Below are 115343 nucleotides of genomic sequence, written 5' to 3'. Positions count from 1 at the left end.
CGATACCCGCAGAATTAGCACTGGCAAGTAACACCCGTCGCGCACCGCTAGGGGTCTGATTGAGCTGCTGGATCAGCGCTTGTTTCGCTTGTTCAAAGCGCCCTTGCTCCTGCATCACGGCGGAGGCATCAAGGTAGAAAAGTTGGCTACGTTGGCTGTTGTTGCTTTCAACATGAGGCTCTGCCACCACTAACCACATCAGTGCCAGCAGTAAAAACACCAACAACCAAGCAAAGAAATGCCGAAATTTGGCAAATAGCTGTCTTGCCGGCGCTTTTTGTAACGCCATGGCCCAAAACTGGTTGGTCGCCAATAACACTGGGCGATAACGATGGCGCAGCAGTTGTGCAACCGTCACGATGACAGCCAGCGCGGCGATGCCGGAAAGGAAAAGCCAAAGTGGCATAGTTAACATCGACATACAAACGCTCCGGAACTGAAACAACACAGCACAACCGCCGCTAACTTCACTGAAGCGGCGGCTTGGTTCAACAAACCCTCAACAGGATTGACTTCGGCACTCACAGATTCACCCCTTGTGCAAACCAATCACTCAACTGCTCGACAATATCTGACTGGCAATCAAGCGGTATCAATCCCGCTTGCCGAGATTGAGCGTAGTGCGTCAGTTCATCATTAAATGCTTGATAAACTTCTTGATAGGCCTTCAGCACTTTAGGAGACAACACCACATCCGTCACCGAGAGGGTTTCACAATCTTGAAAGCGCACATCGGCGCCGCTGCTGTTGACCTGCGGGTGCAACTGCGGTTGTTGATCCCAAGGTTGGGTGAGCTGCACCAACAGCTTGGCATGCGGCAAGGTATCAAGCGCGTCGCTAATGGCTGGCAGCCCTTCTGGACTAAAAAAGTCAGACAGCACCACTACCAGTCCACGCCGCATTGGCATACCGGCGAATTGCTGCAGTGCCGAGGCTAAGTTGGCATCATCAATCGATTGCACTGCGCTCAGTTGTTGCGCCATGCGCGGCAAACTACCGCGACCGGTGAGACTTTTTTGGATCTGGGCCGCTTGTTTGCCAAGGGCAAACACCGAAACCGAATCATATTGCGCCAACACGATGGCAGCCAATGCCATCACACTGCGCAATGCGGCATGAATACGTGGCGACGGCGTTTCATTGAACATGCTGGCGGAGAGGTCCACCAGAAAATACACCGGCATCGCCTGTTGCTCTTCGAACAAGCGCACAAACACCTTGCCCAAGCGACGATAGCTATTCCAGTCGATGGCGCGTAAGTCATCCCCAGCAACGTAAGGTTTAAAGTCGGCAAACTCCATCCCTTGTCCACGAGCACGGGTGCGCTGTTCGGCCAAGCGGCCGCCCGACTGCACATTACTCACCATCAAGGCTAAATGCTCAATGCGACTCAGCAGCTCAGGGTCAAAAAGCAAATTCGGGTCCATAATCTGCTGCGAATTAGTTGCCATGCTGTTCTCTCTGCTTAGTGGTTGACGATGGCTGCTCTGGTACACGCTGGTAAAGCTGCTGTAATAGTTGCTGCTCTTGTGGTGTTAATACTGTGTCACCGGCCGCTTCATAGGGTTTCGCGGTCATCGGTGTTGCGCTGTTAACCGCTGACGTCGCCTCGGGCGTTTGGCCGTTATAGGATTGCTGAATCATCTTTTCTCGCCCAGCATTTGGCGTACCAATAAGTTGGTCCACCATCGGCACCGCCAGCAACAACTCAGCCACACCACGGGTTTTCTTCAACGCTTCATTGGCCCCATGGCTCTTATTACCACGTTGTCCTTTACCGCCGTTACCTTGCGATTGGCCTTGGTTGCCATTTTTATCGCCGTTTTTCGAATTATTACCCTGCTGGTTTTGCGAACCACCATTCTTTTCGCTGCCAGCGTTTTGCGCGCCTTTAGGCGTGTTGGCGTTTTTATTGCCTTGCGCTTCGCTACTGCCGGGCTGATTAGCATTGTTTTGTGGATCTGAAGCACTATCGCTATCATCGCTCGCCGAATTAGGTGTTTGCTCGGCAGCGGTCAGCGGTTCTGATGCTTTGGCTGCATCGGCGCCATTCTGTGCCTTGCTGGCAGCAGCCTTATTACCCATTGCTCCCGTTTGCGCGCTGTCACTGCTAGCGCTGCTAGCAGATGACTGAGCTGGTGCAGGGGTGGCAGCGGCTGATTGAGCAGATGCGGCACTGCTGTTGCCACTGCTGTCAGAAGCTTTACCCGCGGCGCTTGGGCTATTTTGCGCCGTGTCGCTGGCCGATGGCGTGGCATCCGCCGCTGATTCAGGTGGCTTCGGCGCAGGCGTTACTGTCTTGGTGGCATTTTTCTCTCGCGGCTGCGCCAGTGTTGGTGCTAGGTTCGCTGGCGCATTTACCGTTGATACTGGCAACGATGTTGTGTCAGCCACAGCCACCGGTGCCACCACGCTGTTATAGAGTGAAAACCAAGCCACCAGCACACTCAAGCTTACGGTCGCCAACAGAAACGGCCAACGACGCACCGGCGGCAGAGGTTGCTGTTGAGTCAGCGCCGCCTGCGGCAATGCCAATGCTTGTGCTACCGTGTTGCGGGCATCTTCAACGGCAAGTTGATTAAAGGGAGATGTGGCGTCATGAGCTAAAAACTCATCCGCACTGGTTAAGCGGTCTTTATCATGTAACACTCGGCCAAATTGCAATAAAGCTTGCTGGCGCGTAAAACGATTGTTACTTAACTTTACGCAATAGCCACAGAGCAGCAGCAAAATAGGGGCAAGTACTAATAAACTGATGGATACTGACCATGGCAACCACCAAGAAAAGCAAAAAATTAACACAGGCACAACAGGCAACCATGGAACCCAGCGCAGCCAAAGGTCGACAAGGGCATCCGCTTTAGCCGCCGCTTTAAGACTGGCATTTCCCCGCAGAACCAGCGTATCCAGCTGTTCTATCAGGTCCTTTTTTATATTGTCGCTCATGAATGCGGCTACCGTTGATGTATAAGTGATTCTCGAATGTTAACTATTTCACTACAGTAAACTTGCACCAACCTTGCAGTCATAAAAAGTTGTGCTGGAATGAGGTCAGGCTGGCGCAAGGTTAATATGACTAAATGTTACCGTTGTTATCGTTATTTATATTCTGTAAGGAGTTTTCTGGTGACATTTAGACTAAGACCCTTGTCGCTTATTATGCTAAGCGCTTCATTAATGGCCTGCTCTGCCACGCCAACTAACAAACAAACGCCAGCAACCGCGCTAGATGCTAATTACTCAAGCACCGTTCCTGCTATTAACATCGAGTACGAAAAATTTGTACTCCCTAACGGCCTAACAACAATTGTGCATACTGACCACAGTGTACCAAAAGTGTTTGTGGGCATTTGGTACAAAGTCGGTTCAAAAGATGAACCAGAAGGTAAAACCGGCTTTGCACACCTATTTGAACACCTGATGTTCCAAGGCACTGCAAACCGCAAGGGTGACTATTTCCTACCTTATAATAAAGTGGGCGCCACCGGGATTAACGGAACAACAGATCTAGACCGCACCAACTACTACGCCACTATTCCAAGCAATGCGATTGATACCGCACTGTGGATGGAATCTGATCGCATGGCATACCTTGCAGGCGCGATCACTCAAGACGCATTGAACGAACAACGTGACGTTGTTAAAAACGAAAAACGCCAAGGCCAACTGCGCCCAGGTAGTGAAACCAGCCGTCGTTACCAAACGGGCTTTTATCCAGTAGGTCATCCATACGCCCACTCAACCATCGGCTCAATGGAAGATCTGGATAACGCCTCTCTCGACGACGTTAAACAGTGGTTTAAGGATTATTACGGCGCCAGCAATGCCGTGTTAGTGCTGTCAGGTGATATCGATGTTGCTACCGCGAAAGAGAAAGTTAGCCACTACTTCTCTGATGCGCCAGCGGGTAAACCGAATAGCAAGATTGATCAATGGGTACCAACCTTCTCCGAAGTTAAACGCGACATTAACTACGACCAAGTTGCGACCGTAAACTTCTCTCGTACTTGGCCATTGCCTAACAGCGAAGCGCGCGACACCTCGTTGATGGAAGTGGTTGCCGCTACTTTGGCTGGCTCAAAAGACTCGCCATTGAACCGCGTGCTGATTGATGAATTGCAACTGGCATTGGGTGTTAGTGCTAACGTAACGTCTAACGAAGTGAGCAGCACATTCTCCATTAGCGCAGCACTTAAGCCTGGCGTAAGTGTTGAAGACGTTGATGCTCACATTCAAAAGATTCTGGCTGATTACTTCGATAAAGGCCCAGATCAAGAGCGCTTGGACGGCTTGCGTCTGAGTTTGGATATCAGCCTGATCCGCTCACTTGAAAGTGCTGAAGGCGTGGGTAACCGCCTCGCTGAAGGTGAAGTCTTCCACGACAATCCAGCATTTTTTGAAGTACAACGTGATTGGCTGAAAGAAACCAACGGCCAAGAGCTAAAAACAGTAGCGAAGAAATGGTTGAGCAAACCGTACTTTGAATCTCAAATTCGCCCAATGCCGCGCGTTCAAGATATGAACGGTAAAGTGGATCGCTCAGCTATCCCGCACCCAGGCAAATTTGACGGCAAAGTGGTATTCCCTGATATCCAACAGGCGACTTTGGCTAACGGTATGAAAGTGGTTGTTAGCCCACGTCCAAGCTTACCTGTGGTCGATATTAGTATGCAGTTCGCCACCGGTACCGCACTTAACAACAAGTACGGCACCAGCGTTGCGGAACTGGCCTTTGGCCTGATGTCGCAAGGTACAACCAACAAAGACGTCAACGCCATCGCAAAAACAATGGAAAAAACCGGTACCACCATCGCTGGTGCAGCAAGTGAACGTCAAAGTGGCGTGAACTGGGGCCCACTGACACAGTACCTCGACCCAACATTTGCTTTAGCCGCTGACCTGATCCGCAATCCAATCTACCCACAAGCCGAGATTGATAAGATTGTTGACCGTGTTGACATGGCGTACGACAACTATGAACGTAATCCAATGGGTTCAGGTGGTGTCGCATACAACCGTGCAATTTGGGGCGCAGATCACCGCTTTGGTCACGTGCCAACACGTGAAGAAGACAAAGCACTGAGCCGTGACGCTATCGTTAAGTTCCACGACAATGAGATTGTGCCAAACAACGCTACCTTGTACATGGTGGGTGATATCACCCTCGAACGAGGCGTAGAGTTGGCTAATCGCTACTTTGGCGATTGGAAAGCAGGTACACCAGCGCCACTGCCAGGTGTTGAAAAAGCGCATAGCATGACTGGTAAAGTTATCCTTGTTGATGCTCCAGGCATGGTACAAAGTAGCATCATGGTAGGACACGTTGTTACACCATATACCCCAGAAACAGCCGCGACATACTCGTTGATGAGTGACGCACTGGGTGGTGGTTTTAACAGCCGTTTGAACATGAACCTGCGTGAAGACAAAGGTTGGGCGTACGGCTTTGGTGCCGATATCTCTAGTGCTTCTATCGGCGAACGCGTATTCACTGCAAGCGGCACCGTGCAAGCGGATAAAACCGCAGAGAGCATGAAAGAAGTGGCTAAAGAGATCCGCGAATTTGTCACTACACGCCCAATTACCGCAGAAGAGTTAGAGCGCGATAAAGAATCAGCGATTCGTTCTATTCCATCACGTTTTACCTCTAACGGTTCATTCGTGAACTCAATGATTACTTCACAGCTGTACAACTTGCCATACAAGTATGCTGAAGGCGCCATGGAACGCATGAATGAAGTGACGTTGGAAGACGTGCGTAAACTGGCTAAAGCCACTTACCACCCAGATCAACTGACTTGGGTTGTGGTTGGCGATCTGAGCGTGATTGAAAAAGACATTCGCGCCCTGAAACTTGGCGAAGTGGAAGTGTGGGACGTATACGGTAACAAAGTACGCTAAGTTGCTACTGTCTATCTGAGTGAGTGTGCACCGCGCACTCACTGCCCGAATAAAAATCCGATAACCTCTGCGTTATCGGATTTTTTTATGCCCAAGCACCACATGAACGTCTCAGCTTACACTGCAGGACGTATGATATGGCTTACGCTCTCTCCCACAAATGGTGGCACCAAGAACCGTTCAAACGAATAGCGATACTGGGCCATCCCATCAGCAGCGCCGACCGCGTGCTTTAACCTAAGACAGCATATTGCCCAGCAACGCCTGCGCCTTGTGTTCAGCTAATCACAGTGAAATGCACCAGCGCCAAAAATGAGCCAACAAAAAAGCCACTTTGGGCAAAGTGGCTTAAAACAATAGCAGCAGACAGCTTAGGCGTTAGCGCCGCCATCCACCACAATCCCAGTACCGGTGATCTGTTGCGCCGCAGGGCTAGCTAAGAATGCTACCGCATTTGCCACATCCTCTGGCTTACCAAAACGCCCTAACGCGGTTAATGCGCGTTGCACATCCGCAAAGTCACCTGTGGCTGGATTAAGGTCAGTATCCGTTGAACCAGGATGCACCAGATTCACCGTAACCCCTTTTGGCCCCAGCTCTCGCGCTAAACCGCGCGTTAAGGCTAATAAAGCAGATTTAGTGGCAGCATATACCGACATACCTGGCACAGAAACTCGCTCAGCGGCGCTAGAACCGATAGAGATAATGCGGCCACCCTCGCCCAGATGTGGAATCGCCGCTTTTGAGGCCACAATAACGCCACGCACGTTCACATTCAGCAGCAGATCAATCTGCTCAAGGCTCATATGTTCCAGCAGCGCTGCCGGCCCTACCCCAGCGTTGTTAACCAGAATATCTAGCCCACCTAACAGGCGTGCGGCTTCATCAACAGATTGTTGTACCGCAGTTGCATCAGCGCTATCCGCTTTGATGGCAAATGCACGTCGTCCCAGTGCTTCAATATCACTTACCACTTTATTGGCCGCGGCTTCGGAGCTTTGATAGGTAATTACGACATCAGCACCTTGGCTTGCTAATGTCACCGCAATAGCGGCACCAATACCACGTGACGCGCCAGTGACTAAAGCGCGTTTTCCGGTAAGTTCATTCATATCTGTTCCTTAATGCTTTGATAGATAGTGAGTTACAGCATTCAACATTTAATTTATCTGCAATCGCAGTGGACTCTGATTACGCTGGATAAAACGTCGTTATCCGATAAATGACGAGGGATTCAATAACCGACCGTACCACGCAGCGCTGCCCGCGCCTCACATCATACGGGCAGCACTGCGGGCACTGATCGGCGCGCTAGCTCACAATTTTCATTGTCTGACTCGTCACAGAGCACCATTTTTGACATTAAAAATGAATGTGCCCGGCCACATTACTCGATCGCTCGCATGGGGCAAAACCACCCCAACGGATTGGTGATTGAATCTGCCCAAATAACGCTAGGAATGAAACGTTCTGTGTGACAATCACGATGCCATTTACTGAGGTTGTAACACCGCGGCGGTAGCGCTGGCGATAACATCCTTACGCCATTTCGCCACTTTATCTGGCTGAGTATAGTAAATAGTTAACACCAACGGCGCGCCATGCTCCGGCCAAATCACCGCAATATCATTGGTAGTGCCATAATCGCCGCCACCGGTTTTATCAGCTACGACCCAGTGCGGTGGCACGCCAGCGCGAATACTGGCATTGCCCGTGGTGTTACCTTTCATCCACTCCACCAGTTGAGCACGCTGCGGCTCGGCTAAAGCATCCCCCAACGTAAAACGATATAAACTGTGCGCCATAGCCTGCGGCGTGCTGGTATCACGTTCGTCGTCAGGGATGGCGCTATTCAGTTCAGGCTCGGTTCTATCTAAGCGAAAATCAGCGTCGCCATGTTCCCTTGCAAACGCCGTCACCGCCGCTGGCCCACCCAACTGCTGTAACAACAAATTCATGGCGGTATTGTCGCTGTACTGTAATGCTGCGGCACTGATTGCCGCAATGGTCATCGTACGGCCCACATGTTGCTCGGTGATTGGACTGTAGCTGACTATCTGCTTGGCATCGACGCTGATGGGCTTAGCTAACAGTGTTGGCTGCTGTGCGCTCAGTTGCAGGATATTGGCCGCGGCAATAACTTTGCTGGTGCTACACACCGGAAAACGCTCAGTGCCGCGATAGGACTGCATCATCCCCGTTGCGGTATTCAATAATGCCACGCCAAGACGGCCGTTAGATTGTTGTTCAATCGTGGTCAATTGTTGCTGGATGGCCGCAGGAAATGGCTGCGCCTCAGCCGCTACAGCACGACTAAACAGTACCAGCAGCACTGATAACACGAAAATTCGCTGATTCATGATGATTAACCTAAAACTATCCGCCACAAAGGCGGAACAAGACAAAAGCGCTCAGCCCTCATGGCGTGATCGCAGAAGAGGTGAAGATATTGGATTAACCTGCCTGAACTGGCAAGTGGAGCATGGCAAACTGGATAGTGAATAGCTCAGCAGTTGATCGTCAGCGTTTCATTTTATTCACAATGTATAAGATGCTGTCAGCACGCCTCGTCGATTAAGCGTGCTGACAACAAGTCAACTCAACTGGCTTGACCGAATTGCATGGTAAAACAAGCGCCGCCAGTCTCAGCATTATGTGCCGTAACCTCAGCGCCATGCAGTTGGCTAACCGCTTTGACGATAGCCAGCCCCAGCCCATGACCATTGCGATTGGGCGGAAACTTGGCAAAAGGTTCAAATAAACTCTCTAACAGCTGCGGATGAATCCCCGGCCCTTGGTCGGTAATGGTTAATGCACCGCTAGCTGATAGTGCCACTTGCACTTCCCCCTGCTTCGGTGTGAATGAGATAGCATTATCGATAAGGTTGGCTAACGCGACTTCCAGCAAGTCGGCATCGCCCTTAATCAGATACTTAGTCACCTCGGTATCAAAGCTTAAGCTACAGTCGAGGTCGATGGCGTATGGTGCTCGGTCAGCAATCACTTTTTTACAGCAGTCCACCACATCGATTTGCGCCACCAGCTCTTTCGGTCCACCGACGCGCATCAACTTAAGTAGCTGATTAACCAAGCTCACCAAACGGCGTACGTCATTAATCAACTTATCTTTAATCACGCCATCATCTAATGACTCCAACCGCGTGCGCAAAATCGTCAATGGTGTACGCATCTCATGGGCAGCAGTAGAAAGAAAGAAATTATGCTTCTTTTGGGTATCATCCACTTTGGCGATCATCTGATTCACCGCCCGCACCAAAGGTAACACCTCTTTACTTAACCCCGTTTCCGGCAACTGGCGTTCGAGATGTTTGGGGTCAAATGAATTTGCTAACTTCACCAAACGTCGAATGGCACGCATGTTCAACAACAAAATCAAAATCGCGATGACAAACACCCCACCGGCCGCATAAAGCGAGGTACGGCTGTTCGACCAAAACCAACGTTCATAATAATCGGTCAGGTCATACAACTTAGGCTGTACCGGTTTGGTGATCCCCGAAAACTCCATGTAATAGTTGGCATCGCCACAAAATGAGTAAATCACCGACACCTGCTTTTGTTCCTGCTCTAACGAGGACTCATAACTGGCATAGGTACACACATTCAAATTCTTCTGTTGCAACAGCATCTGATGCAGCTGTTCTAGCTGTAATTGGGTGCGGTAAAAACTGCTTTCAGTGTTGCTATAGACCTGATTATTCTGGCGCAGGTAGTAAGTGAAGTCAGGGTTATTGGCGAGCACTTCGGCAATGGCGGGATATTTGCTGATTTTCTCCGTACTGTTGGGATCATTTTTCATATCGTTCAAGTACTGGCGCATTTCGTTGGTGATCAAACCCACGGTGGTGGCAATCGGGTCATCGCTGCCATCGGGGACTTCCATCAATGGCACAATAGCCACGTAATATACGAAAGCGCCAAGAAATATCAGGGTTAAAATCACCATTTGCCCAAACATAGATTTGGGAAGATGGAACAACAATTGATGTAGTTTCATAATGCTTTGAGTAAGTATCCTACACCGCGAACGGTTTGAATGGAGACGCCAGCGTCAGCTTGCAGCAGTTTTTTTCTCAGGCGAGACATATGTGATTCGAGCGTATTGGAGGTAATGTCATCATCAAAGCTATATACCGCTTGCTCAATCGCTTCGCGCGCAATCACCCGGTTGGCCCGTTTCATCAATAACACTAAAATGGCCAGCTCACGGCGCGAAAGTAGAAATAACTCGTCGTCTAAAAAGATGTTATGCGAGCCGCTGTCGTAACGTAACCGCCCCACCTTAACGTTGTTATCCACCACTTTTAATGGATGACGCATCGCTACGCGAATACGCGCTAGCAGCTCCTGCGGCTCAAACGGTTTGGTGATATAGTCGTCGGCGCCAAGGCTAAGGCCCGCCAGTTTGTCGTTAAGCTGAGACATCGCCGATAACACCAGAAACCGATTGACCAAACCTTGCTGCTGACAAAAACGAATCAGTTCGACACCATCGCCATCTGGCAACATTCTATCTAAAATAACCACTTCATACTGGCAACTGCGTATAGCTTCTCGAGCAAAACGCAGCGAGTCAGCAACATCAACAATAAACCCTTGTTTTTTTAAGTATTCGCCAGTAGTTTCAGCAATGTCTGGTTCGTCTTCAACTAACAAAATACGCATAGGGTTTCTAGGGAATTAATCGCAATTTGGGATCGCAGAAAATAGCACCATTGCCCAACGACTACAACTTTTCAAATCGTAAGGTTGGTGCAAGCTAGCTAAGAGATACTGGTAAAAATGTTACAGGCATTCAGGTATAAAACACACATATGGACAACAATGAATTAGCAAACGCCAAACAACGCGCTGTTGAGTTTAAAGACACCTTTAATAAGATTAAAGCTGAAGTCAACAACATGATGGTTGGCCAACAAGATGTCGTAGAAGGCGTATTGATTGCGCTGATGGCAGGTGGTCACGTGTTACTTGAGGGGGTTCCTGGCCTTGGAAAAACCATGTTGGTCAGTTCCATCAGCCAAGCCGTTAATTTGCAGTTCTCACGTATCCAGTTTACGCCTGACTTGATGCCAGCCGATATTCAAGGTTCCACTGTATTAAGTGAAACCGCTAACGGTGGTCACGAATTGCGTTTCCAACCGGGTCCGATCATGGCTAACTTGGTGCTGGCGGACGAGATCAACCGTGCAACGCCAAAAACTCAGTCGGCACTGCTGGAAGTGATGCAGGAAAAACAAGTCACGGTTGGCCGCCAAACCATCAAGTTGGATGAGCCTTTCTGCGTTATGGCAACACAGAACCCGAGTGAGCAGGAAGGTACTTATCCGTTACCAGAAGCACAGTTAGACCGCTTTCTGTTTAAGCTGATCGTTGGTTACCCAACGGAGCAGGATTACCACACCATTATTGACCGCACCACCAGCGGCGAAAAGATTACCATTAATCCGGTAACTGAAGCCAAACAGCTGTGTGATCTGCGTGCAATTGTCCGCCAAGTACCAGTGCCTGAACTGGCTAAGAGCTATGCTATCCGTTTAGTCATGGCGACCCAGCCAGGCAGCGAATATGCCACCGAAGAAGTTAACAAGTACGTTAATCTAGGTGCATCGCCACGTGGTATTCAAGGCTTGATGTTAGCCGCTAAAGTGAAAGCCCTGCTCGATGATCGTTTCGCCGTAAGCTGTGACGACATTAAAGCTATCGCAACACCTGTGTTGCGTCACCGTATGGTGCTGAACTTCCACGCGCAAGCGAGCAAAGTTAGCAGCGATCAAGTGATTCAAACCATTCTGAAATCACTTAAGTTCAACTAAGCACTGCCCTGCTAGCAAAAAACCTCTGACAATGTCAGAGGTTTTTTTATTGCCGCATTCGGCTTAATCAGCGTGTTTAATCGCTTATTCAGCGCAGACATCGACGAGGCCGACATTGGCTGACACCGAATCACTCGGGTGTCTCGGCAATCCAGCGCAGCTGAGTTTGGCGGCTATTCTTGTTCCTGCTCGGGTTCTTGCTCTGGCCCTTGCGCTGCTCCTTGCGACACAGGTTTGACTAAACGCGCCAACTCCACGCGAGCATAGCGGTATTCAACAAAGTCATAAATATTGGTCGCTAACGCTAAACGCAAGTATTGCACGGCGTTGTCATTCAGTTGCTGATATTCAGCTACCTTCGCCATGTAAAAATAGGCTTCGCATAGGCGCTCCAGATACTCACGTGGGTGCTTCAACTCTTTTTTGGCTAATGCCAGCAACTCAGCATCGGTGTATTTGCCCGCCACATAATCAACAATGGCGGTTGACCACTCATCGTCACTCAGTTGTGCGCGGTTTAACAGCAATTGCGCCTTGGCTTGCTCAGCATTAACTTGATGTTGGGCGATATAAAGCCACAGAACGCGGTAACCATCTTGCTTATCTGCAAAATAGAAGGATTCAAGGTCTTTTACCGCTAACTGGTTAATGCCCGCATAGTATTGAGCAATACCGCGATTAAGGTAGGCATAATCGTAATCCGGCATCAGCTCCAACACCGAATCAAACGCTTCAAACGCCGCCTCATAATCGCCTTCTTGGGTGAGATAGATGCCCATGAAGTTATAAGCATCAGCCAGATTAGGCATGATTTTCAGCGCTTCGTGGAACTGGATACGCGCCATCAGACGTAGACCGAGACGGTCATAAATCACGCCACGCTCGTACAGGAAGCGCGCGCGTTGCTCGTTAGTGAGCTTGGCTGAGTCAATGATTTCGCTTAGTTTGGCTAAGGTGATTTCGAGCTTATAATCATTCGGAGCTGGCGCGACTAACAGTTCGCCTTGAACATTCTTCCCTGTTGTTGCGGCGCAACCTGCCAACATCAACCCTGAACCAGCGATCAGTGCCATCATGACGGCACGCACTTTCCCGCTCATTAACTCTTCCTTATTTGTTACGTTAAGGCAGCTATCTTATCAACTACCGCTTGCGCTAACTATAGCCCATCACCCTACGGGATAAACTTTATCTCGGCAATAAAAAAGGAGACCCGAAGATCTCCTTTTAATATCAGCTAAAACGCCACTTATTCAGCTTGTGCTGCTGCCGCTGGTTTTGCTTCTTTGATAGACAGACGTACGCGACCTTGACGGTCAACTTCCATCACCTTCACATCAACTTCTTGGTTCAGTTCTAGGTGATCAGATACGTTAGCTACACGCTCGTCAGAGATTTGCGAGATGTGTACCAGACCATCTTTACCAGGCAGGATGTTAACGAACGCACCGAAATCAACGATACGGATAACTTTACCTTTATAGATGCGGCCCACTTCAACTTCTGCGGTGATCTCTTCAATACGACGGATAGCTTCTTTAGTCGCTTCGCCATTGCTTGACGCAATCTTCACAGTACCGTCGTCTTCCAGCTCAATGGTGGTACCGGTTTCTTCAGTCAGTGCACGGATAGTTGCGCCGCCTTTACCGATAACATCACGGATTTTTTCTGGGTTGATCTTGATGGTAGTGATGCGTGGAGCATGTTCAGAGATGTCAGAACGCGCAGAGTTAATCGCTTGGTCCATCACATTCAGGATATGTACACGGGCACCGTAAGCTTGGCGCAGTGCAATTTCCATGATCTCTTTGGTGATACCTTCGATCTTGATGTCCATCTGCAGTGCAGTAACACCATCGCGAGTACCCGCTACTTTGAAGTCCATGTCACCCAGGTGGTCTTCATCACCCAGAATGTCAGACAGAACCACGAAGTCTTCGCCTTCTTTTACCAAGCCCATTGCGATACCCGCAACAGAAGTCTTGATAGGTACACCCGCATCCATCAGTGCCAGAGAAGTACCACATACAGAAGCCATAGAGCTTGAACCGTTAGATTCAGTGATTTCTGATACTACGCGTACTGAGTATGGGAACTCTTCAGCAGTTGGCATTACTGCATTAACGCCACGCCATGCCAGTTTGCCGTGACCAATTTCACGACGTTTTGGTGAACCAACCATGCCGGTTTCACCTACTGAATATGGAGGGAAGTTGTAGTGCAGCATAAAGCGGTTGGTGCGCTCGCCCATGATAGAGTCGATTTTTTGCGCATCACGCTCAGTACCCAGCGTACAAGTTACCAGTGCTTGAGTTTCACCACGGGTGAACAATGCACTACCGTGAGTACGTGGCAATACGCCAGCCATCACGTTCAATGCACGGATCATATCTGGTTCACGACCGTCGATACGTGGCATACCTTTGAGGATACGGCTACGAACAACGCGTTTTTCCAAGCTGCCCAGCAGGTTGTCAGCTTCTTGAGTATCCAGTTCTGGATCTTCACTCAGCAACTGCTCGATCGCTGCTTTTTTCACGTCAGCCACTTTGGCATAACGTTCTTGTTTCGCAGTGATTTGGTAAGCGTTGGTCAAACCTTCTTCAGCCAAAGTTTTTACTTTGTCTGCCAGAGTTTCGTTTTTAACAGGTGCAGTCCAATCCCATGCTGGCTTCGCTGCTTCAGCAGCAAATTCGTTGATGGCGTTGATAACCACTTGCTGTTGGTCATGACCATAAACTACTGCGCCCAGCATCACTTCTTCTGCCAGCACTTTAGCTTCTGATTCAACCATCAGCACAGCCGCTTTAGTACCAGCAACCACTAAGTCCAGTTGGCTGTTAACTAATGCTTCTGAACCTGGGTTCAGGATGTATTCGCCATTCACGTAACCTACACGGGCAGCGCCCAGAGGACCGTTAAATGGAATACCTGAAATTGCCAACGCAGCAGAGGTACCAATCATTGCAACAATGTCTGGCTCGATCTGTGGATCAACCGATACTACAGTCACGATAACCTGAACTTCGTTGGTGAAACCATCAGGGAAAAGTGGACGGATAGGACGGTCGATAAGGCGGGCGATCAAAGTTTCATCTTCTGATGGACGTCCTTCTCGCTTAAAGAAACCACCCGGAATCTTACCAGCTGCGTAAGTTTTTTCCTGATAATTCACTGTAAGAGGGAAGAAGTCACGGCCAGGATCTGCCTCTTTTTTACCGACAACAGTTACCAGAACTGTGGTGTCGCCCATGCTAGCCATAACGGCTGCATCAGCTTGACGTGCGATAACACCTGTTTCCAGGGTGACAGTATGCTGACCATACTCAAAACTCTTAACTATTGGATTCACGTGACCCATTCCTTAATTAATAACCTTAATTTTCGCGCGTAAGTATACAGCAATGCTTCCATACGAATAAAGCTCTTGGGCAACTTTGCAGCGACATAATTTTTTTACAAAAATGCCTATTGATTCACCACTATGTTAAGCACAATAGGCTAATCTTAACTGATGTAGCTGTATCCGAGTCGGCAGGATTTACGAATGACGAAAACGCGTTTTAAGTCTCTGACATTTAAACAAACAATCTTAGTAGTGTTCACAGCGCTCTTCTTCGCCATTGCCATTTTTATGTTAGAAGTGTTCATGGTGGTTAAAGCGGGTACCGCTGAACTCAAGCAAGATCAACAAGAACTATTGGACTCAGTAGAACAACCACTAGAGAACGCGCTATGGGGCATCAACGTTGAGTTGGGCACCCAAACACTTGAGGGCGTTCTAAAAGTCGACCACGTTGCCAGTGCTGAGGTACTGCAAGACGATAACGTATTGTTTGTTAAGGCGGGCGAAGCAAGAAGCAATAAAGGTGACTTTCTAGAGGTCATTGGTAACCAGCTGTTTGCTCCCTACGAGCAAGTCACGCGACCGTTGATGAGCCCCAGCGGTTTTGATAACCGCTCACCGGAGCTGATCGGCACCTTATATATTAATTACGATCCCCGAGAATTAGCCGAGAGCTTATTTGACCAACTCAAACTCAGTTTCTTCGCTACCTTAGCGCGCGCGCTGTTCATCACCTTAGTGTTGTCCTATATTTTTCACCGCTTTCTCACTCAGCCAATCGCCAAAATTGGCGAAGCGATTGACCAAATCGATCCCGAGCAGCCCGATAACGTATTACTGCCCACGTTTGCTAGCCATAACGACGACGAACTGGGGCTAGTCACCAGCAAACTCAATCAAATCTTGGTGCAGTTTAGCCAGACCCAAAACAAACTGCGGAAGATGGCGACCCGCGACAGCCTCACGGGATTGCCCAATCGCACCTTGCTGCTTGAAACCATCGCGCTGGCGATTCAACGCGCCAAGCATAATCAGCAGCAAATGGCGCTATTTTTTATCGACTTAGATCGCTTCAAAAATATCAACGACTCGCTCGGCCATGCATTGGGCGACCAATTTCTGATCAAAGTTGCCGGCCTATTGCGCCGTATTGTGGGTAATAAAGGTACGGTGGCGCGCTTGGGCGGCGATGAATTTGTGATTATGCAGGAACATATTCGCTCCGCTAATGAAGCGGCAGAATTTGTCGGCCAACTATTAAAACAACTACAGAGCCCAATTAAGTTAGAAGAACATGCCGTGCATCCGGCGGCATCGGTGGGGATATCGATTTTCCCTGATGACGGCTGTACCGCAGATGATCTGATCAGACATGCCGATATGGCGATGTATAGCGCCAAAGCTGCGGGTTCGAATCAATGGGCGTTCTTTAAACAGCAGATGACAGAGAAAGCGGCGGTAATGTTACGCACCGAAGCATCATTGCATGACGCCATTCTCAACAATGAGTTTTTACTGCACTTCCAACCTAAGCTCGATATCCGCACCGGCGAATTGCTAGGCTGCGAAGCGCTGATCCGTTGGCAACGCGATGGCCGATTGATTAGCCCAATGACCTTTATTCCCGTCGCGGAAGAAACTGGCATCATCATTCCGATAGGCCGCTGGGTGTTGGAGCAGAGTTGCAAGGTCCTAAATAGATGGCAAAAGCAATATCAAACGAGCACCATCATTGCCTGTAATGTGTCATCTAAGCAGTTCAACAGCGCCAGTTTAGTGCCAGACATTAAACGTTTAGCCATGCGCTACCAAATCGATCCCGGACTGCTAGAAATCGAGATCACAGAAACCTCGTTAATGAATGACATTGAGCCCGCCATAGATAAGTTACACCAACTAAAATCTGCCGGTTTTGGTATTGCGGTAGATGACTTCGGCACCGGCTATTCTTCGCTGTCTTATCTGCGGCACCTGCCAATTACCACGCTGAAAATTGACCGCGCGTTTATTTCAGATCTGCCAGAAGATAGCGCCATCGCTTCCACCATTTTGATGCTGGGACAACAGCTGGGGTTAAATATTGTCGCCGAAGGCATTGAGAACGAAGCGCAAGAAAGCTGGCTAAAAGCCCATGGTTGCATCATCGGCCAAGGCTTCTATTACAGTAAACCGCTGCCAGTGGAAGAGTTTGAACAACGTTATCTCGTCCCCGCCGCGCAGCGAGTATCGAGCGAATAACAGCAGAACACGTTGGCGATGTGTGGCGCTTAGTCGATTGAAATAATAGTAAACGCTAAGGCTGCTAATGCCATGTCCCCAACAGTAACAGGCGAACCGTTTGGTTCGCCTTTTGTTTACGGAACCATTGCCAACAAATACAGCTTAAGACGATGGTGCCTGCGCACGATGAGTCGCCTTAATACCGTACTATGTGTTGGTTAACAGTAATGAAACTAACGCCTTTATTACTGTTATCGCTGCACACAGCTTGCTTGAGTTGCTTTAATAACGCTGCGTTATTTCGACGGGAAATGCTGTTCGCCGATGTGAGCGTTAATCAACTGCAATGTTTGGCCGCCTTCCTGTTGCTGCACTGACACGCCAGAACCTTTAGCAACCCACTGATGGGCTTCGTTCTGCTGCACACGGCCATCAGCACTCGTAGTTTTAACATCCATTCTAAAGTGGCAGGTATCAAACTTACCTGCGGCCACGGTTATCGGTTCCATGCCGACAAAGGTGCGTTTAATCTCAATGGTCGAACCTTGAGCATCTGGGTTCGCTTCCGCCATTGTGATGGTTTGCTCAAAGCTCTGCCCTGGTTGTAGCTTAAAAGTTTGCACTTGTTCGGGCGTATTATGGATAACGGCTTTTCTTTCTGCCAGTTGCATCAATATGGCTGGTTGCTTAAACGCGTAGTTTTCTTTATCTACTGCATAGTAAAAAGTATGCTGCGGCAGATCGTCATCTATACTGGTGCCAGTGATTTTATGCTGTAACTGCAACAGTGTTTTGCCTTCAAAATCGGTGCTACCCGGCATGGTGTAGTTGATATTCATCTGCTGCGCATCCATCGACTGCATGGTAAAACTATTGCCGCCTTGGTAAAGCTCGGGGTTAAAGCAAACGGCCGCACTATTTTCGGGGATATCAGCGGTTGATTCGGCACCGCCACAGGCAGCTAATAACAATGAGAGACTGGATATTGCGATGTGACGAGGCTTCATGCCATCGATCCTGTGCTGTAGAAAAAACCGCAAACTAACATATGCCAACGGAACAACAGTTGAACCAAGCTCAGGCCTCTGGGCTGTTGAGCTTTGTTGATCGTTTTGCCACGCATAAGCGCAACAGGACCACAGTAACCAGCGTTTGGGCGCGGTTCAATGTGACAACATCAGCCTCAGACACGACGTACTAGACAAGTCGACCACCGAAAACCCACACATTAATCACCGACAAAATGTAACTAATTATGTCTGAGTCATTACAGAGTTTTTATCAAAAAAAAGCTCGCCCAAAAAAACTTGCGTAGAAAAACCAATGCAAATTAGCCGCGCGATCAACTCGCTTACATCCACAATGGATCGCCAGCCAGCCCCCATAAACCCAACAACTCCACACGTGACACAGCGCACACTTTTACCATTAATTTGCATCAGATCAACATAAGAAGCATCAACGCTGCTGGCCCATCGATTTTAGCATAAGCCATATATTTGTTTGATTTATGTTATTAAGTTTCATTTAAACAACACGTTATACGCATTTGTTCGTTTACTAAATAAGGCGTACGGTAAAAAAGTGAGAAAAAACAACGGATGTTTTTCGTTGTTTAGTGTCAATGCGGAGTGACTAACTTGAATAAAAAAACAGAGACTAAATCTGAGGCAGCATTAAATCGTCGGCACTTTCTAGCATCAAGCATGGTGCTGGCAGGTGCAGCCATTCTTAGCCCAGCTATCGCGTGGGCAGATGCAGCATCACTGACCAAAGAACAGCAGGCTTTCAGCCAACTGGCACACTTTATTACCGGCAAACCTCAGCTTGATGAAGTGATAATCCAACGGGCATTTGATTGCCTAACGGCAGGGAATAAAGCGTTTTTGCAACAAGCAGAAACGGCCTTTAACGCCATCAAACAAGCGGGCTTAAAAAGCGCCGATGATCTCAACGGCCACGCACTAATGGATAACGCAGAAATTGCCGCAACACTGAAGCAGATCAACTCAGCGTTTTACCTCGGTTATACCGGCACACCGATTTCAGCCCGCGCCAACGACAACACCCAGTTTGTGACCTACACCGATGCGTTGATGTACCCACCAACCGCCGATGCCACCGTTATCCCTAGCTATTCACGCGGCCACACTAACTACTGGGTTAACCCACCAGCCTCCCTCAAAAAATAACAACAACATCAAAAAGACTAGAGAGAAATTATGAGCAATGAATTTGATGCTGATGTCATCGTCATCGGCTCGGGTGCGTTAGGTAGCAACGCCGCCTACACCCTGGCTAAAAAAGGTAAATCGGTCATTATTTTGGAAGCTGGCGAGAAAATCCCGCGCTGGAAAATCGTCGAGAACTTCCGTAACTCGTCCAAAAAAGAAAACTACAACTCGCCGTACCCGAATGAGCCTTGGGCGCATCATTCGTACGACGAACAATATATTGAAAACACCGGCTCGTTTGAGTTGCGTCCTGGCATGCTGAAACTTGTGGGCGGTACCACTTGGCACTGGGCCGCGGCGGCATGGCGTTACATTCCGAACGATATGAAACTCAAAACCCTGTACGGCGTGGGTCGCGATTGGCCGATGGAGTACTCAGAACTGGAACCTTACTACCTAAAAGCAGAATTGGCCTTGGGCGTATGTGGTTCCGACACTGAAGACCAAAGCGGTCAAGGCGGCGAAGCATGGCCACCACGTTCAGGCAAATACCCAATGGAACCAGAAGGTGAAACCTACCTGTTCCAACGCCTGAAAGACCGTATTGGCTCTGCTGGTTTCAACTTTATCCATGAGCCAAACGCCCGCGCCACTCGCGCTTACGACACTCGTCCAGCTTGCTCTGGTAACAACAACTGCATGCCAGTATGCCCTATCGGCGCGATGTACAGCGGTAATGTGCACGCACAACATGCTGAAGATGAAGGCGCGAAGCTGATCACCGACGCCACCGCTTACAAGCTGGAAAAAGGCCCGAACGGTGACATCGTGGCGGTGCACTATCGCAGCTCAAAAGGCGATGATGTGCGCTTAACGGCTAAATACTTCATCGTGGCAGCGCACGGCCTTGAAACGCCAAAACTGCTGCTGATTTCTGATGTAGCTAACTCGTCTGATCAAGTCGGCCGTAACCTGATGGATCACACCGGCATGGGTTTGACCTTCCTCGCTGATGAAGAAGTTTGGATGGGCCGCGGCGCAGTACAACAAGGCGGTATCTTTAACCGTCGTGATGGTGAATTCCGCCGTGATTACGCCGCAGTAAAACACGCCGTTAGCAACGGTGTACCGAACATGAAAGTCGCCCGCCGCTTGATTGAGCAAGGCGTATTTGGCCAACAACTGGATGAGCGCCTGCGCGATGAAGCCTCACGTTGGGTAGAGATCTCCACCGTGTTTGAAATGCTGCCGCACCAAAGCAACCGTGTTGAAGCCAGCACCACCCGTAAAGATGCGCTCGGCATTCCGATGCTGAAAGTGCACTACGATGTGGATGATTACGTTAAAGCCGCTAAGCCATATGCCTCCGCAGACTTTGCCCGCTTTGTAGAACTGATGGGCGGCACCGTGATTGAAGATGATACTGGTTGGCAAAACCGTGACCACCTGATGGGCACCGTCATCATGGGTGATGATCCAACCGACTCAGTCGTAAACCACGAATGTCGTACGTGGGATCATAAGAACTTGTTCTTGGCGACCACTGGTGTGATCCCAGCCTCTGGCGTGATCAACCCAACCTTGACTGGCGTAGCGCTGAGCATCCGCGCCGCTGAAATCATCGACCGCGAAATCTAAGCAGGAGACTTTTATGAAATTTTCATCCACCCTGCTGTTCGCCGCAGGTCTGGTATCTGCCAGCGTGATGGCCGATGACGCCCATGATTTAATCAGCAAAGGCCAGTACCTTGCCACTGCCGCTGACTGCGCCGCTTGCCATAACGGCACCGACGAGCAACGTAGCGCCTTTGCAGGTGGTTACACCATCGACTCACCGATGGGCAAAATCATCGCTAGCAACATCACGCCATCAAAACAGTTTGGTATTGGTAACTACACCGAACAGCAATTTGCTGATGCGCTGCGCAAAGGCATTGCTGCCGATGGTAGCCACCTTTACCCAGCGATGCCGTACACCGCCTACCAAGGCTTGACCGATGCTGATGTTAAAGCGCTGTACGCTTACTTTATGCAAGGCGTAAGAGCCGTTGATAAGGCACCAACAGAGAAAACCGAACTGGCGTTCCCGTTTAGCGTGCGTCAGGCAATGTTTGGCTGGAACCTGCTGTACACCGATGCCAAGCCATTCGAAGCACCGCAAGGCATGGCGGCTAACGTTGCCCACGGCAAATATCTCAGCGATGTACTGGCGCATTGTGGCACTTGTCATACGCCACGTAACGCCATGATGGCCGAAGACAACAGCCAATACTTGGCGGGTGCAGCCTTGGGTGGTTGGTATGCACCGAACATCACTTCCGATAAAGAAAGTGGTATCGGCAACTGGAGCCAACAGCAGTTAGAGCAATACCTGAAAACCGGTAGCGTGCCGAATCTGAGTCAAGCGGGCGGCCCAATGGCTGAAGCCGTTGAACACAGTTTCCGCTTCCTCACTGATAGCGACATTCGCGACATTGCCGCGTATATCAAACAAGTGCCAGCGATCAGCACTGCCACCGCTAAGGTGCGCGCCAATGCGACACCTGCACTAACAAACATCAACGAGGTGATCACCGGCCAAGGCGAGCAAAAAACACTGGCTGACAGCAGCACCGTTGATGGCGCCAAACTGTACGACAACGCCTGTGCTAGCTGCCACGGCCGTAACGGCCAAGGCACTGCTGATCACTTCTACCCAAGTTTGACCAGCAACACCGCCGTAACGGCCGCGTTGCCAAACAACTTGGTAATGGCTATCAGCCACGGCTTGTCACGCAAAGGCAACGACGTTGATGTATTGATGCCAGCCTTTGGCCGCGATATGAGCGATGCGCAAATTGCTGCCGTGAGCAACTATGTACGGCTGCACTTTGGCAATATCGACGATGGCCTAACCGCCAAAGACGTAGCCAGCATCACCAGCGGTGGCCCAGCGCCATTCTTGGTGCGCTACATCAACCTGTTGATGGCGCTTGGCGCGATTATCGTGCTGGCAGTGCTGTTCGCACTCTTCCGCCGTAAGAAGCACTAAGCATTAGCTACGCTATAAACACAAAAGGCGAACCGTTTGGTTCGCCTTTTCATTTGGTGCCATTTGCTAGTAAACAGCTATCAATTCGATGCCGTCTCGGCGCGATTACTGGCGTAGATGAAGTACAACGCAATGGCTAAACAAACCACCGCCAACACCCGCGGCCACGAAAATGGCATCACGTTGTTGCCAAGCCAGCCGAAGTTATCAATCAGCATACTCATGGTCAGTTGCCCAAAAATCACCGCCACGGTGGCCACCGCCGTGCCAATACGTTGCACCGCAAAAATCATGATCAGAATATACGGCACCCCACAAAATGCGCCCAGCAAGCGCCACTTAGGCACCTCCATCAACGTCACGTCATGTGGCTGCTCAAAAAACAGGATCAGCAATACAGTGATCATCGCGCCGATAGAAAAGGTCAAAAAGGCAGTTTTCAACACGCCTACTTGGCTGCCTAAGCGACCATTAACTGTCGCCTGAATACTCAATAAACAGCCGCCGATAACCGCCAGCAATACCATTAATAAAATCATGCTTGGCCTCCCGCAATCAGCGCCAGTGCAATACAGATAAATACCAGCGCAATCATCCGTTGCTTGTTCACCGGACGACGTTCAACACCCAACCAACCAAAATGGTCAATCAGTAGACTCTTGCCGACTTGCCCCGCCAACACGCTGATCATCATCATCGCAATCCCAATTTTTGGCGCGGTAATGGTTAGAATCACCACATAGCCAACGCCCAAAATACCGCCGGTGAGTGTCCAACCGGGTTGCTGAAAAAATGAGGGCGTTTCGCGTGGGCTAAAAAACAGCATCAGTAGAAAAGTCAGTATGGCACCCACACCAAAAATACTCAGTGTGGCCCACAGATCACCGACGGCGACGCCGAGCGGCCCTAACAGGCCCGCCTCAACTGACAGCCCCATGCCGCCAGCAATCACCATTAAAATGAGTAGTAGCTTCATTAAGCGCTCCTTATTTTAGAGCGCGTAAGGTACGCCATGCTACACTTCGCAAAAACCACACAGATAGCTAAACACTTTTTCATGATACGCAAAGATAGCCAGCTACAAACCATCAATGCTCGTAACCTTGAACTGTTTGTCGCCGTATATGACAGCGGCAGCTTTTCAGTGGTGGCGCGGCAACTCAATAGCTCGCCATCCACCATCTCCCGCGCCATACAGCAGTTGGAAGATGCCTTGGGACAACAGCTGTTTTATCGTAATACTCGCGCATTGGTGCCGACAGAAGCGGGCCGCATGGTAATCAATTACGCCCGCAATACCGTGGAACAGTTGGATGAGTTGCATGCCCAGTTGCAAGCACAGCAACAGCAGTTAGCAGGCGTGATCCGCATTAATGCGCCGATAGTGTTCAGCCAGCGCCACATCGTGCCATGGTTAAAACCTTTAATGGCGCGTTATCCGCAGTTGAGTGTGGAGTTGCAACAAACCGATGATTTTATCGATCCACTGCAACACGGCACCGACCTCACCTTTCGCATTGGCCGCCTGAATGATTCGCGCCTGCAAGCCCGCATTTTTGGTTATCAGCATTATCACCTTGCCGCTAGCGCAGCCTACCTAGAACAGCATGGACAGCCCACATCGATAGACGCACTGCAACAGCACGATTGTTTGGTGTATCACGGCAGTTATGGCCTCGAAAAATGGTATTTTGCTAAACCACAGCAACCGTGGCAGACCTTCCCACAGCGGGTAAAGTTTAGCGCCAACAATGCCGAGAGCTTGTTGCAGGCGTGTTTGGATGGATTAGGGTTGGTGATGTTCCCCGATTGGCTGATTGGTGAATATCTGCAATCGGGGCAACTGCGCGCGGTAATGACAGATCATCAGTGGGGCATTTCGCTAGAACAACAAAGTATTGCCGCCATCTATCCCGCCGCGAAATGGCCGTCACAAAAGGTGCGGGCGGTGATCGACTTTTTCGCCGAGCAATATGGTGAACCGCCCTATTGGCAATATAAGTAGCGAGATTAGCGACTTACATGAAAGTTCATTGTGGAAAATGCTGCCCGGCAATCACCGCACTTTCTAGCTCAAAGGTATCTTTCTGCGTCACCATTTTCACCGGAACGCCCGACTGTGCCGCGAACCAATGCGACGCATGAAACGTTTGGCTTTCGCCGCTCGCATCGGTGACTTCAGTGATCTGCTCAAAATGGCACGTAGAAAACTCACCAGCGGCGACAGTGAGCGGCTCCATCCCCACAAATGTCCAAGTAAATTTCAGCTGATTACCGCCGCCGCTACCGTCAAATTTGGCGGCAACCGTCTGGCTAAACTGCTCTCCCACGCCCAAGTTAAACGGCATCACTTTGGCTGGCGTATGTTCAATATACTTGTCACGGCCATTTTCACGCCACACCACGGCTAACTCGCGCCGCTGCAATTGCTGCTTATCAAGCTGGTACTGGTAGGTGGATATCGACGGGTCGCTGTATTTGGTGGCGGCATAACTTTCCTGCTCGCGCACCACCGGCTGCCCGTTAAAATTATCTGGCGCTGGCATGTAATAACTCAACATGGCTGAGGTTTTAGGTGATACCAGCCGATATTGATTCCCCTCTTGATATAAATCTGCATTAAAGCAAGCTTCCGCCGTGGTTTTTGCCATGGATTGCATGGGTAACACTGCTGCCGCCAATAACCCGATTAACGGCAGCACACGGCTATGTTTGATGCGCATCTAATTGTCACTCCTTGTGATCATTGCACTATTTTGCTGGAAAATGTTGGTCGCCAATTTTGGCATCCACCAACTGCATGACTTGATCGCCACGCTGCTGTTTCACGATAACGCCCAAGCCTTTGGCAATCCACTGATGGCCGACATACTTATCGGTGCTGCCATCAGCTTCGGTGGTATCGACTTCAATTTTAAAGTGGCAGGAGTCAAACTTGCCAGCCGTTACCGATTGTTGCTCCATGCCCACAAAGGAACGCTTAAATTTAACCGTGGTCTCTTTAGCATCAGGGTTAGCTTCGCTCATCGTGAACGTTTGTTCATGGCTCTGCCCAGGTTGCAGATTAAACTGCTGCTCCTGCGCGGGCTTGCTATAAACCACACTTTCTTTTCCGCCTAATGCCATCAGCATCGCGGGTTGGCGAATCTGGTAGTTGGCACTATCGAACTGATAATAGAAAGTGTTGGCTGGCATATCATCATCCATCTCAGTGCCAGTGATGGTTTGGTGTAGCTGGGACACCGCCTTACCTTCAAAATCGGTACTACCCGGCATAGTGAAATTAAACGCTAATTTCTCATCAGTTACAGAGCGCAATGTATAACGATTGCCCGCCTGGTACAGGTCAGCGTTATAACACACAGCGGCACTGTTTTGCGGTATTTTCGCAGGTTGGTCGGCGCCGCCACAGGCAGCTAATAACAAAGAAAGGCTTGCTAGCGCGATATGTTTAGGCTTCATTCCATAAATCCCGTTCAGTTCAAAATTGCACGCTAACATACACAAACGGAATAGCACTTGAACCATGCGTGCCGTTTGCCATCATCGCAGCTATAGCCATTTGAATCTCAGCACCTTTGATAACATAATGCCCCGCGTTAAACATTAGCCGCCATATACTGTTATCAAAGGGACCCGATGAGAGATTTCGAAAAAGACATCAAACTCGCCATTGCAATCAATCAGCCAGAATCGATTCGCACAGCATTACAGCAATATCAACACCACCTGCGCGCTGGCACCGCCTTTGTTGGCCAATGGTTCGATATTGAATTTGTTGCCACCGAAGCAGACGGCAGCCAACGGCCGTTGCAATTTAGTGACATCACCGATGGCAACATGCAAAACATTGCCGAGCTAGCGCTTAGCAAAGGCAGTGACGATATTAGTTACCTCAAAGACAAGCTAATTAAGCCCGATGACGAAATCTACATTTCTGAGATCTTGTTCTTTGCCCTCGCGCTGCAATATCCGCAGCTCAAAGATGACATCGTCGCCACCGCCGAACTGATCGTAGCTTATGCCCGTTACTGCAATAATACCGATGTGATGTGGGTTGATAGTATGCGCCTGTTTGGCACCGAAGCACTGTTCATGCTCGCCTGTGTTGATGTGCAATATGTGACGTTACTCGCCAAGTTTTACATTCATTATTGGGACGAAGAGCATACCCATGGCTATGAGGAATTTCTCAGCTATTTTGTGCAGCAGCATGGCTGGAGCCGCCAACTAATTAATGCCTTTGTACACTGTGACAACAGCTACTACCGCATACACATGTTCGTCCATCCTTGGCAAAACGGCTGTCTTAACCAACCTATCGGTGAATATTTACGTGAACATCCAGCAGAGTATCGCTGGTTTAAACACGCACTGCGCCAACGTTTGTTGACCACGCCTGTGACCATTGCCGAAAACGTCGACCTTGAAACTGAAGTCAAAGTCGTTCGGGAAATATTTACCACCTTATTTAGTGCGCAAGAAGGGATTGATAGCGAACAAGCCTTTTGGCAACAACCCATGGTAGATGGCACCTTGGGCGATGAAGCTGACGCACTAGAAGCTGAGATATTAGCCCAAGCCCAGCGCCCAATTGCTTGGCATCACGCTGAAGCCCCTGCACAGCTGTAATCGAGATTTAACTTCTAGCCGCATTCGCAACGGCTTACAGGAATTGAGATTTACAATAACCGTTAACCGCTCTGGCTAGCGGTTATTGTTTACCGTCATGCAGCAGGTTAATACCGCACGCCTGCAACAGTTTTTCGATAACAGTCACCAATACGGCCAGCACCGCGATAAAACTGTATAAGCCTGCATTGCTTGCCGTCCACTGGCCGATAAATGACGTTGGCGCAACATAACGTGCCGCAGTTGCTGCGACACACAGCAGCACAAAAATCGTCACGACCACGCCAAAGCGTTTGTTAATAACGCCAGTCAAAAACGTATTTGATGAACACTTACTCAGTCGCCGCCCCAGCATCAACCCCGGCACCAATAACACCACTGCCAGCACCAAGATCGCCGCACCAACGGCAAAAAACGCTTGCCAATCCATGTGTACTTATCCTTGTTACTCAACCGCTTTAACGACACTTAGCAGCCAGCATCATCCCGTTAGCGCGCGTGAACAGCCAAAGAATGTAACCAATTGCTTAATCCGCCGCACGGTACGCTAGGCGCTCAAACGAAAACGCCGTTGTTGCAATCAGCAAACAACGGCGCACAAATACTTTCAAGAATACCGCCTATTGACGGCTAGACGGGCGATGTGATGCGGCGAAGCGATACTCTTTAACTAACCAACTGCTCAACCAAGATCCCGCCGACAACAATACCAACACCAGCAAAACTGACATCGCACCCACGGCTAAAAACGCTTCCCAATCCATGCATCAACCCCGTTTTTATCGCTCATGAACGAGCATTAAGTTTGCAGTAATTTTAAGCATTTCACGCACAAGTGCTGCCACCGCCGTCACAGAATATAAGTAAAAAATGAAACTTCCTCTGCTAAGGCTGGCTAAGCGAAAATGCTATTTGTTCGCATTCTCTTTTCCATAGTTCAACCAGCTCAAGTCGCTGCTCAATCGCAAATGCGCATGTTATCGAGACAACGCGCTCTTTTTCTAACTTGTTAGAAAATGTCTTGTGACAATGACTTAGTAAGTAAATCATGAACTTAAACTAGGACAGGCATGATTTTCTGAACCAACGAAGAAAACAAAAAACAAATACCAGCAGGATATGACTGATACATCGATTTACAGCCAGCAACTTAAATGAGGACAGGCATGATTTTCTTTACTAACGAAGAAAACAAAAAACAAGTACCAGCAGGATATGACCGATACATCGATTTACAGCCAGTGTTCTCCCTTGATGGCATCTACTGCACCACCTCCAATCAGGACAGGCACAACATACATTCGGAAAAACCTAACTTAGGACAGGCACTACTTTCTTATTGCCGACCGAGTCACACTTCCGTTACTCTGGACTTATCACATGGAGTGATCTGAGCTTATACAACAAGGAGTGTTGTTATGACCGTTGCCCGCCGACGTTTGATTGATGTTGAATCTACCCCTTACTACCACGTCATTAACCGTTGCGTCCGTCGCGCATTTTTGTGTGGTGAAGATGCTGTAACAGGCCGTAGTTATGAGCATCGACGCGAATGGATAGCCACTAAAATCCGTCAGCTTTCTGCCATCTTCTGTATCGATATTTGCGCCTATGCAGTGATGAGTAATCACTATCATCTCGTGTTAAAAATTGATGTTGCGAACCAACGAGCGCTGACCACAGCAGACGTAATCGAACGCTGGACGCAGTTATTTCACCCGCCGATGTTAGTTGCGCAATTCTTGAAAGGTGAAAAACTTGATAAAACGCTGCAATTACAGCTGGATGGTTTAGTTGAAGAATGGCGAAAACGCCTAGCTGATATTAGTTGGTTTATGCGCTGTCTCAATGAAGGGATAGCCCGCAAAGCCAATAAAGAGGACGAATGCACAGGTGTATTTTGGGAAGGTCGCTTTAAGTCTCAAGCGCTACTCGACGAACAAGCGCTACTAACCTGCATGATGTATGTGGATTTAAATCCAATTCGCGAAGGGATTGCCGACAGCATCGTGACCTCCGATTTCACCTCAATACAAGCGCGTTTGAAAGAGCAACAGCATCAAAAGCTAATAACAAATGCTGCGACAGCCACCGAACAGAAATACACACCTCAACGTAATACCAGCGTATCGTTAAAACCGCTATTACATTTTGATGGAGCAATGCAATCAGCCACCCAAACAGGTATTCCCTTCCACTTTGCTGATTACCTCGAACTGGTTGATTGGACTGGTCGTACTATTCGGCCAGATAAACACGGAGCTATCGCTGATGCCGTTCCCAGCCTCTTACTACAATTAGGGATCGCTAAGGATGCGTGGATGCATAGTGCCACCGAATTCCACAAACAATATGCCCATGCTTGTGGCAATTGGGCAGCAATGTGTGAATTCAAAGCCCGCCAAGGTGGCAGGTGGTGTAAAGGCAAACAATACAGCAAAGACCTATATCAGTAACACCGTTCTCACCTGTTCGTTCACTAATGATGAAGCTCTAGCGAACTTCATCGACCACGTATATTCAAAATCCGCCATCAGTTAGCTATCAGCCATTGCGATTCACAAAAAGAAGCCAAATCAGCTTCACTTTGCATCAAACGACAATAGCGCAGACCCCCGCAGAAGAAAAAAGCCACCAAGCAATGCTCAAGCAATACCGTGGATGTCCTGATTTTTCGTGCGTTCCTATGGGTTTTACCCATAGATCTCTTTTTTAAAGTTAATGCCTGTCCTCATTTTCTTTTAATTTTTTGCCAGTTGGTTACGTTTTAGAGTTTATGCCTGTCCACATTTTTTGTTGATTATTTTTTGTTGAATAACTGAGGGGGAATCAGTCAGATGTTCTAGTGCGAGATAACAACCGTAGCGGTGACATCGTTTGCTCAAACGAGTATGTTACTCAATTCCAACATAAATATATTTGCTTGTTATCTGCCTTATGCCCAACAAAACCTGCGCCCATAGCGCTTTAGCGTCTATCTTGCTGCTCATTGCTGGCTGTGCGTCAGCGCCGGATAGTGTGCCGTTATCAGATCAAGACTATTGCGCAGTGCCGCCAACAAGTACCACACAAACACTCTCTGAATTTACCGCGCCCTACGCCAATGAGATGCAGCACAAGACCGGTGTTTATGTATTAGAGCAAGGCACAGAGGCAATGATGTCGCGGGCTTGGCTAGCCGAGCGGGCGGAGAAAACCATCGACGTACAATACTTTATCTTTTCCATTGATAACGTAGGGTTGATTGCTACCGACTATTTAGTACGAGCGGCTGAGCGCGGCGTAAAAGTGCGGGTATTGGTGGACGATATCATGTTGGAAGCGCGCGGCGACGAGCTATTAATGTTAGACGCCCACAAAAATATCGAGATTAAAATCTACAACCCCAACGTGAACGTGGGTAAGAATATCGTGCAAAAGGTTACTGCGCTGCTGACCGATTTTCACGGCATCAACCAACGCATGCACAACAAGGTGTTCCTAGTTGATCAGCAAGTTGCCATTACCGGCGGCCGCAATATTGCCGATGAATATTTTGGGTTCGACCACGAATATAACTTTAGAGACCGCGACGTTTTTCTGGCCGGTAAAGCAGTTCAGTCAGTGGAGAACTCCTTTGAGCAGTATTGGCAAAGCAGCCTCAGCGTTTCCATTGCAACCCTGTTTGATAATCTGCCCTACCCGGTAAATCCTGAATTTTCGCGGCTACATTCCTACGCCTGCAACCCCGCCAATTTCAGCCCTGAGATTAGGGCAGAGATTGAAGACGTACCCGCCACCTTCCAGCAGCTTGCGGATGAAGGTAAGTTTTTATTTGTCGATAACGTGGAATACGTGGCTGACATACCGGGCAAAAATGACCGCAGCCATTTCCTCGGCGGCGGCAGCATCACCAACGATAAATTGGTCGCACTGGCTGAAAGCGCCAGCGACAGCATTGTGATTCAAACGCCCTATCTGATTACCACCAAAAGCGACCGAGCATTCCTGCGTAAATTGGTTGAGCAAGGTATCAGCATTAAAATTCTCACCAACAGCTTAGCCTCCAACGACAACCTAGAAGCGTTTAGCGGATATCAACGCAACCGAGCCGCATTATTAGCTACCGGCGTAGAAGTGTATGAATTCAAACCCGACGCCAAAATCAGGCAACGGGTGATGTCGGAGCACATGTACAAACGCTCACCCACCGTGCCGATTTTTGGCCTACATGCCAAAACCATGACCATTGATAACCACATCACCGTAATTGGCACCTACAACTTTGATCCCCGTAGCGCCAACCTGAATACTGAAAGTATCACAGTGATTGACTCACCCGAGATTACCCAAGAGGTAAAAGCCTCCATGCTAAAAGAGATGGAAGCCGACAACGCATGGCAGATCACCAAAGACTTTAACCCCGACAGCGAGGAGAGTTTATCCAAGCGCATCGGGGTGAAATTACGCAGAATTGTGCCGAAGAATATTTTGTAGTTGCGATTGGGCTGAGGTGAATAACAAGGGTAGACAAGACAAATCAACATCGGCTTTCAATGATTTGTACTAGCTCAATCTTCGCGAGGTAACGTGATAAAGCGACCTTGGCGAGCTCTAAACTCAATGGCCATGCCATTTTACCTAAGCTGAACGTACTTGGCCGTACTACTGCCTAACGGAAAGTAGAAAAACAAGACCTCCCCACTAATACACTTCATCATTTCACTAATAAAAATTATTTAGAAAGACCAAATAATTGTTTTTCATATAAACCAAAAGCGAACATTTTAGTTCGCCTTTCCTAAATAAAATATTTTCGAACTATTTAGTTTCAATGTACATAAGTGAAACTACTCAACAACCCAATTGAGATGATTTGTTCGAAAAACTTCTACGCCAGTACGTCGAATAGAGTCAATCCATAAACTAGCATCTTGATCACTAGCACCATAGCAGTGAATAGCACATTCTTTTATCACCCGATGTTCATTTTCAAGCGTTGTTGGCATTAAACCTGCATCATCGGTATTAATACATACCTTTACTGGGCCCCGACGAATTCCAAATCGATTTGCTCTTTCCCCGGGTTTAAGGTCATCACGTTTTGGCGGTGACCACCGAAAAATAGGGTGTTCTTGATAACTTTCTAGTCGACCAATATATACATTTGATGTTGGACAAGCCTCTAAAATCCACTGCGACTGACTGAATTGTTCCAACATCAAGTCTTGTATTCCGTGGATAAGTTCAAGTTCACCAGCTGATAGCGAATCTTCAAGTATTCCAGGTTGGAAGTGTATGGTATTTATTCCAAATTTTTTTGCGTAACTAATCGAAACAATTTGCTTATGGTCCTTATCATGACGTTTTCTACCTAAATATTTTAGCCAGAGATCATAAGCCGTAGTTCTAGACACAGGACAACTTTTTTCAGCATCTATAATTTGCATTAAATCAGGAACTAAAATTGGTAGCTCTGTGTCAAGAGCATCATTCTGTTTATCAATAGTTAATGGACAATTACGACGCAACTTCCATGCTTGGCGGAGTGTCTGAGGTGACAGTTCTTCACCATGTAACTCGCGACAAAAATGATATATTTTTTCCTTAATTACCATAACAGCTGGCTGAAACTGAGGATAAGTAGCGATCAATTCCATGCCTTTTTGATAACACCAAACGAGGTTATCGAGGTGCTCCTGTAACGGCAGATAAATATGTTGTTGTCTCTCTATCCATTTATCAACATTTACCCCTAAAGCTAAGCCATGGCCAATCCTATCTCCTGGCTTGTAATCACAAAATGTCACAGCTTCATCAATGGCCCTTAACCCACTCAATATATGCCCATAGTCTTCACCAGCATGTAAAGTTATAAATGGCTGCCGTAAGCGTTTCTCTCTAGGAAATTTATAGTGGTGACTGGAACTTCTCAGTAAACGTAATGCAGGCGAAAATACTTCTATTGGTAACTCGTTTTCGTTTCCTGCAACATCAAATCCACGCAACATTGCACGTAGATCAACTCGTTGCGACTTGGTAAAGTCTTCACTAACGATTGGATAGGCATCAAAAGTAACTGAGCTTAGGAGTTCCCTCAATTTTTTGAGTTGTTTTGATACTTTTTTGCGGGCAAAAGTATAGCGTCTGGACTCTTCTTTTTTATCAAATCCCCTCGTGAAGTGATAAACAAAATGAACCTGATGCTCCTTCTTTTGCTTAATAAAATCTCTGGCTGCACTCGAAAAAAAATGATAATTATTTTGAACTATTCTAAATTCACGTAAATGGTGGTCATAAAGATCATAAATTTGACTTTGCTTGCCGTAATCTATCCCTACAAGTGGCTTTCGATATTTAAACCCAAAATATTGGACAAAATCACCCAATCCAACACCAGATACAATCATATAGTTACGCAAAACCGATGCTGTTTGTATAAAGGCTTGAACTAAGCATTTGTGATGTTCAGAAGCATTTTGACGTATTAATAACAAAAAAGCAGTTGTGATTAATAACCAACTAGCTGGACCATTTTCATTGGTAGCAGCATGTAATAAACGTAAGAAATGGCTATTAGCTGGAAAATTAATTAACTTAGAGATATGAGGAGTAACGTTATGAGTCAATAATGATTGCCAATCAAATGCTGAGTCTGTTCTATTAGTATCTTTAGTTGATTCGTCATTGATAATTAAACCAAACAGGCGATGGAATAGAACAGGTAGCAAGGTAAGATCACATATTCCACTATTAAATAAGCTGTGCTCTTCACGGTAAGGCCATCTTTCACGAGTTATATCATTTGGCTTCTTATTTAAGTATAACGCAAAAGCCGCCATTGAAAGGCTATTATTTCCGTGCCCTCCAAGATGTACATGATTATCCGCAACAGGTTCGCCATCAAATCGTTTTGGCAGTGAATTGGGGCATTGCTCCCTTATCAAACTAATGACCTGTTCCACTGATAAAATACCATTATCAATTGCCTCAGAATATCCAGCACCGATTATCCAAGAAGGATCAATCTGACTTAATAAAGCAAGCCAAGATTCAAGCTGATGGTTTTCTACTTCAAAGCGGTCACCACACCAGCGTATAAATTGCTTCTGAAGTTTATCCAATACAGATAGCAAATCAAATGATTTCTCTATATCTATCCACTGACTTAGTGCTAAGTCGATGTCTTCCCGTCTTAATCTACCAGACAGATACCCTTGGTAGTCTCGCATAGCCAAACGATAAATTTGCTGTTTAGTTTCGTTATTAGTGACTGTCGGTGAAGTGGTTTCAATTGCATAATTTAACAACCTATCCGAACTCATTAATACTGAAGGAACTAACCATTGCAACTGAATATTAAGCATCGGTATGTACCTGCATAGACTCTAAAATTTTGTATACATTTACATGTTTACCTTTGTAGTCGTCTATTTTTGAGCCTTTTCTAGTCATTTCATCATTTAATTCAGTGAAAAGATTTTTTTGTTCTTCTTTTGCAAACGCTTCCGAGTTAATAGCTGCAATTAATTCATCAGGTGAGTCATATCTTTTGCCTTTCATCGCAATCTTATTTATCGCTGTAAAACTCTTACCCCGTACTTTTTTTTGTTTTGTTGTATTGCCTAGTTTTTGATTGCTATTGGATGAACTACGAGCTTTGGGTTTACTAAAAATAAAAGTAATTGGAGCGGATTCTACATCAACACAGTCATCTATATTTATGCCCAACCCGGTAAAAATAGGGTGATTCAAAATAGATTCTAAAAATTTAACACCTGACGTATTTTCTATTTTATCAACAGTTGTATCTTTCAAATCGTCCTTGCTACTCTCACTAAGCGCACCTTTCGTATCATTATTACTATGCTCACTCGCTGCAGAAGTATGAATCCACCCTACATTCCTCTTATAAGTGCTTGAGAAACTAGAAAAATAATTTATATCTCGAAGAGTGGTAGGTAAAGTATCAAGAGCTAAGTTAGCCTGAACTACACCATCTGACTTTATAAAAGATGCAAAAGCATTCACTAATATATATCGGTACCGAAGGATGGCATCAAGGAGCTGATCCTCTTTATTCTTATCATTATGATAGCGTTCTCTTAAAATATTAAGTTGACTAAACGCTTTATTAAACACTGCAGAAAGCAAAGCTATAAGGTGAGAGGTATCCGTTATATAATCTTGTAAAATACTTGCATATTTCTCTACCCAATTAATTAATTCATTAGAAAAATCAACAATAATTTTAATGTCTTCATTTGCATCATTACTTGCAGTAATATTCTTAGAGCCATTTTCTAAATCATCAGGCGAATTTTCGTTAACTGTTTTAGTCGGATTTAATGCATGTATTGAATAAAAAGGAACACTATTGAAAATATTTATAAATATGTCTTTCCAAGCTTCCTTATTTTCATTCTTTAAACTTGAAGCCATAAAAAGTGATGTAGCAAGTAATTCAAATGCCCGACTAAAAAATATTTTTCTCTGCTGATTACCTTGCGTGCTGTAATATGCCCAATTAGTGTAAACACCTAAAGCTAATTTGCTCTTATCTTCTTTTGCATTATCGTTAGTAATTGACATCCTATCTGTATGCATTTCTAACGGTGGCATACTACGTAAAATTTTATCTCTGATCGTATTAGAAAGTAAATTGTCATTGTCTGCAATCGCGTATACTTTTGCCACTCTCTTTTGTTCATCAATATAGTCGTATTTAGCCCATGGCAATCGTTGAGCAGCTTGCTCTTTAACATTAAAAGCCATTAACTGGGTTAACCTAAATGGCTGTTCTTTTTTATGCAGAAGTTGAATTGCCGAGCGTGCTAGAACATAACTAGCACCATGTTGTTTACCCTCTGCCCAGATACGCATACTTTCCCAGTCCTGTAATGACAATTGTTGGTTAAAATCTGTTTTACAAAGTATGGATGGCGGAAGTAATCTGACTAGTTGTCCAACTTCACGAGCTGAAGAGGGTAACGGATAATCAGCACTCTTTTCTTCACTATTAATTGAACCAAAGAAGTAGCGTTTTAAATTGTGTTGGTAGTCTTGATAGGACTGTTTGTGATTAGGTATTGTAAGTTCAGGATCCTTAATAATAAGACTTGAAACAAGGTCTTCTATCGGCTGCAAAGCAATACGATATTGATTAGGTAGTACTTTAGTTACATATGCCTCAGATAATTCTTTGCTTTTTTCATCACGAAATTGTGAGTCATTATCATTAAAAGGAGGCTCACTATTTAGATCATTTGCTAGTTTTAATTTAACTAAATGCTGATATAACTCCAGATCACCGCTCACTATTGGGATGATGTCGGGGCAAGACAGTCGTCGACGAATTTCCTCTAATACCGAATATGCCTTACCCAATGCCATATCTACATCATCGATTGGCAATACGATGGCATCACAATTAAGAATATTTTTTGCAGCCGCAACAAACTCATAAAATAATTTGTCTATTTTTATTCCAGAGCTGTACTGAATAATTTTATCTAAACCAGCATGTTCACTTATATCACCCGGTTGTTCTATAGCCTCTGCTAACTTGCGAAGAGAATCATAAAACTTTTTTTCATTAATTTCGTGTCTTGATGAACATCGCTGAGATGAGTTTAATTCACAAATAACTTGGTTATAGATATGAGCAATAAGAACATTCGTAAAACTATCGTGATCTTGTAACAAAGTAGGATCAATTATTGGTGTAAAGTGCAATGCAGGGACAAGACCATCATCCTTTTTCTTTTTTTTCCATATGGATTTCGCATTTTTTAAAAAAACCGATTTACCAGTTCCTCTTCCTCCACTAATTAATATCGCATCATGAATGCTGTTTAGATCAATGTGCAGACTATTTTTAACAGTCCTATCAGCAGCCTGTATACCGAACTTTTCGAGATGTTTAACTAAAATATCTGCTGCTTGCTGTTGCCATAATTCATCAGTAGAAAAATATTCATCATATTCAGGCTTTTCAAGGTTTAGTATTATAGATGACATAACATCGCTTCAATAATGCAGAAGAATAGTTTTAATAATATTGATTATTCAGCATATATTCTAGATTTTTTATCAAATTAGTAGTATTTATTCACAAAAAGCAAAGCTTACGTAGTTAACAGCCAAAAAAAAGCGAACCTTTCGGTTCGCCTTTCAGTATCTAATCTTCCACCCAGCTAAATGGCGTGACTGCCGATGCTAAGGCAAGGCAGCGGGGGATTTTCGCCGCGCAGTTTACTGTAGTAAATGAGCAGCGGAAATCTTTCGCTAACGTGGCTCTTTACATGAGCATGCAAGGCCAAGTAGCCATGAGCAGGCTACTTATAGTCTTCCATCGGCACACAGCTACAGAACAAATTGCGGTCGCCATAAACATCATCAATCCGGTTCACGGTCGGCCAAAACTTATTGGCACGTACCGCTGCGCTTGGGAACACAGCCAGTTCACGGCTGTATGGACGTTCGTCAAACGTTGGGTCCATGATATCAGCCATAGTGTGCGGTGCGTTGTGCAGCGGGTTGTTATCCGCTGGCCATTCACCGGCGGCCACTTTGGCGATTTCGCTACGGATTGACACCATGGCGTCGATGAAGCGATCCAGTTCCACTTTTGATTCAGATTCGGTTGGCTCAATCATCAGCGTACCCGCTACCGGGAAGCTCATGGTTGGCGCGTGGAAACCGTAGTCGTTCAAACGCTTAGCGATATCCATTTCGGTCACGCCTGACGCTTCTTTTAACGGGCGCAGGTCGATAATACATTCGTGCGCCACGCGGTCGTTACGGCCACGGTACAACACTGGATAGTGCTCAGACAGCTTTTTGGCTAAGTAGTTAGCGTTCAGCATGGCGTTTTGGGTCGACAAACGTAGGCCTTTAGCGCCCAGCAGCTTGATGTACATCCAGCTGATTGGCAGGATGCCCGCGCTACCGTATTGCGCCGCAGAAACTGCGCCGTTGTTGTCGCTTGCTTTGCCCAGTTTAACCACTGAGTGACCGGCGACGAACGGTGCCAAATGCGCTTTAACACCGATAGGACCCATACCTGGGCCACCACCGCCGTGCGGGATAGCAAAGGTTTTATGTAGGTTGAGGTGCGATACGTCGGCACCAATAAAGCCCGGTGCAGTAATGCCTACCTGCGCGTTCATGTTGGCGCCGTCCAAGTACACTTGGCCACCGTGTTGATGAATGATGTCGCAGATGTCGCGCACTGATTCTTCATACACACCGTGGGTAGATGGGTAAGTGATCATGATGCAAGCGAGGTTGTCGGCCACTTCCGCCGCGCGAGTGCGCAGGTCGTCTAAGTCAACGTTACCTTGTTTGTCACATTCAACCACCACTACTTTCATGCCCGCCAGCTGTGCTGATGCTGGGTTAGTCCCGTGGGCAGAGTGTGGGATTAAACACACGTCGCGGTGCGCTTGGCCGTTGGCTTCGTAGTATTTCTTAATCGCCAACAAGCCAGCGTATTCGCCTTGTGCGCCTGAGTTTGGCTGCATGCACACTGCATCGTAACCAGTGATTTCTACCAACCAAGCCGACAGTTCGTCCACCAATTGGGTGTAACCTTGGGCTTGTTCTTGTGGGCAGAATGGGTGCATGTTGGCAAATTCTGGCCAGCTCACTGGGTTCATTTCTACTGCGGCGTTGAGCTTCATGGTGCATGAGCCGAGTGAAATCATCGAGTGGTTCAGCGCCAAGTCTTTATCTTCTAAGCGCTTGATGTAACGCATCATCTCAGTTTCGCTGTGATACTGATTGAAGGTTGGGTGGCTCAGAATGGCATCGTCACGCAGCAAGTGTGGCGGAATAGACAAACTACCGTTAGCCACAATGTCGCTATCCAGTTGCGCTACATCCAAACCATGTCCAGCGCCAAGGATGATATCGAACAGTTCGGCGATATCAGCGCGGGTGGTAGTTTCGGCGAGGCTCACGCCTAAGCTGCCTTCGGCATCGATACGCAGGTTAACTTCAGCGGCTTGAGCACGGGCGATAACGGCGGCGCTGTCGGCAACGTTGAAGGTTAAGGTATCAAACCAGGTGTTGTTACTAACGCTGACGCCTTTGGCTGTCAAACCTGCCGCCAGAATATCGGTCAGGCGGTGGATGCGTTCAGCAATCGTTTTCAGGCCTTGTGGGCCGTGATATACGGCGTAGAACGAGGCCATGTTAGCCAGCAGGATCTGCGCAGTACAGATGTTAGAGTTGGCTTTTTCGCGGCGGATATGTTGCTCACGCGTTTGCATGGCCATACGCAGTGCGGTGTTGCCGCGAGTATCTTTTGATACGCCGATAATACGACCCGGCATTGAGCGTTTGTGTTCATCTTTAGTGACGAAGAACGCCGCGTGTGGACCACCAAAGCCCATTGGTACGCCAAAGCGTTGCGTAGAACCAAACACTACGTCAGCGCCGATAGCACCCGGTGCTTGCAGCACAACCAGCGACATGATGTCAGCCGCAACAGTCACAATCGCTTTCTGTGCTTGCAGCTTGGCAAACAGCTCAGCGTAATCACCAATGGCACCAAATTTGTTGGTGTATTGGAACAGTGCGCCAAACAGCTCGTAGTTGACGGCGGTTTCCGCTGGGCCAACTACCACTTCAAAACCGAAACATTCGGCGCGCGTTTTTACCACGTCGATGGTTTGTGGGAACACGTCGTCCGCCACAAAGAAGATGTTGGCTTTTTTGGCTTTAGACACGCGTTTTGCTAGTGCCATGGCTTCGGCGGCGGCAGTAGCTTCATCCAGCAACGAAGCGGAGGCCAAGTCCAGACCGGTCAAATCCATCGACATCTGTTGGTAGTTCAAAATCGCTTCTAAACGGCCTTGGGCAATCTCTGGCTGATATGGCGTGTAGGCCGTGTACCAACCGGGATTTTCCAGCACGTTACGCAGGATCACGTTGGGTACTTCAGTACCGTAGTAACCCATACCGATGTAGCTTTTGAATACCTGATTCTTAGCGGCAACATCGCGCAAATACGCCGTACCAGCGGCTTCGGTGCAGCTGTCATCCAATGCTAATTCACGGTTTAAGCGAATGGCACCCGGTACGATTTGGGCGGTGAGATCGTCTAAAGATTCTGCGCCAACATAGTTGAGCATCTGTTGCTGTTGTGCGGCATCAGAGCCAATATGGCGGCGGATAAAGAGATCGTGTTGCTCGAGCTGAGCGAGGGTTTGCTTGGTCATGTGACTATCGTTTCCACTTGTCGCCGATATACGCCTTGTAGGGGGAGGCTAACTATCGGTCGTTATGATGTTCAAACAAACGAAGCCCCTAAATGGGGCTTCGAACTCACCGACGATTATTCTTCGTCGATGACGGCCTGATAGGCATCAGCGTCCAGTAGGTTTTCCAAGTCGCCATCGTCAGAAGGCATAACGCGGAAGAACCAACCGTCGTTGTATGGATCGCTGTTAACCAGTTCTGGGCTATCTTCCAGCGCTTCGTTAACGGCAACTACTTCACCAGAGATAGGTGCGTAGATGTCAGAAGCGGCTTTTACTGATTCCGCTACGGCGCAATCGTCGCCAGCGCTCAGGGTATCGCCCACTTCTGGCAATTCTACGAATACCATGTCACCGAGCAGCTCTTGCGCGTGTTCAGTGATACCTACGGTGTAGCTACCGTCAGATTCTTTACGAACCCATTCATGTGAAGCGGTATAGAGTAGTTCGTTAGGAATGTTGCTCATTCTTGTCTTCCTTTGCCTTAATTCAGAATGCTTGTTTGCCGTTGCGCACAAAATTAGGTGCGATCACCTTTACAGCGACGCGCTTCTTGCGCATCTCCACTTCGGCAGTGCTCCCGATTGCGTTAGGAACACGTGCCATCGCAATAGAATAGCCTAATGTGGGTGAGAATGTACCGCTGGTAATAATGCCTTCGTGCTCAACACCGTTATCATCGGTGAAATACACAGGCATGCCGTGACGCAGTACACCTTTTTCTTCCATCACCAGCCCAACCAGTTTGTCGGTGCCAGCAGCTTTTAATTCAGTCAGCGCCGCGCGGCCAATAAAGTCGCGCTCGCTTGGTTCCCATGCAATGGTCCAGCCCATGTTAGCGGCTAATGGATTGATGGTTTCATCCATGTCTTGACCATAGAGGTTCATGCCTGCTTCAAGGCGCAGCGTGTCACGGGCGCCAAGGCCAGCGGGTTGCACGCCAGCGTCTAACAGCGCTTGCCACAGATCAGCGGCTTCGGCTTCTGGCACCATGATTTCATAGCCCGCTTCACCGGTATAACCGGTAGTGGCGATAAACAGTGAACCTGCTTGCACACCAAAGAACGGCTTCATCCCCTCTACTGCGGCGTTTTGCTCAGCAGTAAATACGGTGGCGGCTTTGGCTTTAGCGTTAGGGCCTTGCACGGCGATCATGGCAAGTTCTGGTAGCTCAGTGATGCTGACATCAAAGGCGGCGGCTTGCTTGTTGATCCATGCGAGGTCTTTTTCGCGTGTGGCGGAGTTAACTACCATGCGGTAATAGGTATCGGTGAGGTAGTAAGTGATCAGGTCATCAATCACACCGGCGTCTTCGTTAAGCATGCCGCTGTAGAGTGCTTTACCAGTCACTTTGAGTTTGGCCACATCATTGGCCAGCAGATAACGCAAAAACGCTTGGGCTTTTTCGCCTTTGATATCCACTACGGTCATGTGTGATACGTCAAACATACCGGCATCTTTACGCACTGCGTGATGCTCTTCAATTTGAGAGCCGTAGTTCAGCGGCATATCCCAGCCGTGGAAGTCGACAATCTTTGCATTAGCTTCTACATGCTTGGCGTAGAGAACAGTTTTATTAGCCATTGTTATCCCTTCTCTGTCGGGGCTTGCGATGTTCTTATCCTGCTGACACAGGGTCAAAATGCTTCCCGAGTATAAACTGCGGCCGAATTTGTTATACAGGTTAAATTTCTAATCCGAGGGTTTATGCATTAGTTTTACTTATGAATAGGCATTATTAAAACCTACTATTGAGGCTTAGACAGGCAAAATAAAAGCCCAAAATATCAATTTATTTTGGGCTTTTGTGTGGATATATGGCGTTAAACCAGATTTTCTAATTAGGGCGGCAAAGTGACGGTAACTTGAATTTATGTCCCATGGCCTGTTGCATGAACAGTGTTTTCATTCCTGAAACACTATTAACGAGGTTTAAGCCGATATCGCGGATCGCTTTCTTCACCGGATTGTTACCTAAGAACAGTCGATGGAAGCCTTCCATCGCGGCAATCATCTCCATCGCTTCTGCTTTACGCCAACGCTCTAAGGTGCGCAGGTTTTCATAAGCGCCGATATCTTTGTCTTCGCTGTGCAGTTTGCTCACCACTTCGACAATGGCGCCTGCATCTAAAAAGCCTAAGTTAACGCCCTGCCCGGCTAATGGATGAATGGTATGTGCCGCGTCGCCCGCCAACACTAACCGATGTTGGGCAAAGTGACGGGCAAAACGCATCCGCAGCGGGAACGATTGGCGTTCGCTTTGTAGCTGACATAAACCCAGCTTGCCATCAAAAGCGGCGGTGAGTGCTTTGTTGAATGACTCATCATCCAACGCCAGCAGTTGCTCGGCTTTTTCTGGCGGAACTGACCAAACAATGGAGCATAAATCCGCTTCAAACAGCGGCAAAAAGGCTAGCGGGCCATCGGCTGAAAATGCCTGACGGGCGCAGCCATTATGTGGTAGTTGGGTTTTGATGGTGGCGACAATTGCTTGATGGTCATAATCCCAAAACGTCAGTGGGATTTGGCATTGCTGACGTACCCAAGAGTTAGCGCCATCGGCGGCCACCACGAGCGCTGCACTTAAACTGTCACCGCGTTCAAGGGTGATCCACGCTTCGCGCTCGCCAAAGGCCAAGGTGCGTACGTGTTCGTTTTCCAGCAGGGTAAGATTGGTTTCGTCGTGGGCACTTTGCGCCAAGGCGTATTGAATCGCATCGTTTTCGATGATGGTGCCGAGGGAGTTTTCGCAGATGTTGGCGGCATCAAATTGAATCGCGCCCATGCCATCTTTTTCCCACACATCCATTTTGCTGTATGGCGCCAGACGTTCAGCAGGAATGTTGTGCCAAGCGCCTAAGTTTTCTAATAACGCTTGGCTGGCTTTGTTAATCGCGCTGACACGCAAGCGCGGTACGCCAGTTACTGGTGCGGCGGCGCGGCTATCAATCACCACCACTTGCAGGCCCGACTTAGCTAATCCACACGCTGTTGCTAAACCAACCATGCCACCGCCGATGACGGCCACATCATAACTTTGGGTTTTGAACATGCTTAGCTCCTTGTCCACGAAATGCTTTGCTGCCGCCCTTGCCAGCCCATCGCCCGTTGCGCTACCGGCGTTTTTAATGGCGGAAACCACGACAACATGCGCAAGCCAAGATTACGCCCCGCTACCAACGGCCAATGTTGGTTGGAAAATCCGCGCACTAACAGCTCAATGCTGGCGATAGTTTCGCGGCGATCGTCTGTGCGGCTTGCTAGATAATCATGGATCACTTTTGCGCTGCCGACATCCCCATTTTGCGTAAGTGCGTGGCTAACCACATCAATCAGTGCCATGACGTCACGTAACCCGAGGTTAAAACCTTGTCCAGCAATGGGATGCAAGGTCTGTGCGGCGTTGCCAATATACAGGGTGCGGTGATACGCCGGACGCGGCATTTGCGATAACGCCAGCGGGTAACTGTGGCGCTGGCCCACTTTGACAAACTCGCCCGCGCGGTTGCCAAATGCTTGCTGCAGCGCCTGTAAAAAGTCGGCGTCGGATAATTCGAGATGTTGCTGTAACAGTGGCGTTGCCATCGCCCACACTAACGACAAGCGCGGTTGGCCGTCACTGTCGGCCATGGGCAATAATGCCAGCGGGCCGTTTTCGGTGAAGCGCTCCCACGCCATGTGCTGATGCGGCTTGCTGCAAGTGACGTTGGCGATAATGGCGCTTTGACCAAACTCGTTCACTTCCAGCGGTTGCTGTTGCAGCTGCCGTACTTTGGAAGTTAGGCCATCGGCGGCCACCAGCAACTGGCAGTCGATTTGGCGGCCATCGTCGAGGGTTAAGCGGTGTTGTGCCGCAGTGCTGTCGATGCTGGCAAGCGTGGCTGGGCAAAAATAGTTGATATCGCTTTGTTGCAGTAAGGCTTCTAACTGCTGACCTGCGCGGGTGAGTTCGACCACTTGGCCTAAAGCATCCAGATGGAAGCGCTCAGCATTGATTTCGGTCATACCAAAATGGCCGCGATCAGACACATGAATATCGGTAATCGCGGTGCCAAGCTTAGCCAGATGTGGCCAAATACCTAACTGTTTTAGGGCGAAAATTGAGCCGTGTGCCACCGCGATGGCGCGGGCATCAAAACCGGAAGCTTGTTGACCTGATTGATGCGCCTCAATCACGGCGATACGCAGGGGTTTGCCTATACGTTTGGCTTGTTCGGCCAAGCCTAAGGCGGCGCTGGCGCCCACCATAGCTCCGCCGACAATGGCAATATCGACCTGCGTCAAATTGGCGTTAGAATCCATTGTTGTTATCAGGCCAGTGCGACTGACCTGTACTCCTTAATGCAAAATGCCCTTATCTTGCTCGGCGTTGGCGACCGCTTGGGCGTGCAGCACAAACTCTGTAAAGCATAAGATGGTTGACATGCGGACGAACTCTAACAGTTCTTCAAAGGCAGCTTCACTCTCTTCGTCATCGCTCACGTTCAAGTCGACTTGGGTGATTTCGGCCAGATCGCGGATCACGTCCCGCACATCGCTAGAAGATTGGTTCAGCTTAGGCTGCACCACGGCGATGCCGGTAAGGAAACTCTGAGTCCACAATGACAGCGCTTCCAGCCGGGTTGCCAGCGGTTCTTCTTCCTCTGGCAATAACAGAGTGAAGCCGAAATCAGGATCGGCCAAGCGCGCAGCCACATCTTGATGCATCTCTTGCAGCAATACGTTCAATGTGGCTGGCAGTGGTTGGCCGTCGTTCATCAGCTCACACATTGGCTGCTGCCAACGCTCTTCTGCCGCACCACCACAAATGATGCCCACCAGTGCGCCATGCACTTCTACCGGATGTTGACCGATTTCGGCACTGGCTAACTGTTCGCGTAGCTTATCGATCTGTAATGAAGGAGGGGTTGCCATATCCAACAATCTCATTGGGAAAAAATACTCGGCCAATGCTATCAGAGTTGCCCACACTCACCAAGGGAATGAGCGCACAACTGTTCGCTCCACGCCTGCGCTAAGTCAAAACTTCAGCGTATTGTGTGGTTTGCTAGGGGCTGTTTATCTTTAGTGTTTAATCTTTGTTCAAATTAAAAACGTTATGAACGAGGCTCGGTCTGCGACGCTTAGTCAACTAAGCAAGCTGGGGGCAACAAAGTTCAGGATGCATTTAAATGAACCCTTCGGGCAGCGACAGAGCGCAATTTATTCAGCGTTAGGTGCTGTTGGTGGAGAATAACTGCACTGCACATCACCTGCCTTGCCTAAATCACGCTCTGTCAGCTGCAAAAACAATCAGCAAAGATAAACAGCCCCTAGCTAACTGTTCAGTGAAACATCAAACAAACAATAATTAATTAACGGTTCAGCTTAGGTCACTTGCACTTTAAAACGATGGCCTTTATAGTCCGCCACAAGAGCAAGGCAAACGGAAGATTGTCAAAAATGAGTACCAATGCTGTTGATATCACCCTGATGGGCCGCAGCTACTCAATTGCTTGTCCCGCTGGGCAGGAGAAGGCTCTGAAACTGGTGGCGCACAATATTGAGCAGCAGTTAACGCAGCTTAAAAGCCGCACCAATAGTCTGAGTCGTGAAGATTTACTGGTCATGGCGGCGTTAAATATCGGTCATGAATTACTGACCGAAAAGATGAAAAATCAAGAATATATGGAACAGATGGATGATCGCATCCGTGTGTTACAGTCAACACTAGAACAGGCGCTGGTTGAGCGCAGTGTTAGTCGCGACTAAAATAGAGTTATGAGTGATTCACTCAACAAAATTTGCTCCCTGGTGTGTGCGATAGCTGGCAATGTCCCTGTGCCGATATCTATGACCAAAGGGTTATTGTTTTTACTGACATTGAGCATGCTCGGCTTGACCGAGAAGCCTTAGGAGGTAATCAGTGACCCGACCTTGAACTTCTGGTTCAAGGGCTTACGCCGGTAACGGCACACCGGGGAGCATCCCAATTCAATCGGCTTGGTGATTACACCGGCCGATTTTTCATTTCTAGACCGTTCATTTATGCTTAGCCTCATCCGCCGCCGTGGTGCTGCTAATTGAGAGTTTTTAACTGTGAGTGAACTGCCGTCTGCCCCGCTACATCATGACCAACGCTTGGATTACTGCAAACAGCTGCGGCAGCAGATCCGTCATGCGCGCCGTGCGTTAACGCCCGCACAGCAGCAAGCGGCCGCGCAAGCAGCATCACAGCGTTTACTAGCATTGATTGATTCCCTGCCCGCTATTCGCCACGTGGCGTTGTATTTTAGTTGTGATGGTGAACTCGACACCGCCCCGCTGTTTCCTGCGTTGTGGCAACGAGGCATCGCCACCTGTTTGCCGGTATTGCATCCATTTAGCCAAGGGCAACTGCTGTTTTTGCAGTACCACCGCGACAGCCATATGCAGCCCAATCGTTTTGGCATTGCCGAGCCAAAGTTGAACATCAACGCGCTGGTGTTGCCACACATGCTCGACCTGATTGTTGCGCCATTAGTGGCATTTGATGATGCTGGGAATCGGATGGGCATGGGCGGCGGCTTTTATGATCGCACTTTAGCTAATCCTGCGCTCAAAGCACTGGCAGTAGGCTATGCTCATGATTGCCAGTATCGGCCGCAGTTGCCGCTGGCGCCATGGGATATACCATTACCGGTGATTACCACGCCAACGCGGTTAATTGATAATCGCTAAAATAGCAACAATTTGATTTGCGTCACATATTTGTTGCGTGTAGGCTAAATTCATTGCCGTATGAGTCTGTTTGGTCATCAGTGACTGATGCCAAGTTACGGCCCATTCAACACCAATGGAGAGGTTGTTATGTTTAAACGTTCAATGCTCGCGCTGGGATGCTCAGCGTTACTGTTATCTTCAGCTGCAATGGCGAAGGACGCGCAAGTGAGCGTGTCACTTTTGACTGCTAGCGGTGAAACCCCTATCGGTACCGTCGAGTTAACTGACTCAGCTTATGGCTTAGTGCTGACCCCGCATTTGAAAGAGTTAACGCCCGGCGTGCATGGTTTTCACATTCACCAAAATGGTAGCTGCGGCCCATCTGAAAAAGATGGCAAAACCGTATTAGGCGGCGCGGCCGGTGGTCACTTTGATCCCGACAAAACCGGTAAACACGGCTATCCGTGGACCGACGACAACCACAAAGGTGATCTGCCAGCGTTGTTTGTCACCGATGATGGCATGGCACATACGCCAGTATTGGCGCCACGTTTGAAAGTGGCTGACGTGGTAGGCCATGCGTTGATGATCCACGCTGGCGGTGATAACCACTCAGACGATCCAAAACCACTGGGTGGCGGCGGTGCGCGTATGGCTTGCGGTGTGATTCAATAATTAGCATCCGCGCACGATAAAAAACGCTGCTCGATTGAGCAGCGTTTTTCTTTGCGCCAGTTACTGGCTTACCGCTTGCTTCAGTTTGCCAAACACGCTGATCAATCCCAGCACGATTGCTCCAGCAATAATCCCCAACACGGCGTTGAGCAATACTGGCAGCAACATGTGCAGCACACTGCCAACACCTTCAACAGCCGAAACCGCCACCGCTTGCTGTTCAATCCATTCGCCGATGGCGTGAATGCCGTGGGCAATAATGCCGCCACCGACCATAAACATCGCGGCAGTGCCAACCACAGTGAGCAACTTCATCAACTTAGGTGCGGCGCTAACCAGCATCAAGCCGACGCGGCGCACAATGTTCCACATACCGCCCTGCCCTTGGCGTTCGCTGAGGTATAAGCCAACATCGTCCAACTTTACAATGGCGGCCACTAAACCGTACACGCCAGCGGTCATCACCACGGCGATGATGGCTAAGGTGGACAGTTGAGTGACAAAATCACTCTCGGCGACGATACCGAGCGTCAGCACGATGATCTCTGCCGACAGCACAAAGTCCGTGCGAATGGCACCGGCAATCTTGCGCTGTTCCCACGCTTCCAGCCCACCGGCTTTATTTAAATTCTCGGCGGCATCGGCTTCGCTTTTATGCTCAGATTGATGCGTCAGCTTGTGCCACAGTTTTTCAAACCCTTCAAAGCACAGGTATAAGCCACCCAGCATCAGCAGCGGCATGATCAGCCACGGCACAAAGGCGCTAATCAGCAATGCCGCTGGCACCAAAATCGCTTTATTACGCAGCGACCCTTTGGCGACAGCCCACACTACCGGCAGTTCGCGCTCAGCCCTAAAGCCTGTCACTTGCTGAGCGTTGAGGGCCAAATCATCCCCCAATACGCTAGCCGTTTTTTTGGCAGCGACTTTACTCATCAACGCCACATCATCGAGAATGCTGGCGATATCATCTAGCAAGGTCAGCAGACTTGCTCCGGCCATCGGTCACTCCTTTTAGAATCGATTTAACTCGCTTACGTCAGATAGTAACCTAGGGGCTGTTTATCTTTGCTGATTTTTTTGCAGCTGACAGAGCGTGATTTAGGCAAGGCAGGTGATGTGCCGTGTAGTTATTCTCCACAAACAGCACCTAACGCTGAATAAATTGCGCTCTGTCGATGCCCGAAGGGTTCATTTAAACGCATCCTGAACTTTGTTGCACCCAGCTTGCTTAGTTGACTAAGCGTCGCAGGCTGCGCCTCATTCATAACGAGTTTAATTTGAACAAAAATTAAACACTAAAGATAAACAGCCCCTAGAACGGAACTCTGTAAAATTTCAGTTGTTTGTTAAGCAAGCGCTGCAGTAATGACAGGATGCGGCTATAATAGCGCCCGTTACTCTCCTCCCTTGTCAATCTGGAACCCATAATGACCCAAGATGAACTGAAAAAAGCCGTTGGCTGGGCTGCGCTAAAATACGTTGAAAAAGATAGTATCGTGGGCGTTGGTACTGGCTCTACTGTCAATCATTTCATTGATGCCCTTGGCACCATCAAAGCCGACATTGAAGGCGCGGTTGCCAGCTCAGAAGCTTCCGCTGAACGTCTCAAAGCCCATGGCATTCCTGTTTTCGATCTGAACACCGTTGACCAAATGGACATCTACGTTGATGGCGCCGATGAAATCAATCCGCACATGGAGATGATCAAAGGTGGTGGTGCGGCGCATACCCGCGAAAAAATTGTTGCGGCGGTGGCGAAGAAGTTTATCTGTATCGCTGATGCCAGCAAACAAGTGGATATTCTGGGTGAGTTTCCACTGCCAGTTGAAGTGATCCCGATGGCACGCTCTTATGTGGCGCGCGAGTTGGTCAAATTAGGTGGCGATCCAGTGTATCGTGAAGGCGTGATCACCGATAACGGCAATATCATTTTGGATGTATACAACTTCAAAATCGACAACCCAATCCGTATGGAAAATACCATCAACAACATTACTGGTGTGGTTGCTAACGGTATTTTTGCGCTGCGTCGGGCAGACATCGCCTTGATTGGTACCGATGAAGGCGTTAAGACTATCGAACTCTAAACCTCACGCCTGCTGATATCTCAAAAGCCGCATAACACGCGGCTTTTGTGTTTTTAGAACGGCGCCAACATTGTCGCCAAAGTTGACAGCAGTATCTGTGCACCCGCAACCGCGTTAAGACTCAAAGGGTGAATGCACGCGGCGGTTGTCAATCATGGTGATATAACCTTTAGACGGCGACAACAGCAGCTTGAGCGAGTAGCTAAATGAGCGATTGATGTCATCAGCAAAACTCACATCAAACGCATAACTGTAACCAGTACATTGTTGCTCAGCCAACCATTGCTGGAACTCAGCAAATTGTTGTTGTCCGGCGGCAGAAAGTTGGAACTCGTAGCGGTTACGCGACTGCGTCACAAAAATCCAGCTGCGCTCGGCTTGCATCATGTCGATGCCGACCAGCGATAACGGAAACTCTTTGCGCACTTTGCCCTCGGCAGACACAATCTCTGCGCCTAGGGTGATGGTTCTCAGTTTGACAAAATCATCCACCGTTAAACGGGCGCGGATGGAGCTTGGGCTAATTCCGACAAAATCCTGTTCGTCAAATGTCACTAGGTGACTGCTATCCTTATCAGACACTGATGCACATCCTGATACCAGCAATGTCAGCATCAACAACACGTATTTCATTACTTATCTCCTGTCTGATCGCCGTACAAGCCAGCTTTTCTTGCAGCCGTTAGCTGCCACTAAAAAATTAGTGTAATTATTTAAACATTTCTTTTACATTAAAGTTCCGCAAAAAGATAATTTTTTAAAAACAACGATTAAAAACATAGTCTATATCGCTTGATGTGGCGCGATTTTCTAGTGCTTTAGCTTTAAATTATGAAGGATGTAACAAAAGTTACATAAGTTCTGGGAAAAGATGGTTGCGGCATCACAAAGTGATCAAAAAGCCGCCATGATTGGCGGCTGAGGCAAGCAAAATTAACGCGTAACTTGGCGGGCTATTGCGCTTCGAGTTGATCGATCAATAACTGCAAGCTGATGTTGCCACGAAACTCATTGATATCTAACTTATAAACCGCGCGTACATGCTGCACACTGGCATCCGGCCATACGCTGAGATCGACGTTGAAGGCGATGCCATCGACCATCACACTACCGCACTCGCTTTCCAGCACCAGTTTAAGGTGTTTCTCGCCCACCAGCCGTTGCTGCAAAATGCGGAAATAACCGTCAAAGGTCGGTTCTGGAAACGCTTGGCCCCACGGACCACCATCGCGCAACAGTTGCGCGGTATCGAGGGTGAATAGCTCCAGCGGCAGTTCACCGTCGGTCAGCAGTTCTCCCGCCAGATCTTTCTCATTCAGTTGGCTACGCACCGCTGCATCATAAGCGGCAGCAAAGTCGCTAAAAGCGGCTTTTTCTAGCGTTAGCCCCGCGGCCATGGCGTGACCACCAAACTTTTTGATCATGCCCGGATGGCGTGAGTTGATCAGCTCTAACACATCGCGCATATGCAAACCGGGGATAGAACGAGCCGAACCTTTGATTTCAGTCTCAGACGCTTCTGCAAAGGCGATCACCGGCCGGTGGTAACGATCTTTAATACGCGACGCCAGAATACCGATCACCCCTTGGTGCCAATCGGCTTGATAGAGCGCGATGCCCCACGGCATGTCGTCTTTACTAAATTCGAGCGTGCGCAGCCGTTGCAATGCTTCTTGCTGCATGCCCGCTTCTAACTCGCGCCGCTCTTGGTTGAGACCATCGAGTTCACTGGCCATGCGCCGCGCCGACATCAAGTCATCACACAGTAAGGTTTCCACCCCCAGTGCCATATCGTCCAACCGTCCAGCCGCATTGAGGCGCGGACCGACAGCAAAGCCAAAGTCTGAGGCGACAATTTTCTGCGGCACACGTCGCGCCACTTCGAGCAAGGCGGTGATCCCTGGCCGACAAGCACCAGCCCGCACCCGTTTTAGCCCCACATCCACCAAAATACGGTTATTGCTATCCAGCGCCACCACATCCGCCACGGTGCCAAGCGCCACCAGATCGAGCAGATGCGCCAAGTTAGGTTGCTGCATTCCGCGGGCGGCAAAGTAATCGCGGCTTCGGAGTTCAGCGCGCAGCGCAGTCATTAAATAAAACGCCACGCCAACACCGGCAATCGACTTGGAGGCAAAACGGCAATCGGGCTGATTGGGGTTCACAATGGCATCGGCGTCTGGCAGTTGCGCGCCGGGCAGATGGTGATCCGTGACAACAACGGTCATGCCTGCCGCTTTCGCCGCCGCCACACCGTCAATCGAGGAGATGCCGTTATCGACGGTGATCAGCACTTCGGCGCCCTTCTCTTTGGCAACGGCGACGATTTCAGGGCTGAGGCCATAACCAAAGTCAAAACGGTTGGGGATCAAATAGTCACAGTGGTAATAACCAAACATCCGCAACGCTAATAAACATACCGAGGTAGAGGTCGCGCCGTCGGCATCAAAGTCACCAACAATCATTAAGCGTTTTTGCGCCGCAATGGCGTCGGCTAACAGTGACGCAGCTTCCAGCAGCCCTTTCATGGTGCTGGGGCTGAGCATCCGCTGCAACACCAGTTCACACTCGTCCGGCATCACGCCACGGCGCGCATAAAGCTGTTTAAGGAGGGGATGCAGTTGTGATGGCAGGTGGCTGTCATCAACTTGAGGGCGACGCACTATGTTATGGATCACGGAGCAATTCTTCTACAACGGATGAGCAGATAACAAAAAGGTGAGTGCAATACTCACCTTTTCAGCGCAGCAATGAGCTTAGTTGATACGGCTCAGCGCTTGATTAAGTTGTTCTGGCGGTAAATAACCTGGCAGCATGGTGCCATCTTCTAACACCAAGGATGGCGTACCGCTGATACCAAAGCTGACACCTAAACGGTATTGCGCGGCCACATCGGCATCACAAGTCGTCGAAGCAACTGACTTACCTGACTTGGCATCGTCCATCGCTTTCTGCGGATCTTTGGCACACCAGATTGATTCCATTTCATCGGCCACTTTAGATGGCACGCCTGAACGTGGGTACGCCAAGTAACGTACGGTAATGCCTAAATCGTTATAGTCTTTCATCTGGCTATGCAGTTTACGGCAGTAACCACAGGTGATGTCGGTAAATACGGTGACCACATGTTTTTCATTCTTGGCTTTGTATACCAGCATCTGGTCTTCAAACGGCTTGAGTTTTTCTAAGCGCGGTTTCGCCATGGCCGACTCGGTGAGGTTATTCATGCCATCGTTCAAGTCGTACATGGTGCCTTGCAGCAATTTGCCGCCATCAGGCGAAACGTAAAAAATGCCATGGCTGGTCACCGCTTGTAGCAAACCGGGCACCGGCGACTCAGTCAAACTGGTGATTTCAATACCTAAGGTCTTGGTTAGCTTTTGTTGCAACGCGGCATGGTCTTGCGCGGTCGCCGCAAACAACATAGGGGCAAATGCGAGGGATAAACACAGTGTAACTAGGGGGGGCAATTTCATTTTACGTCTCTCTTTAATACGCCAACCAGCAAACTGCTGACGTGCAGGGAATTGAGGCACACTACCGCTTATATCAGCGTAAATCAACTACGGCGCCGCAGTGCTTTGTGAGCGAATATATATGTTAGTTAGCCGCGCGGATGGTATTGATGATGCAGTTGCTGCAAGCGTGCCTGCGCCACATGGGTATAAATCTGCGTGGTCGATAACGAGCTGTGGCCGAGCAGCAACTGCACCACGCGCAAATCCGCGCCATGATTCAGCAAATGGGTGGCAAAGGCGTGCCGGAGCGTATGCGGTGACAACGACTTGGTGATCCCCGCCCGTAAGGCATACAGCTTGATACGATGCCAAAAGGTTTGCCGCGTCATCATGCGGCTACGCAGTGACGGAAACACCACATCGCTGGCAACATCGCCCAGCAGCAGCGGCCGCGTGTGTTGCAGGTAACGGCTGATTTCATCCAGCGCGACTTCTCCTAGTGGCACCAGCCGCTCTTTACCGCCCTTCCCTGTCACCCGCACCAAACCTTGGCGCAGGCCAAGTTGTTCCATGGTTAGCCCCACCAGTTCACTGACGCGCAGGCCAGTGGCATACAGCAGTTCTAACATGGCTTTATCGCGGGCTTCGACCGTGTCTTCTGCTTGCGGCTCGGCCAGCAGGGCATCGACATCGGCTTCGGTCAAGGTATCGGGCAGTTTGCGCGCGAGTTTGGGCGAGGCAATCAACGCCATCGGATCTTTGTCTATCTGTTTACCGACCAGCAAAAAACCGTAGAAACGGCGTAAACTGCTCAGCAAGCGCGCTTGCGAGCTGGCTTTAATGCCCTCATCAAAACGTTTGCCGAGATAGTCTTGGACGATGTCGCGGGCGGCATCGATAAGGCGCACGCCGCGCTGCTGCAGGAAAGCATCAAAGTGCTGAAGGTCGGTACGATAGGCTGACAGGGTGTTGTCACTTAACCCTTTTTCAGACCACAGATCATCGATAAAGGCTTCGATGATCGGGTCTGGTTGATACACATTGGCAGACAAAACTGCACTCCATTGGCGCTCAGCAATGGATTACTGAGCGTGAGTTGTGGCTGGGCGAGTATTGTGACCGATGATAATGCAAATCACCACACTCACTAAGGTAGGCACTAACCATGCCATGCCTTGATCGTACAGCGGGAATTTCGACATCACTGGCGCCACCCAAGCAGCAAAATCCACAATCGCTTGGCTCAACGCGCTAGTGTCGTTGACATCAAACGACTTCATGGTTTTGGCGGCCACTTTCAAACCGTCGAAAATACCAAAGAATAATGCCACTAACAGCGCCACCCGATGGGTCAACTTCGGCCGGCGGAAAAAGCGCTCAAGGAAGGTCACCAGCACTAAGGCAATCGCGACCGGATACACCATCATCAATACCGGAATGCTGATAGCAATTAACTGGCTTAAACCGACGTTAGCCACCACGCCGCACACCACGCTGAGCAACACCACTAACATGCGGTAAGACAGCCCCGGCAACAGTTCGCTAAAGAAATCGGAACACGAGGTGACCAAGCCCACGGCGGTGGTTAAACATGCCAAACCGACCACTAACGCCAATGCCAAATTGCCATAAACGCCAAAGTATTCGTTCACATAGTTAGTGAGGATCTGCCCGCCGGTTTTAGCGCCTTGCCCCAGTTCGCCCGCGGTAGCACCGAGATAGAACAATGAGATATACACAAATGCCAATCCGGCCGCCGCGATAAACGCCGCGCGGACTAAGTAGCGGGTTTGCAGTGCCACATCGTCGACACCTTTTTTGCGCAGCAGGTCGATAATCAACATGCCGAACATCAACGACGCCAAGGTATCCATGGTGCCGTAACCGTCAATAATCCCCTTAGACAGCGGATGCGTGGCATAGTCCTCAATAGGTTGTGGCATGGTGCCGCTAGCAAAAATGATCACCGAAATCGCCAACCCAATCAGCAAAGCAATCAGCAGCGGCGTTAACACTTTACCGACGCTATCCATCAGTTGGCCGGGAAACAGCGCCAATAACATCACCACGCCGAAGAACAGCATAGTGAATATCAATTGCGCTTGATTCAGCGCTAAGCTGCCGATGTGCACTATGTCCGTGGTGTTTTCGAGGAAAGGTTTAATGCCGATGTCATAAGCGACAAGCCCGGCACGCGGTGCGGCAAAGGCAGGGCCGATAATGATATAGATGGCCGAGGCGAGCAACATGGCTGCCACGGGCGGCAACATCCGCATCACTTTACCTTTCGCCTTGGCTACCGCAATCAAGCCTGCGAGTGGTAAGCCAACGGCAGTGATCAGAAATCCCACCATCGCATATGGCGTATTGTCGCCCGCTTGGAATCCCGCCATCGGCGGAAAAATCAGGTTACCCGCTCCTAAAAAGAAGGCGAAGGCCATAAATCCAAGGCCTATAATATCGCCCGCGGTTAATTGCTTATTTTGCACAGTTTGCCTCTGAAATTATTATTTTTTGAGCGTTGAGGATTCAGTTTCCTCAAGCATTATTTGGGTATTCATTCTGCTTAGCGCCAGCAACTTAAGTTGGCTGATGGTTGCGCCTTATCGATGTACTCCCGATATTACCGCCCCACTATTACCAAAGCCTTACCTGCCGAGCAATAGTGAAACACGTAAAACTATCGCTGATTCAAACAACAAAACGCAAAGAAATCGGCTGAATTGAGCCTGAAAATGCAGTTAAGCCCCTGCTATACGGCGATAAACTTGGTTACAATATCGCGCTATTTTTCTTGCGGGGATTATCGGTGCCGTTCACCTTTAAACAATTTCATATCGACGACACAGATTGCGGCATGCCTGTCAGTACCGATGGTGTACTGCTCGGCGCGTGGGCGCCGGTGACTACGGCGCAGCAGATCCTCGATATTGGTGCTGGCAGCGGTTTACTCAGTTTGATGGCGGCCCAGCGCAATCCAGACGCACAGATTGATGCCGTTGAGTTAGACGATGGCGCCGCCGCGGCTTGCCAACGCAATATTGCCGCCTCGCCTTGGTCGGCGCGTATTCGCTTGCATCATGCCAGCATCCAAGCATTTAGCGCGCACACCACCCAGCGCTATCAGTTGATTATGTGCAACCCGCCCTATTTTGCCAGTGGGCCGCAGGCAAGCAATCAAGCGCGGGCGCAAGCACGCCATACGCTAAGCTTAACCTTTGCCGAGTTAACCGCTTGCTGCCAACAGTTGCTCACTGCCGACGGCGTGGCCTGTTTTATTGTGCCCACCTCTGCGCTCAATGCGTTTCAAGCCGCAGCCACCGCGGCGGGGTTTCACTGGCAACACGCGGTAGCCGTCAGTAGCGTGGTTGATAAACTGGCGCAACGGCAGTTAGTGCTGCTCGCCAACCATCAGCCCACCGAGCCGTGGGGCAATGCGCCGTTCGCCATTTGCGATAAGCAGGGTGAATACACCGCTACCATGCGCCAACTGACCCAAGATTTTTATCTTAAACTTTAACGTCAATCCGTTTGCTTAAATGCTGTTACCGCAAGCGATGAACAGGTATACTGCCGCGCGATTCAATACGAGAGTATTTGCATGCAATTTGAAGAGTTCGATTTAGATCCAGCGCTGCTGGATGCCCTGAAGGCGATGAACCACGCCTCGCCAACCAGTATCCAGCAACAAGCGATTCCATTAGCGATGGAACAGCGCGATCTGCTGGCGCACGCGCCTACCGGCACCGGTAAAACGGCCAGCTTCTTGCTGCCTGCGTTACAGCACCTGATTGATTTTCCACGCCGTCGTGGTGGTCAAGCGCGCGTACTGATCTTAACCCCAACTCGTGAACTCGCGAGCCAAGTGCACCGTTACGCGTGTCACTTAGCCACCGATTTAGATCTCAACATCGCCATTATTACCGGTGGTGTGCCCTATGCGCCGCAGCAAGAGATCCTCGCGGGCAACGTCGATATTTTGGTAGCTACCCCAGGCCGCTTGCTGGAATACCTCGATAAAGGCAACTTCAAAGCCACTGACGTTGAGATCATGGTGATTGACGAAGCCGACCGCATGCTGGATATGGGTTTTGCCAAAGTGGTACAAACTCTGGCGATTGAAGCGCAGGAATGTAAGCAAAAGATGCTGTTTTCTGCCACGTTAGAAGGCACCGGCATTCAGATTTTTGCCAACAACCTGCTGAACAATCCAGTCACAGTTGCCACTGAACCACCACGCAGCGAAAAGAACAAAATCCACCAGTGGGTGCACTTAGCGGACGATAAAGCCCATAAGTTTGCCCTGCTGTGCGCCATTTTGCAGAGCGAAGACGTTACCCGCGCCATAGTATTTGCCAAAACCCGCGAATCGGTAGCGAGCTTGGAAGGTCTGCTGCAACAAGCAGGTATTCCAGCAGCGTTTATGCGCGGCGATATGGAGCAGAAAAAGCGCTTCCAAGCGTTGGGACGTTTCACCAAAGGTGAAGTGAAAGTGCTGCTCGCCACTGACGTTGCCGCCCGTGGTATCGACGTGGATGACATCAGCCACGTGATCAACTTTGATATGCCGCGCTCCGCCGATATCTACGTCCACCGTATTGGTCGTACTGGTCGCGCCGGTAAAAAAGGCACCGCCATCTCTTTGGTTGAAGCACATGACGTTGGCATTCTCGCCAAAATTGAGCGCTACACCGAACAGCGCCTAAAACGCCGCGTTATTGAAGGTTTGCGCCCTAAAAATAAAGAAGCCAAGGTGCCAACCAAGAAGAAAAACAAAGACAAGGCGAAAAAACCATCAAAAGCTAAAAAGTCTAAAAAGTGATTAATTAGAAGTAGATAGCATGTTAAAAGGGCACAGATTGTGTCCTTTTTTACTATGCAAAGGTGCAACATTTGGCCGCTTATATGATTTGACACATTTTATTTACAAAAATCAATTTATTGCCTTTTACGCATCTGGTAACTTAAGCGCCAGAATTGGGCTAGCCAGAAACATGGAACGAACTCCGCTATGAATCTTTTCCTGAGACGGGTATTACCGCCGATCTTGTTGATTGCATTGACCGTACTATTGATCATTACTTTAGCCGCAACGAAAAAACCACCGGAAAAAAAACCGGAAGATAACACCTTGCCAGTGGTCAATGTTATTCAGGTTGAACCCGATACTGAGACACTCTCGGTCGCCTCATACGGCACCGTAGAACCTAAGTACCGTACGCAATTAGTCAGTGAAGTGCGTGGTCGTATTCAGACCATTTCTCCGCTGTTTGTTGCCGGTGGTATGGTCAAGGAAGGCGATGAGTTAGCGGTCATCGAACCATTTGATTATCAAGCCGATCTGAAACAAGCCCAAGCGAACCTCGCCCAAGCGCAAGCCGCATTAGAAGAAGAACGGGCCCGCGCTGAAGTGGCTAAAGTCGACTTTCAAGGCTTTTCTGGTATTCCGCCAGAACTCGGCCTGCGTAAACCGCAATTAAAACAACAACAAGCCAATGTTAAGTACGCTGAAGCCGAATTAGCCCGCGCCCAACGTAACTTAGAACGTACCGTGATCCGCGCGCCATTTGATGGCTTAGTCAAATCTCGCGATGTGGATTTAGGCCAATACGTTACTGTCGGCAATAATCTGGGGGAACTGTATGACACCTCAGTAGCTGAAGTGCGTTTACCGCTGGCAAACAAAGATTTGGCTTATATCGAATCAGCGGACAACCCATACACTGAAGTGACACTACTGGCCGAATTGGCCGGTAAAAAGGTCAAATGGATTGCCAACATTGTACGCAGCGAAGGCGTGATTGATGCCACCAACCGCATGGTGTATTTGGTGGCAGAAGTGCAAGACCCTTACCTGCGCCATACCATCGCGCAAACCGGTCAAATGTCATTGAAGTTTGGTAGTTTTGTCGATGCGGAAATTCGCGGTCGTACCCTGCCAAACGTGGCTAAGTTGCCGCGCTATTTGGTGCGCAACAACAAGATTGCCGTGGTTGATAACGAAGACCGTATCGAAATGCGCCCTGTCAAAGTGGTGCGTACCGACGTGGAGAGCGTCTACATCCAAGACAGTTTGAAATCTGGCGAACGGGTGGCAAAAACCACGCTGATGAATATGGAAACCGGCCTGAAAGTCAAAGTGTCTGGGGATGCGAACAACGCCTCACTCACTAAGGCTGAGCAACTGAACGATGCGGCGAAAGCAGGGAATGAATAATGGAATCAGAGAATAGAGAAACCGGCATTATTGCTTGGTTTGCACGCAATAGCGTTGCCGCTAATCTGCTGATGGCACTGCTGGTTATTGGTGGTTTATTTGCAGCATTTACCATCAATAAAGAGGTGTTTCCCTCCTTTGAAATGAACTACCTCAGGATCAGCGTGGCTTACCCGGGTGCGGCGCCACAAGAGATTGAGGAAGGCATCAACATCAAGATCGAAGAAGAGCTGCGCGACGTGGTGGGCATTAAAAAAATCACCTCGGTTGCCAGTGATGGCGTCGGCGCGGTCACCATTGAAGTGGCAGATGGCTACGACCCGAAAGATGTGCTTGATGAAGCCAAGCTGCGTATCGATTCCATCTCCACCTTTCCGGCCAATATTGAGCGGCCCGATATTTACCGCATCCGCCCAGAAAACAACGTGATTTGGGTATCGGTGTATGGCGATATCGACCAGCACGAAATGAAAGAGCTGGCCAAGCAGATCCGCGATGAACTCACCGACCTGCCTGCCGTAACCCGTGCCAGTGTGGCTGGGGTGCTCGACTATGAGATCAGCATTGAACTGTCAGAAGACAAGCTGCGTGAATACGGCCTGACCTTCTCACAAGTTGCCAGCGCCGTACAAAACTACTCGATTGACCTGCCCGGTGGTTCGATCAAAGCGCAAGACGGCAATATTCTGTTGCGTACCAAAGCGCAAGCTTATACCTATGATGATTTTGCCAAAATCGTGGTCAGCACCCGCGCTGATGGTAGCCGTATCATGCTGCCCGATGTGGCGAAGATTAACGACGGGTTTGAGGAACGTCTGGATTACACCCGCTTTGATGGCAAACCCGCGGCCATTATCGAAGTCACCAGTATTGATGACCAAGATGCTATCGCCATTGCCGACCAAGTCAAAGCCTTCATCGCCAAACGTAAAGCCACGCTGCCTACTGGCGCTCAGCTCGATTATTGGGGCGACCTAACGCACTACCTTAAAGGCCGTTTGAGCATGATGCTCAACAACATGCTTTACGGTGCCGTGTTGGTGTTCATCATTCTGGCGATCTTCTTAGATTTGAAACTGGCCTTCTGGGTGATGCTGGGGCTGCCGGTCTGTTTCTTAGGTGCGCTGGCGCTGATGCCGCTGGAGTTTATTGGCCTGTCGATCAACATGCTGACGTTGTTCGCCTTTATTTTGGTGCTCGGGATATTGGTGGATGACGCCATCGTCATTGGTGAAAGCGCCCATACCGAGACGGAAAAATATGGGCACTCAGTTGAGAACGTTATTCGTGGCGCCAAGAAAGTGGCCATGCCCGCCACGTTCGGCGTACTGACCACTATTGCCGCCTTTATTCCAATGTTGATGGTGCCAGGCCCGATGGGGATTTTGTGGATCTCTATCGGCTTGATTGTGATCTTGTGTCTAGTGTTCTCGTTGGTCGAATCTAAGCTGATTTTGCCAGCGCACTTGGCGCATATGAAGCCAAGCAAAAACAGCAACAGCTTTATGGCGCGCAATCGCCGTAAGTTCAACGAAAAAGTGCAGTATTTCATCGATGTGAAATACCGTGGTTTTATGCAGAAGTTGATCCCCAACCGCTATACCGTAATGGTGCTGTTTACCTGCTTACTGTTTGTCTCCATTGCCATGGTCACCACAGGTAAAGTGCGTTGGGTGTTCTTCCCTGATATTCCGTCTGACTTTATCCAAGTTAACCTCAAGATGGATGAAGGCTCGTCAGAGGAAAATACCCAAAAAGTGGTGATGCAGATTGAAGACGCGCTGTACGCCATGAACGACAAGATGATTAAAGAGCTGGGCTATCCGGTGGTCAACCATAGTTTTATCAACATGGATAGCCGCACCTCAGCCTTTATCTTTGCCGAATTAACCAAGTCGGAAGACCGCGATGTTGATGGCAACACCATTGCGGAAGCGTGGCGCAAACAGCTGCCCGAGCTGATTGCAGTGAAAAGCCTTAGCTTGAATGCCAGTACCAATGGTGAAGGCGGCGATATCGCCTTCCGCTTGATGTCGAGCGACTTGGAACAATTGGCCGCCGCTGCTGATGCGTTGAAGAAAAAATTGGCAACCTTTGATGGCGTGCACGATATAGCCGACAACTTCTCTTCTGGTAGCCATGAGATTAAGTTGCAGATCAAACCAGAAGCCGAAGCGCTGGGATTAACCCTGTCCGATTTGGCACGCCAAGTGCGTTATGGTTTCTACGGCTTTGAAGCGCAGCGTTTCTTGCGTAACAAGGAAGAGATCAAAGTGATGGTGCGTTATCCGCAGGAACAACGTACCACCATTGGTTATTTGGAAAATATGATGATCCGCACCGCCGATGGTAGCCAAGTGCCATTTAGCAGCGTTGCTAGCGTGAAGCTGGGTGACAGCTACTCATCGATCACCCGTGTTGATGGCCGCCGCGCGATCACCATTACCGCTAATGCCAATAAAAACAAAGTTGAACCGTCCAAAGTAGTCAGTGAAATCACCAAAGATTTTCTGCCTGAGTTACAAAAACAGTATCCTCACATTACCGCTTCGTTGGATGGTGCGAGCCAAGATGAAGACGATGCATTGGTGGGGTTAGTGAAAGGTTTTGTGTTCGCTATCTTCTCTATCTATGCCTTGATGGCGATTCCGTTGCGCTCGTACAGCCAACCAATCATCATTATGTCGGTGATCCCGTTTGGTATGATTGGCGCGCTGTTTGGTCACTTAGTGCTGGGGTTGTCGATGTCGATCCTCAGCTTGTGTGGCATTGTCGCCTTGGCGGGTGTGGTGGTGAACGACTCGTTGATTTTGGTCGACTTTGTTAACCGCGCAAGGGCCGAAGGATTCTCAATGCGTGAAGCGGCGATTAACTCGGGCTGTGAGCGGTTCCGCGCAATTATTTTGACCTCGTTAACCACCTTTGTGGGCTTGATCCCAATCATCAGCGAAAAGAGCCTACAGGCGCAGATCATGATCCCCATGGCGGTATCATTAGCGTTCGGTATTCTGTTCTCCACTGTGGTAACGCTGATTATGGTGCCGCTGTCTTACTTGATTTTGGAAGACGTGAAGAGTGGTTTCCGCCGCGTTGGCCGTGGCTTCCACCGCCTTTATGTGTACTGGTGGAAACCGGAGCACGAGCATTCGTAACTGCGCCCCGCACAAGTAGCGGAGTTAAGAGACACAAAAGCGCCGACAATTGTCGGCGTTTTTGTGTGTGAGTTGCGAGTAGCGAGTTTCGAGTATCGGATTGCGAGTTGCGGGTTGCGAGTATCGAGTATCGGGTTATGAGTAGCGAGTATCGGGTTGCGAGTTGCGAATTTCGTCACTCGCTACCCGATACTCGCTGCTGCCCCTCAATAACTCGCCGCAGCTCTCATCCGGGCTTCAATCCGCCCACTGACGCATGATCTGCTCAACTTCTGGTAAGCATTGCATTAGCGCTTGCACGGTAGCGGGATCAAAGTGGCGGCCACTTTGCTGCTGAATATGGCTTAGGGCGGCATCAATCGACCATGCCGATTTGTAGGGCCGCACACTGGTCAGCGCATCAAATACATCGGCTAACGCGACTATTCGCGCCACTTCTGGAATATCTTTGCCAGATTTTCCAGCAGGGTAACCACTGCCATCCCATTTTTCATGATGATTGAGTGCCACCTGCGCCGCGAGATGCAGCAGCCCCGAGCTGTGTTCACCAATGATGCGCGCACCGATCTCGGGGTGGGTTTGCATCACGCGCCATTCGTCGGCATCCAGCTTGCCCGGCTTTTGCAAAATGGCATCGGGAATGCCGATTTTACCAATATCATGCATCGCCGCTGCATGGAGAATATCGTCGGCCATCTCTTCGCTATAACCCAAGGCTAGCGCAATCAACTTGGCGTACTTACTCATGCGGATCACATGGCGGCCAGTTTCATTGTCTTTATACTCAGCCGCCGCGCCGAGGCATTGCACAATCTGCAACCGTGTTTGCTGTACCTCTTTGGCGCGCACCAACGACAGATGGGTTTTGACCCGTGCTTGAACAATCTGCGGATGGAACGGTTTAGTGATGTAGTCCACCGCTCCCATCTCTAGGGCGCGGCATTCATCTTTACTGTCGGCCATCGCCGAGACAAACATCACTGGAATGTGCTCGGTTATCGGCAGTTGCTTGAGTTGCTGGCATACCTCGTAACCCGATAAACCGGGCATCATGATGTCGAGTAAGATCAAATCGGGCCGTTCGTTGGCCGCCAGAGTCAGCGCGCTGGCACCATCTTTAGCAAACAGCAAGCGGTATTGCCCTTGCAATGTGTGTCGCAATACTTGCAGGTTGATGGGTTCATCATCCACCAGCAGCAAGGTAAACTTTTGGGATTCTCGATGTTCCATGGATAGCACCTTATCGGGTTGCGCCACACTGTTGCAGTAGCTCGCACGCGTGGGAAAATTCAAACGCATCAACCGCTTTCTGCAACTGTGCCGCCAGTTCAAATCGTTCCGTGTCGATCAAGCCTTGGCACACCTGTTCCAGCAGTTCATCGCTTAGCTCACTGTGCGATAAAATAGCGCTGAGTTGGGCTATCTGGCGGGTCAGTTCACTGGTGAAAGGCCGGTGGGTATTGTTGGTCGGTACGGAGGTAACTGCTGGCGATTGCGGCCGCGCGCCATAACATTGTTTGGCTTCGGCTAAACGTTGCTTCAAACGCTGCAAACTAACATCGGCTTGGCTAAATTGATGGGCGTGGATCAGTTGTTCAGTGTATTTCGCCAGTTGATAGATCTCGTCCAACGCCAGATTACCGACCACGCCGACTAAGCGATGCAGTTGTGCCAACGTTGCAGGCCAATCAACGCCGGCATCACTGCGGTACACAGGTAACTGGAACTGCTCGCTATCGCTAAAAAATTGCATCAGCGCATCGCGAAAGCGCTGATCATTGCCCCACAGCGCAATGCCTTGCTGCCAGTTAAGCCGCACGGTGTCGGCTTCCAATGTACTTGGCTCACTGCTTACCGTCGGCGCTGGTGTGTGCGCTAACTGGAGCACTCGCGCAATTTCGCTGAATAGTTGCACTTGATCGAGCGGTTTCACGGCAAAACCATTCATCCCCGCCCGGGTTGCGGCTTGCTGATCTTCCACCATCACGCTGGCGGTTAAGGCAATAATCGGCACGGGTAAACGTCCTTGCGCCTGCTCATATTGGCGGATCTGCTGCGTGGCGGCTAAGCCATCAATCAGCGGCATATGCATGTCCATCAGCACCAAATCAAAGGCTTGTGCCATATATTTTTCAATCGCATCGTTGCCATCTTGTGCCGTTACGACACTGTGGCCTCCACGGCTCAGCAGGACGGTAAGCAACTCCAGATTCACCGCCACATCATCCGCCACCAACACCGCTAATGGCGGGAGTTTCACCTCAGGTTGATATTGTTCAATTTCGGGCGCGCTGGTACTGACCAGTGGCAGAAATAGCTGAAACAGTGTGCCTTTGCCGAGCTGGCTGTTAAGGGTAATCGTGCCGTTCATCCGCATGACCAACTGCTGCGCAATGGTGGTGCCCAGTCCGGTGCCGCCAAAGCGACGGCTGATCGAGCTATCGGCTTGAGTAAAAGGCGAGAACACCACCTCTTGCTGAGCCTGCGTCATGCCAATACCGGTATCTTGGATCTCAATCTGTACGCCGTTGTCATAACGAAAGCGAATGGTGACACTGCCGTGCTCGGTGAACTTAATGGCGTTGCCAACCAAATTAATCAGGATCTGCAATACCCGCAGTTGGTCGCCAATCACGTACTCTGGCACCTCGTTAGGGTAATCAACACTGAACAGCAAGCCCTTTTCCTTCGCCCCTAATCCCAAGGATGATTCCAGTTGCATCGCCACCGCTTTCAACGAAAACGGCAATTGCTCTAACGGCACATCACGCTGTTCCATCTTGGTGGAGTCGAGAATGTCGTTAATCAAACGCAGTAAAGAGTGCGCCGATTGATGAATGGTTTTGAGATACTTATGTTGTTGCTCACTCACGGGCGTTTCTAATAGCAACTGCACAAAGCCCATAATGGCGTTCATTGGCGTACGGATTTCGTGGCTGACGTTGGCGAGGAAGGCAGTTTTCGCCGCCGCCGCTTGTTCGGCACGCTCAGCGGCTTCGCGTAGCGAGTTTTCCAGCGCATGCCGTTCGCTGATGTCAGACACAAAACCAACAAACAGCCGCTCATCGCGCAGTACCATCTCGCCGACCGCTAAACGGATGGGAAATTGGCTACCATCTTTGCGCAATGCCCACACTTCACGGCCGGTGCCCATGGCTTGGCTTTTACCTGTGTGCATAAAACTATGCAGGTAGCCTTCATATTTCTGCTTATCTGGTTCGGGCATCAACATCTTAATATTGCAGCCCAACACCTCAGCTTTTTGCCAGCCAAATAGCTGTTCTGCGGCGGGATTAAACTCTTGAATCAAGCCGTGCGCATCAATGGTAATAATGCCATCGACCGCAGTATTTAGCGTGGCGCGTAGACGTGAGCGGCTAACCTCGCGCTGCAAATACAATTCGCGGGTGCGCATAAAGCTGTTAAGGGCGAATACCATGATGCTAACGATGACCATAAACAGCGCCAGAGCCATCGCTATCGCGTTAGTATGCTGGTGTAACACAGTGCTATCGGCATTCACCTCGCCGTAATAGACGATAGAACTCATGCCCACATAATGCATACCGGCAATGGCAATGCCGAGCACGCTGCCGCTCGCCAGTAACCGTGCAAGCATCGGCAGCTTGGCCGATGTCATACCAAACCAAATCCACAGTCCAACCCACGCCAATAACACCGCGATCAGCAGCGATAACACAAATAGCCCCGGCTGATAGTACATATGCAGCGACATCTGCATTGCCGCCATCCCGACATAGTGCATGGTGCCGATGCCGGCCCCCACCAACACACCGCAGGTCAGCAGTCGTCCATAAGTCACGTTCGCACGAGTAAGTAGATTGAGGGCGATTGCCGATGCGAGACAGGCAGGCAACAGCGACAATACGGTAGTGGAGACTTGATAGCTGACGGGCACAGGCAAGCGGTAAGCTAACATGCCGATAAAATGCATTGCCCAGATTCCGCCGCCCAGCGACAAGGTGCCCATGGTTAATGCCAATACGCGGTAACTTGGTTTACGGCTGTTGCGCGCCAGCGTTGCCGTGTGCAATGCCATGACTGAGGAAAAAATAGATACCGCAATGGACAACAACACTAACCAAGCGTTGTAATGACCATCAATGACAGATTGCCCCCCATTTGGGGCAGAGAAAACATGGGCTAAGTCGTGCATTTTAGCTGCAGCCCCTAGGCTAAGTGATCACTTATCGGACAAGCAATCACACATCAAGCTGACGAATAAGGCCGCGCAGTATAACAAACTCATCGCTATCGCCCAGTAAAAAAACAGCCCATCTATCACAACAAAGTCTGCGGCGCAGTAAATAACCCCGTACAGCATCACCGCAGTTTGACCTTAACAACATTTCGGCCGTGGCAGATTCGCTACACTGGCGGCATTCACCTCCCAGCAGCGAGATTTTCATGAGCACTGATGCCGCGCCATGCACCTTGGTTTACGACATTTGCCACAGCCGTTACCTCAATATTACAGGCCGTTGTACGCTACGCTGCCAATTTTGCCCCAAGCACAATGGCAGTAAACAGGTTCACCAATATCAACTGGCATTAGATCATCAACCTTCAGCCGCCGAAATCATTCCGCAATTAGGTGATGTTAGCCAGTTCAACGAATACGTTTTTTGCGGCTACGGCGAACCCACCTTGAATCTACCGACCTTGCTCACCGTGGCGCACGAAATCAAACGTCGAGGTGGCCGCGTGCGAGTCAATACCGATGGTTTGGGCAATCTATTCCACCGCCGCAACATTCTGCCGGAGTTAGCCAATTGCGTTGATGCGCTGTCGGTGTCGCTCAACGCCAATACTCCACTGCTGTATCAACGTCACTGCCAACCAAGGCTGCGCGGCGCGTGGGAGGCGGTAAACCAGTTTATTATCGAGGCGCCGCACTACATCGCCGAGGTGCAAGTGTCGGCCATTGATGGGCTAGCTGGGGTCGATATTGCCGCCTGTCAGCAGATTGTGGAGCAGGCTGGCTGCCAGTTTAAACATCGCATGCTCGACATGGTGGGCTAGCGCTATAACGCTTGCGCGGTGCGCCGTTATCACCGTGATATCCGCCCAACGAGCAGCGCGTTACACCGATTAAGACGCAAACGCATAGCGCCGCTGTTGTGCTGAAATTTTCGTGTTAACATAGCTGCATATTTGTCCTTACCTTACAGCTTCATGTTTAGTAAACATCAACGACTCAAGGATTCACCGCTGATCCCGCTATTGCGTGGCGTACAGTGGTCTCGTCAACGCTTGCTCGCCGTAGTCAGCCAACTGAGCATGTTGGTGATTACCGTCGTGCTAATCACCAATGTGATGATCACCTTGGGTGAACGTAAGTTTCAGGAAGAGTGGGCTGTGCAGCGTTATAGCGAACTGCAAACCGTTGGCACCCTGCTGGCCGATAAAGTGTCATTCCAACAGTTTCGTACCCAAATGTTTGCCCGCTCGGAGCAACTGCAGCACTTTCTGGCATCGCCGGGCAAACAGGAACAACAGCGGCTGGTGAGTAGTTGGGTCACACTCAAACACAACATTCCCGAGTTGATGGATATTGCGCTGTATGACGTCGCCGGTAAATTCAAACTCTCTAGCGGCAGCTTATTTGGTAGCGCACCGCTATCGGCCGATACCATTAAGAAAGTCAATCAGCTAAGCGACAACGATATTTTGGCGTCAACCATCGAGTTCATTCCGATTGAAGATCGGCTGGAACCGTATCAGATGCAGATTGCCCGCTTAGAAAACCCCGACCAATCACTGCGTGGCTACTTGGTCACTTACAACTCGCTCGAGCTGATGCTGCAAGCCATCAAGCCAGTATTTTCCAGCAACGACTCACCGTTACTGGTGCTCGATGGTCAGGGCCAGTTATACGCTGGAGCCAGCAACCTATCGCCACTGGCAGGAGTGCCTGATACGCTCGGTATTAGCCTACGCCAAACCTATCCAGAGTTGTGGCGCGATCTTGCCATGAATAACTTTGGCGAGTTTCACGGCGAAAATGCCGCCTTCGTTTACCTAAAAACGCCGTTGGGCGCACAAAACAATAGCAGTCAACAGTATGTGCTGCTGTCTTATATTCGTAACCAAGACATTACCCAACGTTTTGAGCAGTGGCGCAATATGCTGCTGATCTCTGCGGTGCTGATGACCATGCTCGCCGCGGGCGTGATTGTGTTGATCCACCTGTATCGAATCGAGCAACGCTCACGCGCCAGTGCGATTGAGTTAGCCGATGGGCTATTTCGTGGTGATGCTGGCTGTTTGCTGGTAAACACCGCAGGCCGTATTGTCTGCTCTAATGCCCGTGCCGCCGCTATTCTGAAGTTGCAGCAACAAGATATTGAGAGCCGTAATATACAGAAGCTGCTTGAACAAGAAGAACGCTGGTATCAACAAGTACGGCAGCATCTGGTTAAAGAAGCCACTTGGCGTGGCGAAATTCAGCTGCAAACCATCGACACCTTGTACTTACGGGTCAATATTCGTCTCACCGGTGAAGGCGATACCATCTATACACTGATCACCTTTGATGATATCAGCGAGTTAAAACAAGCGCGCCAAGACAACCACCTAAGCCAATTGCTCAGCGACTCGGCGGTGGCGACCGCGTTGGTCAGCCCAACCGGACAACTGATTAAAGTGAATGAAAGCTTTGATCACCTGATGCAGCTACATGGTTGCACCGACATCAACTTAGCCAAAGTGCTGAAAAACGATATCGAGAATCAGTGGGAACGCATTCTGCAGTTAGTCAATCTACACGGCCATTGGCAGGGGCAGATCCTCAGCGATGAATATCGTAGCGGCTGTTTGCAAACCACGCTCAAAGGCAGCCTTGATGATGAAGGTGAGCTGGACTATCTGATCTGTACCTTAGAGCAAGCGGGCAATGAGCGGCTCAATGTACGGCGCGATATCTCGCCGTATCGCAGCTCGGTACTTAACGAACTGCCAGCACTTGAGCGCTACTTTACCGCCATGAGCGAGCATGACCGCCACAGCAGTTGCTTAATGCTGCTGGATATCAGCCCCAGCGGCATGTTGAGCCATTTAAGCGATGTGGAAAAACTGGAGAATCGTCAGCAACAAGTCGAAATGCACTTGCTGCGGGATTTACCACGCGGTTATCAGATGTCGAACTGGCAACTGGGACAGATTGCCATCTTGCTACCAGAAAGCACACCGACCATGGCGCATCACTATGCCAAGGCTACGTTGGAAAGTTTGCACGACCACGGCCTTGCTGATGGTATCTGCATCGGTATTGCCGCCTATAATGACGGCCAGAGCCTGAGCCAGTTTCTCAGCAATGCCGAAGTGGCGTTGAAGCGTGCCAAACAAAATGGCGCGGGCAATATCTGCCAAGCGTTTACCACATCGTCCGACGCTAGCGCGGACTAAGCGGAACTCAGCAGCGCCGTTAACTTTCTATTAGCGGCTCTGATTGTTTATCGAGGCGAGCGGTCGCGCTGGTGCTATCGGTCACTAAGTCATCAATCAATGGCACGTTTTCTGGCAGATCGCTCATGGTAATTTCTACGATTTGCCGCCGATTCACGGTGATTTTATAGCGGGCGTATTGCGGGGGTTGCTTCAAGCGCTGGCACACCACCACTAAGTTGATTTGGTAGCGACGCTCCACCTGCTCAGCAATAATTTCACCATCCTGCTCGCGGTATAGCTCGTCTTTGCCCTGCTCCAGAAAATCGACAAATGGCACTAAGCTAAACACCACTTGTTCCTGAATGCTGTTATAGCCGGTCAGAAAATCGGTATCTTCCACCCGCGTTGAGATGCCGTAATGCAGAATCTCCGCATCCACTTTATTTTGGCTATGACGCCGCTTCAAAATCTCATTCACCGTGGTTGGGATGTCGTGGGATTTCACAAACTCCAACCATACCAGTTGCCGAGCAATAATATTTTGGGTGGTGGTATCACGTAAAATACGGCTCCAACGCGGCCGCCCTTTCTGCACAATACGCCACAACGCATTGCGCACATCATCTTTGAAGATTTCACGCGCGCCATAAATCAGCGCTAACACCAACACTAACGCGAGTGTTAAACCGTTAAATGCCCCTTGCGCTTTGATAATCAGCGTGGACACGACCAACATAACAATCGCGGTGGCAAAGCCCGTAGTCAGCTTTTTAAGCCCGATACCAAGGGTTTTGAGTTCCTCTTTCAGTACCACCCCTTGCTGAATTAAGCGCCGCAGCAGCAACATCTTGTTGGCGATACGGTTGGCGTCATCGCGGGTGCGTGCCGAGTTATATTTATGGGCGGTGCGATATTCACGTTCCGTGCGACATAACTCCAACACGCGCTCCGCCACCTTATGTTGCATATCGCGCTTACTCAACAACTTGAGTAGTTGCTGTTCAGTAAACCACGACAAATAGTTATCGGCATTTTCAAAGTAGTGACGCCATTTTTCATCCGCTGGTGCGCCTCGGCGAAAGCGACGTAACAGGGTGCTGGCGTGCACGGTAAACTCGTTCAAGCCTTCAAAAAAGGCATCGTTGTCTTCTAGGCGGGCCAGCTCGCGCGCATCGTTCTCCATCGCTACCGCATATTGGTAAGCAAAGAGGTTCATATACAAACGAAACTCTTCTAGCGTGCGCTTTTTCTGGCTGACAAAACGCGATTGCACCAACGGCAGATGTAACCCTTCAGAGTAATAAGCGCGGCGGCCTTGCACGCCGCTGAAATAATACTCTTCTTCATTGAGGCTATTGGGGCCGATGCCCATCTCTTTAGGCAGCGAAAAATACAGGTCAAGCTTGCGCTGTTCACCACGGGCAAGTAGGTGACTGAATTTAATGGAAAGTTCTTCTTCTTGTTTGATGCGCAGCTTTGACAAGGTGGGACGTATCCTATCCAACTAATTGATTTGATTGGCTTAGAATATAGCGAATCTAGCGCATAATGGAAGTCGGGATTAGTCTTGCAGACGACAACCGTAAACGGCGTTACCCGGTTGTGAACGGATCACCGCATAATGTTGCTGTTCATCGGTATCGAGCATCTCGATCACCATCGGATGCGAAGCCTTATTCGTCAGATTCAAGTTACTGATATACGACAGATAATCCATGTGTGATGGCTTAACATCTTGCAGCAGTTGCTCATCTTTATGGGTGATACTGATGTCATATGCCGCGCCTGCGGGACGACGCTTGATGGTGCCTCCCAGTTTAACACTACCCAGCGGCTGACCATCGGTAGAAAAATAGCGATAGTTCAACACCACATTGTGATTCTGCGCCTGCACATCCATCAACATAAAGTACTGGCGCGAATTACCGCCTTGTTGATGGTCATACAGTTCCGAGCTGCAATTAAGGAGTAGTTGAGTTTCTGGCTGCTGTTGACCGATAGATAAACGCACCACCGCAAGCACGACTGCCAACACCAATACCAGCCAAATCCAGGCTTTATTCACAGAGATTAACTCCCGCTAACCACTGCTGATTGAAAAAGCCCATATGGCGGTCAACATCACTGGCTTTAATATTGCGTAGTTGAAAGTGCCCATCTTTGCTGCCTTTCATGGTCACGTTCATGATTTGCTTTTCGTGGGAGATGGAAAGATACACTTGCTGCCACACGGTCTTACGGCATTGCAGCAGTGCCGAGGCTAAAATTGTGGCTCGCGATTGCAGAATATGGTTGTTGGTACGGGAGTTGGCGTACAACAGCAACTGCACCTGCTGGCCTGACGCCAAGGTGAGGTTCTGTTGGGACAGCGGCATGGCAACTTCCCCTGTGGGAAAATGTTTGAGGAAAAACACGCTCAGGGCCAACATCAGCACCAGTAATACTGATACTGCCAACATTCTCGGGGTCGAATCGACTCGTTCTGCCAACATAAATTTGGGTGTGCGTGGTTGCGATATTGACTGCAACATAAGTTAATGACCGTCTATGCCTATAACAACGAAAATGAATATTGCTGATAAAACCACGTTATTCGCGCCGAAATGATTACCACGTTGCATCGCTTTACTTCGTCAGCTACGAAAACATCGCTGGTAATTAGCGAGCATTATAGAAAAAACTGATAAAACTAAATGTGATCTTCTTAACCAAGCGTTTCGAGAGGGAGGAAATTGGCCGATCAAAATGCAAAATAGTGATCTGGCCCAAAGGTTATTGCGTAAAGTAATGCTTAAAAAATCCTTTAAAAGCATATAGCTTACATAGCAATTTACACAGTGTAGCGGACTTGGGAAAGTGATGTAGAGATCGCCGCAACTTAGTGCGAAACGATCGCACCAAGTTGCGTTGAAACGTTGAAAAAACAGTAGCTAAGCTTCTGCTTGCGCGACCTTTTGCGCTTGCTGCTGCAACTCATACATGGCGCGATAACGGCCATGCGGCAGCGCCATCAACTGCTCGTGACTGCCTTGCTCCAGCAGTTGCCCATGATCGAGCACCAAAATACGATCGGCATGGCGAATGGTCGATAAGCGGTGCGCCACCACAATCATGGTCACTTGCCGATGCAGATGGCTCAACGCTTGTTGCACCACTTGCTCGGTTTCACTATCGACGTTGGCGGTCGCCTCATCGAGCAATAACACTTTCGGAGAGCCCGCTAGCGCCCGCGCGATAATCAACTGTTGCCGCTGTCCGGTCGATAGGCGTAAACCGCCCTCGCCTAGCTGGGTCTGATAACCATCACGCATTGCCATAATCACTTGGTGCAAGTGCGCCTGTTTGGCCGCGCGTTCCACCGCCGCTTGGTTCAAGCCGCGCCCCATATCGATGTTATCGAAAATGGTGCTCGCCAGAATAAACGGCTCTTGTGGGATCAATCCCACACCTTGGCGCAAACTGTCATGGCTGTACTGTTGCAATGGTCGCCCATCAATACAGATCTCACCCGCTTGCGGCTGATAGAAGTTCAGCAACAAACTGAGCAAGGTACTCTTGCCACTGCCGGTGTGACCAACAATGGCATAGAACTGTCCGGCTTCAATCTCGACGCTAATATCTTGCAGCACCGGTTTGTCAGCTTGATAGGCAAACTGCAGCTGACGCAGCGACAACTGACCACGCGCAATCTGCGCGCTATCGCTAGGAGCTTCTGCTGCGGCGGGTTGTTGCAGCAGCTCATACACGCGGTTGCCAGCCACAATAGCTTGTTGATACAAACTAAAGCGCTGAGTGATCTCCACCAATGGTTCGGTAAAACGGCCTAAATAGTTGAGATAGGCATACAGCACCCCAATCTCGGCCACGCCCTGAACGACCTTGATACCGAAGAACCACACAATGCAGGCCAGCACTAAAATACTGAGAAAGTTGATCGCTGGCCGCAGCAACAAAGAGCCGACGGTCACCGCCTTCAAGCGCGTGCGGTAATAACGATTATTGATGCCATCAAACTGCGCTAACTTGGCTTGCTGTTGGTTAGTGGCTTGAATCACCTCCATGCCGCTGATCGACTCACTCACCGTGGCGTTAATATCAGAACGCAGTTGCCGACTTTCACTGACCACTTTTACGCTAAAACGTTGATACAGATAGATAAGCCCCATCACTGTGGGCAACAGTGCCAGCGCAATCAACATCAAGTGCCAATCTAAAATCGCCATTGCCACCAAAATGCCAATCAGCAAAATAACGTTCGACACCACGTTAGAAAGAAACTGCACATAGATATCTTTGATCGACTCAGTATCGTTGGTGATGCGACTCACCAGTTGCCCAGTGCGGGCATAGTCGAAAAACGCCATGGGCAGGCTGAGCACGTGTTTGAATACTCGCTGGCGAATATCTAACACCGCCGTCAGCGCCATATCTAAAAAGCGCATGGTTTGTTGGTATTTTAATAAGGTGCCCGCCACCACGGCGAAGATGAACAGCGCCACCACCCCAACAATCGGCCATAGCGGATAATGCCCCGGCACAATAAAGTCGTCGATAAACACTTTACTGAGCATCGGCCCCATCACATCAAACACCGTGGCGACCACCACCAACAGTAAGGTTTTGGCAAAGCGGACTTTGTCGGCGAACACGTAACTCATCAGCAGACGCAATGCGCCGCCGTCATCGCGAGTCGTGCTTGTTGTGTTAGCATCACGAGGCATAACTACTCTCCATCGCTTGCTCCATCTGTTGATAGGCGGCCATACGACCATACCAGCCATCACCGGCGCTTAACTGCTGATGGCTGCCGCGCTCGACCACACTGCCGTGGGATAACACCATAATCTCGTCCGCTTGCTCCAGCGCGGACAAGCGGTGGCTAATCACTATCACGCTCTGCTGACGTTGGCGCAAATGACCAATAATCTGCTGTTCGGTTGCCACATCCACCGCCGACAAAGCATCATCCAAAATCAAAATCGGTGCATGGCTGATCAGCGCCCGCGCGATAGACACCCGCTGCCGCTGCCCGCCTGACAAGGTCACGCCACGCTCGCCAACTAAGGTGTGGTAGCCATCTGGAAATTGCTCGATATCGTGGTGGATCGCCGCCAATTTAGCGGCCTCATACACTTCGGCATCGCTGGCATCACTGCGCCCCATGCGGATGTTTTCCAAAATGCTGCTACTAAACAAAAATGAATCTTGCGGGACATAGGCATAACTGCCACGCAAACTGGCTAGCGGCAGTTGCTGGACAGGCACACCGCCGAGCCTGATGCTGTCGTCGGACGACTCCCAATAACGCATCAATAGTTGAATGAGCGTTGATTTACCGCTGCCGGTGGCACCAGCAATGCCCAAAGTGTGCTGCTCAGGCAGGGTAAAACTCACTTGTTGCAAGCTAGGGCGGTCGCTTTCTGGATAGGCAAAAGTTAGTTGATTTACCGTGAGTTGGTAGCCATTTGGCTGCTGTTTGCCGCTGTTGCTAATCGTATCTGGCAGATTGAGCAGCTCATCTAAGCGCTCAATGGCGGCGTTACCACGCTGGATAATATTCATCAGCCAGCCAAAAGCGAACATCGGCCAGATCAGTTCTGACAGATAAAGTGTGAAACTGGTGAGTTGCCCCACGGTGAGATTGCCCGCTTGGATCTGCCAACCGCCAGCTAGCAGCACAATCAACATCGCCGCACCGAGGCTGAGCTGAATAATCGGCCCAAACAGCGCTTCAGAACGTTGCACGTGATAGGTGCTATCCGCCGCTCGTGCGGCAATGGCATCAAACTGCTCGGTTTCAATGCGTTCGCGTCCCATCGATTTGATCATGCGAATGCCGGTCATCGCTTGTTGGGTTTGATCGTTCAGTTCAGAGAAGCGATCTAGAGTGTCTTTAAATTGGGTATGAATCCGTTTCGAGAGCCGATAAAACGCGACCGCCATGAAGGGAAACGGCAATACAGCAAAGGCCGCCAAGCGCCAATCAATAAAGATAAACATCATGATCAGCACCAAAATAAAGGTCAAAATACCATCGAAGCCTGACAGAATACCTTCACCTGCGGCGACTTCTACCGCATCAATATCGTTGGTAGCACGCGCCATCAAATCGCCGGTGGAATGGGCGTTATAGAACGCCTGCCCCTGCTTCGTCAGCCGCACATAAAAATGCTGCCGTAAAAAATTTCCCAGTTTATAGGAGGTACCAAACAGCATGCGGCGCCAACCATAACGCAGCAGATACACCAGCAAGCCACCGACCGCCAGCCCCATAAGATAAAGTTCAGTGGCCGATTGTTGTTTGGTGGCCAACAGTTGATCGATGGCTTCGCCAATCAACTTGGGGATCGCCATATTGATCAAACCGACGCAGAACAGCATCAGCATCGCTATCGTGTAGGTATGCCAATAACGTCGAAAGAACCATTTCAGGTGTATAAATAGCTGCATGTCACGTCATCCAACCGCTAAGTGACTCGTCAGCGAAGCTGCTGAGCGATGCGTTAAAATATGAAAATTACGCTGCGTTAGTAAGCCCTTAGCTTACTTGAGAAGGGTGTTGCCAGTGTATTTTGCGGCAATGATATGCAAAGAAATACCAAAGTGCAGCACTGGGTTATTGTAAAGAGATTTGCCAGCGATGGCTATCATGCGAGGTATTAATCACCTCGCTGATAGTGCTGAATTTTAAACATAAAAGGGCCGATAACCTCAGTTATCGGCCCTGCAAACCATCGCCAATACCGTGTTAGAACAGATGATGGTTAAAGTAATAATGCACAATGATACTGGCGATATAGCCGATAGCCACCACTGGGGTCCACTTCAAGTGCGCACCAAAGGTGTAGATACCACGGGCTTGCCCCATCAAGGCCACGCCAGCCGCGCTACCAATCGACAACAAGCTACCACCCACACCGGCAGTCATAGTGACCAGCAACCATTGGCCGACCGACATATCAGGGTTCATGGTCAACACGGCAAACATCACCGGAATGTTATCGACAATTGATGACAACACACCGATAGCCACGTTGGCATAGGTTGGGTCCCAGTGACCATACAGCGCTTCAGACACCATCGCCAAGTAACCCATCAAGCCTAAACCGCCGACACACAGCACCACACCGTAGAAGAACAGCAGCGTATCCCATTCCGCCATGGCGATGCGGCTGAACACATCAAATGGCACAAACTGATCGCAAGCTCGTAGCGCTTTTTCATCGTTGGCTTTAGATGCTTTTTGACGCAGTTTGTCGATGTTTTTCTCAAAACTCATGCGCAGGAAATAGCCGTAAAGTTGCAGTAAACCGAGGCCAGTCATCATGCCCAGTACCGGTGGTAAGCCCAACAGTGAGTGCGCACACACCGCCATACATACGGTCAATAAGAACAAGGCAACCAAGCCCAAGGCGCCCGGTTTCATATGCACCACCTCGCCTGTGACATGGCTTTCTTTATCGTTAACAATGAAGAAGCTCATAATTGCCGCAGGCACCACGAAGTTCACTAGCGATGGTACAAACAGGTCAAAGAACTGGGCAAACTGCACCATACCTTTTTGCCATACCATCAGGGTGGTGATATCGCCAAACGGGCTAAATGCGCCACCAGCATTGGCGCCAACGACGATATTGATACAAGCGACGGTGATAAATTTCTTGTTGTCGCCCCCCATCTTCATCACCACCGCGCACATCAACAGAGCGGTAGTGAGGTTGTCAGCGATAGGAGAGATAAAGAAGGCTAAAAAGCCGGTGATCCAAAATACCTGCCGCAGCGTGAAACCTTTATTCACCATCCAACCACGCAGGGCGTCGAACAACTTACGCTCCTCCATGGCGTTGATGTAGGTCATCGCCGCTAACAGAAACAGGAACAGCTCAGCATATTCCAGTAAGTCAGCTTCAAAGGCGGCTTCCGCCACTTCCGACATGCCATGCTGAGTGTAAATGTAACCGAGCAGGCCCCAAATAATACCGGCGGCAATCAGCATGGGTTTAGATTTACGCAGGTGCAGTTTCTCTTCCGACATCACCAAACCATAGGCGATAACGAAGATGGCAACCCCCAAATAACCTACCCATGTATGGGTAAGCGCCAAGTGCTCGCTCGCGCCTTCGGCGGCCAACACGGCTGGAGAAATCAATCCTAGCAAACTCCCCCCGAGGACTCCCAGTCCACGGTTCATACGCTTCAACTTCATTTTGATTGTTCTCTTATTATAAGAATATGCTGATTAAGCTAGCACAGCTCATTGGTCAAAAATGTTGACCAATCGCCAAATTTGGCGGCTTCGAGAAAAACAGATAAACCTGAGCGCGGGAGGAAACAACTTTTTTTAAAGTGGGATTCAAAGGGTGGGAGCGAGATCACAAAGGCACTCGAAAGTGCCCGGCGTAGTGATCACAAAATTGCAATTTTTGCTGAATATTTCAGCATATTAGAAAGAATACAACAGCGTCATATTGGTTTCAGTATCGGTGCTCTTTTTGTCATCCAGTGGGTCACTGTTGTAACGTACAATCACCGCAAATTTCATCGACAATGCGCCGACGATATTGGCAGTAATGGAGGTTTCAGAACGCGCATCCAGCTTGTCACCGTAGTCGGCGACAAACATCTGCTTAAATTTTGAGGTTTTACTGATCTTAGCTTCGTAGTTCAGCACCCCGTGCACCACCCAGCTGGCTTCACTGTCGTAGCCTAGCTCTTCGCGCTGCTCATCATCCAAGCGTTGGTATTGATAACCGGGACCGATCTCCCCGTCCAAGAAACTACTGGCACCTTGAAATAAGCGATAACCCAAACCGGCCGCTGAGTTAAATTTATAGTCGTAACCGGTAAATGGGTCGACTTCATAACCTGCGGTAGCAAACAGATAACTGTTAGTACCTAAACGGTAGTTACCTTGTGCCATGCCCAGATAACGCTTAGCGGTAACTTCTTCTTCATCTTCTTTATAAAGACCTTCAAGCAGATATTGGTTTTCCCAATTACCGATTTCATGTTTCATATCCAAGCGGGCTTTGATGGATGTGGTATCGGTATTACCCGTGGTCAAGGTCGCGCCGAGTTCAGCGTCTGCCCCAAAAGTGGCATCACCTTCGACGAATTCCGACTGCGCAAATGCAGCTGGTGCCGCCATTAACATAGCGAGTGCCAGTAGCGTTGGCTTCATAAATATCTCCGTTTGCTCACACTGTTCCAAAGTAAAAACGCGGCACATCTTACCATCCGAGGTTAAAAAGTGTGAGAAAAAGCACATTTTTTCGACATTAATGAAGTGTTTACCAACAACTCATCAAGAAATTCACCACCAATTAGCAACGCTGCGTTCGGTCAGCGATGGCGATACCGCCGAAATGCATCGTGCTAGATTGCCGCCACAACAGTGTTCCCGCCTACATTGCACAACTTTTGTTCGTATTTATCAGTGGCGAAAAAATATAGGAAAGGCGTAAAATAGCCGCCGCACTCAACGCTGTATTGTGGTTGCGCTCGCAGCCCCAAAACGAAGGCGCTACCGCCGCTAAGTGCCCTTTCACAGATTTTTATTTCGGGACCCCGATAGAGACTAACGCTGGACTTCACATGACACACCAAGCCCAACAGGGGCCAGGTTCGCTATTTTCGCTGACTTGGCCGCTTTTTATTGATATCGCGCTGCATTTTGCCACCGGCGCCATGAACACCTTTATGATGGGTCAAATCAACTTTGCCGATGTGGCGGCGTTAGCCGTAGGCAACCAAGTGTTTGATTTGGCTATTACTGTGTTCAGCTTTGTCAGTATCGGCTCCAGCGTGGTGTTGACCCAATATCTTGGCGCCAAACGCTACGATGATGCCAAAGTGGTGATCCACAGTGCCATCAGCTTTAACCTGTTAATTGGTTTGCTAGCGGCGATTGTGATTTTGACTGGTGCGGGGCCGATCCTGCAAACCATGAACTTGCCAGCGCATCTGCTGGGCGATGGTGAACTCTATCTGACCATTATCGGCCTGTGTTTGTTGCCTGAGGCAGCGGCATTGTGTTTGGCGGCAACGCTGCGCGCTCACGGCCATACACGCCAAGCGATGTACGCGACGCTGTTAGTCAACTTAGTCACATTTATTAGCAACTTAACCTTGTTATATGGCTGGTTCGGTATTCCACAATTTGGGGTGGCCGGGGTGGCAGTCAGTACCGTTGTTGGCCGTCTGACCGGTATTGTGTTCCTCGTTTGGTTAGTGCAAAAACGCGCGGGCATTCAACTGATGCCGAAAATGTTACTGCAACCCAGCAAAGATAAACTGCGCAAAGTGCTGCATATTGGTCTGCCAGCGGCAGGTGAAAACTTGTCGTGGATGCTGCAGTTTATGGTGATCACTGCTTTTGTGGGCTTACTGGGTGAAACTTCGCTGGCAACGCACTCTTATTACTTCCAGATCTGCCTATTTATGATGTTGTTTGGGATCTCTATCGGTTTAGGTAATGAGATTATCATCGGCTATCTGATTGGCGGGCGTCAGTTCGACTCAGCATATGCACGGCTGCTGAAAACCCTGAAATTGGGCATTGGTGTAACCTTTGTGGTGGCGCTGTGTGCCTCGTTTATCGGCCGCCACGCGGTCAGTTTTTTCAGCGATGACCAGACCATTATTGCGCAGATCTCCATGCTGTTTCTGATCAGTATCATCATGGAACCCGGCCGCACTTTTAACCTTGTGGTAATTAACGCGCTGCGTGCCACTGGCGATGCCCGCTTCCCATTGATGATGGCCCTGTGCTCAATGTGGGGCATTGCGGTACCACTGGCTTATTACTTGGGGATTCATTGCAACATGGGCTTAGTAGGCGTTTGGATCGGTCTTGCCTGTGATGAATGGGTGCGCGGTTTGGCGATGTTATGGCGCTGGCGCAGCCGCCGTTGGCAGAGCAAGTCGTTGCTTGATGACAGCACAGCACTGCCGCAGTAACGCGTCAAACACTGAAAAAAAATCCCAGCCGCGCTGGGATTTTTTATGCTTATTTACCGCTGAATCAGCGCAGTGAATTACTTCACAATCACCATTTCATCGAGCAGGTTGTCGGCATGGTCAACATACTTCATCACCCACAGCATGTAACGGCTGTCTAACTGAATCGAACGGTTGCTGTCGTCATCATAGTTCCAGTCACCGATAATGCTCTCGTACACGCCATCAAACAGCAGGCCAACCAGTTCGGCACGACCATTCATGGTGGGCGAACCTGAGTTACCGCCAGTGGTGTCCAGTGTCGAGAGGAAGTTAACCGGCACTGAATCGAGTGATTTGACGTAGAAATCACCGTACTGCTTGTCTTTGATCAGTTGCAGCTCAGCCTTTGGCGCGTTGAATGGATCAACCCCAGTATCTTTTTGGGTGATACCTTCCAGCGTAGTGAACGGCACAGCGTATAAACCATCTTTTGGTGTATAACCTTTGACGTTGCCGTAAGTCACCCGCAGGCTTGAGTTGGCATCGGCATACACTGGCTTACCTTGCGCACGGTTGTAAGCGATGATGGCTTCCATGTATTGCGGTCTGACTTTCATCAAATCGCCACTCAGCTGTTTCCGCGTATTACGCTCTTTTTCATTGGTGTCATACATAGCAACCGCATATTGAATCATAGGATCTTTCGATGCTTTGAAATCGGCTACTGATTTATCCAACCATGCTAAACGGGTCGCCTTATCACCCAATTGGGTGTCACCAAAAACCGCATCAAGCTTCTGCTGCAGTTTGGCCGCATCGACGCCATTTTCAATGCCCCAGAATTTATCTAGCGCAGCAAAGTGCTCACTGGCAGGCAGCTCGGCGTAGCGGCTGAGCAATTCAAAACCAATCGCTTTCGCCACCGTTGCATCGTAACGACGGTCGATACTTTCCAGCATGTTTTTCAGGCGATTCAGATCGCGTTCTTGATAGCCCGGCTCACGTTCCATATCCGGCTTTTGCTTTTCATTGGCTAAGCGATACAGACGTTCAGCCACCGAGGGCATAGTGGTGTAATAGAAATAACCCAAAATCAGATCACGCGCTTGGTGCTCGTCGCTCTTTTTCACTAAACGGTCAAGTTCAGCCAGCACCTTGCCATATTGCTGTTTGCGGCTCTTGTCAGCGTTAATCCACTTATTCAACTCGGCTTCCGTGGCGCGGCGATCTGCCAACATGGTGGACTTGCCGTAAAACTCGATCATCGAGGTGAAGTTTTTGGCGTAGTTGTTCAAGCCTGCCAAGGTACTTTCATATTTGATGCGCGCATCGCTGCCTTCTGCTGAGCTTTGCTCAATCAGCGCAATCACTTTTTCACGCAGCTCTTTGGCGGCGGGATAGTAATACTCAAACTGATTTGCGACCTCTTCGCTGGTGCGATAACGGTTAGTGCTGCCCGGGTAACCCGCCACCATCACAAAGTCACCATCACTGACGCCTTTGGCGGAGACTTTCAAAAAGCTTTTTGGCTCGTACGGAACGTTATCTTTGGAGAAATCCGCCGGTTTACCCGCTTTATTGACGTAAGCGCGATAGAAAGAGAAATCGCCGGTATGGCGCGGCCACATCCAGTTATCGATATCGCCACCGTATTTGCCAATGCTTTCCGCTGGGTTGTACACCAAGCGCACATCGCGGATCTCTAACTGCTTAACCAAGTAATACTCAAGGCCACCGTGGAAACTGTAAACTTGGCAGCGATAACCATCATCTTGCTCACAATCTGCCACCAATTTTTTCTCGGCTGCTTCAATTGCTTTATAGAAATCATCACCAGTCAGTTTGGCGGTGCCTTGGTTAACTTTGTCGGTCACGCTGGTAACGGATTCAGTGACATACACGCGCGAACCCGGTGCAGCGGGCAACTCTTGCGCAAACGATTTTGCTAAAAAGCCATCACGCAAGATGTTGTTTTCTGGCGTGGAGTTATATTGCGCCGAACCATAGGCGCAGTGGTGGTTAGTGACCACCAAGCCCTTTGGTGATACAAACGAGGCAGTACAGCCGCCGAGGCTGATCACTGCGTTCATGGGAAATTCTGTCAGCTTTGAAATTGATGTGGCATCAATCTCCAGTCCTTTGGCTTTCAGAACATCAGCCATTGCTGGCAACTGATGAGGCTGCCACATGCCCTCATCCGCCTGCGCAGCAAAACATGCTGTTACCGCTGTGGCGATTAACCATTTTTTCATTCTATTGTCATCCTTAAATCGAGCGGAATAATGCGAAGAAATTCTCTGTGCTTGGGTGCGAGTAATAAAAAAGCCGAGCACGGATGCTCGACTCTATCACAAGCTTTTAACACAACCCATAAGCAGAAAAACTCGCTTACAAATGGGGATTATGCTGCGTAAATCTGCGACACGATGATCAACACCGCACAGACAGACACCACAACTAACGCAGGCTTGCCGCCAATCACTTGGTAACCTTCGCTAGTTTGTGCTCGTTGTTTTAAGGCAATCGCCACTGGCAAAATCAGTGAAATCACCACCAGCGGAATGGCGGCAAACCCCAGTAAGGCAATAAAACCTTTGGGATAAAACAGCGCACACGCCAACGGCGGAATAAAGGTGAGTAACCAAGTTTGCGCGCGGCCCGTAAAACTTGGACGAGCGCGGATCAGCTCGGCCAGAAAATCGTACAAGCTCATGGTCACCCCAAGGAATGAGGTGATCAGCGCCAAATCAGCAAAGAAGCCAACAAATTTGCTGATGATCGGCTGCTGGGTAATCTCTTGCAGCGCACTGATCATCGGTGCCAATTTGCCATTAAAGCCTGCAATCGGCTCACTGCCGACCGTGCCCAGCGTCACCAATAACCACAAGATATAGCAGAACAATGGCAAGGTGGAACCAATCAGCAGCACCTTACGCAACGACACCGCATCACCATCGAGGTAACGCACTAAGGTGGCAATACATACATGGAACCCGAACGAGGTAATCACCACCGGAATCGCCGTTAGCCACACTTTGCCGTAACTCTCAGCCATTGCGTGATGCACTAACGATTCGGTGTTCACCTCTGGCAGCAAAAAGGCAATCACAATCACCAACAGCACCACCATGGTAGAGAACAGTAGCCGCGATAACTTATCGACCCAGCCGACGCCGAGCGCGGCAAAAATACCGAGGAATAAGGTAAACAGCAGCACCGCTGGGGTGTTGGTCAACTCGACGGCAAACCAAGATTTAAATTTCAGGGTGAGTAGGTCCGCACCACCACTGAGATAAGCAGCGGTTAACGCAAATAATAGACTGAGAAAAGAGATACTTTGAATGACTTGACCGGGTTTCCCCAGCGCTTTACCGGTAACCACGTGAAGATTGTCACCGACACCGGAGCGTAGATTTACTTCGAGCATTAACAGGGAGGTGTATGCTGAAATGGCCCAGCAACCCAGCAGTAATAAGATGGCGGGATAGAAGCCAAGCGCCGCAGTAGCTAACGGCAAAGCAAGCATCCCCGCACCAATGGCCGTCCCAGCCACAATTGCGATAGATCCAAGTATTTTTAGGTTCACAGAAGCTGTCCTGTCTTATTTTGTTATTGTTAATTGTTATTGCGCAGTTGGGGGGCGCATTTTTTATCGTAGCGGCGTGGAGCAACGCGGTCATTGCCAAGCTTCAGCGCCAAAGGCTAACCACCACAGGTAAATAACCTGTAACTTTAGGTCAGAACAGTTACGACATTATCAGTTCAAGTTACCCCGAGCAACACATCTATCGCCCATCTCTCGCTTGGATTGCAGTTTCCGCAATCCAAGCAGATTGAATCTTTACCTTTGGTTGTTTTTGTTAATTCAGTCGTTATAATGGCGCCACTTCTTAGGGGAGTAGCCGACTCAAGTTTCGACTTGAGGGTATATGTCAACACACTTGGTGAGCACCATGGCATATACAGCAAACGCTAGATTTGCCCGGCAAGACCTGAGCATAGTGCATCACTCTTTAGGGGTGATGGTGCACTGTGCCTGGTTTTTAATTCACCCCTGAGGAATGTCGTGTGGAAGCCTTATTTGCCTCAACCTTTGCTGTGGCTATTGCCGAAATCGGCGATAAAACCCAGTTATTGGCGCTGTTGTTAGCGGTGAGATTTAGAAACAAAACCGCTATTGTCTTAGGCATGTTACTGTCTACCCTACTCAACCACCTATTGGCTGCTTATGTTGGCGAATGGGCCTCAAGTTGGTTATCTCCCGAAGTTGCCCGCTACATCGTCGCTGTCAGCTTCTTTGCTATCGCGCTGTGGGTATTGGTGCCCGACAAAGCCGATGATGAAGATAATCGCTTCTATCGTTATGGTCCTTTCGTGGCCACCTTTGTGCTGTTCTTCCTTGCTGAAATGGGTGACAAAACCCAAGTTGCCACTGTGGTACTTGCTGCCAAATACCAAGCGCTTGCTTGGGTAGTCGCGGGGACGACTATCGGGATGTTGTTAGCCAACGTGCCAGTGGTGATCGCTGGTAGCATGGGCGCAGGTAAGTTACCGCTGAAATTGATTCAACGGACATGCTCAGTGTTATTCTTCATTTTGGGTATTGCTACGCTACTGTGGCCGTAAGCAGTTCTTACAAGATGATTTGATGAGAAAAAGAGGCTTTTTAGCCTCTTTTTTATTGGTGAAATTTAATCGGCTTGCAGGCTATCAAACACGCCCATTCAAACCTAACATCCTGCGAGCGCTTAATCTAAAACATACCGCAACTGATACTGGTGTTCGCCGTTCTGCTGGATGATATCCATCGTGCCGCTGATGTTGCTCAGCTCACCGATACCCGAGCCAGGCAGAATATAAATCTTCAGTGTTTGCTCACCGCCGTTCATAAAGCCGCTATGCACTAAGGTAAATGCGCCTTGCTTACCATCAACGCTGCCCACAAACTCCTCAATGGCTGAGTACGCTGCCGCGCCGTTAGCAATGCGTTTACTCAGCATCTGCCCTACGCCAACACCACTCATTGCCCCGTGATACTGTTTGCGCAGGATCATCCGTCCGGCAGGGGCATCATCGTCTTGCTGCGGTTCAACATTCACGTCAAAACTGCCAGATACTGCCAATGTTGTCATCGTTGACTCCTCGTGGGGTACTTGCGCTTGGGGATTTTCGGTGGCGGTCACCGTCAACATTACACCGCCAAAACTTAGCATAACAATGCATCGCACCATAGTGCTGCGCCAACGCGATAACATCGCTGCTGGCTGGCATTTCGGTGACATTATGGCTGGCATCATGCTCACACTCCTTGAATATACCTTTTACCAAATAGTTAGCCGTTAACGCGACCAACACATCACCGCCTACACTGGCGCTGTCTTACATCAGCCTTGTGAACTTGTGTGGTTGGCCCCAGTGCATCTAAGCATAGCGTTAACACTGCGCAATAAATAGTCACACAATATAGCTAATCACAGAAGATATGACGTCAACGGCACGACGCTTGATAAACACTTACGCCGTGCCGTTATCGATAGGTATGAACGGAATTCAACAAGCTGTAGCTAAGCGCCACAACGCCTTAAAACTTCGCCGCCACAGTAGTGGTGAGCCGCTGTATTTTCGGCCCAAATAGAAATGAGATCACACCAGCAGCGGGCCATGCTAATAGCCAAGCTGACATCCAACTGTCGATGAAATTATCGATCAGCCCAACGTTAATGTAAGTAACCCATGCGGACATGAAAAAGGTCAAAACCAGTGACATGACCAAGGCAAATAGCGCTCTGTGCTTCATCTGTTCTCCAAGGTGATTGCTAATTGGGCATAACTTACATACTTTCAAATATGTGATATACCTGTAATTACAAGAGTGCTAATTGCAAATATGAAAGGCAATGTTGAATAACCTCAAAGTATTTATCACCGCAGCAGAACACAACAGCTTCACGCAAGCGGCCGCCGAGTTATCAATGACGCTGGCCACCGTTTCTCGGCGAATCAATGAACTAGAACAACAACTGCAATGTAAGTTGTTCCATCGTTCCAACAAAGGACTGACGTTAACCCCTGCGGGCCAAGCCTATTACAATGAAACGTGCGACTTTATTCATGAGCTAGATGTGCGGCTGAGCAATCTGGATGAATCACTCAACAGTCTCGAAGGTGAACTGCGCATCATGGCGCCGACCAATATCGGTAGTGGTCCATTAGATCCGTTCTGGCGAGCCTTTGTCGCGCAGCATCCCTATATTTCACTCGAGGTAAAGTTGGGCGATCCTGACGATGATGTCATCGCCAATCAGGTCGATATCGCCATTCGTTCCGGCCCCCAGCAAAACTCGGCGTTAATTCAGAGTGCCGTGGGCAGCATAGTACCGATACTGGTGGCCGCGCCCTCGTTCAACACGCCAACGCCGCAAACACTCGCCGAGTTGCAACAGTGCCCCAGTGTTGCCGTGCATATGTTCAGTCAGTGGGATTTATATAACGGGCAGGCTCGGCAGCAACTTCATAAAAAGCATAACCACATCAGCAACGACATGAACTTTGCCTTAAACCTCGTGAAAGCGGGTGCTGGTATCGCCTTATTACCCCGCAGCATGGTGCACAATGGACTGGAAACAGGCGAGTTAATTCAGATCTTGCCGCAGTGGACCGGCGCCCCGCGTGAGATATCTTTGCTATGGCCACAAAAGCGTACTTTATCGGCTCGAGCCAAACTGTTTCGCCAACAATTGATGCTATTTTTGCAGCAGCAAAACTGGATAAGGATGAAGTAGCATCGCCCCATTTCACGGGGGCACTCGCGCTATCCAAACCGATCATGCCATTGATTTATCGTGTTTTATAAGCTGATGATTTACGCCATGCTAACGAGAGATAACCTCACTACTTGATCAACTCAGATAAGCGCACTTCGGAATAGCGAATGTAGTTTAGATTACCTTGGGCTTGCAACAGCTCGTGCTCAACGAGCGCCATAACCCGCTTGGCAAAAAATGCGGTCGGTAACCCGCGTAACTCCACTGGTAATTGGTTGTAAGTTTTAGCAATAAGCATGGCAACTTTCATATAGTGCTGCCTGACGTTTGACAACAATACTTTATCTACCATGTCGATTTGCTCTTGTGTAATTTGCGCTAGCAATTTTTGCTGGGTATCACTTACAGGCTGGGCATCAATATGTTCTTCAGCACGCAACGTAGACTTCAAAGCAGGTGATGCTTCAATCACTGAGCTATTCACCTTTCTAAGTAATCCCCCCGCGTGACCAATCGCCCCAATTTTGGCGAAATCTGTCGGTTGTTGCTTGAGCAACAAACCAATAGCTTCATCTATTTTCTGCTGCGCTTGCTTAAGTAATGCATCCAGTTGTTTATCTACGTTTTCTTGCTGTGACACGCCCAACTCCAAGCCCATTCCATTTAGTGAGCCATCGATAATACGGGCTGGGTTAGCAGGAAGCTACGCTTTGATATGTAAAGGTTTGATGGCTGGCAGCCATGGCAACCTGCGGTTGTGAATGCTTGATGGCTCCGCCATGCAAGCTGCGCTTGGCAAAATCGTGAGCTTTCGCGCTCACACTACGAGACAAGGGGGGCTGTTCAGCCTTGCCCCCTTGTCGCTCCCCTTGCTGCCCCGAAGGGGAATAGGTGTTATCTGGCAGTTCAGAGCGTTAACAGATCTACATTTGGTGCCTGATCCGATTTTTCCATTCATTTAGCTTTTCCATTTTTCTTTGTACTCGGGAATTAGACTACGCTTTAAAAGGCTTTTTCTCTGGATGAGGATTTAAAAGTTGAAGCAAGACGAAATTTCAGGACTAACTAGTGACCTAATATTAGATAGATCTACAACTCAATTATTGGATGACTTTGGCGCAGGGAAAGCATCACCTGGCTCAGGGAGCGCAGCAGCATTACTAAGCATTCTTTCGGCCAAAATGATCTTAACCGTCTGCGATATCAGTTTAGAAAAGGCCGGATGTGAGAGATATCATAAGGAGTTTGAATTTATAACATCAAAAATCAAAGAAAACTTCGAGCCACGACTAAGAGAGCTTTTTGAGCTAGATGCACGCGATTTTGAGAAAGTTGTTGATTTAAGGATCCGGAGAGATCGCGCAAATGACCCTAGTGAAAAATCTAGATTGTCGAGAGAGTCTCTAGAACTACTTGAAGTAGCTACAAATTACACTTTTGAAGTAGCTGATATATCGTTTGCGTTAATGGAGTATGGTATCAATATTTTTGAACATGGTTGGCATGCAGTCCGAGGAGATTCAGGTGTTTCAATAAGTGCGGCGATGTCAGGAATAATGTCATGCATTTTTATAACAAATCTAAATCTCAAAACTCTTAAGCGTCGAAAGTATGCAGCAGAGAATCTTGCACGAGTTCAAAGTATCCAGACGAGACTTGAAAATTTGCAAGTGAAAGCATTCACATGTGTAACATCAATTGGTGCAGAATCCATTGACTCGATTCAACTAGAATTAAATACCACGTCTCACCCACCTAGCGAGCCTAGACTAAATATGTCATGACCACTTTGTGTGAGAATTCAAGCAATTATCTGACAATATCTATATTTCCCAGAGCAAAGTATTGGTAGCGTTCAAAATTCTGCGTCACTACAGGATTACACCGTGATTTCTCAGCACAAATGAACCAGTAAACCATGGGAAAGCTGCGCACCTAGGCTAAATGATGACTGCGGCATGAATACAAAAAAGGCTACACTAACCGAAGTGCCTACGATAAGTTAAAAGAGCCGCTAATCCAAACGGTTAGCGTGAATAACAGGGATATTCAACCGCCTGCGCACGTGCTACGTTATGACATCAAAGTAGAAGGACTGAGCACCGATTGCCGTAGAACTATTCGCGCACAGTATTTTTGCAGAGGGAATTGGGCGCTTGCTGGGTTCGATAGCCGCAAGACGTTCCTGTTTTGGTTAAGACGGACTGAATTGGTATTGGTTTAATGATGAAACAGTTTAAGTGGTTTGCGCTTGGGGTGATAGCTGTTACGTGTTTTTGGATGTCAATGGCTATCTGGCAGGTGATTTCTGGTGAAACAGCCCTCTATCAAGCATTTGTTGACATAGTGGTTGTCATTGCTGGGATAGCAACAATTATTGCATTGGCAATTGCTTATCGAACATACAAAAATTGGACGATTCCAATTAAATTGGCACGAGTGGAGAAGGTGTTAGATCTTTTACTTCAGAGGCAGAAGTTGATCGTAAGTATAAGTGAACAGTTTTCTCGTTGTGAAAATGTAGGTAGCTTTGAGCACAGTTATAATCATATAACTAGTTTAGATAATATCTATGCAATGCACATTGCAACCCACTTATCTATCCTTGGTTTACTTGATGAGTCTGATTCTATCAAATCATCTGTACTCCCAATTGAAGATAATTCACCCCAAAATCCAGAACACTTCAGCACTGCTGTTTCTGCCGCACTGGCATCAACGTTTGAAATTACCCGAGTTGTAAAGGATATGCTTACCGAAATAAATCATAGGTCCCTCTAACTAAACCTACTGCCGAGTTGGAACTCGCAAGCTTTGACTACATATGGGATTTTTTGGAGGTTGGTTGTTGTTTTATCAAGTGCAGCAACCGCTCTACGCCAACAAAAGATTAACCATATGATTTTATTATGTAATTATTACATCACACTACATAGTTCTTTGTTCGCAAAAAAACACCAACTTTTGATCGTTTTACGCCAATTGGTACCCTCCAGAAAATTGGAAAAACCACCAAATCGAGATCAGCTAATCACTGAACTTTCAGACTACACCCATTCCCCTTGGCGCAGCGCAGGTGCGTTGGGCAGACATTGAGCAATCGAGGCATGGACGCCGAGAAGCGATGGTGAGCGAGGGACCGCGAATCAGAGCGATTTGCGAAAATGGCAAACCAGAAGCGCCGTAGCGTTTTGCGCCGTGGGGCGGCATGGGGTTTGACAAGGGGACGAGGCCGTCCAGTCCCCTTGTCCTCTGGTGTGGAACGAGCAGTTCCACGACGTTCGCAAACGTAGTTTGCAATGGCTGCAAGCCATCAATCTATCGCAACCGCAGGTTGCATAGGCGCAGCCTATCTTGCATCGCCAGATGCAAAAAAGCCCAACTTCCGTTGGGCTTTCCAATCAAAATTCAGTTTGCGCGAATCGGCGCATCAAATCACTTGGTTAATGCCGCCAAAGCAGCCATCACCCGAGCACCATAATCTGCATCAGCGCGACTGAAATGACAGATCATCTTCTGTTGCACATCATGGCTTGCTTGGCTCAGCGTCCCCGCAATGGTGTCGGCCAAACGTTGTTTCTCTTCTTCCGAGAAGATGCGATACAAATCCCCTGCTTGAGTAAAGTCATCTTGGTCGAAGCGGCTGTAGCGGTCCGCATCACCATCGATACGCAACGGCGGTTCTTTAAATTGGCTAGCGTCCTGCAAGCCTGTTTCGACCGAGTTTGGCCCATAGTTCGCTGCTGCATCGCCGCCGGTTTGGCTTTGATGATACGGGCACTGCGTACCTGCCATTGCGCCAGCACGTTGGTGATGGTTAGCCTGCGTGGCATGCGGGCAGTTCACTGGCAACTGGTTGTAGTTGGCACCGATGCGGTAACGCTGGGCGTCAGCATAGGCAAACAAGCGCGCTTGCAGCATTTTATCGGGTGAGGCACCAACACCTGGCACTAAGTTACTTGGTGCTAATGCCACCTGCTCCACTTCGGCAAAGTAGTTTTGCGGCAAGCGGTTCAGCTCCATCATGCCCACTTCAATCAACGGGTAATCTTTATGTGACCACACCTTAGTTAAATCAAACGGATTGACGTGATATTTCTCGGCGTCAGCTTCCGGCATGATCTGCACACACAACTGCCAGCGTGGGAAATTGCCATCAGTAATCGCCGCGACAATATCGCGCTGAGCGTGGTCTGGGTCGATGCCCTTCACTTTCGCCGCTTGCTCTTCGGTCAGGTTGGCAATCGGTTGCTGGCAACGGAAGTGGAATTTCACCCAGTAACGTTCGCCTTTGGCGTTCCAGAACGAGAAGGTATGCGAGCCATAGCCGTGCATTTGGCGATAGTTGGCCGGAATGCCGCGATCAGACATCAAAATGGTCACTTGATGCAGCGCTTCTGGGTTCAGTGACCAAAAGTCCCACATCGCTTGTGGATCTTTTAAGTTGGTCATCGGGTTACGTTTTTGGGTGTGGATGAAGTCTGGGAACTTGATGCCATCACGCAAGAAGAAGGTTGGCGTGTTGTTGCCCACGATATCGTGGTTGCCACGGGCAGTATAGAAACGCACGCCAAAGCCGCGTGGATCGCGCTCGGCATCGGCTGAGCCCATTTCGCCGCCCACGGTAGAGAAACGCACAAACACTTCAGTTTGTTTGCCTACGCCTTGGAAATGGTCGGCAATGGTGTATTGGCTTAAATCGTTGGTCACGGTAAAGGTGCCGTAAACGCCGGTGCCTTTGGCGTGCACGACGCGCTCAGGAATTCGTTCACGGTTGAAATGTGCTAACTTTTCAATCAGATGGAAATCTTGCAGTAACACCGGGCCGCGCGCACCGGCGGTCACAGAGTTTTGGTCATCGGCCACTGGGGCACCGTTTTGGCTGGTAATGTAGTTGTTATTCATCGTTATGTTCCTCAAGTGCTGCGGGTGGTGTTAACCAAAGTTCAATTAAATCAACGATTGTGGCCATGAGTAGCTCCTATTGAGTCTGTGGCCGTTGCTTGAGATGAATAGTAGAGAAACGACAGAAACAAATAAATCGATTAAATATGATTATGATGATTTGTTTTTTATATTAAGAATTTCGCCAAAGACGATGGCAAGGTGGGCAACAACCGGTAGTTACCCATCTGCCATAACAACCGCGCGGCGGTTTGTGCTCGACAATGTGGCGGATGCGTCATCAGCCAAGGTGGCGCGCAGGAATGATGCTTAAGGCGTGAGTGTGAGTAACATCGGTTGATACGTGAGCCCAGCAGACTCCGCGATAGCGCCTGTGGCCTTAAAGCCGTAACGCTCATAGGCTCCGACCGCTGGTAACGAGGATTTAACGGTAATGGTTTGCGCGCGCGCATGCGCTAACACGGCTTGCAGCAACTGACGACCAACGCCATGATGCTGCTGCGTTGGCGCCACAAACAACATGCTGAGGTGGTGGCCCGCTTTCAGTTCAATCATACCGAGCAGCTCACCTTGCTGTTCTGCCACCAGTATCACGTTATCTTGCTGCCGCCGCTCCGCCAACGCCTCGCTAGTGGCAATCGCGTTAAACGTTGCGATGCCTTCGGGCGTCACTGTTGCAGCCACCGAATGCTCAAATGCGCTAATGCACAGCGCACTCACGGCGGCCAAATCTGTATCCGTCAATGGACGAATCAACATGTTGTACTCCTTTAACAGCACAAAAACCCCCATAAAGGGGGCCTAAATGGTTTATCTAAAAAGAACGGGCAGTCAGTGATTGCTTGAAGTGCCCACCGCAAACGAGAACTTCATGTCAGCCAGCGGATAGAAGTTCAATCCAGCCAATGTCTTAGGGGCTGTTTATCTTTGTTGGTTGTTTTTGCAGCTGACAGAGCGTGATTTAGGCAAGGCAGGTGATGTGCTGTGTAGTTATTCTCCACAAACACCACCTAACGCTGAATAAATTGCGCTCTGTCGCTGCCCGAAGGGTTCATTTAAACGCCTCCTGAACTTTGTTGCCTCCAGCTTGCTTAGTTGACTAAGCGTCGCAGGCCGCGCCTCGTTCATAATGCGTTTGATTTGAACAAAAATTAAACACTAAAGATCAACAGCCCCTAATATTGTTAAAGCTGTTCACATCATCATCTGTTGGATGATTGTGTTCCAACGCCAAGCTGACAAAGGGTTTTACGTTATCCGATAACCCTTGGTATTCCAGCTCAGTATTGGCATACAGGGTGTTCACTTGGCTATCGCCGAAACCTTTAAATGTCCGTTGTGAAGTTTTGATACCCAGCTCAACCGACTGGCGCCAATCTTCATTAACATCAAATTGATAACCGCCACCAACACCCACCTCAAAGTAAGGTGCAACCTCAATACCATGATGTGTTTCGCTACTACTGTAACCACTGGTTACGGTGAAGTAAGGATGATCATCAGCCATCGCGGCCGAACTTGTCATGAGTAACGCCACCACAAATATCGGTTTCATCTGAGTCTCCGACGACTTACTGGCGAGCAGCGACAGCCGCAAACAACAACCTTAGCGTAAAAGTTGCACAATAAATAGCGGCCATGCTGACAATAACTACATGTGAGCCAACCACAGTAATCTGCATTGTGGGCTGTATTCGCCAAGTTAATTATCATATAAATAGCATTCACTCTGATTTGCACGCTTAGGAATACCGCCATGCCAACGCCTACTCTGCTGTTCGCGCTGCCACGCCGTCACGTACTGCACAAACTGTTTGTGCCGCTGTTACTGAGTAGCTGTAGCTGGCTCAGTGTTGCGGCAACACCGGTGACAACGCCAGTGATAAAGCCAACTGCCAACACCATCAATGCCGCTGAAGCGCAGCGATTAGATCAATTATTACAGTCCTATATCGACCAGCGAAAACTGGCAAACGTGGTCACCTTAGTCGCCAAAGATGGTCAGATTGTGTATGAGAAAGCCTTTGGCTGGAAGGATGTTTCTAAGCAAGTACCGGTAGCCACCGATGATTACTACGTGCTGTTTTCGCAAACCAAGGCGATTATCTCAGTAGCGTTTATGACGCTGGTTGAGCAGGGTTTGGTGGATATTAATGAGCCGGTGAGTCAATACTTTTCGGACATTCCTACCACCGTACTGAGCAACATCAATGCCGATGGTAGCTATCAAACTCGCCCAGTAAAAACGCCGATGACCTTTGTGCATCTGCTGTCGCACACCGCTGGGTTTAACGCTGGTCAAGTGCCCAAACTGCGTTGGGGCGATGCTGAACAAACCGATCTGCCCACCTTGGTGTGGGATGGCAAACCCGTGACTACCTATCCCGCTGGCCAACGCAGCCACAGCGACAATTATCAGCGCCCTTACCTCAAAGACGAGATGCAAGAGCTGGCACGCTGGCCGCTGGGGTTTGATCCCGGCAGCGAGTGGCATTACCACAGCAGCACCAATATGTTGGCGTATTTGATTGAGCGCATTAGCGGCCAAACGTTGCAACAGTACGTGACTGAACATGTGCTTGAGCCGCTGGGGATGCATGATACCGCATGGTTTTATTCAGCCGACAAACTGAGCCGCTTCGTTAATGCTTACAGCAGTATTGATGGCAACATCGTCGCCGAACCCAACCTGTATCGCCGTGGTGCTGTCAGTGCTGAACAGACTTATGCCGAAGGGGCCATTGGCCTCAACGGCCCGATTGAGGATTACGCCAAGTTTTTGCAGATGATGCTCAATAACGGTGAACTGAACGGCGTGCGTATTCTTAAACCCGAAACCGTGGCGTTGATGACCACCGTTAACCGTTTACCAAGCGACGATAGCGACCCTGACGACAAGTTTCGCTTTGGTTTGGGTTTTGAGTTGTTTCAAAAGCAACAGCCAACCGCCGCGGTTTCAAACTCGGCCTACGGCTGGGGAGGCATGATGGGCACAGGGTATTTGGTCGACCCGCAAAATCAACTGGTGGTGTTGTATTACATCAACCAATATCAGCGCGAAGATCTGTATCCGCAGGTGGTCAAGCAGGTTTATAAACTGTTTGATACAGCGAAATAACCGCTTATCACCAGCAGCAAAAAGGGAGCCGCAGCTCCCTTTCCAATTTTTCAACTCGGTCGTAATTACACTTTTACCACGTCACAGATGGTATCGTTCCACGATTGGTTACCCACCAGCGGTGATGGGTTAATCGGGATCAAGCTGTTCGGGTTAAAGCCGTTACCAGCCCCACCACGTTGTTTGTCCCACCAAATTTGGCTAACCATGTCTGCATCTTCCGCGTTACCGAACGCTGGTACAGCAGCCGGTTGACCATTGCGACCTTCGGTAATGCGGCCGCCGTAGTTCATGCCCATCGAGTTACTGAGCGCGATCACGTCTGGGTGAATACCTTCGGTTACTACCACTTTTACTTTTAGCTTACCAACCACCTCGCTTGGATTATGCACTTGGTAGTCAGTCACTGGGCGATACGAGGTCAGCTCAACAAAGTCACCCGTTTTTACGCCCAAGCGTTTGGCGGTTTTGCTGTTAATCCAAGCCGGATTGTCGTGCACAATTTCGGTCAGATATTTCTGTGGTGCCGTACGGCCTTGGGTGTGCACGTTCCACTTAAAGGTGGTCAGCACCAATTGGTCAGCCTTGCGCTTGGTCATCGACTCAGGGAAGGCAAAGTGCGGCCAACCATCATCTTGTTTACCCAGCTGTTTCGCCATTGCTGCCACGTATGGCGAGTGCACTTCAAACTTGCGCGATGGCGTTTTAAAGCCCTGTTTAGCCACGCCGTTTTGCATCACGCCAATGGCGGCTTTCTTGCCTTTGCTTTCTTTGTAGATCACGCCATTCTCAACCGTGGTGCCTGCCAGTTGCTCAGCACTCAGCGTTTTATCAAATGGGCGATAGTTCTTCGGTTTATCCCACACCAAGGCGCCATGTTTTTTCATGTAATCAAAGCCGTTCAAACCATCACGCACTGGCAATGAGTTGAGGCGGTAGGCGACAAACTCTTCATAAGAGGCAAACTCGAAATACTTAGCGATATCGGGCCCTAAACGCTTAGCGATGTTGATCAGCGTATCGGCAAAGTTTTCGCAATCAAACGGCGGTTGTACTGCCGGTTGGCGCAACACCATGTACGGCTGCAGATCGTAAGCGTTACGCGCATCGATAGTGTAACGTTCAAAGTAAGTTGCATCTGGCAGAATCAAATCAGCGTAGTGCGCCATCTCGGAATAGACCACATCCGAGCAGGCGTGGAACTTAATTTTCTGCTCATCTTTCAACGCAGCTACCGCGACTTGGGGGCCTTCGGGCCAGTTTTGCGGTGCGGCGATGGTGTATGACAGGTAGCAATCGACTTGGTGCTCACCTTTGAGCAACTTATCAAACACCAACTCACTCACCTTCATTTTGGCCCAGTGGTTGGAGATGGGATATTGCTTAGGATCTTCCAGATCGGTGCTGAATGTTGGCTTAGGCGGAATAGGCGCAGGCTCAGGGAAGTTATTGCCCTTAATGCTTTGTGAACCGCCATAGGCATAGCCACCTTCGGCGCCGACGCTACCCACCAGCGCGTTCAGCAATACCACCGCCCGCTCGTTGTTAAAACCGTTTTGGTGACCTTGGGTGCCGCGGTTAGTAAACGCCACACATGCTGGTGCCGCAGCAGCAAATTCGCGAGCTAGACGGGTAATGTCAGTGGCGGCGATGCCTGAGGCCTCTTCGGCAAACTTCGGCGTATACGGTGCGAGGAAGGTTTTGATTTCCGCCAACGTCACGTTCATCCAATCATTGATAAACGCGGCGTCGTACAAGTTTTCATTGACGATAACGTGCGCCATCGCCAACGCTACAGCGCCTTCTGAGGCCGGGAACGGCGCATGCCATTCATCACTGCGGCCGGCGGTGTTCGATAGGCGTACGTCAAAGGTGACCATCTTGGCGCCCGCCGCTTTGGCTCTGACATAACGACGCATCAGCGGGAAGCCACCTTGGTGCGCTTCAAGGAAGTTAGAGCCGAAGTTAAGGAAATAACGGCAACGCTCGGCGTCTACGGTTTCCCAATCGTTGTCGCCAATCGAGGTCAAGTTAGCGGCACGTTTGTTTGAGGAACATAACGCGCGGTGATTCAAGATCACTGGCGAGCCAACCGCATTCATAAAGCGGCCGACAATATCACTGATCTTGTTACGGCCACCGTGGAACACCACCCGCTCTGGATGACCAGCAGCAATCGCTGGTTTGATGCGCGCAGCAATCATCTCATAGGCTTCTTCCATGGTGATACGCTGCCACAGGCCTGAGCCACGTTCACCGACACGTTTCAGCGGGTACACAATACGTTCTGGGTAGTTCACCGCCGACACGCCACCGTGGGCTTTAGCACACAGCTTGCCTTGCGGGTTCGGGTCAGTTTTGCTGCCCTCAACGCCGAGGATTTGGTTGTCTTTAACCAACACGTCCATACCGCAAACGTTAGAGCAGTTAAGGCACACACTCGGCACTCGCAGTACATCGGCAATGCTGTCGGCCAAACGGTCACGGCTCAGCGCCGCTGTTGGTGCTTCCGCAGCGATGGCATTCGGCATCAAAGAGATCACATCACCCAACTGCATCATCGCTACAGTAGCGGCAAATTTTTTAATAAACTCACGACGTTCCATGCTTACACCTCACCCCATTGGTCGATTTCATACAGATGTGGATCGAACGGTTTGCCGTCTTGCAACTTGTCGATCATCGCTTGTGACACGCCGATATGGCGGCTACGTGGCGTATCTGAGGCACGGTTTTTAATGCCGTGAGCCTCGCTAGGGATCGGTTCGCCATCTTGAATAATGGTGATGGCATCAGCAACACAGGTTGAGGCACAAGCGGGTTGCTGGCCAACCTTCAAACGGTGCAAACACAGGGTGCATTTTTCCGCTTTTTGGGTATGAGGGTTAACGTAAACCGCGCCAATTGAGCAGGCAGTGATGCAGTGACCACAACCATCGCAACGGCTTTCATCAATTTGTACTGTGCCGTCTACCTTATAGATCGCCTTGTTGCTGCAAGCGACCATACAATCTGGATGTTCGCAATGACGGCAAGAGATGGGCAAAAATTCGCGCTTAACTTTAGGAAAGGTGCCAACGTCACGGTACATCGTCATCTGACGAAAATGGCCGAGCGGGGCTTGAAACTCTTGCTTACACGCCACTGAGCATGCATGGCAACCGACACAACGATTGGTGTCGACGATCATTCGGTACGACATAGATTCGAGTCCTAACAGAGATGTTTAAATAACTGCACAACATCCCAGTCGGACCCAGCTTTCGTAAGCGTAGGCCAACACGTGGCGAACTGATTGGTGCGGAGCGTATTAAATGCAAACTTGCGCGGTTTCTAAACAAGCAAACCACAATAACTTGAACAAGATCACACTCACTGTTGGCGTATGCCACTTTATTAACCGCGCAATTGATAATGATTTTTAATTATAGAGTTGACCGATTCATATTATGTATGGCATCACAGCATTTCTGCACTCTTATCCACAACGATTTCTTCCGCAAATATCGTTACATTGGTTGGTAACTTACTCACTTTTTTCACCGATTAAAGGCACCGTAAATTTTGCGTGTGAAACTGCAAGATTTACTTTTGAAAGAATATTTTTTTTATTAGCATCTCGACCTTTCAAAAACCAGTCAAATCCTTTGCCATGATAGTAGTCACCTGCAGCGAATCGTGTAAGAGAGTTAGATAAAAGTGCAACACTTAAATCGGGATTAGACAGATAGCCACAATCAAAGTACATAGAGTAAAAAATTATTTTATACTCACCATCTTTATTAAACTTATAACTATCCATAATGTTTTCAGAATATTTTAACTCGCTAGATGGTGGTAAAATAGTAACTCTATGATTTTCTTCATCAAGGCGAGATCCTTGCACACCAAGATAGGTAACATCCTTATAATTCTCAATAACATACCTTTTTGTATGCAACTCATTCAATATATAACTACTTCGAGCTACAATCGGCCAACCAATGATGCACAAATTTTTGTCAGAAACATTTTTAATTTTTACTTCAAAGTAAATACCATCTTTACCGAAGGCGTTTTTCGATAGTAATTTAGAGTTTAGTTCTGCCAAGTTTGCAGATTCATCACAATAGCCATTACTCAAGAAAAATAAACATAAAATTATAAAAATAACTCTCATAATCAATATCTCTTTAGTTATAAAAATTCCTGAAAGCCATAGCTGAACTCAAAATTTAAAAATCATAAAACAATTATGACATCACATTTTACTTATTGCGAAAACAAAATATGTGCGTAACCGGAACATTTGAAAAATGAATATCATGAAACTTTATGTAAAAAAGCCCTTACATGAACAATAAGGGCTTTAATGAAATAGCAGCAATTATTTCGCATCAGGCCGTTTGACGACTGCCGCTGTCATGCGTGAGATGCAGGTGAGTTCATCGGCGCTGTTGTAGATTTTGATCTCCCACACTGAGGTGCGGCGGCCGAGGTGAATCGGTTTGGTGATGGCTTTAAGTTCACCGCTGCGGGCGGCTTTGATGTGGTTGGCGTTAATCTCTTGGCCGACACAGTAATACTGCTCAAAGTCGACGGCGAAGTTGGCGGCATAGCTGGCGATGGTTTCAGCTAGCACCACGTTAGCACCGCCGTGCACCATGCCGATCGGGTTATGGATGGCTGGCGTGGCCGGCATGGTGGCGACCAAATAATCCTCGCCAATTTCGGTGACTTTGATGCCCATGGTTTGCATCAAACTGCCCTTGCCGCCAAGGCCTTTATCCAGACGTGCGCAGTCTTCCAAGGTCACTTCACGAAACCAGATACTCATTTTAGTTATTCCTTATTAATCGAACCCAACACAGTGTACGCGCTGACGACATTCTCGCCCAATAGCCTTTAGGCGGAAGCCTTGTTTGTTAGCGTTAGCGCGGCTAATTGGCGATTGTGCCAACGGCTGAGCAGTAACATGGCGCAGATCGAGCCAATCAAGGCGAACAACATATCTGATTGGGTATCCCACACATAACCTTGTGTGCCAAGAAACGCTTCGGCGTTATCACCGGTCGCCACCGCCACCCACCATTCGATGAGTTCGTAAAAGGCAGATAGTGCCAGCGCGAAACAGACACACAGAAAGCCGCACCAACCGCTAGGTTTTAGCACGTTATTACGCAGTAATATTTCACGGCACAACATGGCGGGAATAAAGCCTTGGGCAAAATGGCCCAGCTTATCGTAGTTGTTGCGTTGCCAATCAAATAGCACGCTAATCCAATCGAACAGCGGCACTTCGGCATAGGTGTATTTAGCGCCGACAAACAGTACACAGCAGTGCACTAACACCAACACAGAGATCATGGTGGTTGGTCGATGTTTCCAGTAAAACCACCCGAGCAGTGGTAAGGCAATTAAGCTGGGTAAGGCTTCCATCCACCAAGTAAAAATATCATGAGGTTGGTATAGCGACCACAGCAACACCATTGCATAAACTACAAGCCAAAGGGCGGTTTTTTTCAATTTTCTACTCCCAGATCGTCATTGTTCTAGAACTAAAATAAACACTTTAGCCATCTAGCCCTCCACAGCGAAGGAAAAAGGTGCTAATTTGAGCCGAGTGTTGAGGGGGAGCTTAACACATCACGCATCAAACTATCGTTAAGGGGTATCGAAATCATGGCGAAACACTCGCTGGACAAGGACAAAATCAAGTTCCTGCTGTTGGAAGGCGTCCACCAATCAGCTGTAGATACATTACAGCGTGCTGGTTACACCAACATCGATTATCACAAAGGTGCACTGTCGGGTGACGATTTGATTAACGCCATCAAAGATGCACACTTTGTCGGGCTACGTTCCCGTTCGCAACTGACTGAAGACGTGCTCAAGCACGCAGAAAAACTGGTCGGCGTTGGCTGCTTCTGTATTGGTACTAACCAAGTGGATCTTAAAGCCGCTGAGCGCTTAGGTGTGCCAGTATTTAACGCACCATTCTCTAACACTCGCTCTGTAGCTGAGTTGGTGTTGGGCGAAATTATTATGCTGATGCGTGGTATCCCCCAACGTAGTGCTTCAGCTCACCGTGGTGGTTGGCTGAAAAGTGCCAAGGGCAGTTTTGAAGTCCGCGGTAAAACCCTCGGTATCATTGGCTATGGTCATATCGGTACTCAACTGGGCATTCTGGCGGAAACGCTGGGCATGCGCGTAGTGTTTTACGATATTGAAGACAAACTGCCGCTGGGTAACGCGCAACAAATTCGTTCACTGCCTGAGATGTTAGCCCAAGCTGACGTTGTGAGTTTGCATGTACCAGAAACGCCATCAACGCAAAATATGTTTGCGGCGGCCGAGTTGGAAGCCCTGAAACATGGCGCCTTTGTCATCAATGCCTCACGCGGTACAGTGGTCGATATCGACGCGCTGGCGGAAGCGATTAAAGCTGGCAAAGTGGCTGGCGCAGCGGTGGACGTATTCCCGGTTGAACCAAAATCAAACGACGATGAATTCCAAAGCCCACTGCGCGGTTTGGACAATGTGATTCTGACCCCACACGTGGGTGGTAGCACCGAAGAAGCCCAAGAAAACATCGGCATTGAAGTGGCAGGTAAACTAGCAAAATACTCAGACAACGGTTCAACGGTATCTGCTGTTAACTTCCCTGAAGTATCGCTGCCGCAATACCACGAAACCTCGCGTTTGCTGCACATTCACCACAACCGCCCAGGTATTCTGATCAAGATTAACCAAGCGTTTTCTGAAAAAGGCATCAACATTGCGTCGCAGTTCCTGCAAACCACGCCAGAAATTGGTTACGTGGTGATGGAAGTGAACACCGACCAAGCCTCAGAAGCGTTTGAACAGCTGAAGGCGATTGAAGGCACGATTCGTACCCGCTTGTTGTACTAATCTCTTCATTGTTGTATGCGAATTTTTCAGGGCGTCCATAGTGGCGCCCTGTTTATTTGGCGGAGATCCGTTACAATCGCCCCACTAACATGGCAACTTTTTGCAGGACATTTGTTATGGGCAACTCTGTTATCGCGCCCGATTGGGCCTTAGATGCTGGAACTCCTGAGTTACTGGTTTCCCCTCTCACCCATCTGGGATTAATCGCTGTTACCGGCGAGCAAAACCGCACCTTTGTGCACGGCCAAGTGACCGCTGATATTACCGGTCTTGGTGCCAATGATTGGCGTTGGAGCGCCCACTGTGACGCCCGCGGTAAGATGTGGTCCGCCGCGAGAGTATTTATGCAGGGCGATACCCTGATGATGTTGCTGCCTAAAGATACCTTGGCGCTAGATCTGCCAGAATTTAAAAAGTATGCCGTGTTTAGCAAGGCGGAACTGACCGACGCTAGCAGCGATTTTGCAATCTATGGCGTGGCGGGCAGCCAAGCAAGCCAATGGTTAGCGGATAACGTCAGTCAGTTTGATGCCAGCGCAGCGGTATCACAGTTAGACAACGGCGTGATTCTGCAAGATGGTGAACGCTTTATTGTGGTGCTGGCAACGGCGGCAGCAGCCAGCCTGTTTGCCGACGTGCAGCAGTATGATGCACTGGCGTGGCGCGCGTTAGAAATTCAAGCGGGCTACCCTAACGTGCCAGCGGCACATCAAGGCCAATTTGTGCCGCAGATGTGTAACCTGCAAGCGGTAGGCGGTATCAGCTTTACTAAAGGCTGTTACATGGGCCAAGAAACCGTGGCACGCATGAAATACCGTGGCGGCAACAAGCGCGCCCTGTATGTGATTAAAGGCCATAGCGCTGCAACAATCACCTTAGATAGCCAGTTAGAAATTGCCTTAGACGACGGCTTTCGCCCCGTAGGTGCCATTATCGAAGTGGCGCAACAAGGGGAGTTGGTATTGCTGACCGCAGTACTGCCAAACGACACCGAAGTCGGCGCCAAACTGCGCGTCGCAGGCGATGACAGCAGCGAACTGACCGTGCAACCGTTGCCGTATAGTTTGGAAGAATATAGCTGAGTTTCGAGTTTCGAGTTTCGAGTTTCGAGTTTCGAGCGAAAGATTACAAGCAAAGCTGCGAGTTATGAGTATCGAGCGGAAGATGACAAGCAAAGCTGCGAGCCGCTTTTGCTTTAACTCGAAACTCGCAACTCGTAGCTCTTAACTTCTCTCCTGCAAATGCGCCCATTCTTCTGGGTCATCGGCGTATTCGAGTCGAATCTTTTCTACCTGCGGCAAGATGCGTAAGAAGGCATCGACTAAGCGTGGTTCAAAGTGTTTGCCGCGCTCTTTTTGCAGTAAATCTACAGCCTCTTCCACCGTCCACGCCCGTTTGTATGGCCGTTCAGAGGTCAATGCATCAAACACATCTGCCAATGCGGCAATGCGCGCTTCTAGCGGAATATCCTCACCACTTAAACCGGCGGGATAACCAGTACCGTCCCAACGTTCATGATGATGTAAGGCAATTCTGCGTGACATTTGCAGCAAAGGATCGGGATGATCGCCGATGATTTCAGCACCAATCTGCACATGCTGCTGCATAATGGCCCACTCGTCGGGATCGAGTTTACCGGGTTTGCGTAAAATGGCGTCTGGGGTACCAATCTTGCCGACATCGTGCATCGGCGAGGCGTTAAAAATGGTGTCACAAAATGAGGCGGGTAAGCCGAGTTCTTCTGCCAGCAAACGCGCATAATGGCTCATGCGGATTACATGGGTGCCGGTTTCGTTATCGCGGTATTCGGCGGCGCGGCCAAGGCGTTTGATGATCTCAAAACGGGTCTGTTCTAACTCTAAGGTGCGGGCTTTGACTTGCTGCTCAAGGTGACGTTGTTGGTCGTACAAATTCAACTGACCGCGCACCCGAGCCTTAACGATAGCGGCGCTGATCGGTTTAGAGATGTAATCGACCGCACCGAGTTCAAAGCCTTGCTGTTCGTCCGCCTCTTGCGACATGGCGGTAATAAAAATCACCGGAATCGCCTGCGTCACCGGATCTTGCTTTAACTGACGACAAACTTCGTAGCCGCTGATGCCCGGCATCATCACATCCAACAAAATAATGTCGGGCGGCGAACGTTTAGCAAGTTGCAGTGCTTTATAGCCATCAATAGCGACTTTGACCTTGTAATGCGGCGCGAGAATGCCCACCAAGATATCGATGTTTTCAGCAGTATCATCAACAACTAACACTGTCGCTTGTTCCATTGGTATCCACCTACATCTGTTTTACGCTGTCAGCCCTTCAAGTAGGGACTCAATCACTAAGCTCGCTTCATCGAAACGATAAGCGCCGACCATGCTTGCTAGCGGTTTGAGTTGTTGCTGTAACACCTCATCACCTTGCTCCATAAGCTGTTGCAACACAGCAATCGCTGTGGGGTCAGCATCCTCCAGCAGCCGTTGCAGTTGCTGTAACTGTGCTACAACGCCACCATCACTGAGCATAGCGCTCAGGTTATTATTGTTGGAGACCGTACCTTGCTGCCAGCAAGATATTGCACTAACAATGGTATTAATACGTTGTTCTAGCGCAGCCAACTGGACGTCTGTCAGCGGTTGTTGCGCCGCTATTTGTTGCTCTAGCTGCTGTGCTTGCTGCGCCAATGCGGTGTTAGCTAAGTTGCCCGCTAACCCTTTTAAGGTGTGTAACATTCGCTGCGCATCTTGCTGACGTTGTTCTGCTAGTGCTAACCGCACCTGCTGCACCACATCATGCTGCCCGGCGGCAAAGCGTTCTAATATTCGTTGATATAGCCGTTTCGAACCTTGCACTAGCTGCAAGCCACGGTCAACATCGATCTCTTCCGATACTGGCCAACTCACCAGTTGATGTGAATGCAGCGGCCGCGTTTCGTCCAGCGGTTCATCACTGAGACTATCGTTATCGCCGAGGTAACGCAGTAAGGTTTGATAGAGCAGCTTAACCTCTATCGGTTTCGCGAGGTGATCATTCATGCCCGCGGCTATGCAGCGATCTCGGTCGCCAGACATGGCGTTGGCCGTCATAGCCACTATCGGTAGTTCAGTAAATTGTGGTAGCTGGCGCAATGCTTGTGTGGCTTGGTAACCGTCCATAATTGGCATTTGGCAGTCCATTAACACTAAATCAAATGGTTGTTGCTGCAACATGTCAATCGCCTCTTGGCCGTTATTGGCAATGCTGAGCTGCATACCGGCGATGCGAATAAACTCCGAGGCCACCTCTTGGTTCATCTGGTTATCTTCCACCAGCAAAATGCGCTTACCCCGCAGTTGTTGTAACGGTAGATCAGCGGTGGGCGATGTTCGGCGAATATGCACAACACCGCTGCGGCCGAGTGCTGCCATAATGGCATCGAGCAACTGCGAGGCGCTGGCAGGTTTGGCAACATAGCCGTTAATGCCAGAGTGACTGACTTGCTCCAGTAACTCGTGGCTGGCATGGGCGGAAATCATGATAATCAGTGGATTATCTTCCAGCGCTTTGAGCTGTTTGGCGGTTTCAATGCCATCCATTTCTGGCATCATCCAATCAATCAGCGCTAAGCCATAGTGTTGCTGCTGATATTTATCTATCGCTTCGTGACCGCTGCGGGCGGTATCAACAGTAAAGCCCATGCTGGTCAGGGTAGATTTTAGAATGGAGCGAGCGGTGGCGTTGTCGTCGACCACCAGCACCGGCATGCCCTCTAACTCTTGCGCGACTTTAAGTTGGGTGTTGTCGGCAATGTGTAATTTGGCGGTGAAGTAGAAGGTACTGCCATGCCCATAGAGGCTTTCGACACCGATCTCACCGCCCATTAACTGCGACAACTGTTTGGAAATAGCCAGCCCCAAACCAGTGCCGCCATAGCGACGCGTGGTGGTGCTATCAGCTTGCGAGAACGACTGAAACAGCTTTTGTTGCTGCTCTTGCGTCAGGCCAATACCGGTATCTTTGACGGCAAATTTCAGCTCAATCTCTTGCCCGTTACGCGACAGTTCGGTGATCGATAACATCACCTCGCCCTGCTCGGTAAATTTGAGCGCGTTGCCCATCAAGTTAACCAGCACTTGGTACAAACGCAGCGGATCACCAATCAGCGCACCGGGCACACTGGCGGCGACGGAGAACAGCAACTCCAGCTGTTTATCGGCGGCGCGCAACGAGAACATATCCGCCAGATCTTCCAGCAGGTTATCCAATTGGAACGGCACAGTTTCAATATCGAGCTTGCCTGCTTCGATTTTGGAGAAGTCGAGAATGTCGTTCAAAATCCCTAGCAGTGATTGTGATGACCGCTCAATCTTTTCTAAATAATCCTGCTGTTTAGGGGCGAGCTTAGTTTGCAGACACAGCTGCGATAAGCCGATAATGGCGTTCATCGGCGTGCGGATTTCGTGCGACATATTGGCTAAGAAATCACTCTTGGCTCGGCTGGCGGCATCGGCTTGATCGCGCGCCACTAACAGCGCCTGTGACAACTCTTTTAAGGCCGATACATCGGCCATAGTCATCACGATGGATAAGTTATCGCCCTCACCTCGCACAGTGGCGTTAACCGCCATCCATTTTGGCCGACCATCAGCCACTTTAAGCGCCCATTCGGCACTAAAGCCCTGCTGCTTGCCCGACGCAACCCCAGCTAATAACTCGGCGGCTGCCGCCTGTTCGTCTTGCAATAAGTCAATGAATAAACGGTGTTTTAACACTTGGGCATCGGTTCCCAAAGCGTTACCGAAAAAGTCGTTACAATCGATGATGACACCTGAGGCATCAAGATTAACAATGCCCATGCCAGCACAGTCAAACAGGGCGCGGAAGTGTGCTTCGCTTTGAGCCAACTCGTTTTCCATCTGCTTACGATCGCTGACATCCATCATGTAACCGTTCCACAAAATCCCTTCGGCTGTGTCGGTGCCCCGCGCACCAGCTTCCAACCAGCGATACTGTCCGCTCGGGTGCAAGTAGCGAAATGTCGCACTCCATTGCATTCCTTGCTTACCACTGAGAAAGTTCACCACTTGTTGGCGATCTTCCGGATGAATGCGCGGCGACATCACATTGTTGAGGCCGATAATTTCATCACGGTGCAGGCCGAGCGTGGAAATTGAGGAGTTGGAAATGAAGTTCATGGTGCGCTTGTCATCAGCATCCACCAGCAATTGGAACACAGTACAAGGAATCGATTCCGTGATGTTTTCCAGCTGCTTACGCGATTGATACAAACGCTCGTTGGTTAACTTGATCTCAGTGATGTCGTTCAAGCTGCCATCAAAATACAGTGGGTTGTCATCCTCATCGTAACTCGCTTTCGCCCGCTCACTGACCCAGCGGATGGAACCATCTCGATGACGGATGCGGTATTCCACCTCCACCGAGACGTGTTGCGCAATACCGTCCTCAATGACTTTCACCCGCTTCGGCAGATCTTCGGGCAATACGATATCGGCGTAAGCGGTTTTGCGGTTGTCAAAGAAGTAGGCGGTGGGATACCCCGTGATATCGGCGATATTGTCACTGATAAACTCCAGCGGCCAGTCGTCACGAAGATAGACGCGGAAAATCGCCACTGGCACATTGGTGGCCAAGCTGCGAAAACGCGATTCACTTTCTCTTATCTGTTTTTCTGCCGCCAACTGCTCGGTCATATCATGGATGGATGCCGCAATTTGCTGGCGGCCTTTGAGATCGGCGGGGAGTTTACTCAAGCCAATTTGCGCCTGAAACTCTCGGCCATCGGCACACAGTACCGGAAAGGTTTTACCTAAGCCCATGCCACGGCTTTGCCCATGGTTAAAAAAGCCCTGCCGCAGTGGCACATGGGCGGCACGAAACTGTTGCGGCAGCAGATCTTCAATGCTCATACCAAGCAACTGCTCAGCAGAATAGCCCAGCAAACTCTGACAACGGCTGTTGCTGAATACTAAGGCGCCAGTGTCTTCGACAATGAGCATCGCCTCTGGAGCAGCCTCTAACACGGCGTTGGCCCATGTCGCAGCCGAGAATTGCTCGGTGATATCGCTAAAGAGCATCTCCACCGATATCACCTCTTGCTGCTCATCAACAAATGGCTGCATGAACACATCTAAGCGATGCAGTGCCCCGTCCGCGCCTTGCATCTCCACTTGATGCGGTGGCACAGTTTCACCGCGAAACGCGCGCTCCATCAATAACCAGTTTTGTTCATTGATGGGGTTACCGGAAAACAGCCGTTGATATTTACGCTTGACCAATTCGGGCGCCACGCCCAGCACTTTCTCCACGCCATCACTGACATGAGTCAATTGCCCAGCATTATTCATCGAGCAATAAAACGACTTATCGCCCATGCCATCAATTAGCTGCGCAAAGCGGTTACCGCGTGAGTCCAGCAAGGCTTGCTCACGTTGCTGTAACGTCTGCGCCATTTCATTAAAACTATGCGCCAACAAGGCGATTTCACGTACACCACCGGCAGGTGCCAGCAAGCGCTCGACGCCGCCGTGGCTAAAACTGTTAATACCTTGTTCCAGTTGCTCCAACGGCTTGGTCAGGCGCCGAGCGGTGTAATAGCTAGCAAGCACTAACAAGCCGACAAACAACAGCAAGCCCAGTGTTTGCAGTGAGAAATCCCAAATAAACGCCTGCCACAGTTGCTGTTCCGGTGTTAAGACCACCACGCGCCAATGCAACGGATTAACTTCCACCACGCTGGCAAAATAATTCACGCCATTGGCACCCGTTAGCTCGATCTCTTGCCCATCGGTAGCCATCACTTCCGAGGTTTTCGCTTTACCATCTTTGAGGGCTAACCACTGCACCAGTTGCATCGGTTGTCGACTATCGTATCCTGGCGCCGAGATCAACAAACCGCGATGGTCCACCACCAATAACTGCGATGCAGCAACGCCAAGTTGCGCGGGCAATGATGACAAGGCGATATCGGCGGTCACCACACCATAAAAATTATCCGCTGGGCCAAACGGCTGCGAGAAACTCACCATCAAAGCGTTGCCAGCACCTTCATCAAAATAGGGGGCGCTCCAATATCCTTTAGGCCGCTTTAATGCCTCAGTCCACCACTCCCAATCGCCGCTGCTGTAGTCGTAGCCTTCTTGAGCGATATCTAAGGTGGCAATGCTGTTGTCATGCCGATAGGCATAGGGAGCAAACCGAGCCCCTTGTTGAAACACACCGGTTTTAAAGGCGATAGCGCTGCCAAATAGCGCGTTATTACCTGCCACGCGATCAGTCAAAATGCTAAACAGATAACTGGGTAATGGCTGCTGCGGCCAATCTTGAAAACTTAACGAGTATGCCAACATTTGTGTATTGGATTGGGCCTGCTGCATCTGCGCTTGTAGGCGCTCAGCGCCATCTTTGGCTTGCTCATGCAGTTGGCTGAAGAAGTGTTGTTGCTTGCTTTGATAGTTAAACCAACCCGCGATGCAGTAGATAACAGTCATCACCACGATCAACGGCATTGCCAGCTGTGACAGGATTCGGCGGCGGAAACTTTGAAACGAGGCAATATCTCGCATGAGTCACTCTCTTTTAATGCTTAGCGACAAAGGGCCCAAAACACAAATTAACAAAATTCGATACAAATACACAACATTAGTTTAAGGACTCAATATACACATTTTTTTCAAAACCGTTGGTTATTTTTATTACGAAAGTGTTGAGCCAATACACAAACCCAAACAATCAGTTAGCTACGATAAACCCGGTTGCCCATTGATGTTTATTTTTTGTGCACCGCAACATTTTAGACACCCAACCGTGCCCGCAAAACTGCGTCAACGCGCCAAGCTAAATGCAACAAAATAAGGTTTACGCTAAAAACGATAAGTCACCGCGGCTGACAAAAATTTTGCTAAGCTAACAAACACTGTCTGCCTCAGGGATTTCGCCCAAGGATTTTCATGCAACATTCGCAGCCTTCGACCATTGTCAATCTGCAACACGTCAGTAAAGGCTTTGCTGATGGTGGCCAATATCATCAAGTTTTACATCAGCTTAATCTCAGTATTCACACCAGTGAAACGGTGGCGCTCACCGGCCCCAGTGGTAGTGGTAAAAGCACGCTACTCAATATTATTGGCGGTTTTGAATACGCGGATGACGGACAACTGCAACTACTCGGACAAAGCACGCAAACCTGGGGCGATAGCGAATGGAGTCAATTTCGCCGCCAATCGCTCGGGGTGGTGTTTCAACAGTTCAACTTGCTAACGCCGCTGAATGTGCGCGACAACATTCTGTTTCCTTTGAGTTTACTCGGTCGAGGTTGGAATGATTGGTGTGACTATCTGCTAGAAAAACTGGGCATTGAAGCACTGCAAAATCGGGCGGTGGAGCAGTTATCTGGCGGGCAACAGCAGCGGGTAGCCATTGCCCGCGCGTTAGCACATCAACCGGCGTTACTGCTGGCCGATGAGCCGACAGGCAACTTAGATGCCGTTGCTGGTGAAGAGGTGATGCAGCTATTAGTGAAACTGGCGGCCGATGCAGGCACTGCGATTTTGATGGTGACCCACAGCGACACCGCCGCTCAATATATGACGCGGCGCTGGCATTTAGAGCAGGGCCAAATCCATGAATGATTGGCGACTGAGCTGGCGGGCGCTGCGAGTCTATTTGGCGCATTATCGCCATGCACCGTTGCAAGCGGGCGCGATTCTGCTGGGGATTATCCTCGCTGTCACCTTGCTCGTGGGCGTAAAAGCCACTAACGACAACGCCATCAACAGTTATCAACATGCTGGCGAAGCGCTGGGGCAACAGGCTAGCGCACTGCTCTCTAGTCAAACCCGCAATGGCAAAATCGACCAGCAACGTTACTTTGCGATGCGCCGCGCAGGCATTCATGCATTGCCGGTACTCAGCGGTGATATTGATGATGCCAACGGCAAAGAGTGGCAGATCACCGGTAGCGATGTAGTCGCGGCACTGGCGGCGCTAGGAGGGAATACGGAGCAACCCGATGCCACCAACCATATTGATTTTACGGCGATTCCGCTGGCTAAATTGTTGGCTGGTGAGCCGATTATTCTGATGAGCCAAAGCCAGTTTCAAGCCTTGGGCTTTGCCCAGCAAACAGCCCCGCGCTTGACGCTAGCAGGCACTCAGCTCACGCCGATTGCCCTGCCCGATAGCAGTAATCTAGGCCATCGGTTGTTTGTCGATATCAGCATCGCGCAGCAACTGTTACAACAACCCGATAAACTCAGTTACATCGCGCTGTATGGTGAACCAGACCAGCTCAAGCAACAACTCAGTAATGCCGGTATTGCCATTGATGATCTGCTGCTCACGCTACAAGATCACGGCCAAGCGCTGACCGATCTCACCGCCAGTTTTCACCTGAATTTAAATGCGATGGCACTGCTGGCATTTTTAGTGGGGCTGTTTATCGCGTACAACGGCGTGCGCTATAGCCTGATGAAACGGCAACGGCTGTTAATCCAACTGATGCAGCAAGGCATTAGTCGCCGTGCCATCATGCTGAGTTTACTCGCAGAATTGCTGCTATTAGTGATAGTTGGCGCCGGCATCGGCTTCATACTGGCACTGCAACTGAGCCAATGGTTACAACCAATGGTGGCGATGACCTTAGAGCAACTTTACGGCGCCACTTTGCTACCTGGACAATGGCGCTGGCAATGGCTGGCGCAAGGTGCCGGACTAACACTGATTGCAGCGCTGCTCGCTTGCGTACCGTTATACCGTAGTTTGAGCCACGGCAGTTTGGCACAAGGCGGCAAACGTTATCTACAAACAATGCAACACCATGTGATTCATCGACGCCTGTTCAAATTAGGGCTGCTATTGCTGGTATTGGCGGCGCTGGCCTACCCGTTCAGCCAACAACATCAACAAAGCTTAGGGCTACTGGGGTTACTTACCTTAGCCATTCCACTATTGTTGCCGCAGTTGCTGCAATGGTGCCTTGGTTTGTTGGTGCCGTTAGCCAAAAGTGGTTTATGGCGTTACGCCGTGGCTGAAAGCCGTGAGCTGATCGCACCACTCGGCTTAGCCATGATGGCATTAGTGCTGGCGCTGTGTGCCAATATTGCCATGAATAGCTTAGTCGGCAGTTTTGATCACACCCTGCGCAGTTGGCTCAACGTGCGCTTGCATGCCGATATCTATCTGCATCCGGGGGAAGATCGCGTCGCCCCCATTGCCGATTATATGCAGCAACACCATCCTGATGTGCCACGCTTCTATCAATGGCAAGCCAGCTACTATGCCAAACAAGATGAACGCGGCTTAGGCATCAACTTGGTCGGCCGCGATGCACTGTCGATTGCCGAAACCACGGTGTTCAAACAACCGAGCAGTACGAGTGCACAACACTCTGCCGTTGAGCAAGTGTTGGCGGGCAACGCCCTATTTATTAGCGAGCCATTAGCGCTCAAACTCCAGCTAAGCCAAGGCGATAAGTTAGCGTTGTGCGCCGACAGCCAATGCCAGCAGCGACACTCATTCACGGTGGCAGCTATCTACTTTGACTATGGCAACCCTAAAGGTGAAGCGGTGGTCAGTGAACGCACTTGGCAGCAACTGCAACTGCCGCCGAAACCACTGGGTATTGCCTTTGGACAAGTGGCAAATGTCGATGCATTGACACAAGAATTACAGCAACAGTTTGACCTCAATCCGGCGCAGATCTACAGCCAACAGAAGATCCGCACCACGGCTATCACCATGTTTAATAAAACCTTTAGCATCACGCTGGTGCTAAATACCTTAACCTTGTTGGTCGCTGCTATCGGCTTATTCAGCGCCGTATTGATGATGACACAATCGCGCCAAGCACCGCTGGCGATGCTGCGCGCGCTGGGTGTACCACAAAAACAATTGTGGTTGATGCTACTGCTGCAGATCTGTTTAGTGGTGCTGCTGACCTGCATCATCGCCCTACCGCTCGGCGCCCTGCTCGGCTTTTTATTGATTCATAAAGTCACGCTGCAAGCCTTCGGCTGGACCATTCCGATGTTATGGGATTGGGTGGCTTATGGTCGTGTGGTGCTGCTATCGCTGCTGTGCTGTATTGTGGCGGTGTTGTTGCCTTTGTACTGGCAGAGCCGCCGCTCGTTGGTGTCCTCGCTACAACAGGAGGTGTTGTAATGAAGCCGTGGTTTGCTCAGTATTTACTCATACTGCTGGCGCTGCTGTTATTAACTGGCTGTGAGCAACCCAGCCAAACACCTGCCATGGGGCAGTTGATGGGGCGTGGCGCCAGCGACTACGCGCAGGTGTTGCCCAATCAAGCGTTGCATTTTCCCGCCGATCATTTAGCACATCGCCAATTTCGGCAGGAGTGGTGGTATCTCACCGCCAACCTGACAACCGATAGCGGCGAACCGCTGGGGCTGCAATGGACACAATTTCGTATCGCGCTTAACAGCCAAGCACCCACCAATTCCTCGCCTTGGGCCAGCAATCAATTGTGGATGACCCACGCGGCACTCACCTTTAGCGATAGCCACCAAACCGCCGAACGTTGGAGCCGCGATATTCACGCTAACAACGCGCCTGCCGGTGTCAGCGGCATGCCGCTCAGCGTGTGGAATGATAACTGGCGTTGGCAAGCCAGCAATAATGGCGCTGATACTGCCAATCCAAACTATGGTTTACTTCCCGCACGCTTGCAGGTCACCGATGCCGAGCTGGCGTACGAACTGCAACTCAGCAGCCAAGCCCCCTTGGTGCTGCAAGGTGACAACGGCTACAGCCGCAAAAGCGCCGACGGCAAAGTCGCCTCTTATTACTATTCACAACCGTTTATCCATGTCAGCGGCAAGGTGCGACGTGATGGTCAGTGGCTGAATGTGAGTGGCGATGCTTGGCTCGATCGCGAATGGAGTTCAGAGTTTCTGACACGCCAGCAACAAGGTTGGGACTGGTTTGCCATACGCTTAGCCGATGGTTCGGCGCTGATGCTGTTTCAGCTACGAGCGACCGAAGGCCAAGCACCATTTTACAGCGGCAAACGCATTTGGCCCGATGGCCACGAGCAACGGATTGCCGCCGAGCAGATCCAACTCAAGGTTAGCAAGTGGCACAAACTGGCCGATAAACGTTATCCGGTGGCATGGCAGATCGATTTGCCGAGTGAGCAACTTGAGTTACAAGTGGAAGCGCTCAACAACGATGCCCGCATGCCACTGTCAGTCAGCTATTGGGAAGGACCAATCCGTGTCACCGGTAGCCAGCAAGGCAGCGGTTATTTGGAGCTAACCGGCTACTAATTCAGAAAGCGTTTAAATGAACGCTTCGGGCGGCGGAGCGCAATTTATTCGGCGTTCAGTTAGCCGCTGCTAATGAAGGATCACTACACGACACATCAGCAGCCCAAGCTAAATTTAAGCAAGACTTGCTCGTTATCGATTCTGAACAAGAGTGTATTAGTCTAATAAACCGATGACAATTAGCGAAACGGTTGGGTCAACACCAAGGCTAATACGCCTTAAAACAGCTAATAGTCCAAAGATTGAGTCAATGCCTTGAGTGTTTAAAATCTAAAAAGCAAAAAGGCCACCCGCTTGGGTGGCCTCTTCTTAATTAGGCGTCTGGCGATGACCTACTCTCACATGGGGCGGTCCGACGTCTCGGAGCCACACACAAAAGTGGGCTTC

The 115343-nt window shown here is 49.4% G+C and carries 85 protein-coding genes, 1 other RNA gene and 1 riboswitch (1 of these 87 running past the window's edge); of the genes, 32 read left to right on the top strand and 54 right to left on the bottom strand.

The features are described from left to right. The 3 genes from L9G74_RS00430 to L9G74_RS00420 form a co-directional block, all read right to left on the bottom strand. Positions 1-421 carry the 5' end (the start) of a hypothetical protein gene (locus L9G74_RS00430; protein ID WP_238894216.1) on the bottom strand. The gene continues 1286 nt to the left of window position 1, outside the view, so only the first 421 of its 1707 coding nucleotides appear in the window; its start codon is at positions 419-421; its stop codon lies beyond the left edge, outside the window. A 100-nt stretch (positions 422-521) separates the two neighbouring features. Next, positions 522-1451 (bottom strand): DUF58 domain-containing protein, encoded by a 930-nt coding sequence (locus L9G74_RS00425; RefSeq protein WP_238894214.1) that lies wholly within the window; start codon positions 1449-1451, stop codon positions 522-524. Continuing rightward, a complete protein-coding gene (locus L9G74_RS00420) occupies positions 1441-2946 on the bottom strand; it encodes a hypothetical protein (protein ID WP_238894212.1) in 1506 nt (501 codons plus the stop codon). Before L9G74_RS00420 ends, L9G74_RS00425 begins: the two co-directional genes overlap by 11 nt. A 180-nt stretch (positions 2947-3126) precedes the next feature. On the opposite strand from L9G74_RS00420, the gene L9G74_RS00415 reads away from it, so the two are divergent. After that, entirely contained in the window at positions 3127-5901 is a 2775-nt protein-coding gene (locus tag L9G74_RS00415) for a M16 family metallopeptidase (protein ID WP_238894211.1), read from the top strand. Between the two features lie 371 nt (positions 5902-6272). On the opposite strand, the gene L9G74_RS00410 is transcribed toward L9G74_RS00415, so the two are convergent. The 4 genes from L9G74_RS00410 to L9G74_RS00395 form a co-directional block, all read right to left on the bottom strand. Next, the gene (locus L9G74_RS00410) at positions 6273-7013 is read right to left on the bottom strand and encodes an SDR family NAD(P)-dependent oxidoreductase (RefSeq protein WP_238894209.1); all 741 of its coding nucleotides are present in this window, start codon (positions 7011-7013) and stop codon (positions 6273-6275) included. Positions 7014-7394: 381 nt separating this feature from the next. Then, positions 7395-8261: a class A beta-lactamase gene (gene bla, locus L9G74_RS00405; protein ID WP_238894207.1), complete on the bottom strand. Its 867-nt coding sequence runs from the start codon at positions 8259-8261 to the stop codon at positions 7395-7397. 239 nt (positions 8262-8500) lie between these two features. Continuing rightward, complete coding sequence (locus L9G74_RS00400) at positions 8501-9919, bottom strand: sensor histidine kinase (RefSeq protein ID WP_238894205.1); 1419 nt, start codon at positions 9917-9919, stop codon at positions 8501-8503. Then, complete coding sequence (locus L9G74_RS00395) at positions 9916-10587, bottom strand: response regulator transcription factor (protein WP_238894203.1); 672 nt, start codon at positions 10585-10587, stop codon at positions 9916-9918. Before L9G74_RS00395 ends, L9G74_RS00400 begins: the two co-directional genes overlap by 4 nt. Positions 10588-10736: 149 nt before the next feature. On the opposite strand from L9G74_RS00395, the gene L9G74_RS00390 reads away from it, so the two are divergent. Further along, positions 10737-11738, top strand: a complete 1002-nt coding sequence (locus tag L9G74_RS00390) for an AAA family ATPase (protein WP_238894201.1) — start codon at positions 10737-10739, stop codon at positions 11736-11738. A gap of 173 nt (positions 11739-11911) precedes the next feature. On the opposite strand, the gene nlpI is transcribed toward L9G74_RS00390, so the two are convergent. Together nlpI and pnp are read right to left on the bottom strand one after the other, a co-directional pair. After that, complete coding sequence (gene nlpI / locus L9G74_RS00385) at positions 11912-12838, bottom strand: lipoprotein NlpI (protein ID WP_238894200.1); 927 nt, start codon at positions 12836-12838, stop codon at positions 11912-11914. Positions 12839-12987: 149 nt separating this feature from the next. Further along, positions 12988-15090, bottom strand: coding sequence for a polyribonucleotide nucleotidyltransferase (pnp, locus tag L9G74_RS00380; RefSeq protein ID WP_238894198.1), 2103 nt, complete (start codon positions 15088-15090; stop codon positions 12988-12990). A 195-nt stretch (positions 15091-15285) separates the two neighbouring features. Between pnp and L9G74_RS00375 the strand changes: the two genes are divergently transcribed. Continuing rightward, complete coding sequence (locus L9G74_RS00375; protein WP_238894196.1) at positions 15286-17322, top strand: EAL domain-containing protein; 2037 nt, start codon at positions 15286-15288, stop codon at positions 17320-17322. Between the two features lie 278 nt (positions 17323-17600). Here the strand turns inward: L9G74_RS00375 and L9G74_RS00370 are convergent, their stop codons facing one another. Then, positions 17601-18311 (bottom strand): TapB family protein, encoded by a 711-nt coding sequence (locus L9G74_RS00370; protein ID WP_238894194.1) that lies wholly within the window; start codon positions 18309-18311, stop codon positions 17601-17603. A 633-nt stretch (positions 18312-18944) separates the two neighbouring features. Between L9G74_RS00370 and L9G74_RS00365 the strand changes: the two genes are divergently transcribed. The 3 genes from L9G74_RS00365 to L9G74_RS00355 are packed head-to-tail and all read left to right on the top strand — an operon-like array spanning position 18945 to position 22509. Further along, positions 18945-19496, top strand: coding sequence for a sugar dehydrogenase complex small subunit (locus tag L9G74_RS00365; protein ID WP_238894192.1), 552 nt, complete (start codon positions 18945-18947; stop codon positions 19494-19496). A 30-nt stretch (positions 19497-19526) separates the two neighbouring features. After that, complete coding sequence (locus L9G74_RS00360; RefSeq protein ID WP_238894191.1) at positions 19527-21116, top strand: GMC family oxidoreductase; 1590 nt, start codon at positions 19527-19529, stop codon at positions 21114-21116. Between the two features lie 13 nt (positions 21117-21129). After that, positions 21130-22509 carry a c-type cytochrome gene (locus L9G74_RS00355; RefSeq protein ID WP_238894189.1) on the top strand — a complete coding sequence of 460 codons (1380 nt, stop codon included), beginning with the start codon at positions 21130-21132 and terminating at the stop codon, positions 22507-22509. A gap of 80 nt (positions 22510-22589) precedes the next feature. On the opposite strand, the gene L9G74_RS00350 is transcribed toward L9G74_RS00355, so the two are convergent. Beyond that, entirely contained in the window at positions 22590-23048 is a 459-nt protein-coding gene (locus tag L9G74_RS00350) for a DMT family transporter (RefSeq protein WP_238894187.1), read from the bottom strand. Then, on the bottom strand, positions 23045-23485 hold the full coding sequence (locus L9G74_RS00345; protein WP_238894185.1) for a DMT family transporter: 441 nt from the start codon (positions 23483-23485) through the stop codon (positions 23045-23047). The genes L9G74_RS00350 and L9G74_RS00345 overlap by 4 nt, the downstream gene beginning before the upstream one ends. An 81-nt stretch (positions 23486-23566) precedes the next feature. Between L9G74_RS00345 and L9G74_RS00340 the strand changes: the two genes are divergently transcribed. Beyond that, a complete protein-coding gene (locus L9G74_RS00340; protein ID WP_238894184.1) occupies positions 23567-24514 on the top strand; it encodes a LysR family transcriptional regulator in 948 nt (315 codons plus the stop codon). Positions 24515-24539: 25 nt separating this feature from the next. Here the strand turns inward: L9G74_RS00340 and L9G74_RS00335 are convergent, their stop codons facing one another. After that, positions 24540-25232 carry a hypothetical protein gene (locus L9G74_RS00335; RefSeq protein ID WP_238894182.1) on the bottom strand — a complete coding sequence of 231 codons (693 nt, stop codon included), beginning with the start codon at positions 25230-25232 and terminating at the stop codon, positions 24540-24542. Between the two features lie 28 nt (positions 25233-25260). Beyond that, positions 25261-25971 (bottom strand): TapB family protein, encoded by a 711-nt coding sequence (locus L9G74_RS00330; RefSeq protein ID WP_238894180.1) that lies wholly within the window; start codon positions 25969-25971, stop codon positions 25261-25263. A gap of 177 nt (positions 25972-26148) precedes the next feature. Between L9G74_RS00330 and L9G74_RS00325 the strand changes: the two genes are divergently transcribed. Continuing rightward, positions 26149-27141, top strand: coding sequence for a DUF6138 family protein (locus L9G74_RS00325; protein ID WP_238894179.1), 993 nt, complete (start codon positions 26149-26151; stop codon positions 27139-27141). 82 nt (positions 27142-27223) lie between these two features. On the opposite strand, the gene L9G74_RS00320 is transcribed toward L9G74_RS00325, so the two are convergent. Continuing rightward, a complete protein-coding gene (locus tag L9G74_RS00320) occupies positions 27224-27571 on the bottom strand; it encodes a hypothetical protein (RefSeq protein WP_238894177.1) in 348 nt (115 codons plus the stop codon). A 190-nt stretch (positions 27572-27761) separates the two neighbouring features. Further along, a complete protein-coding gene (locus L9G74_RS00315) occupies positions 27762-27905 on the bottom strand; it encodes a hypothetical protein (RefSeq protein WP_238894175.1) in 144 nt (47 codons plus the stop codon). Between the two features lie 654 nt (positions 27906-28559). Between L9G74_RS00315 and L9G74_RS00310 the strand changes: the two genes are divergently transcribed. After that, entirely contained in the window at positions 28560-29597 is a 1038-nt protein-coding gene (locus L9G74_RS00310) for a transposase (protein ID WP_238894174.1), read from the top strand. Positions 29598-30078: 481 nt separating this feature from the next. Further along, positions 30079-31617, top strand: a complete 1539-nt coding sequence (locus tag L9G74_RS00305; RefSeq protein WP_238894172.1) for a phospholipase D family protein — start codon at positions 30079-30081, stop codon at positions 31615-31617. 353 nt (positions 31618-31970) lie between these two features. Here L9G74_RS00305 and rdrB read toward each other — a convergent pair whose 3' ends face one another. From rdrB to L9G74_RS00265, 8 genes are all read right to left on the bottom strand, one after another. Beyond that, positions 31971-34487, bottom strand: coding sequence for an antiviral RADAR system adenosine deaminase RdrB (gene rdrB / locus L9G74_RS00300; RefSeq protein WP_238894170.1), 2517 nt, complete (start codon positions 34485-34487; stop codon positions 31971-31973). Next, entirely contained in the window at positions 34480-37140 is a 2661-nt protein-coding gene (locus L9G74_RS00295) for a hypothetical protein (RefSeq protein WP_238894168.1), read from the bottom strand. Before L9G74_RS00295 ends, rdrB begins: the two co-directional genes overlap by 8 nt. A gap of 317 nt (positions 37141-37457) precedes the next feature. Next, positions 37458-40346 (bottom strand): aminomethyl-transferring glycine dehydrogenase, encoded by a 2889-nt coding sequence (gcvP, locus tag L9G74_RS00290; RefSeq protein WP_238894166.1) that lies wholly within the window; start codon positions 40344-40346, stop codon positions 37458-37460. Between the two features lie 116 nt (positions 40347-40462). Continuing rightward, positions 40463-40852: a glycine cleavage system protein GcvH gene (gene gcvH, locus L9G74_RS00285; RefSeq protein WP_238894164.1), complete on the bottom strand. Its 390-nt coding sequence runs from the start codon at positions 40850-40852 to the stop codon at positions 40463-40465. Positions 40853-40874: 22 nt separating this feature from the next. Then, the gene (gcvT, locus tag L9G74_RS00280) at positions 40875-41969 is read right to left on the bottom strand and encodes a glycine cleavage system aminomethyltransferase GcvT (RefSeq protein ID WP_238894162.1); all 1095 of its coding nucleotides are present in this window, start codon (positions 41967-41969) and stop codon (positions 40875-40877) included. 253 nt (positions 41970-42222) lie between these two features. Further along, on the bottom strand, positions 42223-43437 hold the full coding sequence (locus tag L9G74_RS00275) for an FAD-dependent oxidoreductase (protein WP_238894160.1): 1215 nt from the start codon (positions 43435-43437) through the stop codon (positions 42223-42225). Positions 43438-43439: 2 nt separating this feature from the next. Beyond that, positions 43440-44699 (bottom strand): 2-octaprenyl-6-methoxyphenyl hydroxylase, encoded by a 1260-nt coding sequence (gene ubiH, locus L9G74_RS00270; RefSeq protein ID WP_438944533.1) that lies wholly within the window; start codon positions 44697-44699, stop codon positions 43440-43442. 24 nt (positions 44700-44723) lie between these two features. Continuing rightward, on the bottom strand, positions 44724-45299 hold the full coding sequence (locus L9G74_RS00265; protein ID WP_238894157.1) for a UPF0149 family protein: 576 nt from the start codon (positions 45297-45299) through the stop codon (positions 44724-44726). 528 nt (positions 45300-45827) lie between these two features. Here L9G74_RS00265 and zapA point away from each other — a divergent pair. The 4 genes from zapA to sodC all read left to right on the top strand — a co-directional run bounded on the left by zapA (position 45828) and on the right by sodC (position 47741). Further along, positions 45828-46136, top strand: coding sequence for a cell division protein ZapA (zapA, locus tag L9G74_RS00260; protein ID WP_238894155.1), 309 nt, complete (start codon positions 45828-45830; stop codon positions 46134-46136). Between the two features lie 33 nt (positions 46137-46169). Next, positions 46170-46352, top strand: a non-coding RNA gene (gene ssrS, locus L9G74_RS00255) — 6S RNA. A 111-nt stretch (positions 46353-46463) separates the two neighbouring features. Then, a complete protein-coding gene (locus L9G74_RS00250) occupies positions 46464-47084 on the top strand; it encodes a 5-formyltetrahydrofolate cyclo-ligase (RefSeq protein ID WP_238894153.1) in 621 nt (206 codons plus the stop codon). A 129-nt stretch (positions 47085-47213) separates the two neighbouring features. Further along, entirely contained in the window at positions 47214-47741 is a 528-nt protein-coding gene (sodC, locus tag L9G74_RS00245) for a superoxide dismutase [Cu-Zn] SodC (RefSeq protein ID WP_275297190.1), read from the top strand. 60 nt (positions 47742-47801) lie between these two features. Here the strand turns inward: sodC and L9G74_RS00240 are convergent, their stop codons facing one another. Next, the gene (locus L9G74_RS00240; RefSeq protein WP_238894151.1) at positions 47802-48743 is read right to left on the bottom strand and encodes a DUF808 domain-containing protein; all 942 of its coding nucleotides are present in this window, start codon (positions 48741-48743) and stop codon (positions 47802-47804) included. A gap of 428 nt (positions 48744-49171) precedes the next feature. Between L9G74_RS00240 and rpiA the strand changes: the two genes are divergently transcribed. Next, on the top strand, positions 49172-49831 hold the full coding sequence (gene rpiA, locus L9G74_RS00235; RefSeq protein WP_238894149.1) for a ribose-5-phosphate isomerase RpiA: 660 nt from the start codon (positions 49172-49174) through the stop codon (positions 49829-49831). A gap of 114 nt (positions 49832-49945) precedes the next feature. On the opposite strand, the gene L9G74_RS00230 is transcribed toward rpiA, so the two are convergent. The 5 genes from L9G74_RS00230 to brnQ all read right to left on the bottom strand — a co-directional run bounded on the left by L9G74_RS00230 (position 49946) and on the right by brnQ (position 55778). Beyond that, entirely contained in the window at positions 49946-50464 is a 519-nt protein-coding gene (locus L9G74_RS00230) for a hypothetical protein (RefSeq protein WP_238894147.1), read from the bottom strand. 320 nt (positions 50465-50784) lie between these two features. After that, the gene (recJ, locus tag L9G74_RS00225; RefSeq protein ID WP_238894145.1) at positions 50785-52509 is read right to left on the bottom strand and encodes a single-stranded-DNA-specific exonuclease RecJ; all 1725 of its coding nucleotides are present in this window, start codon (positions 52507-52509) and stop codon (positions 50785-50787) included. A 78-nt stretch (positions 52510-52587) separates the two neighbouring features. Next, complete coding sequence (dsbC, locus tag L9G74_RS00220; protein WP_238894144.1) at positions 52588-53307, bottom strand: bifunctional protein-disulfide isomerase/oxidoreductase DsbC; 720 nt, start codon at positions 53305-53307, stop codon at positions 52588-52590. A 128-nt stretch (positions 53308-53435) separates the two neighbouring features. After that, the gene (xerD, locus tag L9G74_RS00215; protein WP_238894142.1) at positions 53436-54341 is read right to left on the bottom strand and encodes a site-specific tyrosine recombinase XerD; all 906 of its coding nucleotides are present in this window, start codon (positions 54339-54341) and stop codon (positions 53436-53438) included. 30 nt (positions 54342-54371) lie between these two features. Further along, positions 54372-55778, bottom strand: coding sequence for a branched-chain amino acid transport system II carrier protein (brnQ, locus tag L9G74_RS00210; protein WP_238894141.1), 1407 nt, complete (start codon positions 55776-55778; stop codon positions 54372-54374). 320 nt (positions 55779-56098) lie between these two features. Between brnQ and L9G74_RS00205 the strand changes: the two genes are divergently transcribed. The 4 genes from L9G74_RS00205 to L9G74_RS00190 all read left to right on the top strand — a co-directional run bounded on the left by L9G74_RS00205 (position 56099) and on the right by L9G74_RS00190 (position 62658). Further along, positions 56099-56809: a tRNA1(Val) (adenine(37)-N6)-methyltransferase gene (locus L9G74_RS00205; protein WP_238894139.1), complete on the top strand. Its 711-nt coding sequence runs from the start codon at positions 56099-56101 to the stop codon at positions 56807-56809. Positions 56810-56890: 81 nt separating this feature from the next. After that, entirely contained in the window at positions 56891-58111 is a 1221-nt protein-coding gene (srmB, locus tag L9G74_RS00200) for an ATP-dependent RNA helicase SrmB (protein ID WP_238894137.1), read from the top strand. Positions 58112-58300: 189 nt separating this feature from the next. After that, positions 58301-59506: an efflux RND transporter periplasmic adaptor subunit gene (locus tag L9G74_RS00195; protein WP_238894135.1), complete on the top strand. Its 1206-nt coding sequence runs from the start codon at positions 58301-58303 to the stop codon at positions 59504-59506. After that, the gene (locus L9G74_RS00190) at positions 59506-62658 is read left to right on the top strand and encodes an efflux RND transporter permease subunit (protein WP_238894134.1); all 3153 of its coding nucleotides are present in this window, start codon (positions 59506-59508) and stop codon (positions 62656-62658) included. Before L9G74_RS00195 ends, L9G74_RS00190 begins: the two co-directional genes overlap by 1 nt. A 237-nt stretch (positions 62659-62895) precedes the next feature. Here the strand turns inward: L9G74_RS00190 and L9G74_RS00185 are convergent, their stop codons facing one another. Beyond that, the gene (locus L9G74_RS00185) at positions 62896-63888 is read right to left on the bottom strand and encodes a response regulator (RefSeq protein ID WP_238894133.1); all 993 of its coding nucleotides are present in this window, start codon (positions 63886-63888) and stop codon (positions 62896-62898) included. Between the two features lie 10 nt (positions 63889-63898). Continuing rightward, positions 63899-66835, bottom strand: coding sequence for an MHYT domain-containing protein (locus L9G74_RS00180; RefSeq protein WP_238894131.1), 2937 nt, complete (start codon positions 66833-66835; stop codon positions 63899-63901). Positions 66836-67086: 251 nt separating this feature from the next. On the opposite strand from L9G74_RS00180, the gene L9G74_RS00175 reads away from it, so the two are divergent. Both L9G74_RS00175 and L9G74_RS00170 read left to right on the top strand, forming a co-directional pair. Then, positions 67087-67701: a TatD family nuclease-associated radical SAM protein gene (locus L9G74_RS00175; protein ID WP_238894130.1), complete on the top strand. Its 615-nt coding sequence runs from the start codon at positions 67087-67089 to the stop codon at positions 67699-67701. Positions 67702-67854: 153 nt separating this feature from the next. Then, positions 67855-70086, top strand: a complete 2232-nt coding sequence (locus L9G74_RS00170; protein WP_238894129.1) for a PAS domain-containing protein — start codon at positions 67855-67857, stop codon at positions 70084-70086. 19 nt (positions 70087-70105) lie between these two features. Here the strand turns inward: L9G74_RS00170 and L9G74_RS00165 are convergent, their stop codons facing one another. The 7 genes from L9G74_RS00165 to L9G74_RS00135 form a co-directional block, all read right to left on the bottom strand. Beyond that, positions 70106-71551: a hypothetical protein gene (locus L9G74_RS00165; RefSeq protein ID WP_238894127.1), complete on the bottom strand. Its 1446-nt coding sequence runs from the start codon at positions 71549-71551 to the stop codon at positions 70106-70108. A 78-nt stretch (positions 71552-71629) separates the two neighbouring features. Then, entirely contained in the window at positions 71630-72133 is a 504-nt protein-coding gene (locus L9G74_RS00160; protein ID WP_238894125.1) for a hypothetical protein, read from the bottom strand. After that, positions 72126-72599 carry a hypothetical protein gene (locus L9G74_RS00155; protein WP_238894123.1) on the bottom strand — a complete coding sequence of 158 codons (474 nt, stop codon included), beginning with the start codon at positions 72597-72599 and terminating at the stop codon, positions 72126-72128. The genes L9G74_RS00160 and L9G74_RS00155 overlap by 8 nt, the downstream gene beginning before the upstream one ends. Before the next feature lie 399 nt (positions 72600-72998). Further along, the gene (locus L9G74_RS00150; RefSeq protein WP_238894122.1) at positions 72999-74789 is read right to left on the bottom strand and encodes an ABC transporter ATP-binding protein; all 1791 of its coding nucleotides are present in this window, start codon (positions 74787-74789) and stop codon (positions 72999-73001) included. After that, entirely contained in the window at positions 74779-76518 is a 1740-nt protein-coding gene (locus L9G74_RS00145; RefSeq protein WP_238894119.1) for an ABC transporter ATP-binding protein, read from the bottom strand. The genes L9G74_RS00150 and L9G74_RS00145 overlap by 11 nt, the downstream gene beginning before the upstream one ends. Before the next feature lie 298 nt (positions 76519-76816). Next, on the bottom strand, positions 76817-78274 hold the full coding sequence (gene nhaD, locus L9G74_RS00140) for a sodium:proton antiporter NhaD (RefSeq protein WP_438944525.1): 1458 nt from the start codon (positions 78272-78274) through the stop codon (positions 76817-76819). 237 nt (positions 78275-78511) lie between these two features. Further along, positions 78512-79249 carry a DUF481 domain-containing protein gene (locus L9G74_RS00135; RefSeq protein ID WP_238894114.1) on the bottom strand — a complete coding sequence of 246 codons (738 nt, stop codon included), beginning with the start codon at positions 79247-79249 and terminating at the stop codon, positions 78512-78514. Between the two features lie 413 nt (positions 79250-79662). On the opposite strand from L9G74_RS00135, the gene L9G74_RS00130 reads away from it, so the two are divergent. Beyond that, the gene (locus L9G74_RS00130) at positions 79663-81027 is read left to right on the top strand and encodes an MATE family efflux transporter (protein WP_238894112.1); all 1365 of its coding nucleotides are present in this window, start codon (positions 79663-79665) and stop codon (positions 81025-81027) included. 77 nt (positions 81028-81104) lie between these two features. On the opposite strand, the gene L9G74_RS00125 is transcribed toward L9G74_RS00130, so the two are convergent. Next, on the bottom strand, positions 81105-83261 hold the full coding sequence (locus L9G74_RS00125; RefSeq protein ID WP_238894109.1) for a S46 family peptidase: 2157 nt from the start codon (positions 83259-83261) through the stop codon (positions 81105-81107). A gap of 149 nt (positions 83262-83410) precedes the next feature. Continuing rightward, the gene (locus L9G74_RS00120) at positions 83411-84595 is read right to left on the bottom strand and encodes an amino acid permease (RefSeq protein ID WP_238894105.1); all 1185 of its coding nucleotides are present in this window, start codon (positions 84593-84595) and stop codon (positions 83411-83413) included. A gap of 295 nt (positions 84596-84890) precedes the next feature. Beyond that, positions 84891-84993, top strand: a riboswitch (yybP-ykoY riboswitch). 84 nt (positions 84994-85077) lie between these two features. Between L9G74_RS00120 and L9G74_RS00115 the strand changes: the two genes are divergently transcribed. Next, positions 85078-85635 carry a TMEM165/GDT1 family protein gene (locus tag L9G74_RS00115; RefSeq protein ID WP_238894102.1) on the top strand — a complete coding sequence of 186 codons (558 nt, stop codon included), beginning with the start codon at positions 85078-85080 and terminating at the stop codon, positions 85633-85635. Between the two features lie 122 nt (positions 85636-85757). On the opposite strand, the gene L9G74_RS00110 is transcribed toward L9G74_RS00115, so the two are convergent. Beyond that, a complete protein-coding gene (locus tag L9G74_RS00110; RefSeq protein ID WP_238894099.1) occupies positions 85758-86306 on the bottom strand; it encodes a DUF3224 domain-containing protein in 549 nt (182 codons plus the stop codon). A gap of 284 nt (positions 86307-86590) precedes the next feature. Continuing rightward, positions 86591-86806, bottom strand: coding sequence for a DUF2798 domain-containing protein (locus L9G74_RS00105; protein WP_238894096.1), 216 nt, complete (start codon positions 86804-86806; stop codon positions 86591-86593). A 100-nt stretch (positions 86807-86906) separates the two neighbouring features. Here L9G74_RS00105 and L9G74_RS00100 point away from each other — a divergent pair, with 100 nt between their 5' ends. Further along, positions 86907-87791: a LysR family transcriptional regulator gene (locus L9G74_RS00100; protein WP_238894092.1), complete on the top strand. Its 885-nt coding sequence runs from the start codon at positions 86907-86909 to the stop codon at positions 87789-87791. A gap of 109 nt (positions 87792-87900) precedes the next feature. On the opposite strand, the gene L9G74_RS00095 is transcribed toward L9G74_RS00100, so the two are convergent. Then, on the bottom strand, positions 87901-88413 hold the full coding sequence (locus L9G74_RS00095) for a DUF3658 domain-containing protein (protein ID WP_238894090.1): 513 nt from the start codon (positions 88411-88413) through the stop codon (positions 87901-87903). A gap of 397 nt (positions 88414-88810) precedes the next feature. On the opposite strand from L9G74_RS00095, the gene L9G74_RS00090 reads away from it, so the two are divergent. Together L9G74_RS00090 and L9G74_RS00085 are read left to right on the top strand one after the other, a co-directional pair. Beyond that, positions 88811-89557 (top strand): cyclodeaminase/cyclohydrolase family protein, encoded by a 747-nt coding sequence (locus L9G74_RS00090; protein WP_238894086.1) that lies wholly within the window; start codon positions 88811-88813, stop codon positions 89555-89557. 439 nt (positions 89558-89996) lie between these two features. Then, entirely contained in the window at positions 89997-90554 is a 558-nt protein-coding gene (locus L9G74_RS00085) for a hypothetical protein (RefSeq protein WP_238894084.1), read from the top strand. A gap of 654 nt (positions 90555-91208) precedes the next feature. Here the strand turns inward: L9G74_RS00085 and katB are convergent. The 3 genes from katB to L9G74_RS00070 all read right to left on the bottom strand — a co-directional run bounded on the left by katB (position 91209) and on the right by L9G74_RS00070 (position 94233). Continuing rightward, on the bottom strand, positions 91209-92678 hold the full coding sequence (gene katB, locus L9G74_RS00080) for a catalase KatB (RefSeq protein WP_238894081.1): 1470 nt from the start codon (positions 92676-92678) through the stop codon (positions 91209-91211). Positions 92679-92987: 309 nt separating this feature from the next. Further along, entirely contained in the window at positions 92988-93437 is a 450-nt protein-coding gene (locus tag L9G74_RS00075; RefSeq protein WP_238894078.1) for a GNAT family N-acetyltransferase, read from the bottom strand. A gap of 406 nt (positions 93438-93843) precedes the next feature. Next, positions 93844-94233, bottom strand: a complete 390-nt coding sequence (locus L9G74_RS00070) for an outer membrane beta-barrel protein (protein WP_238894075.1) — start codon at positions 94231-94233, stop codon at positions 93844-93846. A 201-nt stretch (positions 94234-94434) separates the two neighbouring features. Between L9G74_RS00070 and L9G74_RS00065 the strand changes: the two genes are divergently transcribed. Beyond that, positions 94435-95796 (top strand): serine hydrolase domain-containing protein, encoded by a 1362-nt coding sequence (locus tag L9G74_RS00065; RefSeq protein WP_238894072.1) that lies wholly within the window; start codon positions 94435-94437, stop codon positions 95794-95796. A gap of 65 nt (positions 95797-95861) precedes the next feature. On the opposite strand, the gene L9G74_RS00060 is transcribed toward L9G74_RS00065, so the two are convergent. From L9G74_RS00060 to L9G74_RS00040, 5 genes are all read right to left on the bottom strand, one after another. Next, positions 95862-98402 (bottom strand): molybdopterin-containing oxidoreductase family protein, encoded by a 2541-nt coding sequence (locus L9G74_RS00060; RefSeq protein WP_238894070.1) that lies wholly within the window; start codon positions 98400-98402, stop codon positions 95862-95864. A gap of 2 nt (positions 98403-98404) precedes the next feature. After that, entirely contained in the window at positions 98405-98998 is a 594-nt protein-coding gene (locus tag L9G74_RS00055; protein ID WP_238894067.1) for a 4Fe-4S dicluster domain-containing protein, read from the bottom strand. Positions 98999-99322: 324 nt separating this feature from the next. After that, a complete protein-coding gene (locus L9G74_RS00050) occupies positions 99323-99955 on the bottom strand; it encodes a hypothetical protein (RefSeq protein WP_238894064.1) in 633 nt (210 codons plus the stop codon). A gap of 207 nt (positions 99956-100162) precedes the next feature. After that, entirely contained in the window at positions 100163-100612 is a 450-nt protein-coding gene (locus L9G74_RS00045) for a PaaI family thioesterase (RefSeq protein ID WP_238894061.1), read from the bottom strand. A gap of 68 nt (positions 100613-100680) precedes the next feature. Next, on the bottom strand, positions 100681-101301 hold the full coding sequence (locus L9G74_RS00040; protein ID WP_500142650.1) for a DUF2238 domain-containing protein: 621 nt from the start codon (positions 101299-101301) through the stop codon (positions 100681-100683). A gap of 156 nt (positions 101302-101457) precedes the next feature. Here L9G74_RS00040 and serA point away from each other — a divergent pair, with 156 nt between their 5' ends. Beyond that, positions 101458-102687, top strand: coding sequence for a phosphoglycerate dehydrogenase (gene serA, locus L9G74_RS00035; protein ID WP_238894058.1), 1230 nt, complete (start codon positions 101458-101460; stop codon positions 102685-102687). Between the two features lie 116 nt (positions 102688-102803). Further along, the gene (ygfZ, locus tag L9G74_RS00030; RefSeq protein WP_238894055.1) at positions 102804-103769 is read left to right on the top strand and encodes a tRNA-modifying protein YgfZ; all 966 of its coding nucleotides are present in this window, start codon (positions 102804-102806) and stop codon (positions 103767-103769) included. Between the two features lie 141 nt (positions 103770-103910). Here the strand turns inward: ygfZ and L9G74_RS00025 are convergent, their stop codons facing one another. Together L9G74_RS00025 and L9G74_RS00020 are read right to left on the bottom strand one after the other, a co-directional pair. Further along, positions 103911-104960, bottom strand: coding sequence for an HD domain-containing phosphohydrolase (locus L9G74_RS00025; RefSeq protein ID WP_238894052.1), 1050 nt, complete (start codon positions 104958-104960; stop codon positions 103911-103913). Positions 104961-104981: 21 nt separating this feature from the next. Then, the gene (locus tag L9G74_RS00020; protein WP_238894049.1) at positions 104982-110237 is read right to left on the bottom strand and encodes a response regulator; all 5256 of its coding nucleotides are present in this window, start codon (positions 110235-110237) and stop codon (positions 104982-104984) included. 384 nt (positions 110238-110621) lie between these two features. Between L9G74_RS00020 and L9G74_RS00015 the strand changes: the two genes are divergently transcribed. From L9G74_RS00015 to L9G74_RS00005, 3 genes are read left to right on the top strand one after another with little or no spacing between them, the layout of a single operon-like run. After that, positions 110622-111302, top strand: a complete 681-nt coding sequence (locus tag L9G74_RS00015; protein WP_238894047.1) for an ABC transporter ATP-binding protein — start codon at positions 110622-110624, stop codon at positions 111300-111302. Beyond that, the gene (locus L9G74_RS00010) at positions 111295-113832 is read left to right on the top strand and encodes an ABC transporter permease (RefSeq protein WP_238894045.1); all 2538 of its coding nucleotides are present in this window, start codon (positions 111295-111297) and stop codon (positions 113830-113832) included. Before L9G74_RS00015 ends, L9G74_RS00010 begins: the two co-directional genes overlap by 8 nt. Continuing rightward, a complete protein-coding gene (locus L9G74_RS00005) occupies positions 113832-114956 on the top strand; it encodes a lipocalin-like domain-containing protein (protein ID WP_238894043.1) in 1125 nt (374 codons plus the stop codon). The genes L9G74_RS00010 and L9G74_RS00005 overlap by 1 nt, the downstream gene beginning before the upstream one ends. Positions 114957-115343 lie beyond the last annotated feature (387 nt).

Origin of the sequence: Shewanella electrica (assembly GCF_022321485.1) — a bacterium.
Lineage (GTDB): Bacteria > Pseudomonadota > Gammaproteobacteria > Enterobacterales > Shewanellaceae > Shewanella > Shewanella electrica.
The sequence above is the reverse complement of the archived record's forward strand: the minus strand, read 5'-3'. Positions and strand labels throughout refer to the sequence as shown.

What these genes read in the sequence shown, in the direction of transcription:
- L9G74_RS00320 (WP_238894177.1), bottom strand. Translation starts at nt 27,571, where the DNA reads ATGGATTGGCAAGCGTTTTTTGCCGTTGGTGCGGCGATCTTGGTGCTG.
- rpiA (WP_238894149.1), top strand. Translation starts at nt 49,172, where the DNA reads ATGACCCAAGATGAACTGAAAAAAGCCGTTGGCTGGGCTGCGCTAAAA.
- L9G74_RS00055 (WP_238894067.1), bottom strand. Translation starts at nt 98,998, where the DNA reads ATGTCGTACCGAATGATCGTCGACACCAATCGTTGTGTCGGTTGCCAT.
- serA (WP_238894058.1), top strand. Translation starts at nt 101,458, where the DNA reads ATGGCGAAACACTCGCTGGACAAGGACAAAATCAAGTTCCTGCTGTTG.
- L9G74_RS00070 (WP_238894075.1), bottom strand. Translation starts at nt 94,233, where the DNA reads ATGAAACCGATATTTGTGGTGGCGTTACTCATGACAAGTTCGGCCGCG.
- L9G74_RS00190 (WP_238894134.1), top strand. Translation starts at nt 59,506, where the DNA reads ATGGAATCAGAGAATAGAGAAACCGGCATTATTGCTTGGTTTGCACGC.
- L9G74_RS00130 (WP_238894112.1), top strand. Translation starts at nt 79,663, where the DNA reads ATGACACACCAAGCCCAACAGGGGCCAGGTTCGCTATTTTCGCTGACT.
- L9G74_RS00145 (WP_238894119.1), bottom strand. Translation starts at nt 76,518, where the DNA reads ATGCAGCTATTTATACACCTGAAATGGTTCTTTCGACGTTATTGGCAT.
- L9G74_RS00315 (WP_238894175.1), bottom strand. Translation starts at nt 27,905, where the DNA reads ATGGATTGGGAAGCGTTTTTAGCCGTGGGTGCGATGTCAGTTTTGCTG.
- L9G74_RS00085 (WP_238894084.1), top strand. Translation starts at nt 89,997, where the DNA reads ATGATGAAACAGTTTAAGTGGTTTGCGCTTGGGGTGATAGCTGTTACG.
- L9G74_RS00010 (WP_238894045.1), top strand. Translation starts at nt 111,295, where the DNA reads ATGAATGATTGGCGACTGAGCTGGCGGGCGCTGCGAGTCTATTTGGCG.
- L9G74_RS00100 (WP_238894092.1), top strand. Translation starts at nt 86,907, where the DNA reads ATGTTGAATAACCTCAAAGTATTTATCACCGCAGCAGAACACAACAGC.
- L9G74_RS00360 (WP_238894191.1), top strand. Translation starts at nt 19,527, where the DNA reads ATGAGCAATGAATTTGATGCTGATGTCATCGTCATCGGCTCGGGTGCG.
- L9G74_RS00355 (WP_238894189.1), top strand. Translation starts at nt 21,130, where the DNA reads ATGAAATTTTCATCCACCCTGCTGTTCGCCGCAGGTCTGGTATCTGCC.
- L9G74_RS00155 (WP_238894123.1), bottom strand. Translation starts at nt 72,599, where the DNA reads ATGTTGCAGTCAATATCGCAACCACGCACACCCAAATTTATGTTGGCA.
- L9G74_RS00345 (WP_238894185.1), bottom strand. Translation starts at nt 23,485, where the DNA reads ATGAAGCTACTACTCATTTTAATGGTGATTGCTGGCGGCATGGGGCTG.
- L9G74_RS00335 (WP_238894182.1), bottom strand. Translation starts at nt 25,232, where the DNA reads ATGCGCATCAAACATAGCCGTGTGCTGCCGTTAATCGGGTTATTGGCG.
- nlpI (WP_238894200.1), bottom strand. Translation starts at nt 12,838, where the DNA reads ATGAGCGGGAAAGTGCGTGCCGTCATGATGGCACTGATCGCTGGTTCA.
- L9G74_RS00025 (WP_238894052.1), bottom strand. Translation starts at nt 104,960, where the DNA reads ATGGAACAAGCGACAGTGTTAGTTGTTGATGATACTGCTGAAAACATC.
- L9G74_RS00045 (WP_238894061.1), bottom strand. Translation starts at nt 100,612, where the DNA reads ATGAGTATCTGGTTTCGTGAAGTGACCTTGGAAGACTGCGCACGTCTG.
- L9G74_RS00050 (WP_238894064.1), bottom strand. Translation starts at nt 99,955, where the DNA reads ATGAGAGTTATTTTTATAATTTTATGTTTATTTTTCTTGAGTAATGGC.
- L9G74_RS00065 (WP_238894072.1), top strand. Translation starts at nt 94,435, where the DNA reads ATGCCAACGCCTACTCTGCTGTTCGCGCTGCCACGCCGTCACGTACTG.
- L9G74_RS00340 (WP_238894184.1), top strand. Translation starts at nt 23,567, where the DNA reads ATGATACGCAAAGATAGCCAGCTACAAACCATCAATGCTCGTAACCTT.
- L9G74_RS00395 (WP_238894203.1), bottom strand. Translation starts at nt 10,587, where the DNA reads ATGCGTATTTTGTTAGTTGAAGACGAACCAGACATTGCTGAAACTACT.
- dsbC (WP_238894144.1), bottom strand. Translation starts at nt 53,307, where the DNA reads ATGAAATTGCCCCCCCTAGTTACACTGTGTTTATCCCTCGCATTTGCC.
- L9G74_RS00015 (WP_238894047.1), top strand. Translation starts at nt 110,622, where the DNA reads ATGCAACATTCGCAGCCTTCGACCATTGTCAATCTGCAACACGTCAGT.
- L9G74_RS00185 (WP_238894133.1), bottom strand. Translation starts at nt 63,888, where the DNA reads ATGGAACATCGAGAATCCCAAAAGTTTACCTTGCTGCTGGTGGATGAT.
- gcvT (WP_238894162.1), bottom strand. Translation starts at nt 41,969, where the DNA reads ATGGCTAATAAAACTGTTCTCTACGCCAAGCATGTAGAAGCTAATGCA.
- L9G74_RS00310 (WP_238894174.1), top strand. Translation starts at nt 28,560, where the DNA reads ATGACCGTTGCCCGCCGACGTTTGATTGATGTTGAATCTACCCCTTAC.
- L9G74_RS00325 (WP_238894179.1), top strand. Translation starts at nt 26,149, where the DNA reads ATGAGAGATTTCGAAAAAGACATCAAACTCGCCATTGCAATCAATCAG.
- L9G74_RS00175 (WP_238894130.1), top strand. Translation starts at nt 67,087, where the DNA reads ATGAGCACTGATGCCGCGCCATGCACCTTGGTTTACGACATTTGCCAC.
- L9G74_RS00180 (WP_238894131.1), bottom strand. Translation starts at nt 66,835, where the DNA reads ATGCACGACTTAGCCCATGTTTTCTCTGCCCCAAATGGGGGGCAATCT.
- L9G74_RS00150 (WP_238894122.1), bottom strand. Translation starts at nt 74,789, where the DNA reads ATGCCTCGTGATGCTAACACAACAAGCACGACTCGCGATGACGGCGGC.
- L9G74_RS00170 (WP_238894129.1), top strand. Translation starts at nt 67,855, where the DNA reads ATGTTTAGTAAACATCAACGACTCAAGGATTCACCGCTGATCCCGCTA.
- bla (WP_238894207.1), bottom strand. Translation starts at nt 8,261, where the DNA reads ATGAATCAGCGAATTTTCGTGTTATCAGTGCTGCTGGTACTGTTTAGT.
- L9G74_RS00295 (WP_238894168.1), bottom strand. Translation starts at nt 37,140, where the DNA reads ATGTCATCTATAATACTAAACCTTGAAAAGCCTGAATATGATGAATAT.
- L9G74_RS00350 (WP_238894187.1), bottom strand. Translation starts at nt 23,048, where the DNA reads ATGATTTTATTAATGGTATTGCTGGCGGTTATCGGCGGCTGTTTATTG.
- L9G74_RS00370 (WP_238894194.1), bottom strand. Translation starts at nt 18,311, where the DNA reads ATGAAGCCTCGTCACATCGCAATATCCAGTCTCTCATTGTTATTAGCT.
- gcvP (WP_238894166.1), bottom strand. Translation starts at nt 40,346, where the DNA reads ATGACCAAGCAAACCCTCGCTCAGCTCGAGCAACACGATCTCTTTATC.
- L9G74_RS00420 (WP_238894212.1), bottom strand. Translation starts at nt 2,946, where the DNA reads ATGAGCGACAATATAAAAAAGGACCTGATAGAACAGCTGGATACGCTG.
- L9G74_RS00390 (WP_238894201.1), top strand. Translation starts at nt 10,737, where the DNA reads ATGGACAACAATGAATTAGCAAACGCCAAACAACGCGCTGTTGAGTTT.
- sodC (WP_275297190.1), top strand. Translation starts at nt 47,214, where the DNA reads ATGTTTAAACGTTCAATGCTCGCGCTGGGATGCTCAGCGTTACTGTTA.
- L9G74_RS00020 (WP_238894049.1), bottom strand. Translation starts at nt 110,237, where the DNA reads ATGCGAGATATTGCCTCGTTTCAAAGTTTCCGCCGCCGAATCCTGTCA.
- L9G74_RS00375 (WP_238894196.1), top strand. Translation starts at nt 15,286, where the DNA reads ATGACGAAAACGCGTTTTAAGTCTCTGACATTTAAACAAACAATCTTA.
- L9G74_RS00275 (WP_238894160.1), bottom strand. Translation starts at nt 43,437, where the DNA reads ATGTTCAAAACCCAAAGTTATGATGTGGCCGTCATCGGCGGTGGCATG.
- gcvH (WP_238894164.1), bottom strand. Translation starts at nt 40,852, where the DNA reads ATGAGCAACATTCCTAACGAACTACTCTATACCGCTTCACATGAATGG.
- L9G74_RS00135 (WP_238894114.1), bottom strand. Translation starts at nt 79,249, where the DNA reads ATGAAGCCAACGCTACTGGCACTCGCTATGTTAATGGCGGCACCAGCT.
- L9G74_RS00125 (WP_238894109.1), bottom strand. Translation starts at nt 83,261, where the DNA reads ATGAAAAAATGGTTAATCGCCACAGCGGTAACAGCATGTTTTGCTGCG.
- zapA (WP_238894155.1), top strand. Translation starts at nt 45,828, where the DNA reads ATGAGTACCAATGCTGTTGATATCACCCTGATGGGCCGCAGCTACTCA.
- L9G74_RS00425 (WP_238894214.1), bottom strand. Translation starts at nt 1,451, where the DNA reads ATGGCAACTAATTCGCAGCAGATTATGGACCCGAATTTGCTTTTTGAC.
- L9G74_RS00400 (WP_238894205.1), bottom strand. Translation starts at nt 9,919, where the DNA reads ATGAAACTACATCAATTGTTGTTCCATCTTCCCAAATCTATGTTTGGG.
- rdrB (WP_238894170.1), bottom strand. Translation starts at nt 34,487, where the DNA reads ATGCTTAATATTCAGTTGCAATGGTTAGTTCCTTCAGTATTAATGAGT.
- L9G74_RS00105 (WP_238894096.1), bottom strand. Translation starts at nt 86,806, where the DNA reads ATGAAGCACAGAGCGCTATTTGCCTTGGTCATGTCACTGGTTTTGACC.
- L9G74_RS00075 (WP_238894078.1), bottom strand. Translation starts at nt 93,437, where the DNA reads ATGTTGATTCGTCCATTGACGGATACAGATTTGGCCGCCGTGAGTGCG.
- ygfZ (WP_238894055.1), top strand. Translation starts at nt 102,804, where the DNA reads ATGGGCAACTCTGTTATCGCGCCCGATTGGGCCTTAGATGCTGGAACT.
- srmB (WP_238894137.1), top strand. Translation starts at nt 56,891, where the DNA reads ATGCAATTTGAAGAGTTCGATTTAGATCCAGCGCTGCTGGATGCCCTG.
- L9G74_RS00060 (WP_238894070.1), bottom strand. Translation starts at nt 98,402, where the DNA reads ATGGAACGTCGTGAGTTTATTAAAAAATTTGCCGCTACTGTAGCGATG.
- L9G74_RS00240 (WP_238894151.1), bottom strand. Translation starts at nt 48,743, where the DNA reads ATGGCCGGAGCAAGTCTGCTGACCTTGCTAGATGATATCGCCAGCATT.
- nhaD (WP_438944525.1), bottom strand. Translation starts at nt 78,274, where the DNA reads ATGAAGTTGAAGCGTATGAACCGTGGACTGGGAGTCCTCGGGGGGAGT.
- katB (WP_238894081.1), bottom strand. Translation starts at nt 92,678, where the DNA reads ATGAATAACAACTACATTACCAGCCAAAACGGTGCCCCAGTGGCCGAT.
- L9G74_RS00330 (WP_238894180.1), bottom strand. Translation starts at nt 25,971, where the DNA reads ATGAAGCCTAAACATATCGCGCTAGCAAGCCTTTCTTTGTTATTAGCT.
- L9G74_RS00305 (WP_238894172.1), top strand. Translation starts at nt 30,079, where the DNA reads ATGCCCAACAAAACCTGCGCCCATAGCGCTTTAGCGTCTATCTTGCTG.
- L9G74_RS00265 (WP_238894157.1), bottom strand. Translation starts at nt 45,299, where the DNA reads ATGGCAACCCCTCCTTCATTACAGATCGATAAGCTACGCGAACAGTTA.
- L9G74_RS00005 (WP_238894043.1), top strand. Translation starts at nt 113,832, where the DNA reads ATGAAGCCGTGGTTTGCTCAGTATTTACTCATACTGCTGGCGCTGCTG.
- L9G74_RS00195 (WP_238894135.1), top strand. Translation starts at nt 58,301, where the DNA reads ATGAATCTTTTCCTGAGACGGGTATTACCGCCGATCTTGTTGATTGCA.
- L9G74_RS00230 (WP_238894147.1), bottom strand. Translation starts at nt 50,464, where the DNA reads ATGAAATACGTGTTGTTGATGCTGACATTGCTGGTATCAGGATGTGCA.
- L9G74_RS00410 (WP_238894209.1), bottom strand. Translation starts at nt 7,013, where the DNA reads ATGAATGAACTTACCGGAAAACGCGCTTTAGTCACTGGCGCGTCACGT.
- L9G74_RS00110 (WP_238894099.1), bottom strand. Translation starts at nt 86,306, where the DNA reads ATGATGCCAGCCATAATGTCACCGAAATGCCAGCCAGCAGCGATGTTA.